The 110,765-nt window shown below is 66.1% G+C and carries 111 protein-coding genes and 1 other RNA gene (2 of these 112 only partly in view); 58 read left to right on the top strand and 54 right to left on the bottom strand.

The window, feature by feature from the left end:
* The 4 genes in view from ACFPU0_RS01960 to ACFPU0_RS01975 are tightly spaced (at most 51 nt apart) and all read right to left on the bottom strand, a layout consistent with a single transcriptional unit that may run on beyond the window.
* Positions 1-802, bottom strand: partial view of a 2-octaprenyl-3-methyl-6-methoxy-1,4-benzoquinol hydroxylase gene (locus tag ACFPU0_RS01960; RefSeq protein ID WP_377691339.1) — the 5' portion only. Its footprint begins 413 nt before the window's first position; only the first 802 of its 1,215 coding nucleotides appear in the window; its start codon is at positions 800-802; its stop codon lies beyond the left edge, outside the window.
* Positions 803-853: 51 nt separating this feature from the next.
* Entirely contained in the window at positions 854-2,038 is a 1,185-nt protein-coding gene (ubiH, locus tag ACFPU0_RS01965) for a 2-octaprenyl-6-methoxyphenyl hydroxylase (RefSeq protein ID WP_377691109.1), read from the bottom strand.
* A 1-nt stretch (position 2,039) separates the two neighbouring features.
* Positions 2,040-3,374 (bottom strand): Xaa-Pro aminopeptidase, encoded by a 1,335-nt coding sequence (gene pepP, locus ACFPU0_RS01970; protein WP_377691110.1) that lies wholly within the window; start codon positions 3,372-3,374, stop codon positions 2,040-2,042.
* Between the two features lie 41 nt (positions 3,375-3,415).
* A complete protein-coding gene (locus ACFPU0_RS01975) occupies positions 3,416-3,970 on the bottom strand; it encodes a YecA family protein (RefSeq protein WP_377691111.1) in 555 nt (184 codons plus the stop codon).
* Positions 3,971-4,175: 205 nt separating this feature from the next.
* On the opposite strand from ACFPU0_RS01975, the gene ACFPU0_RS01980 reads away from it, so the two are divergent.
* From ACFPU0_RS01980 to ACFPU0_RS01995, 4 genes are all read left to right on the top strand, one after another.
* The gene (locus ACFPU0_RS01980) at positions 4,176-4,385 is read left to right on the top strand and encodes a TIGR02449 family protein (RefSeq protein ID WP_028626819.1); all 210 of its coding nucleotides are present in this window, start codon (positions 4,176-4,178) and stop codon (positions 4,383-4,385) included.
* Positions 4,382-4,696, top strand: coding sequence for a cell division protein ZapA (locus ACFPU0_RS01985; protein WP_377691112.1), 315 nt, complete (start codon positions 4,382-4,384; stop codon positions 4,694-4,696). The genes ACFPU0_RS01980 and ACFPU0_RS01985 overlap by 4 nt, the downstream gene beginning before the upstream one ends.
* A 97-nt stretch (positions 4,697-4,793) precedes the next feature.
* Positions 4,794-4,973, top strand: a non-coding RNA gene (gene ssrS, locus ACFPU0_RS01990) — 6S RNA.
* Between the two features lie 9 nt (positions 4,974-4,982).
* Complete coding sequence (locus ACFPU0_RS01995) at positions 4,983-5,588, top strand: 5-formyltetrahydrofolate cyclo-ligase (protein ID WP_377691113.1); 606 nt, start codon at positions 4,983-4,985, stop codon at positions 5,586-5,588.
* Between the two features lie 39 nt (positions 5,589-5,627).
* On the opposite strand, the gene ACFPU0_RS02000 is transcribed toward ACFPU0_RS01995, so the two are convergent.
* Positions 5,628-5,759 carry a hypothetical protein gene (locus ACFPU0_RS02000; RefSeq protein WP_377691114.1) on the bottom strand — a complete coding sequence of 44 codons (132 nt, stop codon included), beginning with the start codon at positions 5,757-5,759 and terminating at the stop codon, positions 5,628-5,630.
* 203 nt (positions 5,760-5,962) lie between these two features.
* Here ACFPU0_RS02000 and ACFPU0_RS02005 point away from each other — a divergent pair, with 203 nt between their 5' ends.
* On the top strand, positions 5,963-6,412 hold the full coding sequence (locus tag ACFPU0_RS02005) for an EVE domain-containing protein (protein ID WP_377691115.1): 450 nt from the start codon (positions 5,963-5,965) through the stop codon (positions 6,410-6,412).
* Between the two features lie 51 nt (positions 6,413-6,463).
* Positions 6,464-8,308 (top strand): diguanylate cyclase, encoded by a 1,845-nt coding sequence (locus ACFPU0_RS02010; RefSeq protein WP_377691116.1) that lies wholly within the window; start codon positions 6,464-6,466, stop codon positions 8,306-8,308.
* Here ACFPU0_RS02010 and ACFPU0_RS02015 read toward each other — a convergent pair.
* Positions 8,299-8,712, bottom strand: a complete 414-nt coding sequence (locus tag ACFPU0_RS02015) for a flagellar basal body-associated protein FliL (protein WP_377691117.1) — start codon at positions 8,710-8,712, stop codon at positions 8,299-8,301. The genes ACFPU0_RS02010 and ACFPU0_RS02015 overlap by 10 nt on opposite strands.
* 174 nt (positions 8,713-8,886) lie before the next feature.
* Between ACFPU0_RS02015 and ACFPU0_RS02020 the strand changes: the two genes are divergently transcribed.
* Entirely contained in the window at positions 8,887-9,864 is a 978-nt protein-coding gene (locus ACFPU0_RS02020; RefSeq protein WP_377691118.1) for an NADPH:quinone oxidoreductase family protein, read from the top strand.
* A 108-nt stretch (positions 9,865-9,972) separates the two neighbouring features.
* Here the strand turns inward: ACFPU0_RS02020 and ACFPU0_RS02025 are convergent, their stop codons facing one another.
* The 4 genes from ACFPU0_RS02025 to trxA form a co-directional block, all read right to left on the bottom strand.
* Positions 9,973-10,938, bottom strand: coding sequence for a CDP-6-deoxy-delta-3,4-glucoseen reductase (locus ACFPU0_RS02025; protein ID WP_377691119.1), 966 nt, complete (start codon positions 10,936-10,938; stop codon positions 9,973-9,975).
* Positions 10,938-12,404 carry a 4-hydroxy-3-polyprenylbenzoate decarboxylase gene (gene ubiD / locus ACFPU0_RS02030; RefSeq protein WP_377691120.1) on the bottom strand — a complete coding sequence of 489 codons (1,467 nt, stop codon included), beginning with the start codon at positions 12,402-12,404 and terminating at the stop codon, positions 10,938-10,940. Before ubiD ends, ACFPU0_RS02025 begins: the two co-directional genes overlap by 1 nt.
* A 130-nt stretch (positions 12,405-12,534) precedes the next feature.
* Positions 12,535-13,794 (bottom strand): transcription termination factor Rho, encoded by a 1,260-nt coding sequence (gene rho / locus ACFPU0_RS02035; RefSeq protein WP_120654003.1) that lies wholly within the window; start codon positions 13,792-13,794, stop codon positions 12,535-12,537.
* A 264-nt stretch (positions 13,795-14,058) separates the two neighbouring features.
* Complete coding sequence (trxA, locus tag ACFPU0_RS02040; RefSeq protein WP_003457525.1) at positions 14,059-14,385, bottom strand: thioredoxin TrxA; 327 nt, start codon at positions 14,383-14,385, stop codon at positions 14,059-14,061.
* Positions 14,386-14,742: 357 nt separating this feature from the next.
* Between trxA and ppx the strand changes: the two genes are divergently transcribed.
* Positions 14,743-16,245: an exopolyphosphatase gene (gene ppx, locus ACFPU0_RS02045; protein ID WP_377691121.1), complete on the top strand. Its 1,503-nt coding sequence runs from the start codon at positions 14,743-14,745 to the stop codon at positions 16,243-16,245.
* 136 nt (positions 16,246-16,381) lie between these two features.
* On the opposite strand, the gene ppk1 is transcribed toward ppx, so the two are convergent.
* On the bottom strand, positions 16,382-18,619 hold the full coding sequence (gene ppk1 / locus ACFPU0_RS02050; protein WP_377691122.1) for a polyphosphate kinase 1: 2,238 nt from the start codon (positions 18,617-18,619) through the stop codon (positions 16,382-16,384).
* Between the two features lie 20 nt (positions 18,620-18,639).
* Complete coding sequence (gene hemB, locus ACFPU0_RS02055) at positions 18,640-19,653, bottom strand: porphobilinogen synthase (protein WP_377691123.1); 1,014 nt, start codon at positions 19,651-19,653, stop codon at positions 18,640-18,642.
* A 234-nt stretch (positions 19,654-19,887) separates the two neighbouring features.
* On the opposite strand from hemB, the gene ACFPU0_RS02060 reads away from it, so the two are divergent.
* From ACFPU0_RS02060 to ACFPU0_RS02075, 4 genes are all read left to right on the top strand, one after another.
* Positions 19,888-20,445 (top strand): DedA family protein, encoded by a 558-nt coding sequence (locus ACFPU0_RS02060; protein ID WP_377691124.1) that lies wholly within the window; start codon positions 19,888-19,890, stop codon positions 20,443-20,445.
* A 139-nt stretch (positions 20,446-20,584) separates the two neighbouring features.
* Positions 20,585-21,415 carry a dienelactone hydrolase family protein gene (locus tag ACFPU0_RS02065; RefSeq protein WP_377691125.1) on the top strand — a complete coding sequence of 277 codons (831 nt, stop codon included), beginning with the start codon at positions 20,585-20,587 and terminating at the stop codon, positions 21,413-21,415.
* 13 nt (positions 21,416-21,428) lie between these two features.
* Positions 21,429-22,085, top strand: a complete 657-nt coding sequence (gene elbB, locus ACFPU0_RS02070; RefSeq protein ID WP_377691126.1) for an isoprenoid biosynthesis glyoxalase ElbB — start codon at positions 21,429-21,431, stop codon at positions 22,083-22,085.
* 133 nt (positions 22,086-22,218) lie between these two features.
* The gene (locus tag ACFPU0_RS02075; protein ID WP_377691127.1) at positions 22,219-22,689 is read left to right on the top strand and encodes a thioesterase family protein; all 471 of its coding nucleotides are present in this window, start codon (positions 22,219-22,221) and stop codon (positions 22,687-22,689) included.
* A 266-nt stretch (positions 22,690-22,955) separates the two neighbouring features.
* Here ACFPU0_RS02075 and ACFPU0_RS02080 read toward each other — a convergent pair whose 3' ends face one another.
* The 5 genes from ACFPU0_RS02080 to ACFPU0_RS02100 all read right to left on the bottom strand — a co-directional run bounded on the left by ACFPU0_RS02080 (position 22,956) and on the right by ACFPU0_RS02100 (position 28,727).
* On the bottom strand, positions 22,956-23,408 hold the full coding sequence (locus ACFPU0_RS02080; RefSeq protein WP_377691128.1) for a YaiI/YqxD family protein: 453 nt from the start codon (positions 23,406-23,408) through the stop codon (positions 22,956-22,958).
* Positions 23,409-23,465: 57 nt separating this feature from the next.
* The gene (locus ACFPU0_RS02085) at positions 23,466-25,355 is read right to left on the bottom strand and encodes an FTR1 family protein (RefSeq protein WP_377691129.1); all 1,890 of its coding nucleotides are present in this window, start codon (positions 25,353-25,355) and stop codon (positions 23,466-23,468) included.
* Between the two features lie 216 nt (positions 25,356-25,571).
* Complete coding sequence (rhtB, locus tag ACFPU0_RS02090) at positions 25,572-26,204, bottom strand: homoserine/homoserine lactone efflux protein (RefSeq protein ID WP_377691130.1); 633 nt, start codon at positions 26,202-26,204, stop codon at positions 25,572-25,574.
* A gap of 73 nt (positions 26,205-26,277) precedes the next feature.
* Positions 26,278-26,817 carry a mechanosensitive ion channel domain-containing protein gene (locus ACFPU0_RS02095; RefSeq protein WP_377691131.1) on the bottom strand — a complete coding sequence of 180 codons (540 nt, stop codon included), beginning with the start codon at positions 26,815-26,817 and terminating at the stop codon, positions 26,278-26,280.
* Entirely contained in the window at positions 26,817-28,727 is a 1,911-nt protein-coding gene (locus ACFPU0_RS02100; protein ID WP_377691132.1) for an ATP-binding cassette domain-containing protein, read from the bottom strand. Before ACFPU0_RS02100 ends, ACFPU0_RS02095 begins: the two co-directional genes overlap by 1 nt.
* Before the next feature lie 50 nt (positions 28,728-28,777).
* On the opposite strand from ACFPU0_RS02100, the gene ACFPU0_RS02105 reads away from it, so the two are divergent.
* The gene (locus tag ACFPU0_RS02105) at positions 28,778-29,242 is read left to right on the top strand and encodes a TIGR02444 family protein (RefSeq protein ID WP_377691133.1); all 465 of its coding nucleotides are present in this window, start codon (positions 28,778-28,780) and stop codon (positions 29,240-29,242) included.
* Here the strand turns inward: ACFPU0_RS02105 and ACFPU0_RS02110 are convergent.
* From ACFPU0_RS02110 to ACFPU0_RS02120, 3 genes are all read right to left on the bottom strand, one after another.
* Complete coding sequence (locus ACFPU0_RS02110; protein ID WP_377691134.1) at positions 29,239-30,387, bottom strand: AlgP family protein; 1,149 nt, start codon at positions 30,385-30,387, stop codon at positions 29,239-29,241. The two genes, ACFPU0_RS02105 and ACFPU0_RS02110, sit on opposite strands and share 4 nt — an antisense overlap.
* A 255-nt stretch (positions 30,388-30,642) precedes the next feature.
* Positions 30,643-31,113 carry a sigma D regulator gene (rsd, locus tag ACFPU0_RS02115; RefSeq protein ID WP_377691135.1) on the bottom strand — a complete coding sequence of 157 codons (471 nt, stop codon included), beginning with the start codon at positions 31,111-31,113 and terminating at the stop codon, positions 30,643-30,645.
* 326 nt (positions 31,114-31,439) lie between these two features.
* Entirely contained in the window at positions 31,440-31,931 is a 492-nt protein-coding gene (locus ACFPU0_RS02120) for a disulfide bond formation protein B (protein WP_377691136.1), read from the bottom strand.
* Between the two features lie 109 nt (positions 31,932-32,040).
* Here ACFPU0_RS02120 and ACFPU0_RS02125 point away from each other — a divergent pair, with 109 nt between their 5' ends.
* Positions 32,041-33,129 (top strand): PQQ-dependent sugar dehydrogenase, encoded by a 1,089-nt coding sequence (locus tag ACFPU0_RS02125; protein ID WP_377691137.1) that lies wholly within the window; start codon positions 32,041-32,043, stop codon positions 33,127-33,129.
* Positions 33,130-33,296: 167 nt separating this feature from the next.
* Here the strand turns inward: ACFPU0_RS02125 and ACFPU0_RS02130 are convergent, their stop codons facing one another.
* The 6 genes from ACFPU0_RS02130 to ACFPU0_RS02155 all read right to left on the bottom strand — a co-directional run bounded on the left by ACFPU0_RS02130 (position 33,297) and on the right by ACFPU0_RS02155 (position 39,363).
* Positions 33,297-34,547, bottom strand: coding sequence for a heme biosynthesis HemY N-terminal domain-containing protein (locus ACFPU0_RS02130; protein ID WP_377691138.1), 1,251 nt, complete (start codon positions 34,545-34,547; stop codon positions 33,297-33,299).
* Complete coding sequence (locus ACFPU0_RS02135) at positions 34,544-35,677, bottom strand: uroporphyrinogen-III C-methyltransferase (RefSeq protein ID WP_377691139.1); 1,134 nt, start codon at positions 35,675-35,677, stop codon at positions 34,544-34,546. Before ACFPU0_RS02135 ends, ACFPU0_RS02130 begins: the two co-directional genes overlap by 4 nt.
* A gap of 18 nt (positions 35,678-35,695) precedes the next feature.
* Complete coding sequence (locus ACFPU0_RS02140; RefSeq protein ID WP_377691140.1) at positions 35,696-36,466, bottom strand: uroporphyrinogen-III synthase; 771 nt, start codon at positions 36,464-36,466, stop codon at positions 35,696-35,698.
* Positions 36,463-37,404, bottom strand: a complete 942-nt coding sequence (gene hemC, locus ACFPU0_RS02145) for a hydroxymethylbilane synthase (protein WP_377691340.1) — start codon at positions 37,402-37,404, stop codon at positions 36,463-36,465. The genes ACFPU0_RS02140 and hemC overlap by 4 nt, the downstream gene beginning before the upstream one ends.
* A gap of 133 nt (positions 37,405-37,537) precedes the next feature.
* Positions 37,538-38,284 (bottom strand): LytR/AlgR family response regulator transcription factor, encoded by a 747-nt coding sequence (locus tag ACFPU0_RS02150; protein ID WP_377691141.1) that lies wholly within the window; start codon positions 38,282-38,284, stop codon positions 37,538-37,540.
* Positions 38,281-39,363 carry a sensor histidine kinase gene (locus tag ACFPU0_RS02155; protein ID WP_377691142.1) on the bottom strand — a complete coding sequence of 361 codons (1,083 nt, stop codon included), beginning with the start codon at positions 39,361-39,363 and terminating at the stop codon, positions 38,281-38,283. The genes ACFPU0_RS02150 and ACFPU0_RS02155 overlap by 4 nt, the downstream gene beginning before the upstream one ends.
* Positions 39,364-39,581: 218 nt before the next feature.
* Here ACFPU0_RS02155 and argH point away from each other — a divergent pair, with 218 nt between their 5' ends.
* The 4 genes from argH to ACFPU0_RS02175 all read left to right on the top strand — a co-directional run bounded on the left by argH (position 39,582) and on the right by ACFPU0_RS02175 (position 44,573).
* A complete protein-coding gene (argH, locus tag ACFPU0_RS02160) occupies positions 39,582-40,976 on the top strand; it encodes an argininosuccinate lyase (protein WP_377691143.1) in 1,395 nt (464 codons plus the stop codon).
* A gap of 60 nt (positions 40,977-41,036) precedes the next feature.
* Positions 41,037-41,315 (top strand): hypothetical protein, encoded by a 279-nt coding sequence (locus ACFPU0_RS02165; RefSeq protein WP_377691144.1) that lies wholly within the window; start codon positions 41,037-41,039, stop codon positions 41,313-41,315.
* Positions 41,316-41,387: 72 nt separating this feature from the next.
* On the top strand, positions 41,388-41,630 hold the full coding sequence (locus ACFPU0_RS02170; protein WP_280286804.1) for a TIGR02647 family protein: 243 nt from the start codon (positions 41,388-41,390) through the stop codon (positions 41,628-41,630).
* Positions 41,631-41,735: 105 nt separating this feature from the next.
* A complete protein-coding gene (locus ACFPU0_RS02175; RefSeq protein ID WP_377691145.1) occupies positions 41,736-44,573 on the top strand; it encodes a class I adenylate cyclase in 2,838 nt (945 codons plus the stop codon).
* A 281-nt stretch (positions 44,574-44,854) separates the two neighbouring features.
* Here ACFPU0_RS02175 and rnk read toward each other — a convergent pair whose 3' ends face one another.
* The 3 genes from rnk to cyaY form a co-directional block, all read right to left on the bottom strand.
* Positions 44,855-45,262 (bottom strand): nucleoside diphosphate kinase regulator, encoded by a 408-nt coding sequence (gene rnk, locus ACFPU0_RS02180; RefSeq protein WP_377691146.1) that lies wholly within the window; start codon positions 45,260-45,262, stop codon positions 44,855-44,857.
* A 142-nt stretch (positions 45,263-45,404) separates the two neighbouring features.
* Positions 45,405-45,608, bottom strand: a complete 204-nt coding sequence (locus ACFPU0_RS02185; RefSeq protein WP_377691147.1) for a DUF1289 domain-containing protein — start codon at positions 45,606-45,608, stop codon at positions 45,405-45,407.
* Positions 45,589-45,921, bottom strand: coding sequence for an iron donor protein CyaY (cyaY, locus tag ACFPU0_RS02190; protein WP_377691148.1), 333 nt, complete (start codon positions 45,919-45,921; stop codon positions 45,589-45,591). The genes ACFPU0_RS02185 and cyaY overlap by 20 nt, the downstream gene beginning before the upstream one ends.
* A gap of 274 nt (positions 45,922-46,195) precedes the next feature.
* Between cyaY and lptM the strand changes: the two genes are divergently transcribed.
* From lptM to ACFPU0_RS02220, 6 genes are read left to right on the top strand one after another with little or no spacing between them, the layout of a single operon-like run.
* Complete coding sequence (gene lptM / locus ACFPU0_RS02195) at positions 46,196-46,336, top strand: LPS translocon maturation chaperone LptM (protein WP_028626859.1); 141 nt, start codon at positions 46,196-46,198, stop codon at positions 46,334-46,336.
* Between the two features lie 14 nt (positions 46,337-46,350).
* On the top strand, positions 46,351-47,598 hold the full coding sequence (gene lysA / locus ACFPU0_RS02200) for a diaminopimelate decarboxylase (RefSeq protein WP_377691149.1): 1,248 nt from the start codon (positions 46,351-46,353) through the stop codon (positions 47,596-47,598).
* Positions 47,599-47,608: 10 nt separating this feature from the next.
* Positions 47,609-48,439, top strand: a complete 831-nt coding sequence (gene dapF, locus ACFPU0_RS02205; RefSeq protein WP_377691150.1) for a diaminopimelate epimerase — start codon at positions 47,609-47,611, stop codon at positions 48,437-48,439.
* Positions 48,436-49,137, top strand: a complete 702-nt coding sequence (locus tag ACFPU0_RS02210) for a DUF484 family protein (protein ID WP_377691151.1) — start codon at positions 48,436-48,438, stop codon at positions 49,135-49,137. Before dapF ends, ACFPU0_RS02210 begins: the two co-directional genes overlap by 4 nt.
* Before the next feature lie 26 nt (positions 49,138-49,163).
* Positions 49,164-50,060, top strand: coding sequence for a tyrosine recombinase XerC (xerC, locus tag ACFPU0_RS02215; RefSeq protein ID WP_377691152.1), 897 nt, complete (start codon positions 49,164-49,166; stop codon positions 50,058-50,060).
* A complete protein-coding gene (locus ACFPU0_RS02220; RefSeq protein ID WP_377691153.1) occupies positions 50,057-50,761 on the top strand; it encodes an HAD family hydrolase in 705 nt (234 codons plus the stop codon). Before xerC ends, ACFPU0_RS02220 begins: the two co-directional genes overlap by 4 nt.
* A 223-nt stretch (positions 50,762-50,984) precedes the next feature.
* On the opposite strand, the gene sutA is transcribed toward ACFPU0_RS02220, so the two are convergent.
* The 4 genes from sutA to glnK form a co-directional block, all read right to left on the bottom strand.
* Complete coding sequence (gene sutA / locus ACFPU0_RS02225) at positions 50,985-51,302, bottom strand: transcriptional regulator SutA (protein WP_377691154.1); 318 nt, start codon at positions 51,300-51,302, stop codon at positions 50,985-50,987.
* Positions 51,303-51,378: 76 nt separating this feature from the next.
* Positions 51,379-51,804 (bottom strand): secondary thiamine-phosphate synthase enzyme YjbQ, encoded by a 426-nt coding sequence (locus ACFPU0_RS02230; protein ID WP_377691155.1) that lies wholly within the window; start codon positions 51,802-51,804, stop codon positions 51,379-51,381.
* 137 nt (positions 51,805-51,941) lie between these two features.
* Complete coding sequence (locus tag ACFPU0_RS02235; protein ID WP_377691156.1) at positions 51,942-53,261, bottom strand: ammonium transporter; 1,320 nt, start codon at positions 53,259-53,261, stop codon at positions 51,942-51,944.
* 34 nt (positions 53,262-53,295) lie between these two features.
* On the bottom strand, positions 53,296-53,634 hold the full coding sequence (gene glnK / locus ACFPU0_RS02240; RefSeq protein WP_003457590.1) for a P-II family nitrogen regulator: 339 nt from the start codon (positions 53,632-53,634) through the stop codon (positions 53,296-53,298).
* Between the two features lie 410 nt (positions 53,635-54,044).
* Here glnK and ACFPU0_RS02245 point away from each other — a divergent pair, with 410 nt between their 5' ends.
* The 10 genes from ACFPU0_RS02245 to ACFPU0_RS02290 all read left to right on the top strand — a co-directional run bounded on the left by ACFPU0_RS02245 (position 54,045) and on the right by ACFPU0_RS02290 (position 67,114).
* Positions 54,045-54,308 (top strand): accessory factor UbiK family protein, encoded by a 264-nt coding sequence (locus ACFPU0_RS02245; protein ID WP_377691157.1) that lies wholly within the window; start codon positions 54,045-54,047, stop codon positions 54,306-54,308.
* Between the two features lie 36 nt (positions 54,309-54,344).
* Positions 54,345-55,841, top strand: a complete 1,497-nt coding sequence (locus ACFPU0_RS02250; protein WP_377691158.1) for a YifB family Mg chelatase-like AAA ATPase — start codon at positions 54,345-54,347, stop codon at positions 55,839-55,841.
* Positions 55,842-56,338: 497 nt separating this feature from the next.
* Positions 56,339-58,315: a choline BCCT transporter BetT gene (betT, locus tag ACFPU0_RS02255; protein ID WP_377691159.1), complete on the top strand. Its 1,977-nt coding sequence runs from the start codon at positions 56,339-56,341 to the stop codon at positions 58,313-58,315.
* A 206-nt stretch (positions 58,316-58,521) separates the two neighbouring features.
* On the top strand, positions 58,522-59,322 hold the full coding sequence (locus ACFPU0_RS02260; protein WP_377691160.1) for a prolipoprotein diacylglyceryl transferase family protein: 801 nt from the start codon (positions 58,522-58,524) through the stop codon (positions 59,320-59,322).
* Between the two features lie 449 nt (positions 59,323-59,771).
* Positions 59,772-60,371, top strand: coding sequence for a fimbrial protein (locus ACFPU0_RS02265; RefSeq protein WP_377691161.1), 600 nt, complete (start codon positions 59,772-59,774; stop codon positions 60,369-60,371).
* A gap of 51 nt (positions 60,372-60,422) precedes the next feature.
* A complete protein-coding gene (locus ACFPU0_RS02270) occupies positions 60,423-61,130 on the top strand; it encodes a molecular chaperone (protein ID WP_377691162.1) in 708 nt (235 codons plus the stop codon).
* Positions 61,131-61,234: 104 nt separating this feature from the next.
* Positions 61,235-63,748, top strand: a complete 2,514-nt coding sequence (locus tag ACFPU0_RS02275; RefSeq protein WP_377691163.1) for a fimbria/pilus outer membrane usher protein — start codon at positions 61,235-61,237, stop codon at positions 63,746-63,748.
* Positions 63,749-63,767: 19 nt separating this feature from the next.
* On the top strand, positions 63,768-64,748 hold the full coding sequence (locus tag ACFPU0_RS02280) for a fimbrial protein (RefSeq protein ID WP_377691164.1): 981 nt from the start codon (positions 63,768-63,770) through the stop codon (positions 64,746-64,748).
* A gap of 621 nt (positions 64,749-65,369) precedes the next feature.
* Positions 65,370-66,038 (top strand): molecular chaperone, encoded by a 669-nt coding sequence (locus ACFPU0_RS02285; RefSeq protein WP_377691165.1) that lies wholly within the window; start codon positions 65,370-65,372, stop codon positions 66,036-66,038.
* 17 nt (positions 66,039-66,055) lie between these two features.
* Positions 66,056-67,114, top strand: a complete 1,059-nt coding sequence (locus ACFPU0_RS02290; RefSeq protein ID WP_377691166.1) for a fimbrial protein — start codon at positions 66,056-66,058, stop codon at positions 67,112-67,114.
* A 204-nt stretch (positions 67,115-67,318) separates the two neighbouring features.
* Here ACFPU0_RS02290 and ACFPU0_RS02295 read toward each other — a convergent pair whose 3' ends face one another.
* Entirely contained in the window at positions 67,319-68,236 is a 918-nt protein-coding gene (locus ACFPU0_RS02295) for a LysR substrate-binding domain-containing protein (RefSeq protein ID WP_377691167.1), read from the bottom strand.
* Between the two features lie 138 nt (positions 68,237-68,374).
* On the opposite strand from ACFPU0_RS02295, the gene ACFPU0_RS02300 reads away from it, so the two are divergent.
* Entirely contained in the window at positions 68,375-69,772 is a 1,398-nt protein-coding gene (locus tag ACFPU0_RS02300) for a NorM family multidrug efflux MATE transporter (RefSeq protein WP_377691168.1), read from the top strand.
* Positions 69,773-70,078: 306 nt separating this feature from the next.
* On the opposite strand, the gene ACFPU0_RS02305 is transcribed toward ACFPU0_RS02300, so the two are convergent.
* From ACFPU0_RS02305 to ACFPU0_RS02315, 3 genes are all read right to left on the bottom strand, one after another.
* Entirely contained in the window at positions 70,079-70,366 is a 288-nt protein-coding gene (locus ACFPU0_RS02305; protein WP_377691169.1) for a helix-turn-helix domain-containing protein, read from the bottom strand.
* A complete protein-coding gene (locus tag ACFPU0_RS02310) occupies positions 70,363-70,689 on the bottom strand; it encodes a type II toxin-antitoxin system RelE/ParE family toxin (RefSeq protein WP_377691170.1) in 327 nt (108 codons plus the stop codon). Before ACFPU0_RS02310 ends, ACFPU0_RS02305 begins: the two co-directional genes overlap by 4 nt.
* A 113-nt stretch (positions 70,690-70,802) precedes the next feature.
* A complete protein-coding gene (locus ACFPU0_RS02315) occupies positions 70,803-72,476 on the bottom strand; it encodes a putative bifunctional diguanylate cyclase/phosphodiesterase (RefSeq protein ID WP_377691171.1) in 1,674 nt (557 codons plus the stop codon).
* A gap of 256 nt (positions 72,477-72,732) precedes the next feature.
* Between ACFPU0_RS02315 and rep the strand changes: the two genes are divergently transcribed.
* Together rep and ACFPU0_RS02325 are read left to right on the top strand one after the other, a co-directional pair.
* Positions 72,733-74,745: a DNA helicase Rep gene (rep, locus tag ACFPU0_RS02320; protein ID WP_377691172.1), complete on the top strand. Its 2,013-nt coding sequence runs from the start codon at positions 72,733-72,735 to the stop codon at positions 74,743-74,745.
* Between the two features lie 45 nt (positions 74,746-74,790).
* On the top strand, positions 74,791-75,363 hold the full coding sequence (locus ACFPU0_RS02325) for a xanthine phosphoribosyltransferase (protein ID WP_377691173.1): 573 nt from the start codon (positions 74,791-74,793) through the stop codon (positions 75,361-75,363).
* Between the two features lie 220 nt (positions 75,364-75,583).
* On the opposite strand, the gene ACFPU0_RS02330 is transcribed toward ACFPU0_RS02325, so the two are convergent.
* The 5 genes from ACFPU0_RS02330 to dadA all read right to left on the bottom strand — a co-directional run bounded on the left by ACFPU0_RS02330 (position 75,584) and on the right by dadA (position 79,646).
* Positions 75,584-76,006 (bottom strand): c-type cytochrome, encoded by a 423-nt coding sequence (locus ACFPU0_RS02330; protein WP_377691174.1) that lies wholly within the window; start codon positions 76,004-76,006, stop codon positions 75,584-75,586.
* 132 nt (positions 76,007-76,138) lie between these two features.
* On the bottom strand, positions 76,139-76,687 hold the full coding sequence (locus ACFPU0_RS02335; protein ID WP_377691175.1) for a cupin domain-containing protein: 549 nt from the start codon (positions 76,685-76,687) through the stop codon (positions 76,139-76,141).
* A gap of 198 nt (positions 76,688-76,885) precedes the next feature.
* Complete coding sequence (gene alr / locus ACFPU0_RS02340) at positions 76,886-77,953, bottom strand: alanine racemase (protein WP_377691176.1); 1,068 nt, start codon at positions 77,951-77,953, stop codon at positions 76,886-76,888.
* 66 nt (positions 77,954-78,019) lie between these two features.
* Positions 78,020-78,373, bottom strand: a complete 354-nt coding sequence (locus ACFPU0_RS02345) for a RidA family protein (protein ID WP_377691177.1) — start codon at positions 78,371-78,373, stop codon at positions 78,020-78,022.
* The gene (gene dadA, locus ACFPU0_RS02350) at positions 78,348-79,646 is read right to left on the bottom strand and encodes a D-amino acid dehydrogenase (protein WP_377691178.1); all 1,299 of its coding nucleotides are present in this window, start codon (positions 79,644-79,646) and stop codon (positions 78,348-78,350) included. The genes ACFPU0_RS02345 and dadA overlap by 26 nt, the downstream gene beginning before the upstream one ends.
* A gap of 158 nt (positions 79,647-79,804) precedes the next feature.
* Between dadA and ACFPU0_RS02355 the strand changes: the two genes are divergently transcribed.
* Positions 79,805-80,293, top strand: coding sequence for an Lrp/AsnC ligand binding domain-containing protein (locus ACFPU0_RS02355; RefSeq protein WP_016495366.1), 489 nt, complete (start codon positions 79,805-79,807; stop codon positions 80,291-80,293).
* 99 nt (positions 80,294-80,392) lie between these two features.
* On the top strand, positions 80,393-81,715 hold the full coding sequence (locus ACFPU0_RS02360; RefSeq protein WP_377691179.1) for an NAD(P)/FAD-dependent oxidoreductase: 1,323 nt from the start codon (positions 80,393-80,395) through the stop codon (positions 81,713-81,715).
* A 289-nt stretch (positions 81,716-82,004) separates the two neighbouring features.
* Here ACFPU0_RS02360 and ACFPU0_RS02365 read toward each other — a convergent pair whose 3' ends face one another.
* Positions 82,005-83,156: an MFS transporter gene (locus ACFPU0_RS02365; protein ID WP_377691180.1), complete on the bottom strand. Its 1,152-nt coding sequence runs from the start codon at positions 83,154-83,156 to the stop codon at positions 82,005-82,007.
* 130 nt (positions 83,157-83,286) lie between these two features.
* Entirely contained in the window at positions 83,287-84,780 is a 1,494-nt protein-coding gene (locus ACFPU0_RS02370; RefSeq protein ID WP_377691181.1) for an aldehyde dehydrogenase, read from the bottom strand.
* Positions 84,781-85,010: 230 nt separating this feature from the next.
* On the opposite strand from ACFPU0_RS02370, the gene ACFPU0_RS02375 reads away from it, so the two are divergent.
* Positions 85,011-86,351, top strand: coding sequence for an aspartate aminotransferase family protein (locus tag ACFPU0_RS02375; protein WP_377691182.1), 1,341 nt, complete (start codon positions 85,011-85,013; stop codon positions 86,349-86,351).
* Positions 86,352-86,365: 14 nt separating this feature from the next.
* Entirely contained in the window at positions 86,366-86,731 is a 366-nt protein-coding gene (locus ACFPU0_RS02380) for a cupin domain-containing protein (RefSeq protein WP_280285262.1), read from the top strand.
* Between the two features lie 238 nt (positions 86,732-86,969).
* Here ACFPU0_RS02380 and rpmG read toward each other — a convergent pair whose 3' ends face one another.
* Both rpmG and rpmB read right to left on the bottom strand, forming a co-directional pair.
* Complete coding sequence (gene rpmG / locus ACFPU0_RS02385) at positions 86,970-87,125, bottom strand: 50S ribosomal protein L33 (protein WP_012703270.1); 156 nt, start codon at positions 87,123-87,125, stop codon at positions 86,970-86,972.
* Between the two features lie 10 nt (positions 87,126-87,135).
* Positions 87,136-87,372: a 50S ribosomal protein L28 gene (rpmB, locus tag ACFPU0_RS02390; protein ID WP_044400708.1), complete on the bottom strand. Its 237-nt coding sequence runs from the start codon at positions 87,370-87,372 to the stop codon at positions 87,136-87,138.
* Between the two features lie 358 nt (positions 87,373-87,730).
* On the opposite strand from rpmB, the gene ACFPU0_RS02395 reads away from it, so the two are divergent.
* Complete coding sequence (locus ACFPU0_RS02395; RefSeq protein WP_377691183.1) at positions 87,731-89,305, top strand: ABC transporter substrate-binding protein; 1,575 nt, start codon at positions 87,731-87,733, stop codon at positions 89,303-89,305.
* Here ACFPU0_RS02395 and radC read toward each other — a convergent pair.
* Positions 89,302-89,976: a RadC family protein gene (gene radC, locus ACFPU0_RS02400; protein WP_377691184.1), complete on the bottom strand. Its 675-nt coding sequence runs from the start codon at positions 89,974-89,976 to the stop codon at positions 89,302-89,304. The two genes, ACFPU0_RS02395 and radC, sit on opposite strands and share 4 nt — an antisense overlap.
* 137 nt (positions 89,977-90,113) lie before the next feature.
* Between radC and coaBC the strand changes: the two genes are divergently transcribed.
* The 4 genes from coaBC to argB all read left to right on the top strand — a co-directional run bounded on the left by coaBC (position 90,114) and on the right by argB (position 95,338).
* Positions 90,114-91,322, top strand: a complete 1,209-nt coding sequence (coaBC, locus tag ACFPU0_RS02405; protein WP_377691185.1) for a bifunctional phosphopantothenoylcysteine decarboxylase/phosphopantothenate--cysteine ligase CoaBC — start codon at positions 90,114-90,116, stop codon at positions 91,320-91,322.
* 6 nt (positions 91,323-91,328) lie between these two features.
* Positions 91,329-91,784: a dUTP diphosphatase gene (gene dut / locus ACFPU0_RS02410; protein ID WP_377691186.1), complete on the top strand. Its 456-nt coding sequence runs from the start codon at positions 91,329-91,331 to the stop codon at positions 91,782-91,784.
* A 1,229-nt stretch (positions 91,785-93,013) separates the two neighbouring features.
* Positions 93,014-94,411 (top strand): phosphomannomutase/phosphoglucomutase, encoded by a 1,398-nt coding sequence (gene algC / locus ACFPU0_RS02415; RefSeq protein ID WP_377691341.1) that lies wholly within the window; start codon positions 93,014-93,016, stop codon positions 94,409-94,411.
* A 21-nt stretch (positions 94,412-94,432) separates the two neighbouring features.
* A complete protein-coding gene (argB, locus tag ACFPU0_RS02420) occupies positions 94,433-95,338 on the top strand; it encodes an acetylglutamate kinase (protein WP_377691187.1) in 906 nt (301 codons plus the stop codon).
* A gap of 143 nt (positions 95,339-95,481) precedes the next feature.
* Here the strand turns inward: argB and ACFPU0_RS02425 are convergent, their stop codons facing one another.
* Both ACFPU0_RS02425 and pyrE read right to left on the bottom strand, forming a co-directional pair.
* Positions 95,482-96,075 carry a DUF4124 domain-containing protein gene (locus ACFPU0_RS02425; RefSeq protein ID WP_377691188.1) on the bottom strand — a complete coding sequence of 198 codons (594 nt, stop codon included), beginning with the start codon at positions 96,073-96,075 and terminating at the stop codon, positions 95,482-95,484.
* A gap of 21 nt (positions 96,076-96,096) precedes the next feature.
* A complete protein-coding gene (gene pyrE / locus ACFPU0_RS02430; RefSeq protein ID WP_377691189.1) occupies positions 96,097-96,738 on the bottom strand; it encodes an orotate phosphoribosyltransferase in 642 nt (213 codons plus the stop codon).
* A gap of 80 nt (positions 96,739-96,818) precedes the next feature.
* Between pyrE and ACFPU0_RS02435 the strand changes: the two genes are divergently transcribed.
* Positions 96,819-97,598 (top strand): exodeoxyribonuclease III, encoded by a 780-nt coding sequence (locus ACFPU0_RS02435; RefSeq protein WP_377691190.1) that lies wholly within the window; start codon positions 96,819-96,821, stop codon positions 97,596-97,598.
* A gap of 154 nt (positions 97,599-97,752) precedes the next feature.
* Here the strand turns inward: ACFPU0_RS02435 and ACFPU0_RS02440 are convergent, their stop codons facing one another.
* Together ACFPU0_RS02440 and rph are read right to left on the bottom strand one after the other, a co-directional pair.
* A complete protein-coding gene (locus ACFPU0_RS02440) occupies positions 97,753-98,118 on the bottom strand; it encodes a DUF4870 domain-containing protein (RefSeq protein WP_377691191.1) in 366 nt (121 codons plus the stop codon).
* A gap of 27 nt (positions 98,119-98,145) precedes the next feature.
* Positions 98,146-98,865, bottom strand: a complete 720-nt coding sequence (gene rph, locus ACFPU0_RS02445) for a ribonuclease PH (RefSeq protein WP_377691192.1) — start codon at positions 98,863-98,865, stop codon at positions 98,146-98,148.
* Positions 98,866-99,002: 137 nt separating this feature from the next.
* Here rph and ACFPU0_RS02450 point away from each other — a divergent pair, with 137 nt between their 5' ends.
* From ACFPU0_RS02450 to ACFPU0_RS02475, 6 genes are all read left to right on the top strand, one after another.
* The gene (locus ACFPU0_RS02450; protein WP_377691193.1) at positions 99,003-99,866 is read left to right on the top strand and encodes a YicC/YloC family endoribonuclease; all 864 of its coding nucleotides are present in this window, start codon (positions 99,003-99,005) and stop codon (positions 99,864-99,866) included.
* Between the two features lie 11 nt (positions 99,867-99,877).
* Positions 99,878-100,498 (top strand): guanylate kinase, encoded by a 621-nt coding sequence (gmk, locus tag ACFPU0_RS02455; RefSeq protein WP_377691194.1) that lies wholly within the window; start codon positions 99,878-99,880, stop codon positions 100,496-100,498.
* A 177-nt stretch (positions 100,499-100,675) separates the two neighbouring features.
* Positions 100,676-100,939 (top strand): DNA-directed RNA polymerase subunit omega, encoded by a 264-nt coding sequence (gene rpoZ, locus ACFPU0_RS02460; RefSeq protein WP_151138412.1) that lies wholly within the window; start codon positions 100,676-100,678, stop codon positions 100,937-100,939.
* A gap of 60 nt (positions 100,940-100,999) precedes the next feature.
* The gene (gene spoT, locus ACFPU0_RS02465; RefSeq protein WP_377691195.1) at positions 101,000-103,108 is read left to right on the top strand and encodes a bifunctional GTP diphosphokinase/guanosine-3',5'-bis pyrophosphate 3'-pyrophosphohydrolase; all 2,109 of its coding nucleotides are present in this window, start codon (positions 101,000-101,002) and stop codon (positions 103,106-103,108) included.
* A 197-nt stretch (positions 103,109-103,305) separates the two neighbouring features.
* On the top strand, positions 103,306-103,686 hold the full coding sequence (locus tag ACFPU0_RS02470; RefSeq protein ID WP_377691196.1) for a RidA family protein: 381 nt from the start codon (positions 103,306-103,308) through the stop codon (positions 103,684-103,686).
* Between the two features lie 56 nt (positions 103,687-103,742).
* Positions 103,743-104,477: a hypothetical protein gene (locus ACFPU0_RS02475; RefSeq protein ID WP_377691197.1), complete on the top strand. Its 735-nt coding sequence runs from the start codon at positions 103,743-103,745 to the stop codon at positions 104,475-104,477.
* Positions 104,478-104,554: 77 nt separating this feature from the next.
* Here ACFPU0_RS02475 and ACFPU0_RS02480 read toward each other — a convergent pair whose 3' ends face one another.
* The 3 genes from ACFPU0_RS02480 to ACFPU0_RS02490 form a co-directional block, all read right to left on the bottom strand.
* Positions 104,555-105,181, bottom strand: a complete 627-nt coding sequence (locus ACFPU0_RS02480; RefSeq protein ID WP_377691198.1) for a LysE family translocator — start codon at positions 105,179-105,181, stop codon at positions 104,555-104,557.
* Between the two features lie 69 nt (positions 105,182-105,250).
* Positions 105,251-106,051, bottom strand: a complete 801-nt coding sequence (locus ACFPU0_RS02485; protein ID WP_377691199.1) for a helix-turn-helix transcriptional regulator — start codon at positions 106,049-106,051, stop codon at positions 105,251-105,253.
* Positions 106,052-106,053: 2 nt separating this feature from the next.
* The gene (locus ACFPU0_RS02490; RefSeq protein ID WP_377691200.1) at positions 106,054-106,911 is read right to left on the bottom strand and encodes an NAD-dependent epimerase/dehydratase family protein; all 858 of its coding nucleotides are present in this window, start codon (positions 106,909-106,911) and stop codon (positions 106,054-106,056) included.
* Positions 106,912-107,118: 207 nt separating this feature from the next.
* On the opposite strand from ACFPU0_RS02490, the gene exbB reads away from it, so the two are divergent.
* The 5 genes from exbB to recG all read left to right on the top strand — a co-directional run.
* Positions 107,119-108,102, top strand: a complete 984-nt coding sequence (exbB, locus tag ACFPU0_RS02495) for a tonB-system energizer ExbB (protein ID WP_377691201.1) — start codon at positions 107,119-107,121, stop codon at positions 108,100-108,102.
* 3 nt (positions 108,103-108,105) lie between these two features.
* Positions 108,106-108,531, top strand: a complete 426-nt coding sequence (exbD, locus tag ACFPU0_RS02500) for a TonB system transport protein ExbD (RefSeq protein WP_377691202.1) — start codon at positions 108,106-108,108, stop codon at positions 108,529-108,531.
* Complete coding sequence (locus ACFPU0_RS02505; protein ID WP_377691203.1) at positions 108,528-109,262, top strand: energy transducer TonB; 735 nt, start codon at positions 108,528-108,530, stop codon at positions 109,260-109,262. The genes exbD and ACFPU0_RS02505 overlap by 4 nt, the downstream gene beginning before the upstream one ends.
* 88 nt (positions 109,263-109,350) lie before the next feature.
* Positions 109,351-110,289, top strand: coding sequence for a hydrogen peroxide-inducible genes activator (locus tag ACFPU0_RS02510; RefSeq protein ID WP_377691204.1), 939 nt, complete (start codon positions 109,351-109,353; stop codon positions 110,287-110,289).
* Positions 110,286-110,765 carry the start of an ATP-dependent DNA helicase RecG gene (gene recG / locus ACFPU0_RS02515; protein WP_377691205.1) on the top strand. 1,596 nt of this gene lie beyond the right edge of the window, so 480 of the gene's 2,076 nt are visible here — the first part of the coding sequence; it begins with the start codon at positions 110,286-110,288; the stop codon falls past the right edge of the window. The genes ACFPU0_RS02510 and recG overlap by 4 nt, the downstream gene beginning before the upstream one ends.

Consider the following 110,765-nt stretch of genomic DNA (forward strand, 5'->3'; position numbering starts at 1 on the left):
GCGGGTCGGCGCCGAGCACCTCGCCCAGGCGCCACTCGAAGGCGCGCCCGAGCTCGCTGCAGAAGACGGTGTCGTCCAGGGCCATCAGGCGCCCGGCCTCGGCCGGGGTCACCGACCAGACGATGGAGCACCAGTGCTCGCCGTCCCGCGAAAGCGGCAGGAAGGCCAGCGGGCCGTCATCGGTGAAGCGCTGCCAGGCGGTGCGCTGGTGCGGCTCGGCGCAACGCACGCTGGTGACGATGGCGTGGTGCAGGTAATCCCATTCGCGGGTGGCGCAGCCGGCCAGGCGACGCACCGCGGAGTTGGCGCCGTCGGCGGCCACCACCAGGGGGGTGCGCAGCTCGCGGCCGTCCACCAGGGTCAGCAGCCAGTCGTCGCCGGAACGGCGCAGGCGCTCCAGGCGCGCTCCCGGCAGCAGGCCGATATCGCTGTCGTGCAGGGGTTCCAGCAGGGCGTCCTGGACCACGCGATTCTCGACGATATGGCCGAGCGCCTCGGCGTGCACGCTGGCCGCGGAGAAGTGGATCTGCCCGGTGCCGGAACCGTCCCAGACATGCATGTCGCCATAGGGGCTGCTGCGCCGCGCGGCGATGCCGGGCCAGGCGCCGAGGCGTTCGAGGATGCGTTGGCTGGCAACGGACAGGGCACTGACCCGCGGCTCGAAGGCCGATGCCGGGTCGAAGGGTTTGACGCTGAGCGGGCTGCCGTCGATCAGCAGGATATCCAGACCGCTATCCTTGAGCGCCAGGGCCAGGGCACTGCCGACCATGCCGGCGCCCACGATGATCAGATCCGCGCGCAGTTCCATATCAGGCCTTGAGGCTCCCTGTGTGTCCGCGTTGGGCACGTCCGCTCAGTCCGGACGGGTGCCCAGGCCCATGGCCTGGCGGGCGAACCAGCGCTTGGCCGGCGGCAGCAGGTCGAGGCCGAGCAGGCCCAGGTTGCGTCCGGCGGCCAGCAGCGGCTCGGCGTTGGAGAAAAGGCGGGTCACCTGGTCGGAGAATCCCACCGTGAGGTTCTGGTCCTGGCGCTGGCGCTGCAGGTAGCCCTGCAGGGTAGCGAAGTCGCCCGGGGTCTTGTCGCTGGCCAGCAGCGCCTCCGCCAGGGCCTGGGCATCGCGCAGGGACAGGTTGTAGCCCTGGCCGGCGATGGGGTGCAGGCTGTGGGCGGCGTTGCCCAGCACCACCAGGTTGGAACGCACCTGTTCCTCGGCCTCCACCAGTTCCAGCGGGTAGAGGTGCCGTGCGCCCACCTGCTGGAAGGCGCCAAGGCGATAACCGAAGGCGGTCTGCAACTCGTCGAGGAAGCTGCGCTCGTCGAGCCGGGCGAGGCGCTCGGCATCGTTGCCGGGGCGGCTCCAGACCAGCGCGCAGCGGTTTTCCGGCAGCGGCAGCAGGGCCATGGGGCCATCATCGGTGAAGCGTTCGAAGGCCTGGCCGCGATGGGCTTCCAGCGGGCTGACGTTGGCGATCAGCGCGGTCTGCCGGTAGGCGGTGCGGTGCACGCCGATACCCAGCTGTTCGCGCAGGCCGGAGCGGCCGCCGTCGGCCAGCACCGCGAGGTCGCAGTCGAGCTGGGTCTCGTCATTGAGCGTCAGGCGATAGCCGCCTTCCAGCGCCTGCATGCCGACCACTTCGGCCGGGCAGTGCCAGGTCACCACCTCTTCGTCCAGGGCCTGCCAGAGGCACTGGCCGAGCCAGGCGTTCTCCACCACGTAGCCCAGCGCCGGAACACCCTCTTCCAGGGCGGCGAGGCGGGTGGCGCCGAAGCGCCCGCGGTCGGAGACGTGGATCTGCAGGATGGGCTCGGCGCGCTGGGCGATGGCCTGCCAGAGGCCGAGGCGTTCGTAGATCCTCCGGCTGCCGAAGGACAGCGCGGAAGAGCGGGCATCGTAGCTTGGCTGGAAGCTGTCGCCGGGGGCGAAGGGTTCGATCAGGACGATCTTCCAGCCCCGCGCCCGGGCACCCTCCTGCAGCGCCAGGGCGAGGCTGGCGCCCACCAGGCCCCCGCCGATGATCGCGACTTGGCTGTGGTGCATGTCAGGCGGCCCGGGTACGCGCGGCGGCCATCAGCGCCTCGATCTCGTCCACCGACTTGGGCACGCCGCCGGTGAGGATTTCGCAGCCGGCCTTTGTCACTACCACGTCGTCCTCGATGCGCACGCCGATGCCGCGCCACTTCTTCGGCACGTCCTGGTTGTCGGCGCCGATGTAGATACCCGGCTCGACGGTCATGGCCATCCCCGGCTCCAGCACGCGCCACTCGCCGCCGACCTTGTATTCGCCGACGTCGTGCACGTCCATGCCCAGCCAGTGGCCGGCACGGTGCATGTAGAATGCCTTGTAGGCCTCGGAGGCGATCAGCTCGTCGACCTCGCCCTTGAGCAGGCCGAGGTCCACCAGACCGGCGGTGATGACCTGCACGGTGGCTTCGTGGGCTTCGTTCCAGTGCTTGCCGGGGGCGATCTGCAGGAAGGCGGCTTCCTGGGATTTCAGCACCAGTTCGTAGATGGCCTTCTGCTCGGGGCTGAAGCGGCCGCTGACCGGGAAGGTGCGGGTGATGTCGCTGGCGTAGCAGTCCAGCTCGCAGGCGGCGTCGATCAGCACCAGGTCGCCGTCCTTCAGCAGGGCGTCGTTCTCCCGGTAGTGCAGGATGCAGGCGTTCTTGCCGGCGGCGACGATGGAGCCGTAGGCCGGCATCTTCGCCCCGCCCTTGCGGAATTCGTATTCCAGCTCGGCTTCCAGGTGGTACTCGTACAGACCGGCGCGTGAGGCCTGCATGGCGCGCACGTGGGCGCGAGCGGAGACCTCGGCGGCCTCGCGCATGACCTTCACTTCCGCCGCCGACTTGTACAGGCGCATGTCGTGCAGCAGGTGGTCGAGGGCGACGAACTCCTTGGGCGGCTGGGCGCCCTGGCGCGCCTTGGAACGGATCACGTTGATCCATTCCATCAGGTGCTGGTCGAACTCGGTGTTGGTGCCGATGGAGTAATAGACGCGGCTGCGCCCTTCGATCAGGCCGGGCAGGATGTCGTCGATATCGCCGATGGGGAAGGCGTCGTCGGCGCCGTATTCGCTGATGGCGCCGTCCTGGCCGGCGCGCAGGCCGTCCCAGAGTTCACGCTCCGGATCGCGCTCGCGGCAGAACAGCACGTACTCGCCGTGCTCGCGGCCGGGGATCAGCACCAGCACCGCTTCCGGCTCGGGGAAGCCGCTGAGGTACTGGAAATCGCTGTCCTGGCGGTAGACGTGCTCGACGTCGCGATTGCGGATATGCACCGGCGCGGCGGGCAGGATGGCGATGCTGTTGGCTTCCATCTGCGCCATCAGCGCCTTGCGCCGGCGGGCGTACTCGGCCTTGGGGATACGGGTCATGCGCGCTCCTTCAGGGCGGGTACGGGGCCCGCCACTCGGGTTCAATGCAACGAGGGTTTGGCGGCCGGCGCGGCGGGCTTGGCGCACTCGGCGAACAGCAACAGGGGGGCGACGCGCAGGTACTCCATGACTTCCATGTAGTCGCTCTCGCCGTCGTCGGAATCCTCCAGGGCGCTCTGCACCTGGGCGATGGAGGCGAGGTCCTGCAGCACCTCAACCGCTTCGCCGGACAGCGCGCCCTCGCGGGCGGTCAGGCCGAAGCCGCCGAGGAAGCCCTGGCACCACTGGCCGAGGGCAGCGGCGCGTTCGGCCAGCGGAGCCTCGTCACCGGGCAGCAGCAGGACCACGGCCATGTCGCTGCCGGTCAGCTCGCCCTTGACCATTTCCTGCAGGCCGACCAGGGCCTGGCGCAGGCTGTCCTGCGGGGCGGCGCCGAGCAGTTCGGCGGCATCCTCCAGCCAGGGTTCGGGCTCGAAGCCGGCACCGGCGCAGCTGCGGCCGAGAAGCATGCCGTGCAATTCGGCAGGGGATACCGGCTGGCCGGTGGAGGCGAGGAGTGCGGCGAAGGCGTTATAGGGAGAATTCGAACTGGACATAAGGGTGGCTAGGCGCCAGAGGGCGCAATCACTAGAATGACGGCCTCGTATCCTAGCAGTCTGGCGCGTTGAAGGCAGCATCCGCAGCCCGGCCGCCAGCCCCCACCCACGGGCGCGCAGAGAATCGCGCCGACGCCTGCGGGTTTGACCCTTTCCCGCGTCGGTCCTATATAGTCCCGGTCACTCCCCATCAAGTAGATAGCCCATGGAAGATGCCGAACTGCATGCACTGACAGCCAAGCTGGAGCTTCTGATCCAGCGTGTCGAGCAGCTCAAGGCCCAGAACCGGCTCCTGCTTGCCAGCGAGAAGGCCTGGCGCGAAGAACGCGCTCATCTGATCGAAAAGAACGAAATGGCCCGGCTCAAGGTCGAAGCGATGATTTCGCGCCTGAAAGCCCTGGAGCAGGATTCATGACCCAGTCCAACACCGTTACCGTCCAAATCCTCGATAAGGAATACTGCATCGCCTGCCCTGCCGACGAACGCGCCAACCTGGAAAGCGCCGCCCGCTACCTGGACGGCAAGATGCGGGAGATCCGTTCCAGCGGGAAAGTCATAGGCGCCGACCGCATCGCCGTGATGGCCGCCTTGAACATCACCCACGATCTGCTGCACAAGCAGCAGCGCCTGGATCAGGAAGCCACGTCCACCCGCGAGCGGGTGCGTGACCTGCTGGAGCGCGTCGACCACGCCCTGGCCACCGACCCGGATAGCCAACGGGCCTGACACGCGCAGCGACAAAATGATGCACAACGGCCGACTCGATTCATCCGGACCGACGCGCAGCAGTTTCCAAAGCGGTTCTTGGGGTATACTCGCGACCAGCTCCCTGGTGTGTTGGCCAGTCGGTGACGTCCCTGAGCCGATAAATGCAACCACGGGGGTTGCAAGTTGGGGCCGGTGTGCATGTCCGCCTGACGGAAAGCCTTAACGCCTCCTGCAACCTCCACCTTGAACTTTAGGGTTCAAGGGCTTACCCGACAGCGGCACAACCGGGGAGTCTACTTTCTTCATGATCTGCGCCGGATCCCACTCCCGCCAGAGTCTGCGCCGCCTGCTCCGCCAGGCCCGCCGCGCACTCACCCCTCTCCAGCAGAAGCACGCCGCCAAGGCCCTCTACCGCCAGCTGGCGCAGGACCCCATGTTCCGCCGCGCCAGGCACGTCGCGCTCTACCTGCCCACCAATGGCGAGATCGACCCGCGCCCGCTGCTGCGCGAAGCGCAACGCCGGGGCAAGCAGGCCTACCTGCCGGTGCTCAATGCCTGGCCGCGGGAAAAGATGGTGTTCCAGCGCCTGCTCCCGGGGGAAAGGCTCAGGAAGAATCGTTTCCGTATCCTCGAGCCACGCGCCAATCCTGCGCAGCAGCGCAAGGTCTGGGCACTGGACCTGGTCATGCTGCCGCTGGTGGGCTTCGATGAATACGGTGGACGCCTGGGAATGGGCGCGGGCTTCTACGACCGGAGCCTGGCCTATCTGTCTCGCCGCCGGCAATGGCGCAAGCCGACCCTGCTGGGCCTGGCGCACGAATGCCAGAAAGTGGACAGGCTGGAACTGGCGAGCTGGGATGTGTCCCTGCAGGCGACAGTGACGGACAGGGGCTGGTACGAAGGACAGTGACAGCGGCACCGCGATCCTTGCGGTGCCAGCCGGATGGGGTCAGGGCTGTTGGGTCAGGTTGATGGGCGCGCCGCCCTGGCGCTCCCACAGGCTCTGCGTGTAACCGGTAGTAACCACACCCAGGCCGAAGATAATGACCAATACCCAGAGAATGTCTGGCTTGCGTTTCATCGATTGCCTCCCCCTTGCAGGCAAACTTCGCGCGATGACCGAATGGTGGATTGTTGTTCTGGTTGGACCGTACGGCGGCATGCAGCTTAAAGCGCGGCATTCTCCGGCAACGTGAGCGAACACGCAATTTGTGACGCCAACCGGCCGTCGGCCAGCCCCAGCTTCGATGCCCCATCGAGGACGAACGTAGAGGAGCAAAGTTCATGCCTTTCTGGCTGATGAAATCCGAACCCGACGAGCTTTCCATCCACGACCTGCAGCGCCTGGGCACGGCGCGCTGGGATGGCGTGCGCAACTACCAGGCACGCAACTTCATGCGGGCCATGCGCCCCGGCGAGCTGTTCTTCTTCTACCACTCCAGCTGCCCCGAGCCCGGCATCGCCGGGATCGCGCGGATCGCCGGGGAGCCCTACCCGGATCCCACGGCGCTGGACCCGCAGAGCCATTACCACGACCCCAAGGCGAGTCCCGAGAAGAATCCCTGGAGCGCCCTGGACGTGGAGTTCGTCGAGGCCTTTGCTGGTGTTATCTCCCTCGCCCGGCTGCGTGAACAGGCGGTGCTGGCCGGCATGCCCCTGGTGCAGAAGGGCAGCCGCCTGTCGGTGATGCCGGTAACCGAAGAGGAATGGGCCGGGGTGCTCGCCCTGCGTTGAGCCGGGCATGGCCCTGTGCTATGACGGAGGAGAATCTCCCGGGGCACTTCCATGCCGCACTCTCATCCCGCCTGGCTGGTCCGAACGACACTCGCCGTGCTCTTCCTGGCGCTGTGCGGTACCAGCCTGCTGCTCTGGAAGCAGATGGACAACGCCCAGCAGGAACGCATCCGCGAACGGGTCGCCTATCAGGCGCGGGCCCTGGCCAGCGAGCTGGAAAACACGCTGTTCGATGAGGTCGAGGCCCTGCGCCGCATGGCCCTGCTGTGGAACCATCGCGGCCGGATTCCCCAGGACGAGTGGGCCCTGGAAGCCAAGCTCGCCCTGGAACACTTTCCCGGCTACCAGTCCATCCAGTGGATGGGCGCCGACCTGCGCATGCGCTGGGTCCAGCCCGAGAAAGGCAACGAGGCCGCCCTGGGCTTCCGCCTGACCCGCAACCACCCCAACTTCAACCTCGCCATGCAGGCCAAGGCCAGCGGCCAGGTACAGCTGTCCAACAGCTTCGCCCTGGTGCAGGGCGGCCGCGGCCTCATCCTCTACACACCGCTCTACATCGGCGGCGAACGGAGCGAGCAGACCTTCGATGGCTTCCTCCAGGGCGTTTTCCGCGTCGAGCCGCTGATGGACGAACTCCTCGCGGACATCGAAAACCGCGACTTCAGCGTCCGGCTGCTGGAGGCCGGACGCACCATCTACCACCAGAAGCAGCCGAGCAGCATCGAGCCCCTGAGCCAGCGCGTACCCCTGCAGCTGCTCAACAACGGCAACTTCGCCCTGCAGCTGAGCCCGACCCGCAAGCTGGTGGAACAGCTCAGCTCGCCATTGCCGCAGGTGGTCCTCGGTGCGAGCCTGGTCACCAGCCTGCTGCTGGTGGCTGCCCTGGCCCTGGCCCTGGAAAACGCCCGCCGCGCCAATGCCCTGCAGACCGGCTACCGGCGGTTGAACGAGGAGGTCAGCCAGCGCGAGCATGTCGAACAGGACCTGCGCGAAAGCCGCGAGCGCCTGCAACTGGCGCTCGACCTGACCGACTCCAGCCAGGACGGCCTGTTCATCTTCGAACTCGCCAGCCGCGAGATCCTGCACATGAACCGGGCCACCCATGCCAGCCTGGGCTACAGCGCCGAAGCCTTTCGCCAATTGCTGAAGGAAGATCCGGAGCAGCTGCTGCCCGGCTACCACGGCTGGCTGGAGCTGGTGCGCCAAGCCCGTCGCGACGGCGACTCGGGCATCTTCCAGCGCGAGATGCGCCGTGCCGATGGCAGCCTGCAGGCGGCGGAAATCAGCGCCCAGCTGGTGAAGCTGAACGACCGCGAATACCTGATCGGAGTCTCCCGCGACAATAGCGAGCGGTTGGAGCTGGAGGCGCGACTGCAGCGCCTGTCGCAGCAGGACGGCCTGACCGGCCTCTACAACCGCCGCTATTTCGACCGCCAGCTCAGTGGTGAATGGCGCCGCCTGCGCCGCCTCGGTGCGCCCCTGTCCCTGCTGATGCTGGATGTGGACTACTTCAAGGCCTTCAATGACAGCCTCGGCCACCAGGCCGGCGACGAGGTCCTGCGCCGAGCGGCCCAGGCGCTGCAGCAGAGCCTGCGGCGCGAAGGCGACGTGGCCTGCCGCTACGGTGGCGAGGAGTTCGCCATCATCCTCGCCAATACCGGCGAACCGGGTGCGCTGCACGTCGCCGAGCGGGTCATGGCACGGATCGCCGACCTGGCCATCGAACACCCGGCCAGTCCGGACGGGCGGCTGACCGTCAGCATCGGCATCGCCATCTCCGACCCCGCCCGCGAGGACCAGCCCGACAGCCTGGTGTCACGCAGCGACGCCGCGCTCTACCGGGCCAAGCACGAAGGGCGCAATCGCATCTGCCTGTGGGAGAAGGGTCAGGGCTGAACGATCAGGTTGTTGAACAGCAGATCGTCCACCAGGGGCTGGCCCTCCTCGCTGTTCAGCACCTGCTGCACCTGCTTGAGGGCTTCCTGGCGCAGCTTTTCCTTGGCCTCGGAAGAGCCCAGGGTTTCGTCGGTCTGCTGGGAAAAGAGCATCACCAGCTGGTTGCGGATCAGCGGTTCGTGGCGGGTGACCTTCACCTCGGCGTCGGTGCTGGAGACCCGCAGGGAGATATCGGCCTTGTAGTACTTCAACCGCGGACCGGGACCATAGTTGCCGACCAGTGCCGGTACCAGGTCGATATAGGCGACCTTGGACGCCTCGCCTTCCTTGGGCTCCGCCTCCTCCTTGGCCATCGCCAGCAGGGGAAGGGTCAGGGCCAGCAGCAATGCAGTGAGTCTTTTCACCTGGGTCTCCTCGACACGAATGGCGCCTAGCATAGCCAGTGCCGCCACCGGCCCCAAGACCTGCGCTTATGCATGCCCATCAGGCCGGGCCATGCTGATTGACCCCTTCACCCCCCCGCCTACACTGCAAGGCCACATGCCCGGGGCCAGCGCCCCACGCCAAGGAGCCCCGCGATGAAAGCCGTCCTGTGCAAAGCCTTCGGTCCCGCCGACACCCTGGTGCTGGAGGAAGTCGCCAGCCCCGAACCCAAGAAGAACGAAATCCTGATCGACGTGCATGCCGCGGCGGTGAATTTCCCCGACACCCTGATCATCGAAGGCAAGTACCAGTTCAAGCCGCCCTTCCCCTTCTCTCCGGGCGGCGAGGCGGCCGGCGTGGTCGCCGCCGTGGGCGAGAAGGTCAGCCACCTCAAGCCCGGCGATAGGGTGATGGCGCTGACCGGCTGGGGCAGCTTCGCCGAGCAGGTGGCGGTGCCGGCCTACAACGTGATGCCGATTCCCAAGGGCGTCGACTTCAACTCCGCCGCCGCCTTCGGCATGACCTACGGCACCTCGATGCATGCCCTGAAGCAGCGCGCCAACCTGCGCCCAGGCGAAACCCTGCTGGTGCTCGGCGCCTCGGGCGGCGTCGGCCTGGCGGCGGTGGAAATCGGCAAGGCCATGGGCGCGCGGGTGATCGCCGCCGCCAGCAGCGCACAGAAGCTGGAAGTGGCCAAGGCCGCCGGTGCCGATGCGCTGATCAATTACAGCGAGGAAGACCTGAAGGAGCGCGTCAAGGAACTCACCAATGGCCAGGGCGCCGACGTGATCTACGACCCGGTGGGCGGCGACCTGTTCGACGCTGCCATTCGCGCGATCAACTGGAACGGCCGCCTGCTGGTGGTGGGCTTCGCCAGCGGCCGCATCCCCGAGCTGCCGGTGAACCTAGCCCTGCTCAAGGGCGCCTCGGTGATCGGCGTGTTCTGGGGCTCCTTCGCCCAGCGCCAGCCCCAGGACAACCTGGCCAACTTCCAGCAGCTGTTCGCCTGGTACGCCGAAGGCAAGCTCAAGCCGCTGGTGTCCCGGACCTTCCCGCTGGAGCGCGCCGCCGAGGCCATCAAGACCCTGGCCAGCCGCCAGGCCGTGGGCAAGGTGGTGGTGGAGGTGCGCTGAAGGCTGAAGGACGTCGGGCCTCGCTTCGCGAGGCGCCAACCTACGGCCACGCGACATTCCTTCGTCCAGCCTCCAGCCTTCAGCGCTTTTTATCGGCCCTTGGCTTTTCTAACGCGGCGCGTAGGCGAACACGTCCGCGCGCATCTGGTGGGCATCCATCCCCGCTGCCACCAGGGCGTCCAGGGTGGCGTAGACCATGGCCGGCGAACCGCTGGCGTAGACGCGCAGCGACTTGAGGTCGGGGAAGTCCTCGCACACCGCCTCGTGCAGCAGGCCGCAACGGCCCTGCCAGCCACACTGGTCGCTGACCACCTGGTGCAGGAAGAGGTTGTCCAGACGCCGCCACTGGTCCCAGTGGGCCAGCTGGTAGAAGTCGCCGGGCTGGCGTACCCCCCAGTACAGGTGCACCGGGTGTTTGAAACCGCTGGCGCGGCAATGCTCGATCAGGCTGTGCATCTGGCCCATGCCGGTACCGGCGGCGATCAGCACCAGCGGGCCATCGGGCAGCTCCGCCAGGTGGGTGTCGCCGAAGGGCATCTTCACCCTGGCCAGGCGGGTGCGCTGCAACTGTTCGAGCAGGGCGATGGCGCTGTTCTCGCGTGCCAGGATGTGCAGCTCGATGTCCCGCCCGGAACTGGGCGCCGAGGCCATGGAGAAGGCCGAGGATTCGCCGTCGTCGCGCTCGATCAGCAGGTACTGTCCGGCGTGGTAGCGCGGCGGCTTGCCCGCCGGGGCGCGCAGGCGCACGCGCCAGACATCGCCGCCCACCGGCGTGCACTCGCTGACCTGGCAGCTCAGGCTGCGCACCGGCAGCTCGCCCGGCGCCAGCACCCCGTCCCAGTGCAGCACGCAGTCTTCCAGGGGCTCGGCGAGGCAGGTGAACAGCTCGCCCTGGCTCAGGTCCGCGCCGTTCTGGCGAACCCGGCCCTCCACCAGCAGCGCCGCGCAGACGTGACAATTGCCGTTGCGGCAGCTTTGCGGGCACTCGTAGCCGAGGCGGCGCGCCGCATCCAGGATGCGCTCGTTGGGAGCCGTCTGGAGGACCGCGCCGGAGGGTTGCAGGGTGACACGCATCAATCGATTCCCAGAGAAGACCAGAGCTCATCGACGCGGCGCTTGACCGCTTCGTCCTGGACGATCACCCGGCCCCATTCGCGACTGGTCTCGCCGGGCCACTTGTGGGTGGCGTCCAGGCCCATCTTGGAACCGAGACCGGACACCGGGGAGGCGAAGTCCAGGTAGTCGATCGGCGTGTTGTCGATCATCACGGTGTCGCGCTTGGGGTCCATGCGCGTGGTGATGGCCCAGATCACGTCGTTCCAGTCCCGCGCATTGACGTCGTCGTCGGTGACTATGACGAACTTGGTGTACATGAACTGTCGCAGGAACGACCAGACGCCCAGCATTACGCGCTTGGCATGGCCCGGGTACTGCTTCTTCATGGTCACCACCGCCATGCGGTAGGAGCAGCCTTCCGGCGGCAGGTAGAAGTCGACGATCTCGGGGAACTGCTTCTGCAGTATGGGCACGAAGACTTCGTTCAGCGCCACGCCGAGGATAGCCGGCTCATCCGGCGGCCGGCCGGTATAGGTACTGTGGTAGATGGGCTTTTGCCGGCGGGTGATGCGCTCGACGGTGAACACCGGGAAACGATCAACTTCGTTGTAGTAGCCGGTGTGGTCGCCGTAGGGACCTTCGTCGGCCATCTCGCCCGGATGGATCACCCCTTCGAGGACGATCTCGGCGCTGGCCGGCACCTGCAGGTCCGAGCCGATGGCCTTGACCAGTTCGGTGCGGTTGCCACGCAAAAGGCCGGCGAAGGCGTACTCGGAGAGGGTATCCGGCACCGGGGTGACGGCGCCGAGGATGGTCGCCGGATCGGCGCCCAGGGCCACGCACACCGGGTAGGGCTTGTCCGGATGCTTCTGGCACCACTCGCGGTAGTCCAGCGCACCGCCACGATGGCTGAGCCAGCGCATGATGACCTTGTTGCGGCCGATCACCTGCTGGCGGTAGATGCCGAGGTTCTGCCGCTCCTTGTTCGGGCCACGGGTGATGGTCAGGCCCCAGGTGATCAGCGGCGCCACGTCGCCCGGCCAGCAGTGCTGGATCGGCAGCTTGCCGAGGTCGACGTCGTCGCCCTCCTCCACCACTTCGTGGCAGGGCGCGTCCTTCAGCACCTTGGGCGCCATGGCGATGACCTTCTTGTAGATCGGCAGCTTGGACCAGGCATCCTTCAGCCCCTTGGGCGGCTCGGGCTCCTTGAGGAAGGCCAGCAGCTTGCCGATCTCGCGCAGCTCGCCGACGTCCTCGGCGCCCATCCCGAGGGCTACGCGCCCCGGGGTGCCGAAGAGATTGCCGAGCACCGGGATGTCGAAACCCGCGGGTTTTTCGAAGAGCAGCGCCGGGCCCTGCTTGCGCAGGGTGCGGTCGCAGATTTCGGTCATTTCCAGCACCGGGGACACCGGGGTGGCGATGCGCTTGAGCTCGCCACGCCGTTCCAGGCCACTGATGAATTCGCGCAGATCGCGATACTGCATGCTTGAGCCTCTCGAGGCGTGCAGGTCGGGGCGCAAAGTTTAGCGCCGAACTGGGTTATTCAGAAGGACGAATGGCCACTACAGAAACGCAAAGGCCGGGTTTCCCCGGCCCTTGTGGCACATCCAAGACTTACTTGCGCTTCATCGACAGGAAGAATTCGTCGTTGGTCTTGGTGTCTTTCAGCTTGTCGAGCAGGAACTCGATGGCGGCGATCTCATCCATCGGGTGCAGCAGCTTGCGCAGGATCCACATGCGCTGCAGCTCGTCCTCGGCGGTCAGCAACTCTTCGCGGCGGGTACCGGACTTGTTGATGTTGATGGCCGGGAACACGCGCTTCTCGGCGATGCGGCGGTCCAGCGGCAGCTCCATGTTGCCGGTGCCCTTGAACTCTTCGTAGATGACTTCATCCATCTTCGAGCCGGTCTCGACCAGCGCGGTGGCGAGGATGGTCAGCGAGCCGCCTTCCTCGATGTTGCGCGCGGCGCCGAAGAAACGCTTGGGCTTCTCCAGGGCATGGGCGTCGACACCACCGGTGAGCACCTTGCCGGAGCTGGGGATCACGGTGTTGTAGGCACGGGCCAGACGGGTGATGGAGTCCAGCAGGATGACCACGTCCTTCTTGTGCTCGACCAGGCGCTTGGCCTTCTCGATCACCATCTCGGCGACCTGCACGTGGCGGGTCGGCGGTTCGTCGAAGGTGGAGGCGACCACTTCGCCGCGCACGGTGCGCTGCATCTCGGTCACTTCTTCCGGGCGCTCGTCGATCAAGAGGACGATCAGGTGGCACTCGGGATTGTTGCGGGTGATGTTGGCCGCAATGTTCTGCAGCATGATGGTCTTGCCCGCTTTCGGCGGGGCGACGATCAGGCCGCGCTGGCCCTTGCCGATCGGTGCGCAGAGGTCGATCACGCGGCCGGTGAGGTCCTCGGTGGAGCCGTTGCCGGCTTCCATCTTCAGGCGCTCATTGGGGAACAGGGGCGTGAGGTTCTCGAACAGGATCTTGTTCTTGGCGTTCTCGGGGCGGTCGTAGTTGATGGAGTCGACCTTGAGCAACGCGAAGTAACGCTCGCCTTCCTTCGGCGGCCGAATCTTGCCGACTATGGTGTCGCCGGTACGCAGGTTGAAGCGGCGGATCTGGCTGGGCGAGACGTAGATGTCGTCCGGGCCGGCCAGGTAGGAAGAGTCGGCGGAGCGCAGGAAACCGAAACCGTCCTGGAGAATCTCCAGCACGCCGTCACCGGAGATCTCCTCGCCGCTCTTCGCGTGCTTCTTCAGCAGGGCGAAGATGATGTCCTGCTTGCGCGAACGGGCCATGTTCTCCAGGCCCATGGCATCGGACATTTCCAGAAGTTCGCCAATCGGCTTTTGCTTGAGTTCGGTCAGATTCATAGGAATGACGTAGATAGAAATGGAGAAGGGAAAGCGTTGAGCTTTTTAGGCCGCGCCGCAGAGAAGGCGACAGGATCGCTGTGCTTATTCGAATAGGAGTGCGTCGGCGACGGCGTGGAGGGCTGCGTGAAAAAAAGCAGCGGTCCGAATGTAACACCGGCGCAACGGGGAGTCTAGTGCAGTTCCATGAAAAAACCCCGCACATGCGGGGCTTCTCGGGGACACTGCTGTCGTCTGCCGGGCGGCGCCGAAGGCCGCGCGGAATCAGATGTTGGCGTCGAGGAAGGCGGCCAGCTGGGACTTGGACAGGGCGCCGACCTTGGTGGCTTCGACGTTGCCGTTCTTGAACAGCATCAGGGTCGGGATGCCACGCACGCCGTACTTCGGCGGGGTGTCCTGGTTCTCGTCGATGTTCAGCTTGCAGACCTTCAGCTTGCCCTGGTAGTCCTTGGCGATTTCGTCGAGGACCGGGGCAATCATCTTGCACGGACCGCACCACTCGGCCCAGTAGTCGACCAGCACCGCGCCGTCGGCCTTGAGCACGTCCTGCTCGAAGCTGGCATCGGTGACGTTGGTGATGAATTCGCTCATGGAAGGATCTCCGTGGTTCGGAAGCAAAAAAGTGGAGCCATCATAGCCCGGCTTTTCCGGGACCGAAAGCAGGGGGCGATTGAGCTTCGCTATCGCACTACGGGGCAAAACTGATGGATGGCCGCGACTACGTCAATCCGCCAACCGATGCACGTGCCGCCGGAGCGGACCGACGCCCCCGTGACGCGCGACTGTCATATCCCGCCTATAGTGTGCACAGCCAGCTATTCGCCAGCAAAACCGCTCCTGCACCAGCACTCCGGCCGCACCAGGTTGGTACTCCCGTACCGCTATTCGCATTGGCTCGACCGGGCAACCGTGGCAGGATTGCGCGGTTCAGCCTCGAGACCCGAAACCATGCCGCAAAAGCCTGCCGAAATCCCGTCCCTGATCGCCGCCATCGACCTCGGTTCGAACAGTTTCCACATGGTGGTGGCCAAGGCCGACCACGGAGAGATCCGCATACTGGAGCGGCTCGGCGACAAGGTGCAGCTGGCGGCGGGCCTGGATGAAGAGCGCAACCTGAGCGAGGAAGCCATGCAGCGCGGGCTGGAATGCCTGCGCCGCTTCGCGCAGATGATCGCCGGCCTGCCGGAGGGTGCGGTACGTATCGTCGGCACCAACGCCCTGCGCGAAGCCCACAACCGCGCCGAATTCATCCGCCGCGCCGAGGATGTCCTCGGGCATCCGGTGGAGGTCATCTCCGGCCGCGAGGAAGCGCGCCTGATCTACCTCGGCGTCTCCCACACCCTGCCGGACACCCCCGGCCGCCGCCTGGTGGCGGATATCGGTGGCGGCAGCACCGAATTCATCATCGGCCAGCGCTTCGAGTCGCAGCTGCGGGAAAGCCTGCAGATGGGCTGCGTGAGCTACACCCAGCGTTACTTCCGCGACGGCAAGATCACCCCGGCCCGCTATGCCCAGGCCTACACCGCCGCGCGCCTGGAGCTGATGGGGATCGAATACAGCCTGCGCCGCCTCGGCTGGCAGGAGGCGGTGGGTGCCTCCGGGACCATCCGCGCGGTGGGCCTGGCGATCCAGGCCGCGGGCCTCGGCAGTGGCGAAATCAATCCGGAAGGCCTGGCCTGGCTCAAGCGCAAGCTGTTCAAGCTGGGCGATGTGGAGAAGCTCGACCTCGACGGCATCAAGCCCGACCGCCGCCCCATCTTCCCGGCCGGCCTGGCGATTACCGAGGCCATCTTCGAGGCCCTCGAACTCAAGCGCATGACCCACTCCGAAGGCGCCCTGCGCGAAGGCGTGCTCTATGACCTGCTGGGCCGCCACCACCACGAGGACGTACGCGAACGCACCCTGAGCGCACTGATGGAGCGCTGCCACGTGGACCTCGAACAGTCCGCGCGGGTCGAGGCCAAGGCGCTGTCGGCCCTGGAGCAGGTCGCCGACAGCTGGGGCCTGGACGATGACTGGCACCGCGACCTGCTGCTCTGGGGCGCGCGGATCCACGAGATCGGCATGGACATCGCCCACTACCACTACCACAAGCACGGCGCCTACCTGATCGAGCACTCGGACCTCGCCGGCTTTTCCCGCCAGGACCAGCTGATGCTGGCGCTGCTGGTGCGCGGCCATCGCCGCAACATCCCCAAGGACAGGTTCGCCGAGTTCGGCGAGGAAGGCGTGAAGCTGCTGCGCCTGTGCGTGCTGCTGCGCTTCGCCATCCTCTTCCATCACATCCGCGGCACCTCGGCCATGCCCAAGGTGAAGCTGAACGCCTCGAACAACACCTTCGAGGTGCGCTTCCCGGAGGGCTGGCTGGAGGCCAACCCGCTGACCCAGGCGGACTTCGAACAGGAAGCCCAGTGGCTGAAGCGCATCGACTTCGAGCTGAAGGTGAGCTGATCACGGACCTGGCGGTGGAAAGAAAAGCGTTTTCCACCCTACTTGCGTGATCCGTAGGGTGGAAATCCACGAAGCTGGATTTCCACCAATGCAGAATAGAAACGGGGCCTGCAGGCCCCGTTTTTCATGCTCCTGATCAGCGCACGCTGGTCGGCGGGTTGGTGAGCTTTTCCAGCAGCGTCGCCTGGGCGTTGCGCGAGTTCTGGTTGCCGCTCGGACTGTTGCGCAGGTAGCGGCCGTCAGGCTGCAGCACCCAGCTCTGGGTGTTGTCGCTGATGTAGGCTTCCAGTTCCTTCTTCACCCGTGTCAGCAGCTTCTTGCCCTCCACCGGGAAGCAGGTCTCGACACGCATGTCCAGGTTGCGCTCCATCCAGTCGGCGCTGGAGAGGTACATTTTCTCGTCACCGCCGTTGAGGAAGTAGTAGATGCGGCTGTGTTCGAGGAAGCGGCCGATGATCGAGCGCACCTGGATGTTGTGCGACACCCCGGGGATGCCCGGGCGCAGGCAGCACATGCCACGCACCACCAGGTCGATACGCACGCCGTTCTGGCTGGCCTTGTACAGCGCGCGGATGACCTTGGGATCGGTCAGGGCGTTGACCTTGACCATGATGTGCGCAGGCTTGCCTTCGCTGGCGTGCTGGGTCTCGCGGGCGATCATGTCGAGCAGCGTCTTCTTCAGGGTGAAGGGCGCGTGCAGGAGCTTCTTCATGCGCAGGGTCTTGCCCATGCCGATCAACTGGTTGAACAGCTTGTGCAGGTCCTCGCAGAGCGCGTCGTCGGCGGTCAGCATGCTGTAGTCGGTGTACAGGCGCGCGTTGCCGGCGTGGTAGTTGCCGGTGCCGAGGTGGGCATAGCGGCGCAGCTCGCCGTTCTCGCGACGCAGGATCAGCATCATCTTGGCGTGGGTCTTGAAGCCCACCACACCGTAGATCACCACGGCACCGGCCTGCTGCAGGCGGCTCGCCAGCTGCAGGTTGGATTCCTCGTCGAAGCGCGCCCGCAGCTCGATGACCGCGGTGACCTCCTTGCCGTTGCGCGCCGCCTCCACCAGGGAGTCGACGATCTCGGAGTTGGCGCCTGCGCGGTAGAGGGTCTGCTTGATGGCCAGGACGTTGGGGTCCTTGGCCGCCTGGCGCAGGAAGTCCACCACCGGGGTGAAGGATTCGAAGGGGTGCAGCATCAGGATGTCCTGCTTGCCGACCACGTTGAAGAGGTTCTCGGCCTTCTGCAGGATCTTGGGGATCAGCGGGGTGAAGGACGGGTGCTGCAGCTCCGGGTGGCTTTCCAGGCCGGTGATGCTGAACAGGCGGGTCAGGTTCACCGGACCATTGACCTGGTAGAGCTCGCTCTCGGCCAGGCCGAACTGCTTGAGCAGGTAGTCCGAGAGGTGCTTCGGACAGGTGTCGGCCACTTCCAGGCGCACGGCATCGCCGTAGCGGCGCGAGAACAGCTCGCCACGCAGGGCGCGGGCCAGGTCGTCGACATCCTCGGTGTCCACCGAGAGGTCGGCGTTGCGGGTCAGGCGGAACTGGTAGCAGCCCTTGACCTTCATGCCGGGGAAGAGGTCGTCGGCATGGGCGTGGATCATCGAGGAGAGGAAGACGAAGTTGTCCCCCGGCCCGCCTATGTCCTCGGGTACGCGGATCACCCGCGGCAGCAGGCGCGGCGCCGGGATGATCGCCAGACCGGAATCGCGGCCGAAGGCGTCCACGCCTTCCAGCTCGACGATGAAGTTCAGGCTCTTGTTCACCAGCAGCGGGAAGGGGTGTGTCGGGTCCAGGCCGATGGGGGTGATGATCGGCGCGATCTCGTCGCGGAAGTAGCGGCGCACCCAGCTCTTGAGCTTGGTGGTCCAGTAACGGCGACGGATGAAGTTGACCTGGTGCTTGGCCAGTTCCGGCAACAGGATGTCGTTGAGGATGTTGTACTGGCGGCTGACCTGCTCGTGCACCAGCTCGCTGATGCGCGCCATGGCCTGGTGCGGCAGCAGGCCGTCGGCGCCGGCCTGTTCGCGGGCGAAAGTGATCTGCTTCTTCAGGCCGGCGACGCGGATCTCGAAGAACTCGTCCAGGTTGCTGGAGAAGATCAGCAGGAACTTCAGACGTTCGAGCAAGGGATAGGACTCATCCAGCGCCTGTTCCAGCACGCGGATGTTGAACTGCAGCTGGGACAGCTCACGGTGGATGTACAGGCTGCTGTCATCCAGGCTCGGCACCACCAGCGGTGCCGGGGCGGGCACTGGGGGCGGGACGGGCGCCACGCTGGCGGCAGGCGCCTCGGGCGCCTCGAGGGCCGGCGGGACCACCGGGATCTCGGTGGCCTCCTTCAGGGGTTCGAGCAATGCGCTGGGGTTGAGTCCTTCGGTGTTCATCTGCAGTTCCTGGGGGGAGATCAGACTCCCGTCTTGAGCATTTCTGCGGCGCGTACGGCGAAATAGGTGAGGATGCCATCGGCGCCGGCGCGTTTGAAGGCCACCAGGGATTCGAGGATGACCGCCTCGCTGAGCCAGCCGTTCTGGATCGCCGCCATGTGCATGGCGTACTCGCCACTGACCTGATAGACAAAGGTCGGCACGCGGAATTCATCTTTCACCCGATAAAGGATGTCGAGGTAGGGCATGCCCGGCTTGACCATCACCATGTCGGCGCCTTCGGCGAGGTCCGCCGCCACTTCGTGCAGGGCTTCGTCGGTGTTGGCCGGGTCCATCTGGTAGCTGGCCTTGTTGCCCTTGCCGAGGTTGGCGGCGGAACCGACGGCGTCACGGAAGGGGCCGTAGTAGGCGCTGGCGTACTTGGCCGAGTAGGCCATGATGCGCACGTTGGGGAAGTCGGCCAGTTCCAGGGCTTCACGGATGGCCTGGATGCGGCCGTCCATCATGTCCGAGGGGGCCACCACCTGGGCGCCGGCTTGCGCGTGGGACAGGGCCTGCTTGACCAGCGCATCGACGGTCACGTCGTTCTGCACGTAGCCGTTCTCGTCGAGGATGCCGTCCTGGCCGTGGGTGGTGAAGGGGTCCAGGGCCACGTCGCTGATCACGCCGAGTTCCGGGAAGCGGTCGCGCAGGGCGCGGATGGCGCGCTGGGCGATGCCGTCCGGGTTCCACGCCTCGGAGCCATCGAGGGACTTCTTCTCCAGCGGCGTCACCGGGAACAGCGCCAGCGCCGGAATGCCCAGCTCGACCCAGGCTTCGGCTTCCTCGAGCAGCAGGTCGATGGACAGGCGCTCGACGCCGGGCATCGACGGCACCGCTTCGCGGCGGTTCTCGCCGTCCAGGACGAATACCGGGAGGATCAGGTCGTCGACGGTCAGGACGTTCTCGCGCACCAGGCGGCGGGAGAAGTCGTCACGACGGTTGCGGCGCAGGCGAGTGGCGGGGAACAGGCGATTGGCGGGGGTAAAGCTCACAGCAGACTCCAGGGCCCGGAATGGACGCAGTGTGACAAATATAAGGGTCGATTATGACCGAATGGTAACAATGGGCGACAGCGACCCGTGGTCGCGTCGACCGGCGCACCGCTCTTCCTTCGGCGCCCCGGACGTTGTCCGAGATCAATCTGATGGCCATCGGCGCGGGCCGGTGCTTTCCCCGGGGCGTCATCCCGGTTAGGCTTCGCGTTCATTTCGCTGCGCAAGCCAACCATGCTGCAACAATTTCTCCAGGATTTCGGCTACTTCGCCCTCTTCCTCGGCACCTTCTTCGAGGGCGAGACGATCCTGGTCCTGGCCGGTTTTCTCGCCTTCCGGGGCTACATGGACATCAACGCCGTGGTGGCCACCGCCTTCTTCGGCAGCTACGCCGGCGATCAGCTCTGGTACTACCTGGGCCGCCACAAGGGTCGCCAGATCCTCTCCCGCAAACCCCGCTGGCAGGCCATGGGCGACCGCGCCCTGGCGCACATCCGCCGCCATCCGGATATCTGGGTACTGACCTTCCGCTTCGTCTACGGCCTGCGCACCGTGATGCCGGTGGCCATCGGGCTTTCCGGCTACCCGCCGCTGCGCTATCTCATCCTCAACGGCATCGGCGCCATCATCTGGGCGCTGGCCCTGGGGTTCGCCGCCTACCATTTCGGCGCCGTGCTCGAAGGCATGCTGGGCAACCTCAAACGCTACGAGTTGATGGTCCTCGGCGGCCTGCTGGTCATCGGTGGCATCCTCTGGCTGCGCCGTCGCCTGCGCAGCAACGGCAAGCGCTGATCAGGACGAAGGCGCCTCGAGTCGGGCCATGCTCGCGGCGCTGATCCGCGGCCTGCTAGGATTGCTCGAGAAGATGCTACCCGCAGCCGGCCCGGTCCCGCGGCATGGCGCGCCAACCCAAGCGGCCTATGACGACAGCATGCGCAGATTCCTCAAACCCGCCCTGATCGCCCTGCTCCTCCTGGCCTGCGCCGCCCTGCTCGGCCTGTTTCCCTATCGCGCCGCCCTCCTGCCGCAGACAGTCGACCTGGCCGCGGCGGAGCAGCGCCTGGCGCCTCACCTCAGCCTCTTCACCCCGGAAGGCACCGGGCTTTTCCCCACCGTGCTGGTGTTCCACGGCTGCAATGGCCAGAACCCCGGCTTCGTGCGCAACGTCAAGGCCTGGCTGCTGCCCGCCGGCTATGCGGCACTCTTCGTCGACAGCAACAAGGCCCGCGGCATCGAGGACTGGCACCCGGTGTGCGACGGCAAGCAGCTGTGGGGCAACGAGCGCGCCATCGACGTCTACGCGGCCCTGGCGCTGGCCCGCAGGAATCCCGCCATCGACAGTGGCAGGCTGGCCCTGCTGGGCTACTCCCATGGTGGCTGGACCATACTCGACGCACTCTCCTACGACGGCAGCGCCGGCCACGGCTTCCCCGCCACCGGCAAGGGGGCGCTGGCCGGCGTGCGCGGCGTGATCACCTACTACCCCTACTGCGGTTTCCCCGCCCACCTGCGCGCAGGTCTGGAGCACCCCACACCGGTGCTGATGTTCCTCGGCGGCAAGGACCATATCACCGACCACCAGCAATGCCTCTCGGCCCTCGACAGCCTGGACGGCCAGCGCCTTGAGCTGGTGCAGTACGGCGAGGCCGACCACGTCTTCGACCAGCGCAGCGATCTGAATACCTACCAACCCGGCCTGGCCGAGGATGCCCAGCGACGCGCCCTGGCGTTCCTGCGCGAGAACCTCGGAGCGGCCCAATGACCTGGAGATGTCCATGACCAAGAAAGTTGCCGTGATCCTGTCCGGCTGTGGCGTATACGACGGCGCGGAGATTCACGAGAGCGTGATCGCCCTGCTGCGCCTGGATCAGCGCGGCGCCAAGGTCCAGTGCTTCGCGCCGAACATCGCGCAGCACCACGTGATCAACCACACCACCGGCGAAGAGATGCCGGAAAGCCGCAATGTGCTGGTGGAGTCGGCGCGCATCGCCCGCGGCGAGATCAAGGATGTGCGTGAGCTGGACGCCGCCGATTTCGACGCGCTGATCGTGCCCGGCGGCTTCGGCGCGGCGAAGAACCTCTCAGACTTCGCCATCAGCGGCGCCAACTGCACCGTGCAGCCCGAGGTGCTGGCCGCCGCCCGCGGCTTCGCCGAGGCCGGCAAACCGGTGGGCCTGATCTGCATCGCTCCCGCGCTGGCCGCGAAGATCTATGGCGAGGGCGTGAGCTGCACCATCGGCAACGACGCCGGCACCGCCGCCGCCCTTGCGGAAATGGGTGCCCAGCACGTGGAATGCGTGGTCAGCGAAATCGTCGAAGACGAGAAGCGCAAGCTGGTGACCACCCCGGCCTACATGCTGGCGCAATCCATCAGCGAAGCCGCCGCCGGCATCTACAAGCTGGTGGACCGGGTGCTGGAACTGGCCCACTGAGGTCTTCGAGCGGGCGGTGCAGTCCGCCCGCTCCGTGCCGATCCGGCCAATCCACCCGACACTCCCGCCGTGCCCCTTGGCAGCATGCCGCCCGTACGGCAGCGTCGGCTCATCGACGCTCGCAGGAGGCAGCATGAGCCAGACCGATTTCATCCTTACACCTGAACTCGAAGACGCCGTGCGCGCCTTCTTCGAACGTATCCCCTTCAACCAGGTGCTCGGCATCCGGCTCGGCGAGATGAGCACCGAAAAGGTGCTGATGCACCTGCCGATGAAGGACGAACTGATCGGCAACTTCGTCCACGGCATCCTCCATGGCGGGGTGATTTCCAGCCTGCTGGACGTGGTGGGCGGCGCCATGGCGCTGATCGGCGCCTTCGAGCGGCACCGGCACCTGTCCACGGCGGAACGCATGTCGCGGCTGTCCAAGCTCGGCACCATCGACCTGCGCATCGACTACCTGCGCCCGGGCCGTGGCCGGCATTTCACCGCCACCGCCGTGCTGCTGCGCTCGGGCAACAAGGTGGCCGTAGTGCGCTCGGAACTGCACGCCGACGACGGCACCCTGGTGGCAGTGGGCACCGGCACCTATCTCTGCGGTTGATCCCGTAGGGGAATAGCGCTCTTCTATCCACCCTGTCGGTGGAAATCCGCCACGCGGATTTTCACCCTACGCGATGCGTCTTGATCAGTTTGTAGGATGGGTAGAGCGGAGCGAAACCCATGCTGCCGGATCGATGGGTTTCGCAAGCTCGCGGCGCCGCCCGACCCATCCTACAGCGCTGACTCCGTAGGGGAATAGCGCTCTTCTATCCACCCTGTCGGTGGAAATCCACCACGCGGATTTTCACCCTACGCGATGCGTCTTGATCAGGCTCGGCTCAGCTTCGTCAGCAGCCGATCCAGGGCATTGGCGAAGGCCTGCCGGTCCTTTTCGCCGTAGGCGGCTTGGCCGCCACCCATCTGGCCCTGGTCACGCAGGTCGGTGAGCAGGTTGCGCACCGCCAGGCGCTCGCCCATGTTGCGCTCGTCGAATTCGCGGCCACGCGGGTCGAGGGCCACCACCCCCTTCTTCACCAACCGGTCGGCGAGCGGCACGTCGCTGCAGATCACCAGTTCTCCCGGCACCGCGTTGTCCACCAGGTAATCGTCGGCGGCATCGGGACCGCTGGGCACCACCACCAGGCGCACGCAGGCGAAGGTCGGCTTGACCTGGCTCTGCCCGGCCACCAGCACGACTTCGAACTTGCGCTTCAGGGCGAACTTGATCACCTGGTCCTTGGCCGCCCGGGGGCAGGCGTCGGCATCGATCCAGACGCGCATCGCATTTCCATCCAGATAAGAAGAAAGGGCGAGGAGTTTACACCCCTCGCCCGCCATTCAGGCCTGCGCCGTGCTGCGCTCGCGCAGCCAGCTGCGGCCGTAGAGCGCCGCAATGGCCAGCAGCGCCAGTCCCTGGGCCGACAGGGTATAGGCGTCCGGGTGGATGCCCAGCCAGTCGAACTCGAAGAAGGCCACCGGCCGGGTGCCCAGCACGCCGGCTTCCTGCAGCGCCGCCACACCGTGGCCGGCGAACACCACCGAAAGGGCGCAGAGCAGGATGGCGTTGGCAGTGAAGAAGGTGCCCAGGGGCAGCTTCGCCGAGCCGCGCAGGATGACCCAGGCCAGGCCCACCAGCAGCACCAGGGCGGTCGCCGCGCCGGCGATGACCATGCCGTGGCCGGCCGGGCCGGCCTGCAGCCAGAGGGTCTCGTAGAACAGGATCACTTCGAACAGCTCGCGGTACACCGAGAAGAACGCCAGGGTGGCGAAGCCGAAACGGCCGCTGCTGCCGAGCAGGTGCGCCTTGATGTAGTCCTGCCAGGCGGCGGCATGGCGGCGGTCGTGCATCCACACGCCGAGCCAGAGCACCATGACGCAGGCGAACAGCGCGGTGAAGCCCTCCATCAGCTCACGCTGGGCGCCGCCGACGTCGATCAGGAAGGCCGCCACCGCCCAGGTGGCGAAGCCGGCCACTACGGCCAGGCCCCAGCCGACGTGCACGCTGCGCACCGAGTGCTCCTGGCCGGTCTTGCGCAGGAAGGCGAGGATCGCCGCCAGCACCAGGATGGCTTCCAGCCCCTCGCGCAGGAGGATCAGCAGGCTGGAGACGAAGCTCAGGGAACCGCTCAGGCCGTCGCCGCCCAGCAACTCGGCGGCCTTGTCCAGCTCGGCCTTGGCCTGCTCCAGCAGTTGCGCCGCCTGGCCCACCGACTGGCGGTCCTGCAGGGCCTGCCGATAGGCCATCAGCGCGCGCTCGGTGGTCTTGCGCTGCACGGCGTCGAGGTTGTCGAGGGAGCTTTCCACCAGCTCGAAACCTTCCAGGTAAGCCGCCACCGACAGGTCGTAGGCCTGTTCCGCGTCGCCCTCGCGGTAGGCCTTGAGGCTCTGTTCCAGGGTGGCGCGGGTATGCCCGATCAGCTCCCCGGGCCCGCGCTGCTGCATCGGCGGCCGGGCACGTTGGGCGCGGAACAGCGCCTGGGCGGCGGCACCCTGGCTGGCGCCCACCTCCTCCGGCGTGCGCCCGGCCAGTTCACCCAGGGGGATGGCCTCGCCCTTCGCCGCCGGGTCGGCACTGAAACCGGCGACGTAGCTGGCCAGGTCCCAGCGCTGGCGGTCGTCCAGCTGGTCGGCGAAGGCCGGCATATCGGTGCCTTCGACACCCAGGCCAAGGGTGTTGTAGAGATCGTAGAGGCTCATCCGGTCGATCCGCGCCTGGTCGCGCAGATTGGCCGGCGGCGGCTCAAGCCCCATGCCCGCCGGCCCGTCCCCGGCGCCGCTGTCGCCGTGGCAGACACTGCAGTGCTGGGCGTACAGCGGCGCGCCGCGAGCCGGGTCGGGAGTGATCAGCGGCGCCTGGCTGACCTCGTAGGCCGCCGCCAGCCGGGTGGCCAGCTGGCGCGCCTGGCGGGCCACGGCGGCACCGTCCTGCTTGCTTTCGATGGCCTGGTGCAGGTCGGCGACGCCCCGCTCCAGCTCCTTCTGGCCGTCACGGGCCGGCAGAGCGACGATCAATCCCTGCAGCACGCCGAGGAATTCGATCTGTTCGCGGTATTCGCTGCTGTCGATGACCTTGCCATCGACCACGGTGGCCGGGTAATCGGCACCAATGTAGCTGAGCAGGTGCAGTGCCTGGGCGGCACCGTCGGCCTGGTCGGCCATCAGGCTGAAGCTGCAGACGGCCAGCAGGGGCATCAGCAGCCAGCCGAGGAATCTCGGAATGGTGAACATGATTCAATCTCAAATGAGAATGGGGAGTGGAATTGTTACCCTCCTAACGATCGAGCTCAACCCCCGAACGCGATTCCGCATCGCGCCACTTTGCCGAGAGAGGCTGCGGAAGGGTCCGACGGACCTCTGGCATCGGGCAGGTTCGGCGGGCGCAGGAAAGCGTCCGGCGGGCGGGAAGGACGTCGGCGGGCGGGCGCCCGCCGACAGGCACGGGTCTCAGACCGGCGCGCGGCGAACCGTGGCCAGCAGCGCCGCGGCGCCGACGAACAGGGCGGCGAAACCGCGGTTCATCACCCGCTGCTGGCGCGGGGTGCGCAGCAGGCGCAGGACGCGGGCGGCCAGCCCGGTGTAGCCGGCCATGACGATGAGATCGACGGTGATCATGGTGGCGCCCATCACCAGGTACTGCTCCACCAGCGGTGCGTGGGGGTCGATGAACTGGGGCAGCACGGCGAGCATGAAGACGATCGCCTTGGGGTTGCTGAAGTTCACCAGGAAGCCGCGCAGCACCAGGGTGAGCGGGCGACCTATGGGGCGTTCGGCGGAATCGTCGGCCATGTCGCTGGGCAGCGCCTTCCATTGCCTGACCGCCAGATAGACGAGGTAAACCACGCCGAACCACTTGATCAGGCTGAAGGCCAGGGCCGAGGTAGCGAGGATGGCGCCGACGCCGGCGGCGACGATGGCGATCTGCAGGGCCAGGCCGAGCTGCAGGCCGAGGGCGTTCCAGTAGCCGCGCCAGAAGCCGTATTGCAGGCCGGAGGACATGGAAGCGATGGCACCGGCACCCGGTGACAGGCTGATCACCCAGCAGGCGATCAGGAAAGCGAGCCAGGTCTCGAGCGCCATGGCGGATACCTCGGAAAGGAAAAAGGGGCAGGCCGCAGAGCCTACCCCTTCGCACCGGCGCTGCACAGTACCATCAGCGCCAGCGGCGTACCGCCTTCTGGAAGAACAGGCTGTTGGGCACCTGCACCAGGGCGCCGTGATTCTCTTCGCTGAGGTCTTCGAGGGTGGTGTAGAACAGGTTGATGGCGATCACCCTGCCCTTCACGCCTTGCTTGTCGGCGCTTTCCACCACCTCCACGCGGTCGCCCATGCGGAAGGGGCCGAGGGAGAAGATCAGCACCGCGCAGAACATGTTGGAGAGCACGCTCCAGATGGCGAAGAAGGCCACCGCCGCGACGGCGGCAAAGCCGGTCAGGGCGGTCCAGAGGACCTCCGCCGACACGCCGAAGCGCTCCAGCACCAGCATGAAGGCGCTGCCGAGGATCATCCAGCGCAACAGGCCGCGCAGGGGCATCATCAGTTCCGGCGGCAGCTGTGGATAACGCTGGCCGAGGCGGGTGATGCCGCGGGTGACGATGCGTTGCACCAGCCACGCCAGCAGGATGATCAGCAGCACCTGGGCGGCGCGGATCAGCGGCTCGCTCCAGGCGGTCAGGAGTTGCAGGTCATCCATCAGTCCGCGGCCTCCAGTTGCCGCTGCAGTTCCTCCAGGGTTTCCAGGGCCAGGAGCCAGGCTTCTTCCAGTTCGGCCTCGCGGCCCTTCAGGCGTGCCTGCTCGGCCAGCAGGTCACGCAGTTCATCCTTGCGCGCCGCCTCGTAGAGGGCGGAATCGCCCAGGCGTTCCTCGATGACGGCCAACTGCTCATGCACCTTGCCCAGGTCCTTCTCCAGCTTGTCGGCTTCCTTCTTGTGCGGGGCCAGCTGCTGGCGCAGGGCGGCGGCGGCCTGGCGCTGGGCGCGCTTGTCGGTCTTGTCCGGGTTCACCGGCGCACTGGCCACGGGCGCCTGGCGCGCGCGGTAGTCCACCAGCCAGCGCGCATAGTCGTCGAGGTCGCCGTCGAAGCCCTGCACGCGGCCGTCGGCCACCAGGAGGAATTCGTCGGTGGTGCTCTTGAGCAGGTGGCGGTCGTGGGACACCACCAGCACGGCGCCGGCGAAATCCTGCAGGGCCATGGTCAGGGCCAGGCGCATTTCCAGGTCGAGGTGGTTGGTGGGCTCGTCCAGCAGCAGCAGGTTGGGCTTCTGCCAGGCGATCAACGCCAGGGCCAGGCGCGCCTTCTCGCCACCGGAGAAGTTGGCCACCGCCTCATCGCAGCGGTCGCCACGGAAGTCGAATCCACCGAGGAAGTCGCGCAGGGTCTGCTCGCGCTCGGCGGGAGCGAGGCGCTGCAGGTGCAGCAGCGGGCTGGCCTTGGCGTCGAGGGCGTCCAGCTGGTGCTGGGCGAAATAGCCGATGGCCAGGTTCTCGCCGCGGGCGAGGCGTCCGCCGAGGGGTTCGAGATCGCCGGAGAGGGTCTTGATCAGGGTCGACTTGCCCGCGCCATTGGGGCCGAGCAGGCCGATGCGCGCCCCCGGCGCCAGCTGCAACTTGACCTGCTGCAGCACGGTCTTGTCGCCATAGCCGAGTCGGCCTTCGGACAGGTCCAGCAGCGGGCTGGAAATCTTGTCGGCCTCGCGGAAGCTGAAGTCGAAGGGCGAATCCACATGGGCCGGCGCCAGTTCTTCCAGGCGCTCGAGGGCCTTGATCCGGCTCTGCGCCTGACGGGCCTTGGTCGCCTGCGCCTTGAAGCGGGCGATGTACTTTTCCATGTGCGCACGCTGCGCCTGCTGCTTCTCGTAGGCCTGCTGCTGCTGCGCCAGACGTTCGGCACGGGTGCGCTCGAAGGCCGAGTAGCCACCGCGGTAGAGGGTCAGTTTCTGCTGTTCGAGATGCGCGACGTTGTCCACCACCGAATCGAGGAAATCGCGGTCGTGGGAGATCAGCAGCAGCGTTCCGGGATAACCCTTGAGCCACTCTTCGAGCCAGAGGATGGCGTCGAGGTCGAGGTGGTTGGTGGGTTCGTCGAGCAGCAACAGCTCGGACGGGCACATCAGTGCCTGGGCGAGGTTCAGGCGCATCCGCCAGCCACCGGAGAAGTCGCCGACGCGGCGGTCCATCTGCTCGGCGGTGAAGCCGAGGCCGGCCAGCAACTTGCGCGCGCGGGCATCGGCGGTGTAGCCGTCGGCGCTGTCCAGTTCGATGTGCAGGCGAGCGATGGCGGTGCCGTCGTGCCCAGCCTCGGCAGCCGCCAGTTCACGCTGCACACGGCGCAGGTGCTGGTCGCCATCGAGCACATAGTCCACGGCCAGGCACTCGAGGTTGTCCACTTCCTGGCGCATATGGGCGATGCGCCAGTCGGCGGGCAGCAGGCAGTCGCCGGCATCCGGCCCCAACTCGCCGCGCAGCAGGGCGAACAGGCTGGATTTGCCGGCACCGTTGGCGCCGATGAGGCCGACCTTCTGGCCGGCGTGCAGGGTCAGCTCGGCGCCTTCTAGCAGGCGTTGAGGACCACGCTGTAGAGTGAGATTTTGCAGTCGGATCATGATGGCGGCGGAGTTTATCAGCTTCGCCGCCCCGCCGCCCGAGGAGTGCCATGCCTTCAGACCTGTGGACTTTTGCCCTGCGCCTCTATGGGGAACCCGGTGTCGAGCAGGCCTGCCTGCGCCTGCAGGATGGGGGCGCCGACGTCTGCCTGCTGCTCACCGCCTGCTGGCTGGGACGGCGCGGCGCGACGTTCGATGCGTCCCGCCTGGACAGCTTGAAGGAGGTTTGCGAGCCCTGGCAGGAACAGGTGGTGGAGCCCCTGCGCTCGTTGCGCCAGAACTGGCGGGCACAGGCGCAGGACGATCAGGCGCTGGCGGGGCTGCGAGAGCAGATCAAGGCACTGGAACTGGAAGCCGAACGCAAGTTGCTGGCAAAGCTGGAAGGTGCCACCGATGGCTGGACGGGGGCCGGCGTGGAGCAGGTCGAAGCCTGGTTGCTGGGCAGCTGTCCAGGGCTGGAAGGAGCTGACCGCGACGCGCTCGATCTCTTGCGCGTCGCGGCCCTGGCGCTTTAGTTCGACGGCGAGGTCGGGGCAGCACTGTTGCTGCCGGTCGGTGCCACGCTGGTGACCGGTGCGGCGGCCGGAACGGGGGTCGGAGCAGTCGGCGCGACCGGAGCAGCGACGGCCGGTTTGGCGGCCGCTGCCGGAGCGGCGGGCTGGGCGGCAGCCGGCGTGGCCGGAGCGGTTTTCTTCGCGGCGGGCCTGGTAGCCGGTTTCTTTGCCGCAGCAGGCTTCGCAGCGGTGTCCGGCTTCGCGGCGGGCTTGGCCGCAGCTTTGGCAGCCGGCTTGGCAGCGGGCTTGGCGGCTGCAGGTTTGGCAGCGGCTTTAGCAGCAGGCTTCGCGGCAGCTTTGGCAGCTGGCTTGGCAGCTGCGGCTTTCGCGGCGGGCTTCGCAGCAGGCTTGGCGGCTGCGGCTTTCGCGGCAGGCTTCGCAACAGGCTTGGCGGCTGCAGCCTTCGCGGCCGGCTTCGCAGCGGGCTTGGCAGCTGCGGCTCTCGCGGCGGGCTTCGCAGCAGGCTTGGCGGCTGCGGCTTTCGCGGCAGGCTTCACAACAGGCTTGGCGGCTGCGGCCTTCGCGGCCGGCTTCGCAGCGGGCTTGGCGGCTGCGGCTCTCGCGGCAGGCTTCGCAGCAGGCTTGGCGGCTGCAGCTTTCGCGGCGGGCTTCGCAGCAGGCTTGGCGGCTGCAGCTTTCGCGGCCGGCTTCGCAGCAGGCTTGGCGGCTACGGCTTTCGCGGCCGGCTTCGCAGCAGGCTTGGCCTCGCGGCTGCCCAGGGCCTTGCTCGCGGCTTCACGTACCTTGCCGACGCCCTGGGCGAGCTTCAGGCTCTCCTGGGAGTCACGCTTGAGCTGGGCGATATAGGTGCGGGTTTCGGCCTGGCGATTTCTCAGGGTGTCCAGCATGGCCTCGAGTTCGCCGATGCTGTCCTTGGCCTTGGCTTGCGCCTTGGCTTTGCCGGCCTTGGCGGCGTCCTGCAGCTTGGTGCGCGCGGCGTGGAGTTTCTCCTGGGTCTTGCCGCGTTGCTTCTCCAACTTGGTCAGCAGCTTTTCGGCGTCGACCGAAGCTTGGGCGCAGGCTTTTTCGAGGTGTTCGAGCAGGCTGTGGGAAAGCTGTTGCAACAGGTGCAGCGGGGTGCTTACGGGCTTCTTCTTGGCCGACATGATATGCCTCCTGGCGGGCGTTATTTGGCCCATACTAGTCGCCTGTTTCGCGAGTCGCCAGAGGCCGCGCCATTCCGCCCGCCCAGGCTCTGCGACTGATTGCCGGTGCAGGGTTCCGCGTTGCGATCCGGACCCGGAACTGCGAGGCCGGGGAACCCTGTCAGCGCCGACCGCTTGGCAACGCCAGGAAGGCTCTGGAATCGGGGATTCAGCGGGACGAGACTCCCCCGATTCCAGTGCCGGCAGGACAGGGAATCAGGCCGGTAGAGGCGCCTGACCCTGGTGGGCGTTGTGCAGCACTTCGATCAGGCAGTCTTCCAGCTCGAAGCGTTCGTGGAGCAACTGCCCGAGTTGATTGAGCTCGCTGCTCAGGCTGAGGTCACGGCAATCGCCGTTGTCGCAGCGGTCGTTGAAGGCCAGTGCGACTTCGGTGATGGCTTCGATGCGCGGATAGATTTGCTTGGCGAGGTCGAGGCCGCGTTGGTCGCCAAACGCTTTCGCCTCGTTGAGCAGTTGCTCGTAGACCTCGAAATGTCCCGCGGAAACGTAGTCCAGCAGGACCTCACAAAACCTTTGCAGCCCTTCTGCGTTGGCGCTGGGGGCCTGGGGCTTTTCGCTCAGCGAGCTGTAGACGCGGACCAGCTCATGGCGTTCCTGCAACCAGCGGTCGATCAGCTGGTGCACGCCACCCCAACGTTCCTGAGCGTTCTGGCAACTTTCGAGCATGGTGACGACCTCACTTCCCTAATTCGGTAATGCCGTTATACGTCTGCTCCGAGACGGTTTTTTGTCGACCGGTGCAAGATCTTGGGAAGGCGCCGCTAAAACGGCAATATTCCGGCGGCGCGTGCGGGCCAGATTATGCCCGCCGCGCAGTGCCATCAAGGCACTGGCGGGAAAAAATTCATACAGGCGTTTGAACGATAGACCACGGCCCGTCTGGCCTGAGGCCTGGCGGGGGCGCGACCTGTTGGCGCAGTAGGACGCGGTGCGGAAACCGGCGGTGGCGCATTGTGCCAGAGGCGCGTGGGCACGCCATGCGCCCCGCTCGCTCAGGCGCGGCGCAGCAACTGGTAGAGCGAGAAGAGGATGCAACCGGCGAAGGCCAGCAGGCTCCACTCGGGGATGCTCATGCCGAAGAGGGTCCAGGTCACTTCCGCACAATCGGCGGTGCCGTGCAGCATCAGCTTGACGATGTCCTGGAACGGCAAGGCTTCCATCATGTAATCCAGGCTCGGCAGGCAGGCCGGAAGCTGGTCGGCCGGCACGCTCTGCAACCAGACCTGGCGTCCGGCGGTGGCGGCGCCGCCGGCAGCGAACAGCAGGGCCAGCACCGCGTAGACGCGCTGCCCGGTGCGCTCCGGGCCATGCAGTGCGGCGATCAGGCAGACGATGCCGAAGGCGATGATGAAAATGCGCTGGACGATGCACAGCGGGCAAGGCTCGAGACCGAGGGCGTGCTCGAGATACAGCGCACCGCCCATGACGGCGACGCAAGCGAGGAAGGCGAGCAGGAACAGTGAACGCGGGCTGGCCAGAGACATGGCGGCTCCGTTGGATTGTCGAGAAGGGCGTTACGGTAGTGGAAAGGACAGGGGCCTTTCAAGGCGACCGTCTAGGCTGGAGGAGATTGCCTGTCCGGAGGGGAATCCCATGCACCGTCTGCTCCTGTTGTTCCTGCTCATGCTGCCCTGGCTGGCCGATGCGGCCCTGCCGCTGGAGCGCATCAAACTTCCCGAGGGCTTTCGCATCACGCTTCTGAGCGACCAGTTGCCCAATGCCCGGGAAATGGCCTGGGGCAAGCGCGGCACGCTTTTCGTGGGCAGCAACGCCGCGGGCAAGGTCTATGCGCTGGACCCGGCGAGGGGGACAGTCCGCACCATTGCCAGCGGATTACAGCTGCCTGTTGGTGTGGCCTACAAGGATGGTGATCTTTACGTCTCCGAAGTCAGCCGGATCCTGCGTCTGCGCGACATAGAGTCGCGGCTCGACTCGCCTCCCGAGCCCGAGGTGGTGTTCGCCGGCTTTCCCCGCAAGACGCACCACGGCTGGAAGTTCATCGCCTTCGGCCCCGACGGCAAGCTCTACGTGCCCGTGGGCGCGCCATGCAACATCTGCGACGAGGACCCCGAAGTCTACGCCGCCATCCACCGCATGAACGCCGACGGCAGCGGCCTGGAGCTGGTGGCGCGGGGCGTACGCAATACCGTGGGTTTCGACTGGCACCCGCAAACCGGCGAACTCTGGTTCAGCGACAACGGCCGCGACCTGATGGGCGATGACGTACCCGACTGCGAGCTGAACCGCCTGGAGAAACCCGGCCAGCATTTCGGCTTCCCCTACTGCCACGCCGGCGACGTGGCGGACCCGAAATTCTCCGGACGCCCCTGCAGCGAATTCGTCGCCCCGGTGGCCAAGCTGGGGCCCCATGTGGCGCCGCTGGGCCTGCGTTTCTACACCGGCAGCCAGTTTCCTGCCGACTACCGCAACAACCTGTTCATCGCCGAGCACGGGTCCTGGGACCGCAGCGAGAAGATCGGCTACCGCATCAAACGGGTCGAACTGAATGAGGACGGCAGCCTGAAGCGCCAGAGCGTATTCGCCGAAGGCTGGCTCGAGGACGGCGATGTCTGGGGACGGCCCGCGGACGTGCTGGTGACGCCGGACGGCGCACTGCTGGTGAGCGATGACTACGCCGGCGCCATTTACCGCATCGACTACGTGGGACCGCAGGCGAACTGAGTCGCAGGCTGCGATGCCCGGCCGACTGGCCGGGGGACAGCTGCGCTGTCCTTGGCGAATGAATTCGCCCCTGCAAGGTCCCTCTGCAGCTCGACCCATCTACGAACTGTAGCCACCGTGCAGGAGGGCAACGAAAAAGGCCCGGGGATTTCCCGGGCCTTCTTCCGTCAGGCGATCTTCTCGGCCGGCAAGGGCAAGGTCGGCAGGCGCTGGTCGAGCAGGCCCAGGCCCTCCTGGAACAGCTGGTTGCTGCGTTCCACCTCGCCCATCTGCGCCAGCAGGCGGGCCAGCTCGGCGCAGGTTTCGGGGTCGCGGCGCAAGCCCAGGCTGTGCTCGAAATACTCCCGCGCCTTGCCCCAGAGGCGATTGCGCAGGCACAGGCGGCCCAGGGTGAGGAGCAGCGTGGCGTCGCCGGCATGCTCCTTGAGCCAGCCCTCGGCGGTCTGCAGCTGACGAGCCGGATCGCGACCGCGCAGCAGGCCATAGAGCCGCACCAGGGCGTCGTCGTGACCTCGCTTGATGGCACTGCGTACGGCTTCCTCGGCCTCTTCCTCGGCGCCCAGGCGGCGCAGCTGTTCGGCGAAAGCCAGCACCAGGCGCGGCTCGTTGCGCTGCGCAGCGGATAGCTGCTGCCAGGCACGCGTCAAGGGTTGCAGGGCGGTTTCGCCCTCGTTCAGGCCCTCCTCGCCAGCCTGGTGCAAGCGCGCACTCCAGGCGCGCAACTCCAGTTCGGCAAGCTGGCTTTCCGGCAGTGCCTTTTCCTTGCGCAAGGTCGGCAGCAGACCGACCAGGGACGCCCAGTCGTCGCGCACCTCGTGCAGGTGCAACAGCTGGCGCAGCACCTGGTGGTGACGCGGGTGACGTTCCTGCACGGCCTTGAGGGTTTCCAGGGCCTGGTCCGATTCACCCCGGTCCAGCTGCAGTTCGGCATGGGCCAGGGCGATGGCCAGTTCGGCCTGGGGCTGGCGCTCCAGGGCGCGCTCCAGCAGCCGTTCGGCTTCTTCGGTCTGGCCGATCTTCTGTGCGGCGCGGGCGGCGCCCAGGTAGTAGATCAGCGGCTGCGGATCGCCTTCGGCGGCGCGCTTTAGATGGCGCAGGGCCCGCGCCCAGCGACCCTCGGCCAGGTCCAGCAGGCCCTGCTCGGACGCCAGCCGGGCCCGGCGGCGGGCATTGCGCCGCGACCAGGGATTGACCACCCCACCAGACATCACCACCAATCGCAGCAGATAGCGCAGGCCGGCGAACAGGAGCCAGAGTACCGCCAGCAACGCCAGGGTCGCCCAGAGCGTGGATTCGTAGCGGAAGCCCTTGTAGGCCACCAGCACATAGCCCTTGTGCTGGGCCACGGCCATGCCGATGAGGGTCGCGGCGGCACCTATCACCAGGAGGATCAGCAGGACCTTGAACAGGCGCTTCATTGGCCGGCCTCCTTGGCCGGCTCGGCGGCATCCGGCTCCCCGGCTTCAGCGGCGGCCGCGCCCGGGGTGCGCTGCAGGTAGGCCTGCAGTGCGCTCAGCGCGGGGGCGAGGTCGGGCGCCTGGACTTCCACCGGCTGGCCGGCGAGTTCGTCGAGTCGCATCAGCAGGGCGCGGCTGTCGGGGTTCTCTTCGTTGAAGTGGCCATTGAGCACGTCACGAGCCTGGCGCAAGGACTGCTGGTAGACCTGGGTCTGGCCATGCAGGGCACCCCATTGGGCCTGCTCCAGGGCCAGCGACAGGGCGAGGCGGACCTGGGACAGGCTCTGTCCGGCCAGCAGCGGCTTGATGTCCTGGTCGGCATCGAGCTGGATGCGGAAGTAATGGGAGAGCTTCTCCAGCCACTCGGACCAGCTGCTGCGACCATCGCCTTCGGCGGCCATGTCCATCAGCACCCCGCCCTTGTCTTCGAAGGCCGGCACCAGGGGATTGAGTTGCGCGGCCTGGTCGCGCAGGGCGCCCAACTGCAGGAACAGGCCGGTGCGATCCGGCTGTTGGGTGCTGCGCAGGGCCACCAGGCTCTTGGCCAGCTGTTCGCGGGCCGCGTAGGCAGCGGGGTCGTCCTGTTCGCGAAGGATATCGTCGGCGGCCTGCACCAGCGCGGTCGCGCTGTAGATGTCCTGCAACGCCGAGAGACGCAGGCTGGCCAGACGCAACAGATGCTCCGCCTCGGCCAGGCGCCAGTCCTTGCGACTGGCGCCCAGGATGGTTTCCAGGCGCTGGCGCAGTTGCTGCTGGTCGCCCTGGAGATCGGTCAGCAAACGGCGACGCTCGTCCAGCTCGGCGGCACTGGGCAGTTCCTCGAGACGCTGGGTGAGCTGCTGTTCGCGCTGGGCCAGGGCACGGGTCTGGCCACGAGCGTCCTCGACCATGCTGAGCTGCTGCTGATCACGGGTCTCAAGGCTGCGCACCTGCCACAGGCCCCAGCCGCCGACGGCGATGCCGGCAGCGCCCAGCAGCAGGGCGAACAGGGCCAGGCCGTTACCACGGGGGGCAGGCGCGGCAGTGGCGGGGGTGACGGGTTCGGCGGCTAGGGTGTGTTGCTCTTGTTTCGGGGCTTCTGCTTCGCTCACGTATCCACATCCTTCGCATCAGAGGGCCGGCGCCGGATACTGCCTGAGCGCCGCCAGCAAGGCCGCGGCGCTGGCACCACGGCAATCCACAACATTCTTCGCGCCCGCGTCGATGGCTTGCTCGGCCACGCGCGGACTGGGTACGAACAGGGTCAGGCGCGCCAGATCGGCCCAGGCGTCGCCGGCCAGGCGCTGGAGGTTTTCCAGGCCCTGGCCACTGCTGACCACCAGGCCATTCAGGCGCTCCGCCTCGACCCGGCGAGCCAGGGTGCCCGCCGGGTAGTCCGGCAGGCAGCGCCGGTAGAGTTCCAGATAGTCGACCGCTACGCCTTGGCCGCGCAAGCGCTCGGCGAGGAATTCTCGGCCACCCTCGCCGCGCATGATGAGCACCCTGGGATCGTGCACAGAGAGGGCTTCGGCCAATTGCGGCAGCGCCAGCAGCGCTTCGCTGTCGTCACCGGCGGCTGGCCAGGATGTGGGCAGGCCGTAGTCTTCCAGCAGGGTGCCGGTGGCGGCGCCGACGCTGAACCAGTGCTGCCCGGCCGGTGGCTGCGGCCAGTAGCGGTCGAGCAGGTCGACGCCGAGACGCGCCGCCGGCTTGCTGACCACCACCACCGCACAATAACGGTCGAGCTCGAGGATGATGCCGCGCTGCTCGGGCGATTCCACGAGGGGCTCGATGGTCAGCAGCGGCAGGCTGCTGCTGAAGACCTGCTGTTCGGCCAGGGCAGCGGCCAGGGCTTCGCACTCCTCGACGGGGCGCGTCAGCAGCAACCGCCAGCCCGTCACGGGTGACCGGCCTCGCCATAGACGGCCTTGAGGATTTCCTCGGCGCCTTGCTCCAGCAAATCGTCGGCGACCTTGACGCCGAGAGTCTCGGCGTCAACAGCCGCGGCACGGGCTTCGGCGCGCAGCAGATGACCGCCATCGGGCTGGCCCACCAGGCCGCGCAGCCAGAGCTGGTCGCCTTCGAGCACGGCGTAGCAGGCAATGGGCACCTGGCAGCCGCCGTTGAGGCGCTTGTTCATCGCGCGCTCGGCGGTGACACGCAGGGCGGTTGCCTGGTGGTGCAGCGGCGCCAGCAGGGCGTGGATCTCGCTGTCGGCGGTACGGCACTCGATGCCCACGGCCCCCTGGCCGCCGGCGGGCAGGCTGTCTTCGACGCTGATGGAGGAGCGGATGCGATCCTCGAAGCCGAGGCGGATCAGGCCGGCGGCGGCGAGGATGATGGCGTCGTACTCGCCGGCATCCAGCTTGGCCAGGCGGGTGTTCACGTTGCCGCGCAGGAACTGGATCTTCAGGTCCGGCCGGCGGGCCAGCAACTGGGCCTGGCGGCGCAGGCTGGAGGTGCCGACCACGCTGCCGGCGGGCAGCGCATCGAGGCTGTCGAAACGGTTGGAGACGAAGGCGTCACGCGGGTCCTCGCGCTCGCAGATGCAATAGAGACCGAGGCCTTCGGGAAAGTCCATGGGCACGTCCTTCATGGAGTGCACGGCGATATCGGCTTCGTTCTCCAGCAGGGCGGTTTCCAGTTCCTTCACGAACAGGCCCTTGCCGCCGATCTTCGCCAGGGGCGCATCGAGCAGCTTGTCGCCCTTGCTGACCATGGGCACCAGGCTGACCTTGATGCCGGCGTGGGCTTCTTCCAGGCGGGCTTTGACATATTCGGCCTGCCACAGGGCCAGGGCACTCTTGCGGGTGGCGATGCGGATCTCGCGGGACATGATCACTTCCGGAAACGGTGATGTCCGGAATCATAACAGGCCCGCGCTTTGCGGGGGCGCGGGCGGTTGTCGCGGAACGACACCGGCTTGCGAATAAACGCAATGGACGGAAAGCGGGCCGACTGGCGGCAGCCCGCTACAGGTTGTTCATCAGTTTGCGTACGCCGGCGACATGGCGGCGACTGACCGTCAGGGCTTCCCCGTTCATGCCCTTGAGGTAGAGCTGGAAATGCCCCAGAGGGGTGCGCTGCAGGCGTTCGATGCGCTCGCGCGCCACCAGGGCGTTGCGGTGGATGCGCACGAATCGCTCGCCGAACTCGTCTTCCAGCGCCTTGAGCGGCTCGTCCAGCAGCACTTCGCCGTGTTCGTGGCGCAGGGTCACGTACTTGTGGTCGGCGATGAAGAAGATCACCTGGTCCAGGGGAATCAGTTCGATCCCTTTCCGGGTGCGGGCACTGATGTGGCTTCGGGGACCGCTCCCGCTGACCGCAGCGGGGCGGGTCAGCGCAGCGAGTTGCACACGGTTGGGACGCTCCGCCTTCTTCAGCGCCTCGGCCAGGGATTCGGAGCGCACTGGCTTGACCAGGTAGCCGACGGCGCTGACCTGGAAGGCCTCCACGGCGAACTCGTCATGGGCCGTGCAGAAGATCACCGCCGGCGGCGCCTCGCGTTCGCATAGCCTGGCCGCCACTTGCAGCCCGTCCAGGCCGGGCATGCGGATGTCCAGCAAGACCACATCCGGCTTGAGGCTGTCGATCAGGGTGAGTGCCTCCTCGCCATTGCTGGCGGCAGGCTCCAGGACACGGTACCCCTCGAGGTCGCCAACCAGGCGGCTGAGGCGCTCGCGGGCTAGGGGTTCATCGTCGACGATCAGGACATTCATATCGCACGGGCTTCCTGCGTGAGTCTCGCACAAGGATAGCGTAGACAGGTGAAGTGGCGGCCGTCACGGCGCTCCACGCTGAGACTTGCCCGCGGCCCGAAAAGTGCCGTCAGGCGCGCGTCGATATTGCGCAGAGCCTGCTGGGTACCACGCGAGGGCGACTGCCCCTGGACCTCCTCGTAAGGGTTGCTCACGCAGAGGCGGAACATGCCTTCGCGATAATCCGCTTCGATTCGTACCAGCCCCCCTTCGATGCGCGGCTGGATGCCATGGATCAGGGCGTTCTCCAGCAAGGGCTGCAGCGTCAACTGGGGGATGGGCAGATCTTCCGGTACTTCTTCCACCTGCCACTCCAACTGTAGCCGTTCTCCGAGACGATATTGCTCGATCGAGAGATATCGTTTCGCCAGCTCCAGTTCCTCGCCCCAATCGATCAGGGTGCCGGGCTTGGCCAGGCTGGCACGGAAAATGTCGGACAGGTCGAGCACCGCCTGCTCCGCCTTGTCCGGATCGATCACCACCAGGCTGGCGATGCTGTTCAGGCTATTGAAGAGAAAATGCGGACGGATGCGCGCCTGCAGGGACTCGATGCGCGCCTTGAGTTCGGCCTGCTGCTGCTTGCGCCACTGGCTCTGCAGGTAGAAATAGCGCAGCAGCAGCGTCGACATGATCAGGCTGATCAGGCCATGGCGCAGGTAGAGATTGACCTCGCCGTCGCGCGGCAGCGGCCCGCCCAGGTCGAAGTAGTCCGCCACCGCGGTGCCGGCCAGGGTCAGCCCAACCACCAGGGCGCAGCAGAGGCCGCCGGCCAGGGAGGCGCGCAGGCGCGCCAGCAAGGGCCGCAGCTGGCACAGCAGCGCGGCGGAGAGCAGCACTATCCATTGCACGAAGAGCGAGGTCAGCGCCAGGCGCACCCAGTTGAAGCTGGGCAGCATGGGCTCGGCCAGCACCAGTACCAGCACCAGGAGTTCCGCCAGCAGCACCAGCCCGAGCAGGGCCTCGGGCAGGCAGAGCTCGGGCAGGAAGAAGTCGTCGTTGGCGCTTTTCGAACGCGCTTTCTTGGTCAGGCTCTGCTGCATCCCGGACACATCCCCAAAGGCCCGGCAGGCGACAAGCCGGGGCCGCCGGGCAAAAGCCTGTACTGAACCATCAATCCCGCGGCACTTCCGTGAAGACCCCGGCAAACTGCCTCGCCCCCGACCGGACAGGCCGCGCCGGTTTTTCCGGCAACACTGTTATTATCGACGGTATTTTCCGGCCCATCGGCTTTCTTTCACCTTCCGCATCGAGTGAACCCATGAGCACCGACAAGACCAACCAGTCCTGGGGTGGCCGCTTCAGCGAGCCCGTCGACGCCTTCGTCGCCCGTTTCACCGCGTCCGTTGACTTCGACAAGCGCCTGTACCGCCACGACATCATGGGTTCCATCGCCCACGCCACCATGCTGGCACAGGTCGGTGTGCTCAGCGAGGCGGAACGCGATGCCATCATCGACGGCCTGAAACAGATCCAGGGCGAGATCGAGGCCGGCAGCTTCGACTGGCGCGTGGACCTGGAAGACGTGCACATGAACATCGAGGCGCGCCTGACCGACCGCATCGGTGTCACCGGCAAGAAGCTGCACACCGGGCGTAGCCGCAACGACCAGGTGGCCACCGACATCCGCCTCTGGCTGCGCGACGAAATCGACACCATCCTCGGTGAAATAACCCGCCTGCAGCAGGGCCTGCTGGGTCTGGCCGAGGCGGAAGCCGATACCATCATGCCCGGCTTCACCCACCTGCAGACCGCCCAGCCGGTGACCTTCGGCCACCATCTGCTGGCCTGGTTCGAAATGCTCAGCCGCGACCACGAGCGCCTGGTGGACTGCCGCAAGCGGGTCAACCGCATGCCGCTGGGCTCGGCCGCCCTGGCCGGCACCACCTACCCGATCCAGCGCGAGATCACCTGCCAGCTGCTGGGCTTCGACGCCGTCGGCGGCAACTCCCTGGATGGCGTGTCCGACCGTGACTTCGCCATCGAATTCTGCGCCGCCGCCTCCCTGGCGATGATGCACCTGTCGCGCTTCTCCGAAGAGCTGGTGCTCTGGACCAGCGCCCAGTTCCAGTTCATCGACCTGCCCGACCGCTTCTGCACCGGCTCCTCGATCATGCCGCAGAAGAAGAACCCCGACGTGCCCGAACTGGTGCGCGGCAAGTCCGGCCGGGTGTTCGGCGCCCTGACCGGCCTGCTGACCCTGATGAAGGGCCAGCCACTGGCCTACAACAAGGACAACCAGGAAGACAAGGAACCGCTGTTCGACGCCGCCGACACCCTGCGCGACAGCCTGCGCGCCTTCGCCGACATGGTCCCGGCCATCAAGCCCAGGCGCGAGATCATGCGCGAGGCGGCCCGCCGCGGCTTCTCCACCGCCACAGACCTCGCCGACTACCTGGTGCGCAAGGGCCTGCCCTTCCGCGACTGCCACGAAATCGTCGGCCATGCAGTGAAGTACGGCGTGGACACCGGCAAGGACCTGGCCGAGATGAGCCTGGACGAGCTGCGCAAGTTCAGCGACCAGATCGGCGACGACGTCTTCGCCGTGCTGACCCTGGAAGGCTCGGTCAACGCCCGCGACCACATCGGCGGCACTGCGCCGAACCAGGTGCGTGCCGCCGTCCAGCGCGGCAAGGACCTGCTCGCCGCGCGCTGACCGCCCACCGGGCGGCGCCTGCATGCGCCGCCCGGCTTCGCCGATGACAGGAACCCCGCCATGACCGACGACATTGATGACGGCGAAGAAGCCTTCGCCGAAGCCACCCTGATCCAGGCCATCGAGAACCAGATCGAGGCCGGCGAGCCGCCTGCCGCCCGCGCCACCTTCAACAAGCTGACCCTGGTGGGTTACGAGCGCGAGGAAATCCTCCAGCTGATGGCGCTGGTGCTGGCCCACGAGATAGACGCCATGCTCGCGGCCGACCGGCCCTTCGACAACGAATGGTACGAAAAGGCCTTGCGGGCGCTGCCGGACCTGCCGGAAGATCAGGCCTGACCTCGCCTACATCCCCATGACTCCGGCCGGCATCCGCCGACCTCCGCAGTACGACAAGAACAAGGAGCGACCATGGTCTTCACCCCCGAACTCATCGCCGAATTCGAACTGCTGGCCCTGTTCAACCTGGACAACACCCAGGAGGGCATCAAGGTCCACAACAGCGCCAATCCCAAGGCCCAGGCCGCGGTGATGCGACTGCACCAGAAAGGCCTTATCACCCAGGCCGACGGCGGCTACCTGACCAGCCTTGGTCTCGACGCCGCCGAACACGTCCAGGCCCTGCGCACCATCCTCCAACCCGAACCCGCCTGATTCCGTTGCCGCTCAAGTCGGCGACATCGCGGGCGATACAATGCGGAGGCCTGCCGGCAGCCAAGGCTACCGGGCAGGCCGCCTGCATCGGGACCAGTACAGAGCATGACGCGCACCCAGGAAATCCGCCCGGATATCGACGACGGCATCGACCGCAAGGTCCTCGCGCAGCTGCGCGCCCGCTTCCTCAAGGTCAATGACGGCCGCCTGGACCGCGCCATGCAGGCATTGTCCACGCGCCAGCAGCTGGTCCTGAAGCTGCTGCCGCTACTGTTCCACGTCAATCATCCGCTGCTGCCCGGCTACATTTCCGCTACCGCGCCGGCCGGGGTCGCCAGCTATGAACCCGATGGCGAGCTGCTCGCCGAAGTCCAGCGCCTGACCCGCTCCTTCGCCTACAAACCCCGTCGCGGCCCGCAACCCTCGCCGATCCACGGCCTGTTCCTGATGGGCAGCCTGGGTACCATCGCCCAGGCCGAGCAGAGCGACATGGACATCTGGGTTTGCCACGCGTCGGACCTGGGTCCCGGCGCAATCACCGAACTGCAGCGCAAGTGCAGCGCACTCGAAGAATGGGCCGCCAGCCAGGGCGCCGAGGCGCACTTCTTCCTGATCGAGCCGACCCGCTTCACCCAGGGGGACCGCGAGGCGCGGCTGACCTCGGACGATTGCGGCACGACCCAGCACTACCTGCTGCTGGACGAGTTCTACCGCACCGCGATCTGGCTCGCCGGGCGTACGCCGCTCTGGTGGCTGGTGCCGGTGTACGAGGAAGCGCGCTACGCCGAGTACAGCCGCACCCTGCTGGACAAGCGCTTCATCCGCGCCGAGGAAGTGCTCGACCTCGGTCACCTGGCGCACATTCCGCCCGGAGAATTCATCGGCGCCAGCATGTGGCAGCTGTACAAGGGCATCGAGTCGCCCTACAAATCGGTGCTCAAGCTGCTGCTCACCGAGGTCTACGCCAGCGAGCATCCGCAAGTGGCCTGCCTGTCCCTGCGCTTCAAGGAAGCTGTCTACGCCAATCGCCTCGACCTCGACGAGCTGGACCCCTACATGGTGGTCTACCGCCGCCTGGAGGAGTACCTGCGCGGGCGCGGCGAAACCGAGCGCCTCGAGCTGATCCGCCGCTGTCTCTACCTGAAGGTGAACAAGAAGCTCAGCCGGCCGCCGCGCAAGCGCAGCAAGAGCTGGCAGCGTCTCCTGCTGGAGCGCCTGACCGCCGAATGGCGCTGGCCGCACCGCCAGTTGGCGATGCTCGACAGCCGCAGCCAGTGGAAAGTACGCCAGGTGCTCGCCGAGCGCCGCGCGCTGGTCAATGAGCTGACCTACAGTTACCGCTTCCTGTCCCAGTTCGCCCGCAGCGAACAGGCCAGAGGAACTCTCAGCAGCCGCGACCTGGGCGTGCTCGGGCGGCGCCTCTATGCCGCCTTCGAGCGCAAGGCGGGCAAGGTGGAGTTCATCAACCCCGGCATTGCCCCGGACATCGCCGAAGACACCCTGACCCTGGTGCAGTACCCCAGCCCGGAAGCCGATGGCGAGACCCAGTGGGGGCTCTTCTCCGGCAGCCTGAACGTCCAGGAATGGCAGGACTTCGCCCCGCTCAAGCGCAGCCGCGAACTGATCGCCCTGCTCGCCTGGTGCCACCGCAACGGCGTGATCGACGCCGGCACCCGCATTTCCCTGCACCCCGGCACCAGCGACCTCACCGAGCCCGAACTCTCCAACCTGCTGGCGAGCCTGCAGCAAGCCTTTCCCCAGCCCCTCGGCCAGGTGGACGAGAACGCCCTGCTGCGGACCGGCGCACCGGCCGAAGTGCTGCTGCTGGTGAACGTCGGCATCGACCCGCTGAAGCAGCACAGCCAGAAGAACCTGCACCTGATCAGCGAACGTACGGATGCACTGGGCTATTCCGGCGTGCGCGAGAACCTGGTGCAGACCATCGACCAGGTGACCCTGAACAGCTGGAACGAAATGCTGGTGCGACGCTACGCAGGCCCCGACGCCCTGCTCTCCTGCCTGCGCGACTACCTCAACGGCCTGCCCGCCGACGGCGCCCAACCGGGGCTGCGGGTGCGCTGCTTCTGCCGCAATCGCGCCCAGGCCATCGGCCAACGGGTGGAGGAGCTGTTCGGCGATGCCGGGAAGATGCTCGGCGCCGCGGGCGTACCGCGCTTCCTGCTGCAGGTCCGCCAGCGCTTCCACGTGTTGCAGCTGGAACCGGGCCAGGTCAGCCACGCCAGCCTGGCGGACCTGCCGGCGCTGGTGGAACACCTGGGCCGTGACCTGCCGGGCTACAGCCCGCTGCAACTGGACCGCCACGCCCTGCAGGACCAGGACCTGGCGCTGATCCTGCCGCTGGGCCGGCCCGATTGCATTCAGGTGTTCTATCGGCAGGATGGCGACAGCGCCGAGATCAGCCTGCTGGATGAACACAACGCGCTGTGGCGCCAGCGCCTGCCCTTTCATGACGAGCAGAGCCTGCTGACGCCCTTGCACCGTTTTCTGCAGTCACTGCTCTACCGGCGCAACGCCCTGCTCCCCCTGGACAGCCCCCAGGCTCCCCTGGCAGCGGAAATCCTCTACTACGAGGTGGTGCGCCAGGGCCGCCAGCTGGAGCGCCGCGCAGCACCCTCGGCGGCGGTGAGCCATCCCTTCTATGACGTGCAGGCGATAGTCGAGCCGGCCGACCAGGGCCTGGTCCGCGTGACTCTCTACTGCAACCACCGGGAATTCTCCGAACTGGAATACGGTGCCGGCCTGTTCGCCGCCGTGGCCCGGCACATCCTCGCGCAGCGCCGCGTGCCGGAGCGCTATCCCTGCTACATCACCGACCTCGACCTGTCGCGGGTGCCAGGCAAGGGCCGGGCGCAGACAGTCCACTACCTGCGCTACAAGGTCGAACTGGAAGAACGGCTGAACCGGGCGTTGCGCGACGGCTGAGTCCTGTGGGAACGAATTCATTCGCGATTGAAATCGCTCCCACAGTCCACTGATTCGGACAGCCCGTAGGACCCGTAGGATGGGTAGAGCTTGCGAAACCCATCGATCCGACAGCATGGGTTTCGCTCCGCTCTACCCATCCTGCAGAGCTAAACCGCCGGCCTCTGTCCTGTAGGGGCGAATTCATTCGCCAAGGGTGGCGTAGCCGCCCCATGCAAATTTCGAAGGGCGAACCTGCGGTCCGCTTGGCGATTGAAATCGCCCCTACAAGGTCGTGCGGTTCAGCGAGCGTACTCGCCGGCCGCTTCGGGCTGGTACTCGACATCCAGCAGGGTGAGCTTGAGGGTCTTGCCGCCCGGCACCGGCCAGTCGATATGCTGGCCGACGGACAGGCCGAGCAACGCGCTACCCACCGGAGCGAGGATGGACACCTTGCCCTCGCCACCTGCGTCCTCCGGGTAAACCAGGGTCAGGTGGTAGTCCTTGCCACTGCCTTCCTCCCGGCAATGCACGCGGGAATTCATGGTGACCACGCCCGGCGGAACTTCCTCATGGCCTACCACCTGGGCGCGCGCCAGCTCGCGCTCCAGCGCCTCGGCGGCGGGGCCGAACTCCTCCAGGCTGTCGAGCAGGCGCTCCAGACGTTGCAGGTCGAGACGGGTGATGGTGATGGGCGGATGAGTGTTCATGGCGAAGGCGCGACTCCTTGTGCAAGTTGCGAAAAAAGCGAAACCCCGCCCGAAGGCGGGGTTTCTGAATCTGTCCATCCGGACAACACGCCCGGAAGCCCGACAGTACGTCAGCCCGGCGACCATTGGCAAGACCGCCCGGTCAGCCGGGCGTCAGACGCCGCCGCTGCAGGGCGGCAGCACATATCTCGCGGCGGCGCGGGTCGCTGGCCTGGTTCCACTCGCAGATTTCCGCCAGGGTCCGGCCACAGCCGACGCAGACATCGGCATCATCCAGGCAGCAGCGGCGCACGCAGGGCGACGGATGGCGGGCGGCAGGCGCGCTGTCAGAGCTCGTCGAACTCAAGGTCTTCGCCCGCCTGTTCGCGGGTCACACGACTGAGCAGCTCGCCCAGGGGCTCGTCGCTGCTGTCACAGATCCAGCGGCCGCTGGTTTCGTCATAGTCGAAGTGGAAGCCCCCCGAGCGCGCCGCCACCCAGAGCTGGCGCAGCGGCTCCTGGCGGCTGAGGATCACCTGGCTGCCGTTCTCGAAGCGCACGGTGAGCACGCCGCTGCTGTTTTCCAGGTCCAGGTCCAGGTCGCTGTCGTCGAATGCGTCCTCCACCAGTGCCTGGGCGGCATCGACCAGGTCGTGGAATTGGGCTTCGCTCAAAGTCATCGGGTTCTACCTCAGGGCATGGAATGTGGGGTGCGACGGTACTCGCCGAGGCGCTGTCCGGTCCAGTTGGCTGAAGGATAGCGCGGGCAGACGGGCGACCGAGACCGAGCCGACAAGGGATGCGGCGTGGTCCATGGAAGCTCCTTTTCCAGCCGTCAATGCCAGCCCCGCAGAGGCCCGCAGGCCACGCCGGACGGGAACTCCGGCGAATAGGCAAGGCGTCGGGGGGTCGGTATACTCCGGAACAATTCACGTTTTCTGCAAGGACTCCGTCATGAAGCGACTTCACGCCCCCTTCGTCGCCCTGCTCGCCGCCGCCTGTCTGCTGGCCGGCTGTGGCCAGAAAGGCCCGCTCTACATGCCCGACGACGAGAAAGCGGCGAAAGAACACCAGAAAGACGTGTACATCCGCTGATCGGGGGAACAGCCATGGACGCTTTCACTTACCGCGACGGGGAGCTGTTCGCGGAAGGCGTAGCGCTGTCCGATATCGCCGCCCGTTTCGGCACGCCCACCTACGTCTATTCCCGCGCGGCCATCGAGGCCGGTTACCAGGCCTACGCCAATGCCCTGGCCGGCACCTCGGGCATGGTCTGCTACGCGGTCAAGGCCAACTCCAACCTCGGTGTGCTGAACCTGCTGGCGCGCCTCGGCGCGGGCTTCGACATCGTCTCCAGCGGTGAGCTGGAAAGGGTCCTGGCCGCCGGTGGCGCGCCCGAGCGCATCGTTTTCTCCGGCGTCGGCAAGACCCGTGACGACATGCGCCGCGCCCTGGAAGCCGGCGTGCACTGCTTCAACGTCGAGTCGCGCAACGAGCTGGAACGCCTGCAGAACGTGGCCGCAGCCATGGAAGTGAAGGCCCCGGTTTCCCTGCGGGTGAACCCGGACGTGGATGCCGGTACCCACCCCTACATCGCCACGGGCCTGAAGGAAAACAAGTTCGGTATCGCCATCGACGAAGCGGAAGCCGTCTATGCCCAGGCCGCCAGCCTGCCGAACCTCGAGGTGATCGGCGTCGATTGTCATATCGGCTCGCAGCTCACCAGCCTGGAGCCCTTCCTCGATGCCCTCGACCGCCTGCTGGCGCTGATCGACCGCCTGAGCGCGCGCGGCATCGCCATCCGCCACCTGGATCTGGGCGGCGGCCTCGGCGTGCGCTACCGCGACGAACAGCCACCGCTGCCCGGCGACTACATCCAGGCCGTGCGCCAGCGCCTGCAGGGCCGCAAGCTGGAACTGCTGTTCGAGCCGGGCCGCTCCATAGTCGCCAACGCCGGGGTGCTGCTGACCCAGGTGGAATACCTCAAGCACACTGAACACAAGGATTTCGCCGTGATCGATGCGGCCATGAACGACCTGATCCGTCCGGCGCTCTACGACGCCTGGATGGATGTGGTGCCGGTGCAGCCCCATGCCGGCGACGAGCGCACCTACGACCTGGTCGGCCCGATCTGCGAAACCGGCGATTTCCTCGCCCGCGAGCGTGACCTGGTGCTGGCCGAGGGCGATCTGCTGGCGGTCCGTTCCGCCGGCGCCTACGGTTTCGTGATGAGCTCCAACTACAACACCCGCGGCCGCGCCGCCGAGGTACTGGTGGATGGCGAGCAGGCCTTCGAGGTGCGCCGCCGCGAAACGATCGAAGACCTTTACGCCGGCGAAAGCCTGCTGCCGCAGTGAGGGCGCAGCCATGCTATTGCGCTTCACCAAGATGCACGGCCTCGGTAACGACTTCATGGTCCTCGACCTGGTCAGCCAGCACGCCCATATCCAGCCCAAGCACGCCAAGCAATGGGGCGATCGCCATACGGGGATCGGCTTCGACCAGTTGCTGATAGTCGAGGCGCCGACCAATCCGGACGTCGACTTCCGTTACCGCATCTTCAATTCCGACGGTTCGGAAGTGGAACAGTGCGGCAATGGCGCCCGCTGCTTCGCCCGCTTCGTCCTCGACAAACGCCTGACGGTGAAGAAGCGCATCCGCGTCGAAACCAAGGGCGGCATCATCGAACTGGATGTCCGGCCGGACGGCCAGGTCACCGTGGACATGGGCCCGCCGCGCCTGGTCCCGCAGCAGATTCCCTTCGTCGCCGACGCCGAGGCCCTCAGCTACCCGGTCGAGGTGGACGGCCAGACCGTCGAGCTCGCGGCCATCTCCATGGGCAACCCCCATGCCGTGCTGCGGGTGGACGACGTCGCCACGGCGCCGGTGCACAGCCTGGGCCCGCAGCTGGAACACCATCCGCGCTTCCCGCAGCGGGTCAACGTCGGCTTCCTGCAGATCATCGACCGCCAGCAGGCGAAACTGCGCGTCTGGGAACGTGGCGCCGGGGAAACCCAGGCCTGCGGCACCGGCGCCTGCGCCGCCGCGGTGGCAGCTATCCGCCAGGGCTGGATGGACTCCCCGGTGCAGCTCGAGCTGCCGGGCGGTCGGCTCTCCATCGAGTGGGCCGGCCCCGGGCACCCCGTAATGATGACCGGACCCGCCGTCCGCGTATTCGAAGGACAGGTTCGCCTATGACCGACCAGCACCAGGACCAGCCGCAACACCTCGATGCCGAAACGGTGGCCGCCTACCTGCGCCACCATCCGGAGTTCTTCGTCCATCACGATGAGCTGATTCCGGAAATGCGCATCCCCCACCAACCGGGTGATGCCGTGTCCCTGGTGGAACGCCAGATCAAGCTGCTGCGCGAACGCAATATCGAGATGCGCCATCGCCTGTCGCAGCTGATGGATGTCGCGCGGGAGAACGACCGGCTGTTCGACAAGACCCGTCGCCTGGTGCTCGACCTGCTCGACGCCTCCAGCCTGGAGGAAGTGGTGGGCGCGGTGGAAGACAGCCTGCGCCATGAATTCCAGGTGCCCTTCGTCAGCCTCATCCTGTTCAGCGAGAACGCCCTGCCGGTGGGCCGCAGCGTCACCGCCGCCGAGGCGCACCAGAGCATCGGCGGCCTGCTGACGGGCGGCAAGACCATCTGCGGCGTGCTGCGCGGCCATGAGCTGGAATTCCTCTTCGGCAGTGATGAGCGCGACCAGGTCGGCTCGGCCGCCGTGGTCAGCCTGACCCACCAGGGGCTGCACGGCGTACTGGCCATCGGCAGTCCGGACCCGCAGCACTACAAGAGCTCCCTGGGCACGTTGTTCCTCGGCTACATCGCCGAAGTCCTGTCCCGCGTGTTGCCGCGCTTCGCCACTCCCCTGCGTTCGGTGAGATAACCCGCCGCGCATCCCAAGGAAGTCCCATGCAAGCCGACCTGGATGCCTACCTGAACCACCTGCGCAGCGAGCGCCAGGTCTCGGCGCATACCCTGGACGGCTACCATCGGGACCTGCTCAAGGTACGCGCCCTCTGCGAGAAGTACGCCATCGCCGACTGGCAGGACCTGGACGTGCGCACGCTGCGTAGCTTCGTCGCGCGGCTGCACCAGGACGGCCTGTCCAGCCGCAGCCTGGCCCGCCTGCTCTCGGCGGTGCGCGGCCTCTACCAGTACCTGGTCCGCGAGGGCCGCTGCCGCCACGACCCGGCCAACGGCCTCGCCGCGCCCAAGGGCGCCCGCCGCCTGCCCCGCGCGCTGGACGCCGATCGCGCCCAGCAACTGCTGGATGGCGCCGTGGAAGACGACTTCATCGCCCGCCGCGATCAGGCCATGCTGGAGCTTTTCTACTCATCCGGCCTGCGCCTGTCCGAGCTGGTCGGCCTCGATCTCGACGGCCTCGACCTCGCCGCCGGCCTGGTGCGGGTGCGCGGCAAGGGCAACAAGACCCGTGAGCTGCCGGTGGGAAGCAAGGCGCGCGAGGCGCTGGAAGAATGGCTGCCGCTGCGCGCCGCGGCCCGGCCGGGCGAACCGGCGGTGTTCGTCAGCCAGCAGGGCCGCCGCCTGACGCCACGTGCCATCCAGCTGCGTGTGCGCCAGGCCGGGGTTCGTGAACTGGGCCAGCATTTGCATCCGCACATGCTGCGGCATTCCTTCGCCAGCCATATGCTGGAATCATCCCAGGACCTGCGGGCGGTGCAGGAGTTGCTCGGCCACGCCGACATCTCCACTACCCAGATCTACACCCATCTGGATTTCCAGCACCTGGCCTCGGTCTATGACAAGGCCCACCCAAGAGCCAAGCGACGCGGAGCGGACGAATGAGCATCCAGCTGATCACCTTCGACCTGGACGACACCCTCTGGGACAACCGCCCGGTGATCGAAGGCGCCGAAACGGCCATGCGCGACTGGCTGATGGAACACACCCCGGCCCTAGGCGCCCTGCCGGTGGAACACCTCTGGGCGATTCGCGCCGACGTCCTGGCCGCCGAGCCCAGCCTCAAGCACCGCCTCAGCGAATTGCGCCGGCGCACCCTGCGCCGGGCACTGGAAGGCGTCGGCTACAGCAGCGAAGACGCCATCGACCTGGCCGAAGGCGCCTTCCAGGCCATGCTCCAGGCGCGTCACCGCATCACCTTCTACCCCGACACCGTGCCCACCCTGGAGCGCCTGGCCAACCGCTACAGCCTGGGCGTGATCACCAACGGCAACGCCGACGTGCGCCGCCTGGGCCTGGCCGACTACTTCAAGTTCGCCCTCTGCGCCGAGGAACTGGGCATCGGCAAGCCGGACCCCATGCCCTTCCTCGAGGCCGTGAAGCGCGGGGGAGTCGCCCCCGGGGAAGCCGTGCACATCGGCGACCACCCGGCCGACGACATCGAGGGCGCCCGCCGCGCCGGCCTGCGCGCCATCTGGTTCAATCCGCTGGGCAAGGAATGGAGCGGCGACCAGTTGCCGGACGCCGAGATCACCAGCCTGCGGGAACTGCCCGAGATGCTGGCGCGCTGGGCCAGGTGGCATTGAGCGTCGGCCATCACACGTCCAGGCCCACCGGAATCCTGTAGGGGCGAATTCATTCGCCAAGCAGGCCGCAGGCCTGCCAGCGGGGCGTCATGGGGCTGCTTCGCCGCCCTTGGCGATTGAAATCGCCCCTTCACCAGAAAGAGCCCGCCCCAACCTCTCCCTCACATTCCATCGCCCATGAAAAAGCCCGCCAGTCAGCGGGCTCTCTAGACGGATGCCGACCTCAGATGGGGCGGCTGCCGTACTTGCTGTCCGGCTTCTTCGGCGGGTCGGCTACCACGTTCGGTTCGACCTCCTGCACCTTGCCGCCACGGGCCAGGAACTCTTCCATCGCCTTGGCCAGGGCGTCACGCTCTTTCTGCTTGGCTTCGATGCTGGGCATCTCTTCGACTTCGACCGCGGCCTTGGCCTTGCCCTTCCCGGAGGGGGCAGCTACCTCGCCTTCGTCGTCGCTGTCGCCATCATCGGCTGCAGCCAGCTCTTCGCCGTCATCCTCGTCGGCCGCTTCCAGCTCGTCTTGTTCCAGTTCTTCGTCGCTCATGTTCTACCTCATGCCTTGCCAAAGCAGGTTAGTTATAGCCCAGCTGCGCCAGCTTTCTAACGCTGCCGGAAAATTTTCAGGGCGCCTCGCCGTGCAAGGTCGCCAGAATCCTGCGCGCACCGCCCTGGTCGCGGTGCTCGCCCAGGTAGACACCCTGCCAGGTGCCCATTGCCAGTCGCCCGTCTCGGACCGGCAGACTCAGCTGGCAGCCGAGAAGGCTGCCCTTGAAGTGCGCGGGCAGATCGTCCGGCCCTTCATAATCATGTTCATAGCCGCTTTCACCCTGGGGCACCAGCCGATTGAAGAACCGCTCGAAATCCCGCCGTACCGCGGGATCGGCATTCTCATTGACCGTCAGGGAAGCCGAGGTGTGCTGCAGCCAGAGGTGCAACAGACCGACGCGACAGCGCCGCAGTTCCGGCAATGCCGCCAGTATTTCCTCGGTGACCAGGTGGAAGCCACGCGGCCTCGGGCGCAAGGTGATCAGGGTCTGCCACCACATCCGCAAATACCTGTCTCGGCTCTTACGGGCGGCATTCTAGCGCGGCCGCTGAAAAAGCAAAGGGCGCCTTGCGGCGCCCTTTCGGCTTTCTTCCCGACTGCCTCGCCGGCTTCCGCCGGACGGGGAAATCATCGGGATCAGAGGTTGTAGCCACGCTCGTTGTGCTGGGCCAGATCGAGGCCGACGGTCTCTTCCTCGTCGTTGACCCGCAGGCCCATGACCACGTCCAGAACCTTGAGGATCACGAAGGTGATGATGCCGGTGTAGACCACGGTGAAGGCCACGCCTTCGAACTGGGTCAGCAGCTGGGCGCCGATGTCTTCGACGGTGCCGAAGCCACCCAGGGCCGGAGCCGCGAATACGCCGGTCAGCAGGGCGCCGACGATACCGCCGACGCCATGCACGCCGAAGGCATCCAGGGAGTCGTCGTAGCCCACCTTGCGCTTCAGGCTGGTGGCGCAGAAGTAGCAGACCACGCCGGCCACCAGGCCGATGACCAGGGCACCCATCGGGCCGACGGTGCCGGCGGCCGGGGTGATGGCGACCAGGCCGGCGACCACGCCGGAGGCGATGCCCAGGGCGCTCGGCTTACCGTGGGTCAGCCACTCGGCGAACATCCAGCCCAGGGCCGCGGCGGCAGTGGCAATCTGGGTGACCAGCATGGCCATGCCGGCGGTACCGTTGGCGGCTACCGCGGAGCCGGCGTTGAAGCCGAACCAGCCGATCCACAGCATGGCGGCGCCGAGCAGGGTGTAGCCCAGGTTGTGCGGGGCCATCGGGGTGTGCGGGTAGCCCTTGCGCTTGCCCAGCACCAGGCAGGCCACCAGGCCCGCCACACCGGCGTTGATGTGCACCACGGTGCCACCGGCGAAGTCCAGCACGCCCCAGTCCCACATCAGGCCACCGTTGCCGCTCCACACCATGTGGGCGATCGGGGCATAGACCAGGGTGAACCAGACGGCCATGAAGATCAGCATGGCGGAGAATTTCATGCGCTCGGCGAAGGCGCCGACGATCAGGGCCGGGGTGATGATGGCGAAGGTCATCTGGAAGGTGATGAACACGCTCTCAGGCACCGCATACACCAGGCTGCTGGTGTTCAGGCCGCTGAGGAAGGCCTTGGACAGGCCGCCGACGAAGGAATTGAAGTTGATCACGCCCTGTTCCATGCCGGTGGTGTCGAAGGCCAGGCTGTAGCCGTAGACCACCCACAGGATACTGATCAGGCCGGTGATGGCGAAGCACTGCATCATCACCGAGAGAACGTTCTTGGACCGCACCATGCCGCCGTAGAACAGCGCAAGGCCAGGGATTGTCATGAACAGCACCAGCGCAGTGGCGACGATCATCCATGCCGTGTCGCCGCTGTTCAGCACAACCTCGTCGGCAGCCATGGCCAGGCCGGGGGTGACGAGGGACAAAAGGGCTCCTAGCCCTGCGATCTTACGCAGAGTCATGTTGTTTTCTCCTGGGGCGTTGGGGTTCGGAGGCTTAGATCGCGTCTGTGCCGGTTTCGCCGGTACGGATACGGATGGCCTGTTCCAGATTGACGACGAAGATCTTGCCGTCACCGATCTTGCCGGTATTGGCAGCCTTGGTGATGGCCTCGATGACGCGATCCAGCTGGTCGTCGGCGATGGCCACGTCGATCTTCACCTTCGGCAGGAAATCGACGACATACTCGGCGCCACGGTACAGCTCGGTGTGGCCCTTCTGCCGCCCGAAGCCCTTGACCTCGGTGACAGTGATGCCCTGCACGCCGATCTCCGACAACGACTCGCGCACGTCGTCGAGCTTGAAAGGCTTGATGATGGCGGTGACTAGCTTCATGAAACTTCTCCCGTGTTTGGTTGACTTGCCCCAGGAAAAACGAACCCGGCTCAAGTCTAAGCGCAGTGTCTGGCTTTGTAACGCGTCGGACCGCCCTGGCTCGGCACTCCGACAAAAAAACCAACCGCTTCTGGCGAAACACTCCCCCGCCTCGCCCGGTGCACCGGAACTGCATCGGTGCATGCGTCGCCCTGCATCAAGCAGAATTCTTGCCAGCTCTGCGGAAAGTGCCTTTTTTCAAGCAGATACTGGCCGAATGCCGGCCCAACGCCGCTGGATCGCAGCGCATATCGCACCAAAGGGGTGCGCAACGCCCCATGCCGCTGCTCAAAAAGTGTGCACCGCCCCTCGCCGGTCCGGGTGCGGCGCCCCGTGGTAGACTCCCGCCCATTCACCTACGGAAACCCACCATGCTGCCGCCCAAAGCCCTGCTCGACACCCTCGCTTCCCACGCCTCGCGCCTGTTCAGTGGCGACAGCCCGCTGCCGCGCGCCGAGGTCGAGGCCCAGTTCAAGGTCCTGCTGCAGAGCGCCTTCGGCAAACTCGACCTGGTCAGCCGTGACGAGTTCGACAGCCAGATGGTGGTACTCGCCCGCACCCGCTCCCGCCTGGAGGCCCTGGAGGCCAAGGTGGCCGAGCTGGAAGCCAAGCTGAATCCGCCGCCGGCCGAGTGATCCCGGTCCGGCCGGCGGACCGATCAAGGAGTGATCATGTCCCTGGCCATCGTCCACAGTCGCGCGCAGGTCGGCGTCGAAGCCCCCGCCGTGACCGTCGAAGCGCACCTCGCCAACGGCCTGCCGTCCCTGACCCTGGTGGGCCTGCCGGAAACCGCGGTGAAGGAGAGCAAGGACCGCGTCCGTAGCGCCATCCTCAATAGCGGCTTCGATTTCCCGCCGCGCCGTATCACCCTCAACCTGGCCCCGGCCGATCTGCCCAAGGACGGCGGCCGCTTCGACCTGGCCATCGCCCTCGGCGTGCTCGGCGCCAGCGGCCAGTTGCCGGCTGGGGCCCTGGAACAGGTGGAATGCCTGGGCGAACTGGCCCTTTCCGGCGCCCTGCGTCCGGTGCAGGGCGTACTGCCCGCCGCCCTGGCCGCCCGCGCCGCCGGGCGCACCCTGGTGGTGCCGAAGGAGAACGCCGAGGAAGCCAGCCTGGCCAGCGGCCTGGTAGTGCTGGCCGCCGGGCACCTGCTGGAGCTCACTGCGCACTTCGCCGGCCATACGCCCCTTGCGCCCTTTGAGCCGAAGGGCCTGCTACAGGAGCGCCCACCCTACCCCGACCTCGCGGAAGTGCAGGGCCAGGCCGCCGCCAAGCGCGCACTGCTGGTGGCCGCGGCCGGTTCGCACAATCTGCTTTTTTGTGGCCCACCCGGCACCGGCAAGACCCTGCTGGCCAGCCGCCTGCCCGGCCTGCTGCCGCCCCTGGAAGAAGACGAGGCGCTGGAAGTGGCGGCCATCCACTCGGTGGCCAGCCATGCTCCGCTGCAAACCTGGCCGCAGCGCCCTTTCCGCCACCCGCACCACAGTGCCTCGGGTGCGGCGCTGGTGGGCGGAGGCGGCCGGCCGAAACCCGGCGAGATCACCCTGGCCCACCAGGGCGTGTTGTTCCTCGACGAGTTGCCGGAGTTCGACCGCAAGGTCCTGGAAGTGCTGCGCGAGCCACTGGAGAGCGGCGAAATCGTCATCGCCCGCGCCAACGACAAGGTACGCTTCCCAGCCCGCTTCCAACTGGTGGCGGCGATGAATCCCTGTCCCTGTGGATATCTCGGCGACCCCGGTGGACGCTGCCGCTGCTCCCCGGAGCAGGTCCAGCGCTACCGCGCCAAGCTGTCCGGCCCGTTGCTCGACCGCATCGACCTGCACGTGACGGTAGCCCGCGAAGCCACCGCCCTGGAGCCGCCCACCAGCGGCGGCCCGGGAAGCGAGGAAGCCGCGGCCGAAGTGGCGCGGGCGCGACGCTTGCAGCTCCAGCGCCAGGGCTGCGCCAACGCCTTTCTCGACCTCAAGGGCCTGCGCCAGCACTGCGCCCTGGACAGCGCCGACCGCAACTGGCTGGAAGAGGCCTGCGAACGCCTCAACCTGTCCTTGCGCGCGGCCCACCGCATCCTCAAGGTGGCCCGTACCCTGGCCGACCTGGAACGGGCCGAATGGATCGCCCGCCATCACCTGGGCGAAGCCCTGCAGTACCGGCCGGAGCCCATGGCCTGAAGCCGAGGCGTATTGGCTGTTCGCTGTGGGAGATGCCATGTCGACGCAGTAGCCACAAGGGTGGATGTCGCTTTTTACATCCACCAGCGATGTTATGCCGGGCCTCGAATGGTGGACCGGTGAAGCGTGGTCCACCCTACCCAGCCCTGGATCAGTGCCTAGGGTCTGTACGAAAAGTCGTCGAGCGAAGGTCAGGCGAGGCAAAAATCGGTGAGGAAGCGGAGTTAACGAGCTGTTAATGAGCATTCCGAACCGATTTTTAACGAAGCATCACCGAGCGCAGGCACTTTTCGTACAGAGCCTAGGAAAGCCTCGCTCGTTGGGCTTGGTACCTCAGCCCAACCTACGGTCCTGCGAACCCACGCCGCCAGACCAGAGGGAGATTCACAACAAAAACTATCAGAAAATTCCTACCAAAATATTTGCGCTATCGATTGTGCTAGGATTGCGCGCCTTCCGCCCATGGCGGCCATCCGATAACAAGGAGAGCTAGCTCAATGGAGGCAAATAAGTCTTCGCAATCCACCCTCAACCCACCGGTCTTTTTCGGCTCCGCAATACTCATCATCGCCCTGGTGCTCTACAGCACCCTTGCCCGCGACCAGGCCCAGGCCCTGTTCGGCCAGATCCAGGCCTGGATCCTGCTCAATGCCAGCTGGTTCTACGTCCTCAGCGTGGCGCTGATCCTCATCACCGTGGTCTTCCTGGCGGTCAGCCGTTTCGGCGATATCAAGCTCGGCCCCGACCATAGCCAGCCCGACTACACCCACGGCACCTGGTTCGCCATGCTGTTCGCCGCCGGCATGGGCATCGGCCTGATGTTCTTCGGCGTCGCCGAACCCCTGATGCACTACGCCAACCCACCCGTGGGCGACCCCAATACAGTGGCCGCGGCCAAGGAGGCGATGAAACTCACCTTCTTCCACTGGGGCCTGCACGCCTGGTCGATCTACGCCATAGTCGCGCTGATCCTGGCCTACTTCTGCTTCCGCCACGACCTGCCGCTGACCCTGCGCTCGGCGCTCTACCCGCTGATCGGCGAACGCATCTACGGCCCCATCGGCCATGCCGTGGATATCTTCGCGATCCTCGGAACCGTATTCGGCATCGCCACGTCCCTGGGCTACGGCGTGCTGCAGATCAACGGCGGCCTCAACCACCTGTTCGGCCTGCCGATCAGCACCCCGGTGCAGCTTGGGTTGATCGCCCTTACCTGCGGCCTGGCCACGCTGTCGGCGGCCAGCGGGCTGAACAAGGGCATCAAGGTCCTGTCCGAACTCAACCTCGCCCTGGCGGTGATCCTGATGCTGGTGGTGCTGGTCCTGGGGCCCACCGTGTTCCTGCTGCAGACCTTCGTGCAGAACACCGGCGGCTACCTCTCGGACATCGTCAGCAAGACCTTCAACCTCTATGCCTACGAACCCACCGACTGGATCGGCGGCTGGACCATTCTCTATTGGGGCTGGTGGCTGTCCTGGTCGCCCTTCGTCGGCCTGTTCTTCGCCCGCATCTCCCGTGGCCGCACCATCCGCGAATTCGTCTGCGGTGTGCTCTTCGTCCCCGCCGGCTTCACCCTGCTGTGGATGACGGTGTTCGGCGACACGGCCATCCACATGGTGCTGCACCAGGGCCTCACCGACCTGGTGGACACGGTCCGGCAGGACAGTTCGATGGCACTGTTCGCCTTCTTCGAGCACTTCCCCTTCGCCTACTTCCTGTCCCTGGTGGCGGTGGCCATGGTCGTGGTGTTCTTCGTCACCTCGGCCGACTCCGGCGCCCTGGTGCTGGACATGCTGGCCTCCGGAGGACGCGACGAGACGCCCCTTTGGCAGCGCCTGTTCTGGTCGATCCTGGTCGGCGTCGTGGCCATGGCCCTGCTGCTGGCCGACGGCCTCAAGGCCCTGCAGGCCGCTACCATCGCCAGCGCCCTGCCCTTCGCCGCAGTACTGCTGGCCGCCACCTGGGGGCTGCTCAAGGCGCTGCGCCTGGATGCCACCAAGCGCGGCATCCGCTACCAGTCGCTCAACCTCTCACGCCCGGCCCAGCGCCAGCACGGCGGCTGGCAGCGCCGCCTGCGCGGCATCCTCATGTTCCCCCGGCGCACCCACGTCACCCGCTTCATCGGCGAAGTGGTGCAGCCCGCCTGCGAGGAAGTGGCCGATGAACTGCGCAAGCAGGGCTACGAAGTGCAGGTGCTGAACGGTGAGGAAGGCCGCTGCAAGCTCAACGTCGGCCACGGCGCGGACGTCGACTTCAGCTACGAAGTGCGCCCGCGCGCCTTCCTCCTGCCGCGCTACGCCAGCCGTGACAATGGCGAGGAGAACGGCGATGCGCGCAAATACTTCCGCGCCGAGGTCTACCTGCGCGAAGGCGGCCAGGACTACGACGTGATGGGCTGGAGCCGCGAGGAAGTGATAGGCGACCTGCTCGACCAGTACGAGAAGCACCTGCACTTCCTGCATGTGGTGCGCTGAGTCCTTACCCGGTAACCACAGCCCGGCTTTTTGTGGGGGCGAATTCATTCGCCAAGGGCAGCGCAGCTGACCCCTGGAATTTCCAGGGGCAGACCTTCGGTCTGCATAGCGAATGAATTCGCCCCCACAGGAAAGGCGCCCGAAACATTTATCCACAGCCCGGCGCCGGGCTGCGATACTCGCCGCCTCGTTTCCCGGAGTCCGGCATGACCAGCCTCAACCTCGGCCCCTTCGCCATCCCCATGCAGCACGCGCTGCTCTACCTCGGTTTCTTCGCCGCGCTATTCGCCGGCTGGCTGGCCGGCCGCAAACGCAAGACCAATCCCGAGGGCACGCTGTTCGTCATGCTGGTCGGCGGCCTGCTGGCGGCGCGGGTGGCCTTCGCCGCCCGCTACTTCGAGCAGTATTCGCAAGAGCCGCTGAGCCTTGTGGATATCCGCGATGGCGGCTTCCTGCTCTGGCCCGGCCTGATCGCCGCCGCCCTGCTGGGGGCCCTGCTCGCCTGGCGCCAGCCGGCCCTGCGGCAACCCCTGGCGATCGCCCTGCTGGTGGGCGGCTGTGTCTGGGGTGGCGGCCAGGCCGTGGTCTCGGCCCTGGAACGCAGCCGGCAGCTGCCAGCGCTGAGCCTGATGGACCTGCAAGGTCGCCCGGTGGACTTGCGCAAACTGGATGGCCGCCCGCTGGTGATCAACCTCTGGGCGACCTGGTGCCCCCCATGCCGCCGCGAAATGCCCGTACTGGTGGCTGCGCAGAAGGCCCGCCCGCAGGTGCGCTTCCTGCTGGTCAACCAGGGCGAACACGCCGAGGCGGTGAGCCGCTATCTGGCCGAGCAGGGCCTGGCGCCCCGGGAAGTCCTGCTGGACAGCGGCAATCGCCTGGGCCAGGCCACCGGTTCCTTCGGCCTGCCCACCACACTCTTCTACGACCCCCAGGGCCGGCTGCGGCACAGCCATATGGGCGAACTGTCGGCGGCAAGCCTGGAGTACGGCCTGCGCCAGTTGCCTTAGCCCAACGGTTCCCGCCTCCACCTGCCGCACCGCAGGGCCGTCCAATGTCGCCTGGACGGCCCGGCCCACTGGCCCCGCACAACCAATGGGTTGAGTTTTCCCACTGCGAACTTCCGCTCCATCAATCCGCCCAGACTCCGCCATTACTTTCGACCGCATTGAATGGCGCGAAACTTCCGTCAGAAAAATACAAAGCCATATTCAGAACTTACGCATCAACTTCAATCCAGCACTTGATTGCCATCTATCCCTCCATCTGTTGATACAGATCAAATAAAAGCATGAGTCCCCCACTCTGTAGGAAAAACCCTACAAGTTCATGAGAGAAAACCAGCAGTCCCGTGGGAATGGCTTTATAGATGCGCCCCGAAGTTTCCTTGAAAATTTAACTCGACTCCCAAGGAGTTCAACCGCGCAACTACCTCAATCTGTCAAAAGGAAGTTCTATCGTGACTATCTCCATGAAAAGCCTGCTGGCCGCCGCTGTCGCCAGCCTCCTGGCCACCGGCGCAATGGCCGCTGACGGCACCATCAACTTCAAGGGCGAAATCGTCGCCGCTTCCTGCGGCATATCCGGCGGCGCCGGTACCGGTGTCACCGGTGAAAAAGGCAAGCAGGTCATCGACGTCGAACTCGGCAAGGTCTCCATCGACGCCCTGAACAATGCCGCCGCCGGCGGCATCGCGGGCGGCACCAACATCAACCTGAACCTGGACTGCGGCGGCACCGGCACCGGCCTGACCCACGTCCAGCTGAAGTTCGACCCGGCGTCCGGCTCCGGTTTCGACAACAACACCGGCCTGCTGAAGACCACCGGCACCGCCAAAGGCGTTGGCATCGGCCTCTACAAGACCGACGGCACCCGCATCAACCTGGCCAACTCGGGCGACGTCTTCGAGACCGAACTGGTCAAGACCGGCACCGATCCGGACTTCAAGTACAACGCCAACATGAACCTGCGCGCCGGCTTCGTGATGAGCGGCAAGCTGGCGGACGTCGAGGCCGGTACCGCCGAAGGCACCCTGCCCTTCACCCTGACCTACCGCTAATCCGCTAACGCCGGAGGGGGGGGCGCCCCCTCCGCATCAGAGGTGAGTCCCATGAGCTATCGACTGTCTTCCAAGATCCTGCTGGGTTGTTGCCTGCTGCTCGCTTCCAGCCTGGCGGCCGCCGGCATCACCCTGGGCAGCACCCGCGTCGTACTCAGCGCCCCCGCCAAGGAGGCCTCGGTGCTGGTCAAGAACCAGGCGAACCAGGACATCATGATCCAGTCCTGGATCGAGGACGAAAGCGCCACGGGAAAACAGGACGTCCCGTTCGCCATCACGCCCGCCCTGAGCCGGCTGGGCGGCGGCAAGCAGCAGAACCTGCGCATCCTCTACTACGGGCAAGGCCTGCCGACCGACCAGGAATCGATGTTCCGCCTGAACGTCCAGGAAATCCCGCAAAAGGCGAAGTCCGAGAACACCCTGCAGATCGCCCTGCGCCAGCGGATCAAGCTCTTCTATCGCCCTGCCGGCTTGCCGGGAAAAGTCGAGGACGCACCCGCCGCCCTGGAATGGCGCGTGACCGGCCGGGGCCTGGAAGTGAGCAATGCCTCGCCCTTCCATGTTTCCTTCGGCCAGGTGAAGTTCATCAGCGCCGGCAAATCCTATGACGTGAATGCCGACATGGCCGCGCCGAAGTCGACGCTCCAACTGAGTATCAAGAATTTTCCCGGCAACACTTCCGGCCCACGGAAAGTCGAGTTCGAAACCATCAACGACTATGGCGGCATCGATAGGCACACGAGTGAAGTCGCCAACTAAGTAACGCTCTCCAGCGCACCCACATCAACGCCTGAATTCAAACAGCGCATATCAACGGAGTTATTTCCGCCGGCACGGGGAAGTTCGACTCAAGGGATAGTTACATGGCCAATTTCATGAAAAAGTTCAATTTCAAGATTGCCGCCTATTCCGGGTCGTCCTGTTTCCTGGCCCTTGGCCTGACCATGCCGGGCGACATCCTGGCCGCGGAGTTCAACGAGCTGTTCCTGAACCAGGGCGGTGGAGCGGTCGAACTCGAGTATTTCGAAAAGGGCAGCAGCGTGCTGCCGGGCTCCTACAGCGTCGATATCTACCTGAACCATGAACTGGCCACCCGCCAGGACATCAACTTCGCCGCCGACGCCACGACCGGCATCGTGCGGCCACTGATCCAGCTGGGGCTGCTGAAGTCCCTGGGCGTGGATGTCGCCCGGCTGATGCGGGAAAACATCCTCCCGGCGAACCTGGAAGACGCCGCGCCGCTGGATGTCGCCGCCACCATCCAGGGCGCCTCGGTGGAATTCGAGGTCACGGAGCTGGCCCTGATGATCAGCATTCCCCAGGCCTACGTCCGGCGGAACGCCCGCGGCTATGTCGACCCCTCCCTGTGGGACGACGGCATCACCGCGCTGTTCAGCAACTACCAGACCAACTTCAGCCGCAACATCCAGGACGGCCAGACCAGCGACTACCGCTACATCGGCCTGCGCAACGGCTTCAACCTGCTGGGCTGGCGGCTGCGCAACGACTCCTCCCTGATTGGCGGGACGGGCATGCGCAACACCTTCCGCAGCAACCGTACCTACGCCGAGCGGGACATCCGCCGCCTCAAGGGCACCCTGGCCGTGGGCGAGCTCTACAGCCCGGGCGAGATCTTCGACAGCGTGCGCATGCGCGGCGTGCAGCTCAATTCCGACGTCGGCATGCTGCCCGACCACGAGGCCGGGTACGCCCCGGTGGTGCGCGGCATCGCCGAAACCAACGCCACGGTGGAAGTGCGCCAGAACGGCTACGTGATCTACTCCACCAGCGTGACGCCGGGGGCCTTCGAGATCACCGACATCTACCCCAGCGGCTCCAACGGCGACCTGGAAGTCAGGATCATCGAGGCCGACGGGCGCGAGCGCAGCTTCCAGCAGTCCTTCTCCTACCTGCCGGTGATGACCCGCCGCGGCAACCTGCGCTACAGCTTCGCCGCCGGCCAGTACCAGACCGACGGCCACGCCTCGCCCAACTTCACCCAGGGCACGGCGGTCTACGGCATGACCGACAACCTCACCGGCTACGGCGGCGCGGTGGTGGCGGACAAGTACACCGCAGCCAACCTCGGCGTGGGCGTCAACACGTCCCTCGGCGGCCTCTCCCTGGACGTCACCAACAGCCAGTCGAAGACCCGCAGCGGCGGCAGGAACCAGGGCCAGAGCGCGCGCTTCCTCTACTCCAAGACCCTGGCCGCCACCGACACCACCTTCACCATGGTCGGCTACCGCTACTCCACCGAGGGTTACCGCACCCTGAACCAGCATGTGGAGGACATGGACTACGTCACCGGCACGAGCGTGGGCCGGCAGAAAAGCCGCTTCGACATGAACATCAACCAGACGCTCTTCGGGCGCGGCTCGCTGTTCCTCGGCGTGGGCGAAACCAACTACTGGAACCGCCAGGGCAGCACCCGCCGCTGGCAGTTCGGCTACAGCAGCAGCGTGCGCTCCGCCAGCTACAGCCTCTCCGTATCCCGTACCCAGGACTCCGGCCCGGCGGCGCAGTCGGATACCCAGTTCACCGCCTCCATCAGCATTCCCCTCGGCAGCAACGCCCGCTCGCACCGGATCAATGCCAGCGCCATTTCCTCGAACAATGGCGACTCCAGCCTGCAGACCAGCGTTACCGGCTACCTGGACGAGGCGAACACCGTCAACTACGCCGCCCAGGCCAGCCACAGCGATCGCGGCGGCAGTTCAGGCAGCCTCGGCATCGGCTGGGATACCGCGAAATCCAAGCTGAGCGCCAACTACAGCCAGGGCCGCGACAACAAGCACATGGACCTGAACGCCTCGGGTTCCGTGGTGCTGCACAGCGGCGGGGTGACCTTCGGCGCACCGGTGGGGGAAACCTTCGCCCTCGTCGAAGTACCGGAAATCCGCGGGGTCGGCATCGACGGCTACCAGGCCATCCGCACCGACCGCAAGGGTTACGCCGTGGTGCCCTATGCCCAGCCCTACCGCTACAACTGGCTGACCCTGGACACCAATACCCTGGGCAGCGACACCGAGATCGCCGACAACGCGCAGATGGTCGTGCCCACCCGTGGCGCCATCGTCAAGGGCCGCTTCGCCGCCGAGTCCGGCCGCCGCGTGCAGTTCGACCTGAGCCAGGCCGACGGCCAGAAGATTCCCTTCGGCGCCCAGGCCCATGACGCGAAGGACAAGGTACTGGGCATGGTGGACAACCTGTCCCGCCTGCTGGTGTTCGGCATCGAGGACCAGGGCCGCCTGGCCATCCGCTGGAGCGAGGGCGCCTGCACCATCGACTACCGCCTGCCGCCGGTGAACAAGGAGCTGGCCTACGAGCGGGTCGCCGCATCCTGTCGCCCTTCTTCCAGCCAGCAGCAACTCTAACGGCCATGGAGCTTATGCCATGATTCCCAAGACTCTGCACAAACTGATTCTGACTAGCCTGACCCTCACCGCAAGCCTGGCGTGGACGAACGCCTTCGCCGTCTGCAAACCCGACCCCGGACACTCGACGGAGAAAACCATAACGCTGCCCGCCAGCATCTCCATCAAGTCCGCCAAGGTGGGTGAGGTGATGGCCTCGAATACGTACGAACTCTGGAGAGTGCAGGACGTATATACCTGCAGAGACAACGACACGGTATCAATCGCCGTCAATGGCGGGCTCGAGCTCTCCGAATACTCGAAGGTCTACAAGACCGGCATCGAGGGGGTAGGAATCAAGGTCGGCCTGAATCTTGGGTACGGCGTCAAGTACACGCCCTACAGTTTTGCCACGACCCCACCTCCCGGCGGGTACTATGCTCCGCAGAGCATAGTCGTCGATATCGTCCGCATTGATACCGGCGTAGCCTCGGGAAGATTGCCCACCTTCAACGCAACGCTCTCCGGCGGTGGTATGACCTACACCATCAAGACTTCGGGCAGCACCGAAGTGAAAAACGAAGTGTTGTTCAGCAGCTGCACGGCGGTCGATACCCTGGTCGACGTGCAGATGGGCCAGGAGAACATCGAACGCATCAGGTCAGGCCGGAGCGCGGTGCACCCGTTCAACTTCGACGTGCGCTGCACCGGCCTGAAACCCAACGCCACCGTGCCGGTGAAGGTCTATTTCGAAGGTAACTCCAGCAGCGACGGGATACTCGCGCTCTCCGGCGCCGGCACGGCGGGCGTGGCCAGCGGCTTCGGTATTGCCCTGGTCAACGACAAGGGCGTCAAGCTGCCCTTTGCCAAGGCGCGTTCGGTCCAGATCCAGCACCACCGATCGGACGAGGAAGGCGAGATCTACCGCTTCTCCGGCACCGCCAAGTACGTCTTGACCAGTGGCGAAGTCAAACCGGGCAAGGCCGATGCCACCATGACCTATGTGATCGACTACAACTAGGCCGCCGTGCAGGAGAGCGGGGACGCCGAGTTCTCGCTCGCGAAGTTCTCAGGATGGACCGGGCGGCGTTCCACGAGTGTGCGATACCCCTTCTCCCTTCCCGCGCAGGTATCGCTCGTCTCCGCCACGAGCGATTCAAACGTCAATCGACTGTAGGAATCGGGACTGCTTCTTGATGTCCAGGGAGCAAGTGTACGAGTTTGGTGTATTCATCGCGATTCCAGCGAAACCAACGCCAGATATCAAAACGACACGCCGATTAGACGGTGGAATTTTAGTTGTTGGGTTCGAGTCCTCTCATAACTTCCAATATTTCATGATACGAGAGAAGAAATTCCCCACAAAACAATAGCCATAAGCCGATAGAATTTAGTGCGGAAAACTGCATAGTCTTAGTAATTCAGACCCGAAGACCCAAGACAAGCAGAGTTCACATTTATGATAAAGCGTGAATCCACAGGAATAGCAATACCCGGCGCAAGGACGCTATTCCGTTATTCAGCCCCACACACTCAAATAGAAAAACAAAAATCAGCGCTGAACTTCTTTATATCCAAAAAGTTTCGTTTTCCATTCATATCATCGTCATTTCTATTCTTGGCAGGGGCATTCACAAATGCCGTGGCGGAACTCTCCTTCAATGGGGAAAACCGCTTCATCATGGCGGACGCTCGAACGACCATAACCCTGGCCAACGAAGACAAGGAAAGCGCCCTCGCGCAAGTCACCCTCGACTGGGGAGACGGGGATGAGGAGCGGGACCTGCCCATGGCGCTCTCCACGCCGCTGGTGCGGATTCCGGCGCGGCAGAAAGCTACAGTGGATGTCCTCTATGAGGGGCACGGGCTGCCCGAGGATCGCGAATCCTACTTCCTGCTCAGCGTGCTGGATGTCCCGAAGACGCCCAAGGACCCGAACGTGCTGCAGATCGCCCTGCGGCATCGCTTCAAGTTGTTCTATCGCCCGGCCTTGCAGATGACGCCGGACGCAGCCAGGGCCGCAATGACCTGGGAACGACTGGAAGGAAGCGAAGGCCAGGTCAGGATCGGCAATCCTTCCCCCTACTACCTGACCCTCAGCGATATCGACGCCCGGGGGCCTGATGGGCACAGCTGCGGCAACCCGATCGAGCACCTGATGCTTTCGCCCTTCTCCTCGCACGCCCTGGACACGCCCACCTGCCGGCCCGGCGGTTTCCACTACCAGGTCATCAGCGACGCCGGCAACCCGCGCCCCTACCACGTAACCCTCGTACCTGGCCGAAAAAGCCAGGGCGTCCCCCGCTCCTGACCCCAAGGAAAACGAACATGAAGAACGTGATCCGATTGATATTCCTCGGCCTGATGCTTGCGCTGGCGCAGAAGAGCTTCGCCCTGGCCTGCCTGAAAGACACCACCAAAAGTGGTTGGCAGATCACTGGAGAAGTCTCCGATACGGCTTATATAGACACCACCATTGCGGTATCGAATACCTTGCCGAAGAACACCGTGTTATGGCGTTCGCCGGAATACAGCATAAGCATTACCTGTTGGCAGGACCGGGCTGCGGGGAGTGAATACGTTTACATCTATTTGAGTCCGGACGATCCGGGTTACACCAAATTGGGCCCGGACCTGGAGCTGGGCATTCGATTGGATGGCCAGGATTATTACTGCGACAGCGGAATGGAGCGGTTCCAGGGCCGTTGCCGGAAGAAGCTCGAGTATTTCCACTTCAGTTGCTACTCGAACACCGCGCCAGGTGGCAACGGGTGCCCGGACAAGGCCATTACGAAACAGTTGAGCTACAGCTTCTTCGTTTCCAAACGCAGCGCACCGAGTGCGGGCAAGGAAGGCAAGCTGACAGGGGTCGTCGGTGCTTACGGTGCTTTCCAACTGGACGGCGTCGGCGGTATGAACGACCACCTCGACAAGAACTTCCGCATGTATGTGAGCGGCCTGAACAATATGCGCTACATCGCCTGCGGCGCGGCCCTGAGCATTTCCCCCGAAACGGTCTACTTCGGCAACATCCGCCCGAGCGAGGTCGAGGCAGGCAAGGAGATAAAGGAACTGCCCCTGACCATCACCGTCAACAAACCCTGCTCCAGTGTCTATGGCCTTGGTGCCCAGCTCACGCCAATCAATGCCACGGCAAAGGACGGCTACACCCTGATACCGAACGACAACTCATCCGTCGGCATCGCGTTGTTCAGGAAGGAGACGCTCGCTCGCATTCCGTTCAACAAGGAATTTCTCCTGATGCCCAATACCGCCAGTAACGGCTTCATACCGCAGAACTTCCTGGCGCGGCTGAAATGGACCAGCAATGAGGCGATCGTCGGTCCGTTCAATGCCTCAGCGTCAGTGGATATCTATTACAAGTGATGGGTGGGTCTGGCGTAAGCGGCACGATTCCAGCACTTGCTCCACGACCTACCGAGGTGTCGATTACGGGGCTACGGTTTGCTCATTTTGTAGGGGCGATTTCAATCGCCAAGCGGACCGCAGGTTCGCCTTTGAAGATCGCCTGGGGGGCAGCTTCGCCGCCCTTGGCGAATGAATTCGCCCCTACAGTGGGTAGCCCTGTTCCTATCCCAGCAGCTCCACCTTCGGCAACCGCATGGCCGCCACTTCGGCCTGGAGGAAGTCGCGCAGCCGGCGCAGGCGTTCCTGGCCGCTGCGGGCACGGGGCCAGACCAGGTAGTAGCTATCGCCGCTGGCCACTGCCGTGGGCCAGGGCAGGCCGATGCGGCCCTGGGTCACATCCTCGGCCACCATCACCAGGTCGCCGATGGACACGCCGTAGCCCCGGGCGGCAGCGACTATGCCCAGCTCCAGGGTGTCGAATACCTGGCCGCCCTTGAGGGACACCTCGTCCGCCATTTCCATACGCTGCAGCCAGCGCCGCCAGTCCCGGCGGTCCGGCGTGGGGTGCAGCAGCTCGGTGGCCTGCAGGCGTTCCAGGGTCCAGGGCCCGGCGGCGGCCGAGGGCTCGCAGACCGGGATCAGCCATTCGCTGAACAGCAGGGTCACTTCCCAGTCCTGGCTGAAATGGCCGTCGCTGAGCAGCACGGCGCAATCGAAGGGCTCGTGCTGGAAGTCGACTTTATCCACATCCATCCAGGCACTGGTGAGCTGCACCTCGATGTCGTCGTTGAGGTGGCGGAAGCGCGACAGGCGCGACAGCAGCCAGCGCATGGTCAGGGTGGACGGCGCCTTCAGGCGCAGGGTGGCGTCGTCGATCCGCAGGGTGATGCAGGCCCGCTCCAGGGCATCGAAGCCCTCGCGCAGGCCGGGCAGCAGCATGCGCGCCGGCTCGGTGAGCTGCAGGTTGCGCCCCCGGCGCTCGAACAGGCGGCAGGAAAAATGCTCCTCCAGGGTGCGGATATGCCGGCTCACCGCGCTCTGGGTGATGGCCAGCTCCTCGGCGGCACGGGTGAATGAAGCATGCCGGGCGGCTGCTTCGAAGGCACGCAGGGCGTAGAGCGGGGGCAGGCGGCGCGACATGTGCCTTCACCTATGAGTCAAAGTCATGGATTGCATCATTTTTTTCCTTTTGTGCCGCCGGTTCAAGGCTCGGAAAATTGCCGAATCCTCAGCCGACCAAAGGAATTGGCCGGCACGCCGAAACAGTGAGCCTTACTCATGCCGCAAAGCATACGCAACGAACTGATGGCCATCCTGCGCCTGGCCGGCCCGCTGATCGCGGCCCAGCTGGCGCACGTGCTGATGGTCTTCACCGATACCGTGATGATGGGCCTGCTCGGCCCGGCGGAACTCGCCGCCGGCGGCCTGGGGGCGGCCAGCTATTCCTTCGTGTCGATCTTCTGCGTCGGGGTGATCGCCGCCGTGGGCAACCTGGTCGCGATCCGCCATGGCGCCAACGATGCCGCGGGCGCCACCCGCCTGACCCAGAGCGGGCTCTGGCTGGCCCTGGGCATGGCACTGGTAGCGGGCCTCCTGCTGTGGAACCTGAAACCCGTGCTGCTCGCCTTCGGCCAGGCACCGGAAAGCGTGGACGGCGCCATGCAGTTCCTTGCCACGCTGGTCTTCGCCCTGCCCGGCTACCTGGGTTTCATGGCCCTGCGCGGCTTCACCAGCGCCATCGGCCGGCCCGGCCCGGTAATGGCCATCAGCATCGGCGGCGCCCTGGCCAACTTCCTCCTCAACTACGCGCTGATCCACGGCCTCTTCGGCCTGCCGCGCCTGGGCCTGGCCGGCATCGGTCTGGTCACCGCGCTGGTGATGAACGCCATGGCCCTGCTGCTCACCTGGCATATCGTGCACAACCCGGCCTATGCCGCCTACCCGCTGCTCAAGGGTCTGTTGCGTCCCTCCCGCGAGGCGCTGGCGGAACTGGTGCGCCTGGGCCTGCCCATCGGCGGCACCTATGCGGTGGAATCCGGTCTATTCGCTTTCGCCGCCCTGTGCATGGGTGCCCTGGGCAACACCCAGCTGGCGGCGCACCAGATCGCCATCCAGTCGGTGTACGTGGCCTTCATGGTGCCGGTGGGGATTTCCTACGCCGTGACCTTCCGCATCGGCCAGCACTATGGCGCCGGCCGCCTGGAGGACGCGCGCCGCGCCGGCCGCCTGGGCATCGGCTTCGGCGCGGCCTGCATGCTGGCCTTCGCGGTGCTGTTCTGGGTGGCTCCGGAGCTGGTGGTGGGTCTCTTCCTGGATCACCGGGCAGAGGAATTCCGGGACATCGTGCAGTTGGCCGTGAGCCTGCTGGCGGTGGCCGCCTTGTTCGAGCTGTTCGACGGCACCCAGACCATCGCCATGGGCGCCATCCGCGGCCTCAAGGATGCCAAGACAACCTTCCTGGTGGGCCTGGGCTGCTACTGGCTGGTGGGCGCACCGGCGGCCTGGCTGCTGGCCTTCCCCCTGGGCTGGGGCGCTGAGGGCGTCTGGTGGGGCCTGGCCCTGGGCCTGGCCTGCGCGGCCCTGGGGCTGACCCTGGGCTTCGAGTGGAAGACGGCGCGGTTGCTGCGGCCGCAAGCGGAGTCGGCATCCGGCCGGACGATCGGGCTTCATCTGTAGGGGCGAATTCATTCGCCAAGGGCGGCGCAGCTGCCCCCAGGCGATCCCCAAGGGCGAACCTGCGGTCCGCTTGGCGATTGAAATCGCCCCTACAAGAGCCCGCAGCCTGAGCACGGCCGATACCCCCGCGCGAATGTCATCGGTGCGCACAGCGCACCCGGGCTGGGTTTCGAGTGGAAGGCCGCGCGCGGCTGCTGACGGCCCAATGTTCACCGGCACCGTGTTACAGGGACCTTGTTGGGCTTCGCTGCGCTCAGCGCCAAGCTACGGTTGTGGATAACGTCCCTTGAGCGACGTGGCGTGGGGTCAAGCGGCCTGGTTGCTAATGGCCAGGGTCACATGGAGCCCGGCTGCGACTGCCAAGCCAACCAGGGCATCAAGGCTGAACGCATTGATCCTCCCACCTTTCAGGTTGGAGAAACGCGGCGCAGTAATACCAAGGCGTCGAGCTTTCTCAGCATCGCTGCCACTCCAACCTTCGGTATGGGCAAGGATGGCGCGCATCAGTTCGGCCCGCAGCTTCATATTTTCCGCCTCCGCCGGGGTATCCTCGATGGCATCCCAGACACTGGCGAAAGATTGGCGTTCGATCATTTTCGGCCCCTCAGTAGGTCACGGAGTCGGGCGCGCGCCAAGTCGAGGTCGGCTTTGGCGGTCGCCTGGGTCTTCTTCTGGAAGCAGTGCAGCACATAGATTGCTTCGGGCAGGGTGGCCAAGTAGATCACCCGAAACGCACCGCTTGCGTCACGCACGCGGATTTCCTGCACGCCGGCCCCCACAGTACTCATGGGCTTCCAGTCCGCCGGTCCGATGCCGTGCTGCACGTTGTCTAACTGGAAACCGGCTTCGCGACGTGCATCCAGAGGAAACTCGCGGAGGCGGTCGAGGGAGTCGGCAAGAAATTCCAACGGTTTCATGGCAAAACGTCCTTGTACCGATGGCGATATCTTATCGAAACCGATAAGAGGCACAAGCATTACCGGCAGTTGCTGCACGGGTTTCGCAAACGAGAAGTCCGCGTGGCGGGGTTTCAGGATTCCTGGCTGGCAAACAGCGCCTGGCGTGAGCTGAATACCAGGAAGCGTGCCAGCTCGGCCAGGGGCAGCGGCCGGCTGATCCAGTAGCCCTGGGCCTGGTCGCAGCCGAACTGGCGCAGCAGCGACAGCTGCTCGGCGCTTTCTACGCCCTCGGCCACCACTTCCAGCTTGAGGTTCTGCGCCAGGTTGATCATGGCCTTCACCAACTGGCGGTTCTCCGGCCGGTCGTGCATGCCGCCGACGAAGCTCTTGTCGATCTTCAGCAGGGCGATCGGCAGGCTGTTGAGGTGGACGAAGGAGGAGAAGCCGGTGCCGAAGTCGTCCAGGGAGAAACGCACGCCGAGCCGGCGCAGGGCATCCATGGTCTGGCGCACCTGTTCGCTGCGGCGCATCACGGCGGTCTCGGTGAGTTCGAACTCCAGCCATTGGGCATCCACGCCGCGCTCGTGGATCAGCCGGCTCAGGGTGCTCAGCAACTGGCTGTCCTGGAACTGGCGGAAGGACAGGTTCACCGCCATGTGCAGCGGCGCCACGCCGCGCCCGCGCAGCCATTGCATGTCGCGCAGGGCGCGGGAGATCACCCAGTAGCCGAGCGGCACGATCAGGCCGCTTTCCTCGGCGAGCGGTACGAATTCGTTGGGGGTGAGCAGGCCGCGCTCGGCATGGCGCCAGCGCACCAGGGCCTCCAGCCCGAGGATGCTGCCGGTCTTCAGGCACAGGCGCGGCTGGTAGTGCAGCTCCAGTTCGTCGCGGCGCAGGGCGCGGCGCAGCTCGCTTTCCAGGTCGGCGCGGCTGCGTGCGCTGCGGTTGATGCGCTCATCGAAGACATGGAAGGTGCAGCCCTGGCTGGCCTTGGCCTGCTGCATGGCGATATGGGCGTGCCACATCAGCGGATCGGCGCCTTGGCTGGCGCGGGAGTGGGCGATGCCGAGGCTGCAGCCCAGCAGCAGGCTTTCGCCGTCCACCTGGTAGGGCTCGGCCAGGGCTTCGGCGATGCGCTCGGCGACCTGTTCGGCGCGGGCCGGGTCACGACGGACGTCCAGCAGCAGGGCGAACTCGTCGCCCCCCAGGCGCGCCACTTGGTCGCCGGCGCGCAGTTGCCCTTTGAGCCGCGCCACCACCTGCAGGATCAGGCGGTCGCCGGCCTGATAGCCGAGGGCGTCGTTGGCGTGGCGGAAGTTGTCCAGGTCCAGGTGGCCGAGGGCCAGGCCGCACCCTTCGTACTCCACCAGGCGCGCCGCCAGCAGGGTCTGGAAGCCCTGGCGGTTGGCGATGCCGGTGAGCGGGTCCTGTTCGGCCAGGCGTTCCAGGGCGTGCTGCAGGTTGCGCCGCTCGCGGACATGACGGAGGGTGCGGCGCAGGGTGTCGGCGTTGAGGTGCTCGCGCACCAGCCAGTCGCTTACGCCCTGGGGCGCATCGAGGGGCTCCTCCTCCAGCAGCAGGATGATCGGCAGCGGACAGCGTCCGGCCGCCGGCAGCAGCTGTGGGGTGCAGAACACCAGGGCACAGCCCATATCGTCCACCAGGCTGCTGACGGCGTTCCAGGAGGCGGCGGTAATCAGGGGGGATGCGCTGCCCATCGCGGCCAGGCGTCCACGAAGGAGTTCCGCCCAGGCCGGCGATTCGGCCAGCAGGAGCATGGGCATGGGCTCGACGAGCGCGGACAAATGACCTCCCCGGGTCACAGAGACTACGGCACTTTAGTGCCGGGCTGCGCCATTTCTGGCGTCATTCTTTCCACGCGTCCCTGCGCTCCCTGCCCGGATCGCCGGAGCAGGCGGAACAATCGTACTGCTTGCTGAGAAATTTCCAAGCACCACCGGCCTGCAAGGGGCGATCCGTCACAGTTGCCCAGAGGTACTTCGGCACAGCCCCACCGGCCTGCTAGAATGCGCGGCCATTCGCCTCGATCCAGCCCCCAGCATGTCCCGACTCAACCCCCGGCAGCAGGAAGCCGTGAACTACGTCGGTGGTCCGCTCCTGGTGCTCGCCGGCGCCGGCTCCGGCAAGACCAGCGTGATCACCCGGAAGATCGCCTACCTGGTGCAGCAGTGCGGGATCCGCGCGCAGCACATAGTCGCGGTGACCTTCACCAACAAGGCGGCGCGCGAGATGAAGGAGCGCGTCGGCACCCTCCTGCGCGGCGGCGAGGGCAAGGGCCTGACGGTGTCCACCTTCCACAACCTCGGACTGAACATCATCCGCAAGGAGCATTCGCGCCTGGGCTACAAGCCGGGGTTCTCGATCTTCGACGAGTCGGACATCAAGGCTCTTCTGACCGACATCATGCAGAAGGAATATGCCGGGGATGATGGCGTCGACGAGATCAAGGGCTATATCGGCAACTGGAAGAACGACCTGATCCTGCCGGAGGAAGCGCTGGCCAAGGCGCGCAACCCCAAGGAGCAGACCGCCGCCGTCGTCTACCTGCACTACCAGCGCACGCTCAAGGCGTACAACGCGGTGGACTTCGACGACCTGATCCTGCTACCGGTGAAGCTGTTCCAGGACAATCCGGACATCCTGGAGAAGTGGCAGCACCGCGTGCGCTACATGCTGGTGGACGAATACCAGGACACCAACGCCAGCCAGTACCTGCTGGTGAAGCTGCTGGTGCAGCACCGCGCGCAGTTCACCGTGGTCGGCGACGACGACCAGTCGATCTACGCCTGGCGCGGCGCGCGCCCGGAAAACCTGATGCAGCTGAAGGAAGACTTCCCCTCGCTGAAGGTGGTGATGCTGGAGCAGAACTACCGCTCCACCAGCCGCATCCTGAAATGCGCCAACATCCTCATCGCCAACAACCCCCACGTGTTCGAGAAGCAGTTGTGGAGCGAGATGGGCGTGGGCGACCCGATCCGGGTGATCCGCTGCCGCAACGAGGACGCCGAGGCCGAGCGCATCGCCATGGAAATCCTCACCCTGCACCTGCGCACCCAGCGGCCCTACAGCGAGTTCGCCATCCTCTACCGGGGCAACCACCAGGCCAAGCTGATGGAGCTCAAGCTGCAGCACCACCAGATCCCCTACCGGCTGTCCGGCGGCACCAGCTTCTTCGGCCGCCAGGAAGTGAAGGACCTGATGTCCTACTTCCGCCTGCTGGTGAACCCGGACGACGACAACGCCTTTCTCCGGGTGATCAACGTGCCGCGCCGGGAGATCGGCTCCACCACCCTGGAGAAGCTCGGCAACTACGCCACCGAGCGCGGCATTTCGATGTACGCCGCCTGCGACGAGATGGGCCTGGCCGAGCACCTGGACAGCCGCTTCACCGAGCGCCTGCAGCGGTTCAAGCGCTTCATGGACGGCGTGCGCCAGCAGTGCGCGCAGAACGACCCCATCGCCGCGCTGCGCAGCATGGTGATGGACATCGACTACGAGAACTGGATCCGCCAGAACGCCTCCAGCGACAAGGTCGCGGACTTTCGCATGGGCAACGTCTGGTTCCTCGTCGACGCCCTGAAGAACACCCTGGAGCGCGACGAAGATGGCGGCATGACCATCGAGGAAGCCATCGCCAAGCTGGTGCTGCGCGACATGCTCGAGCGCCAGCAGGAAGAAGAGGAAGGCGCCGAGGGCGTGCAGATGATGACCCTGCATGCCTCCAAGGGCCTGGAGTTCCCCTATGTCTTCATCATGGGCGTGGAGGAGGAGATCCTCCCCCACCGCTCCAGCATCGAAGCCGACACCATCGAAGAAGAACGCCGCCTGGCCTACGTGGGCATCACCCGCGCGCGGCAGAACCTGGCCATGACCTTCGCCGCCAAGCGCAAGCAGTACGGCGAGATCATCGAATGCTCCCCCAGCCGCTTCCTCGAGGAGCTGCCCCAGGAAGACCTGGAATGGGAAGGCATGGAAGACGCACCGGTGGAGGTGAAGGCCGCGCGCGGCAACACCGCCCTGGCCGATATCCGGGCCATGCTGAAGAAGTCGTAACCAAAGAACCCCGGCACAGACCGGGCTATCAACGAGGGTAAGGGCGTGGAAGCGCTGAAACAGAAGATTCGTGACGAGGGCATCGTACTGTCCGACCAGGTGCTGAAGGTCGACGCCTTCCTCAACCACCAGATCGATCCGCGCCTGATGCAGCAGGTGGGCCATGAGTTCGCCGAACGTTTCCGCGGCCAGGGCATCACCAAGATCGTCACCATCGAAGCCTCGGGCATAGCCCCCGCGGTGATGGCCGGCCTGGAACTGGGCATACCAGTGATCTTCGCCCGCAAGTTCCAGTCGCTGACCCTCAAGAGCGACCTGCTGATCTCCAAGGTGTTCTCCTTCACCAAGCAGACCGAAAGCACCATCGCCATCTCGGCCAAGCACCTGACCGCCGCCGACCATGTGCTGGTGATCGACGACTTCCTCGCCAACGGCCATGCCGCCAAGGCGCTGATCGACCTGATCCAGCAGGCCGGCGCCAGCGTCGCTGGCCTCGGCATCGTGATCGAGAAATCCTTCCAGGAAGGCCGCGCCCTGCTGGAAAGCGAGGGCTACCGGATCGAATCCCTGGCGCGCGTGGCCTCCCTGGCCGACGGCAAGGTGACCTTCCTCGACTGAGTTCGGAGCAGTCGCTTCATCGACTGCGGACGGGCCGAACGATGGGTATCGCTCCGCTCCACCCATCCTACGATTCGAGCTCCGACCGTTTTCGTAGGATGGGTGGAGCTTGCGATACCCATCATTGGCAAGCGAACCGGACGATGGCTGCGACAACGGGTCGCAGCGAGCAGGCATGAAAAAGCCGCCCTCGGGCGGCTTTTTCGTCGATGCGGCGCTATTACAGGCCGGACATCTTCTTGATGGCGCCTTTCAGCTCATCATCGGTGCAGTCGGCGCAGGTGCCCTTCGGCGGCATGCTGTTGATGCCGGAGATGGCCTTGGCCAGCAGACCATCGACACCACCTTCTTTAGTGGCGCGCTCTTTCCACGCTGCGCCGTCGCCGATCTTCGGCGCGCCCAGCACGCCAGCGGTGTGGCAGGCGCCACAGTGCTTGGCGATGATGTCGTCCGGCGTGCGGGCACCGCCGCCAGCGGCTGCGGCTACGGCGCCAACGCCCTTGCATTCCTGACCCTGTACGCAGACCTCGCCCACCGGCTTGATGCGCTCGGCAATGGCGTCGTCGGTCGCGGCCTGGGCGCTAACAGCCCACAGGGCCAATACGGCAGCATGGGCCGCCAGCATCTTCTTGATTAGGTTCACCCTTACACCCTCATCGTGGCTAGTATCGCCCGCGGCCACGGTTTCGCGGGCGGGCGCAAGTATATACGGTTAGTCCGTCACGCTGAAACAACCCAACTTGTCGCAGGGAAATGGGCGTAGCGGCTGTGGAATTCAGAAGTTCGCCGGCGTGGTGGCGCTGATCAGGCGTGCCGGGGCATCGAAGGGATTGCGGAAGCGGTGCGGTTTGCTGCTTTCGAAGTAGTAGCTGTCGCCAGGCTCGAGGATGTACACCTCACTGCCGATGGTCAGCTCCAGGCGACCTTCCACCAGCATGCCGGCCTCTTCGCCTTCATGGGCGTACATCTCGTCGCCGGTGTCGGAACCTGGCGGGTAGGTTTCGTCGAGGAAGGCCAGGGCGCGGCTGGGATGGGCCTTGCCCACCAGCTTCATGGTGATGGCGCCACTGCAGATATCGGTGAGTTCGGAAGCCCGATAGACCACCTGGACCTGGTTTTCGTGCTCCAGATCGAGGGAGAAGAATTCCACCAGCGACATGGGAATCCCCCCCAGCACCTTCTTCAGCGAGCTGATGGAAGGGCTGACGCTGTTCTTCTCGATCATGGAAATCGTGCTGTTGGTGACACCCGCGCGCTTGGCGAGCTCACGCTGGGACAGGCCTTTCAGCTTACGGATGGCTTGCAGTCGAACGCCGACGTCCAATGGCGGGATCCTCCTTGGGGATCAGGGGTAGTCACGGTCGCCGTATCATGGCAACAGCGTTCAGTATTTACAACACTTCGGCCGTCAATACTGCGCGAACTTTCCCTATCCCGAGGTAGACCTTGGCAAAGCGTTTATCTGGGGGGCAACGTCGGTGAAATGATCGATTTCCTGATCACTTCACCGCAGTTTCAGGCATCAGACGTAGACGAGCGGCACCCGGCGCAGGTTACAGAAGATCTGATAGGGAATGGTGCCGGCCCGGGCCGCTACTTCACTGGCCAGGACCTCCTTCCCCCACAGCTCGACGCGGCTGCCCAGGCCCGCCTGGGGCAGGTCGGTGAGGTCGACGGTGAGCATGTCCATGGACACCCGGCCGACCAGCCGGCTCGGCTGGCCGTCGATGCTCACCGGGGTGCCGGTGGGCGCGTGGCGGGGGTAGCCGTCGGCATAGCCCATGGCGACCACGCCGACGCGGGTCGGGCGCTCGGTGACGAACCTGGCGCCGTAACCCACCGGCTGGCCGGCGGGCAGTTCGCGCACGCTGATGACCTTCGATTCCAGGGTCATCACCGGCTGCAGGCGCTCCGCCAGGGGATGGGCCTGTTCGAAGGGGGTGGCACCGTAGAGCATGATGCCGGGGCGTACCCAGTCGCTCGGCACCTGCGGCCAGCCGAGCACCGCCGGCGAATTGCGCAGGCTGACTTCCGCCTCGAGACCTGCGCGGGCCTGCTCGAAGACGGCGACCTGCTCGGTGCTGCTGGCGCAATCCAGCTCATCGGCACGGGCGAAGTGGCTCATCAGCACGATCTTCCCCACCTTGCCGCTGGCCGACAGGCGCTGCCAGGCGTCGCGGTACTCGGCCGGGTGCAGGCCGACGCGGTGCATGCCCGAATCCAGCTTGAGCCAGACGGTCAGCGGCTTGCGCAGGCTGGCGCGTTCGATGGCCTCCAGTTGCCAGTTGGCGTGCACCACGGTCCAGAAGTCGTGCTCCTGGATCAGCTCCAGTTCATCGGCCTCGAAGAAGCCTTCCAGCAGCAGGATCGGCTTGCGGATGCCCCCCGCGCGCAATTGCAGGGCTTCCTCGATGCAGGCCACGGCGAAACCGTTGGCCTCGGATTCCAGTGCCTGGGCACAGCGCACCGCACCGTGGCCGTAAGCGTCGGCCTTGACCACGGCCAGGGCCTTGGCGCCGCTGACTTCGCGGGCGAGGCGGTAGTTGTGGCGCAGGGCTTCGAGATCGATCAGGGCACGGGCGGGACGCATGGCGAGGGCTTCTTCTGATTATCGGGTGGAAAAAACCCGGTGCAAGCACCGGGCTGAGCAAAAAACTCAGGGAAGCGCGGCGATGACCGTCATCTCCACCAGCACGTCGGGCGAGTACAGCTTCGCCTCGACGCAGGCACGGGCCGGGGCGGCGCCCTGCGGCACCCAGGCGTCCCACACCGCGTTCATCGCGGCGTAGTCGGCGTCCATGTCCTTCAGGTAGATGGTCACCGACAGGATGCGGCTCTTGTCGGTACCGGCCTCGGCCAGCATCGCGTCGATGGCGGCCAGGGTTTCACGAGTCTGCTGGCCGACACCCGCGCTGTGCTTCTCATCCAGCTGGCCGGCCAGGTAGACCGTGCCGTTGTGGATGACGATTTCGCTGTAGCGGGTTTCAGTGCGCAGGCGCTGGATTTGCATTGTTCGGGGTCTCCTTGGAATTGCCATAACGGAAGATGTCCAGGCCTTCGGCACTGATCTGCGGACGCTTGCGCGCCATCAGGTCGGCGAGCAGGCGGCCGGAGCCGCAGGCCATGGTCCAGCCAAGGGTACCGTGTCCGGTGTTGAGGAACAGGTTGCGGAACGGGGTGGCGCCCACGATCGGGGTGCCATCCGGGGTCGCCGGGCGCAGGCCGGTCCAGAAGCTGGCCTGGGACAGGTCGCCACCTTCCGGGTAGAGGTCGGCGGTGATCATTTCCAGGGTGTCGCGGCGCGCCGGATTCAGATCCAGATTGAAGCCGGTGATCTCGGCCATGCCGCCCACGCGGATGCGGTTATCGAAACGGGTGATGGCGACCTTGTAGGTCTCGTCCAGGATGGTCGAGGTCGGAGCCATGGCCGGATTGGTGATCGGCACGGTCAGCGAATAGCCCTTGAGCGGATAGACCGGCGCCTTGATGCCCAGCGGCTTGATCATTTGCGGGGTGTAGCTGCCGAGGGCCAGCACGTAGTGGTCCGCGGTTTCCAGCTTGCCGTCGATCCACACGCCGTTGATGCGGTCGCCGGCGAAATCCAGGCGCTCGATGTTCTGGCCAAAACGGAATTCCACGCCCAGCTTCTCCGCCATCTCGGCGAGGCGGGTGGTGAACAGCTGGCAGTCGCCGGTCTGGTCGTTGGGCAGGCGCAGGGCGCCGGCCAGCTTGTGCTTGACGCTGGCCAGGGCCGGTTCGACGCGGGCGATGCCGTCGCGGTCGAGCAGTTCGTACGGCACGCCGGAACGCTCGAGCACGGCGATGTCCTTGGCCGCGGCGTCCACCTGGGCCTGGGTGCGGAACAACTGGGTGGTACCGAGCGCGCGGCCTTCATAGCTGATGCCGGTTTCAGCGCGGAGCTCGTCGAGGCAGTCGCGGCTGTACTCGGACAGACGCACCATGCGCTCCTTGTTCACCGCATAGCGGGCGGCGGTGCAGTTGCGCAGCATCTGCGTCATCCACAGGTACTGGTCGATGTCGCTGGTGGTGCGGATGGCCAGCGGCGCGTGCTGCTGCAGCATCCATTTGACGGCCTTCAGCGGCACGCCGGGTGCTGCCCAGGGCGATGCATAACCGGGGGAAACCTGGCCAGCGTTGGCAAAGCTGGTTTCCATGGCCACGGCATTCTGGCGGTCGACCACGACCACCTCGAACCCTGCCTGGGCCAGGTAATAGGCGCTTGTCGTACCGATCACACCACTGCCAAGGACCATCACTCGCATGTCTGTCTCCAGTCGCGGCGGGGAATCCGCTGCGTTTGTTATCTTGAGCGTCGATGGCGCGAAGTATAGGAAGACGACACCAGTGATATTCACTATATAACTAGCTATATTTGGCGATAATTCTCGGCAGAATACGCTTCAGCGGAGGGGCATCCACCATGCGCACCCAGCATCAATCCCGTCGTGAACTGGACAAGATAGACCGGAATATTTTACGAATCCTGCAGGAAGACGGCCGCATCTCCTTCACTGAGCTGGGCGAGCGCGTAGGGCTTTCCACCACGCCCTGCACCGAGCGGGTCCGCCGCCTGGAGCGCGAGGGCATCATCCTCGGCTACAACGCCCGGCTGAATCCCCAGCACCTGAAAGCCAGCCTGCTGGTGTTCGTCGAGATCAGCCTGGACTACAAGTCCGGCGATACCTTCGAGGACTTCCGCCGTGCCGTGCTCAAGCTGCCCCACGTGCTGGAGTGCCACCTGGTGTCGGGCGACTTCGACTACCTGGTGAAGGCACGGATCAACGAGATGGCCTCCTACCGCAAGCTGCTCGGCGACATCCTGCTGAAGCTGCCCCACGTGCGCGAATCCAAGTCCTATATCGTCATGGAAGAGGTGAAGGAATCGCTGAACCTGCCGATTCCGGACTGATTCGTTACAAGCTTTCCGAACCCCTTGGCATGGTCGAGGGGTTCGCCTTATCCTGCCCGGGCGTTTAATTTTCCAAACAATAAAATCAGGATTTCGCACATGAACGCCCGCGTTCGCATCCCGGTGCACACCGAACACCACGCCCCCTCCTACTACGCCGCGACCGCCAATCGTCGCATCGACTACCCGCCCCTGGCGGGAGAGGAGCTGGCCGACGTGTGCATTGTCGGTGGCGGTTTTTCCGGGCTGAACACGGCGATCGAACTGGCCCGGCGTGGACGCAAGGTGGTGCTGCTGGAAGCCCGGCAGATCGGCTGGGGCGCCAGCGGACGCAACGGCGGGCAGCTGATCCGCGGGGTCGGCCACGGCGTCGAGCAGTTCGAGCCGGTGATCGGCGCCGAGGGCGTACGCGCCCTCAAGCTGATGGGCCTGGAGGCGGTGGAGATCGTCCGCCGCCGGGTCGAGGAATTTTCCATCGACTGCGACCTGACCTGGGGTTATTGCGACCTGGCCAACAAGCCGAGCCACCTCGCCGGCTTCGCCGAGGAGATGGAAGAGCTGAAGGGCCTCGGCTACCGCCACGAACTGCGCCTGGTGCAACCTCACGAGATACGCAGCGTGGTCGGCTCGGACCAGTACGTGGGCGGTCTGATCGACATGGGTTCGGGCCACCTGCATCCGCTCAACCTGGCCCTGGGCGAGGCCGCCGCCGCGCAATCCCTGGGCGTGCGCCTGTTCGAGCATTCGGCGGTCACTCGCATCGACTACGGTCCCGAGGTGAAGGTGCATACCGCTGGCGGCCATGTGCGGGCAAAGACCCTGGTGCTGGGCTGCAACGCCTATATGAACGACCTCAATTCCACCCTCGGCGGCAAGGTGCTGCCCGCCGGCAGCTATGTGATCGCCACCGAACCGCTGCCCGCCGACCTCGCCCATGAGCTGCTGCCGCAGAACATGGCGGTCTGCGACCAGCGCGTGGCCCTGGACTATTACCGCCTTTCCGCCGACAACCGCCTGCTGTTCGGCGGCGCCTGCCATTACTCCGGGCGCGATCCGGCGGATATCGGCGCCTACATGCAGCCGAAGATGCTCAAGGTATTCCCGCAGCTGGAAGGCGTGCGCATCGACTACCAGTGGGGCGGCATGATCGGCATCGGCGCCAACCGCCTGCCGCAGATCGGCCGGCTGCCGGACCAGCCCAACGTCTATTTCGCCCAGGCCTATTCCGGCCACGGGGTGAACGCCACGCACCTGGCGGGCCAGTTGCTGGCCAAGGCGATCTGCGGCGAGCAGAGCAGCGGCTTCGACATCTTCGCCAGGGTGCCGCACATCACCTTCCCCGGCGGCCGCCACCTGCGCTCGCCGCTACTGGCCCTGGGCATGCTCTGGTACCGGATGAAGGAAGCGGTGGGGATCGCCTGATACCCCCTCGGTGGAAATCCGCCACGCGGATTTCCACCCTACACAAAGCCTCTGCGGGTGGCGCCGTAGGATGGGTAGAGCCTGCGAAACCCATCACCGATGGGCAGGCCTGCGGCCTGCATAGCGAATGAATTCGCCCCCACATTGAGGGGCTTGGGTTTCGCCATATCCGTAGGAGCCAGCTTGCTGGCGAACGGCGTGGGCAAGGTTCGCGAGCAAGCTCGCTTCTACAGGTGCCGCGTACGCACTCGGGCACCTTACGCGAATGCCGTCCTACGTGGACGCGATTTCAGTCGGGGACGGTCTCGGCGCTGTCCTCGAACAGCTCGCGAGTCCAGGCCAGCCAGACGAAGCCGGCGGCGCCCAAGGCCATGATCAGCGGCAGGGCGTGGCCGCTGATCCACTGGCTGGCGGCACCGGTCAGCAGCGGCCCGACCAGGCAGCCGATGCCCCAGAGCTGGGCTATGTGGGCGTTGGCACGCACCAGCTCATCATCCCGATAACGCTCGCCGATCAGGATCAGGGCCAGGGTGAAGAGCCCGCCGGCACTGGCGCCGAACAGCACCCAGAGCGGCCAGATCAGCGGTGTGTGCAGCAGCAGCGGCACACCCAGGCTGCTCAGCAGCAGGGCCAGGCCGCAGCCGCGGAACAGGTTGCGCCGTGACATGCGGTCGGCCAGCCAGCCGATGGGAAGTTGCAGGGCGGCGTCGCCCACCACCACCACACTGGCCATCAGCAGGGCAACTTCCTGGCTGAAGCCCTGGCGCAGGCCATAGATCGGCAGCAGGGTCAGCATCATGGCCTCGAAGGCGGCGAACAGCATCACCGCCCAGGCGATGGTCGGCAGCCGCGCACAGAAGGACCAGAGCCCTCGCCCCGAGGCGCTGTGGGCATCGACGCTGGGTGCTCCGCTGCGGCCGAGCAGCAGCAGGGAACCGCCCACCAGCAGGCCGGTGCCGGTCCAGAAACCGAGGTCGTTGGAGGTACCCAGGGCGCTCAGCAGCAGCGGTCCGGACAACTGGCTCAGGGCATAGCCGGTGCCGTAGAGGGCCACCAGGCGGCCGCGCCACTCTTCCACCGCCAGTTGGTTGATCCAGCTTTCGCCGAGGATGAATACCACCGTCAGGGCGATACCGATCAACAGGCGCAGCAGCAGCCACACCGGGTAGACCTGCACCAGCGCCAGCAAGGCCACCGACACTGCGCCCACCAGCAGGCACAGCTGCATCAGGGTGGTGGTGCCCAGGCGCGCCGCCAGCCGCCCGGCGATCACCGCGCCGAGCAGCACGCCCACCGCCGGGGTGGCGGCCATAACGCCGATGGCGAAACTGTCGTAGCCCCAGCTTTCCAGCCGCAGCGACACCAGCGGCATGGTCACGCCCAGGGCGAGGCCGATGCTGATGACCGCGCCGCAGACCGCGAAGTAGGTTCCCCAACGCATTGCCGATGTCCTCCCTTTCCGTGTGGGGCAAAAAGCAAAAAAGGCCGGGCTCCAAGAATGGAAACCCGGCCGCAGGCGTGGCTCGCAGAGCCGGCCCCTCGAACCACGAGGGGCGGACCTCAATGGGGTATCAGAGCTTGATCCAGGTGGATTTCAGCTCGGTGTACTTGTCGAACGCGTGCAGCGACTTGTCGCGGCCGTTGCCGGACTGCTTGAAGCCGCCGAAGGGCGCGGTCATGTCGCCGCCGTCGTACTGGTTGATCCAGACGCTGCCGGCGCGCAGGGCCTTGCCGACCAGGTGGGCGCGGGACAGGTTGCTGGTCCACACCGCCGCAGCCAGGCCGTAGATGGTGTCGTTGGCGATGGCGACGGCCTCTTCCTCGTTGTCGAAGGCGATCACCGAGAGCACCGGGCCGAAGATTTCTTCCTTGGCGATGCGCATGGCGTTGCTCACGCCGTCGAAGATGGTCGGCTCGACATAGGTGCCGCCGGTTTCTTCCATCACGCGCTTGCCGCCGGCCACCAGCTTGGCGCCGTCGTCATGGCCGGCCTGGATGTAGGACAGCACGTTGTTCATCTGGGTGGTGTCCACCAGGGCGCCGACGTTGGTCGCCGGGTCCAGCGGGTTGCCCGGTTTCCAGGCCTTGATCGCCTCGACCACCATGGGCACGAACTTGTCCTTGATCGAGCGTTCCACCAGGAGGCGCGAGCCGGCGGTGCAGACCTCGCCCTGGTTGAAGGCGATGGCGCCGGCGGCGGCCTCGGCGGCGGCCTGCAGGTCAGGGGCGTCGGCGAAGACGATGTTCGGGCTCTTGCCGCCGGCCTCCAGCCAGACGCGCTTCATGTTGGATTCGCCGGCGTAGATCATCAGTTGCTTGGCGATCTTGGTGGAGCCGGTGAACACCAGGGTGTCGACGTCCATGTGCAGGGCCAGGGCCTTGCCCACGGTGTGGCCGAAGCCCGGCAGCACGTTGAACACACCAGCCGGAATGCCGGCCTCGATGGCCAGCTGGGCAATGCGGATACCGGTCAGCGGCGACTTCTCGGACGGCTTGAGGACGACGGAGTTGCCGGTGGCCAGGGCCGGGCCGAGCTTCCAGCAGCTCATCAGCAGGGGGAAGTTCCACGGCACGATGGCGGCGACCACGCCCACCGGCTCGCGGGTCACCAGGCCCAGCTCGTTGTGCGGGGTGGCGGCGACTTCGTCGTAGATCTTGTCGATGGCCTCGCCGCACCAGCGCAGCGCACGGGAGGCGGCCGGCACGTCGACGCTCAGGGAGTCGCCGATCGGCTTGCCCATGTCCAGGGTTTCCAGCAGGGCCAGCTCTTCGGCGTGGGCGTCGATCAGCTCGGCGAAGCGGATCATCACTTCCTTGCGCTTGACCGGCGCCAGGCGCGACCACACACCGGATTCGAACACGGCGCGGGCATCCTTCACCGCCAGTTCGGCGTCGGCCAGGTCACAGCTGGCGACCTTGCCCAGCAGACGGCCGTCGACCGGGCTGACGCAGTCGAAGGTCTCGCCGGAAACGGCGTGGGTGTACTCGCCATGGATGAAGGCGCGGGTCTCGATCTGCACGGACTTGGCGCGTTGTTCCCAGTCAGCACGGGTCAGGGTGGTCATTGGAGCTTTCCTCTTATTAGAAGAGTGCCGCCAGCTCAGGGCATGCACTGTCAAAAATTCTGCAAGGCCGACCTACGAATGGCCATCCTCGCAACCCTAAACCAGACCAACCAGCCTTTTCAATATATTTTACAGAATTCCATCAAACACCCTTGCCTTGTTCAATTTATCAAACATAGACTGCCATCAGATCATTACAACAGCTCACCTCGCCTTTTCCGGTGCCTACGATGACAAACGCCTCCGTGCCGCAACCGAGCAGAATATCCAACAGCCTCGACGACTTCTGGATGCCCTTCACCGCCAATCGCCAGTTCAAGGCGAACCCGCGCCTGCTGGAAAGCGCCGAAGGGATGTACTTCACCAGCAGTGATGGACGCCAGGTTCTGGACGGCACCGCCGGCCTCTGGTGTTGCAATGCCGGCCACGGCCGCCGCGAGATCACCGAGGCGGTGAGCCGGCAGATCGCCAGGCTGGACTTCGCCCCCACCTTCCAGATGGGCCACCCGCTGCCCTTCGAGCTGGCCGAGCGCCTGGCCGATATCGCGCCCAAGGGCCTGAACAAGGTGTTCTTCACCAACTCCGGCTCGGAATCGGCGGACACCGCCCTGAAGATCGCCCTCGCCTACCAGCGGGCCATCGGCCAGGGTACCCGCACCCGCCTGATCGGCCGCGAGCTGGGCTATCACGGCGTCGGCTTCGGCGGCATCTCGGTGGGCGGCATGGTCAACAACCGCAAGGCCTTCCCCGCCCTGCTGCCGAACGTAGACCACCTGCCGCATACCCTGGATATCCGGCGCAATGCCTTCAGCCGCGGCCTGCCGGAGTTCGGCATCGAGAAGGCCGACGAACTGGAGCGCCTGGTCACCCTGCACGGCGCGGAAAACATCGCCGCCGTGATAGTCGAGCCCATGTCCGGCTCGGCCGGCGTGATCCTGCCGCCGGTGGGCTACCTGCAGCGCCTGCGCGAGATCACCCGCAAGCACGGCATCCTGTTGATCTTCGACGAGGTCATCACCGGCTTCGGCCGCGTCGGCCAGGCCTTCGCCGCGCAGCGCTGGGGCGTCACCCCGGACATCATCACCTGCGCCAAGGGCCTGACCAACGGCGCGATCCCCATGGGCGCGGTATTCGTCGCCGAGGAGATCTACCAGGCCTTCATGCAGGGCCCGGAAAGCGCCATCGAGTTCTTCCACGGCTATACCTATTCCGGCCACCCGGTGGCCTGCGCCGCCGCGCTGGCGACCCTGGACATCTATCTGGACGAGCGCCTGTTCGAGCGCGCCATCGAGCTGGAAGGCTACTGGCAGGATGCCCTGCTCGGCCTCAGGGACCTGCCCAACGTGATCGACATCCGTGCCGTGGGCCTGGTCGGCGGCGTGCAACTGGCGCCCAGCGCCGATGGCGTCGGCAAGCGCGGCTTCCAGGTCTTCGAACAATGCTTCCACGATGGTGTGATGGTTCGCGTCACCGGCGACACCATCGCCATGTCGCCGCCGCTGATCGTGGAGAAGGAACAGATCGACATTCTCGTCGGCAAGCTCGCCGACTCCATCCGCAAGGCCGCCTGAACAGGGACCGCACCATGAACATCCAGCAGATCGTCGACTTCGCCCAGGCCACCACCGCCCCGGAACACTACCGCCCGGCGCCCGAGAAGATTCTCAAGGGCGACCCCGAGCAGAGTGTGCGCAACCACTACGGCAGCCCCTGCGGGCAGTTCAACGTGGGCATCTGGGAGGGCGCCGTGGGCCACTGGACGGTGAGCTACACCGAGCACGAGTACTGCGAGATTCTCCAGGGCGTGTCGGTGATCCGCGATGCGGACGGCAACGCCAAGACCGTGCGCGCCGGCGACCGCTTCGTCATCCCGGCCGGCTTCTCCGGCACCTGGGAAGTGCTGGAGCCCTGCCGCAAGGTCTACGTGATCTTCGAACAGGCCACCCGCTGAGCCTGCTCGTCTCCCATGCTTGTCACCCTTCGGCCCGCCTCTGGCGGGCTTTTTTATGGACGCTGCAAAGGCCTTTGTAGGGTGGGTCGGGCGGCGTTCCGCGAGCTTGCGATACCCATCGATCTTCACACGGCAGCATGGGTATCGCTCCGCTCCACCCATCCTACGACTCCGCGGCACGAATCGCGGGCATGAAAAAGCCCGCACTGGGCGGGCTTCTTCGCAAGGGCCGGATCAATTACTTGATCTTGGCTTCCTTGTAGATCACGTGCTTGCGCACGACAGGATCGTACTTCTTGATCTCGATCTTGTCGGGAGTGGTGCGCTTGTTCTTGTCGGTGGTGTAGAAGTGGCCGGTACCGGCGCTGGACACCAGACGGATCAGTTCACGCATGATTAGCTCCTTAAACCTTTTCGCCGCGAGCACGCAGCTCGCTCAGCACGACGTCGATACCGCGCTTGTCGATGATACGCATGCCCTTGGCGGAAACGCGCAGACGCACGAAGCGCTTCTCGGACTCGACCCAGAAGCGATGGTGCTGCAGGTTCGGCAGGAAACGACGACGGGTTTTGTTGTTTGCGTGGGAAATGTTGTTCCCAGTAGCCGGACCCTTACCGGTTACTTGACAGACTCTCGACATGCCTCAGCCCTCTAAACCACATGCCCAACCCGGCATGGGTTGGCCGCTTGAACTCTCACATTTTGGGCGCTGAAGCGCCCGTCTCGTCAGGGTCTTACCGGCCGCAAATTGACTGCGAAAGACCGGGCCCCCAGAAAAGAGCGCTGCTTTATATCAGAAAGACCCTAGTGCAGCAAGGGCCGTAGCGTTTTACCCACAGGCCCGGCCGGCCCGCAATTGTGCCCGCGCCACTGCCGCAAGGCCACCACGCCTGCGTGACCGCTCGTCGCCCCCGGCGCATTGTTCGCCGACCGGCCATGGTCTAGGGTAGAGCCTTTGGCCCGAAGAGGGCCCACCAGCTATCGCAAAGGAGCCTGCCATGCGTTTTGCCGCCCTGCCGCTGCTGTTCGCCCCGCTGCTCGCCCAGGCCGCGACCCTAAGCGTCTGCACCGAGGCCAGTCCCGAGGGCTTCGACGTGGTGCAGTACAACTCCCTGACCACCACCAACGCCTCGGCCGACGTGCTGATGAACCGCCTGGTGGAATTCGACCCGCAGCGCGGCGAGCTGGTACCCGGCCTGGCCGAGCGCTGGGAGGTCTCCGCCGACGGCCTCACCTATACCTTCCACCTGCGCGGGAATGTGGCCTTCCACGGCACGGACTACTTCAAGCCGGGCCGCCCGCTGAACGCCGACGACGTGGTCTTCAGCTTCCAGCGCATGCTGGATCCCGACAATCCATGGCACAAGGTGGCCCAGAGCGGGTTCCCCCACGCCCAGTCGATGCAGCTGCCGAGCCTGATCAAGAGCATCGACAAGCTGGACGACCAGCAGGTGCGCTTCAGCCTGAACAAGCCGGACGCCACCTTCCTCGCGACCCTGAGCATGGGCTTCGCCTCTATCTATTCCGCCGAGTACGCCGACCAGCTGATGAAGGCCGGCACTCCGGAAAAGCTCAATGCCCAGCCCATCGGTACCGGCCCCTTCGTCTTCCGCCGCTTCCAGAAGGACGCCACGGTGCGTTATGCGGCCAACCCGGACTACTTCGGCGGCAAGCCCGGCGTCGACGGCCTGGTGTTCGCCATCACGCCGGACGCCAATGTGCGCCTGCAGAAGCTGCGCCGCGGCGAATGCCAGATCGCCCTGTCGCCCAAGCCGCTGGATGTGCAGGCCGCCGCCGGGGACAAGAACGTCCGGGTGATCAAGACCCCGGCCTTCATGACCGCCTTCGTCGGCATCAACAGCCAGCATCCGCCCCTGGACAAGCCCCAGGTGCGCCAGGCGATCAACCTCGCCTTCGACAAGCAGAGCTACCTCAAGGCGGTATTCGAAGGCAGCGCCACTGCCGCCGATAGCCCCTACCCGCCGAACACCTGGAGCTACGCCGCGAACCTGCCCACCTATGCCCACGACCCGCAGAAGGCCAAGACGCTGCTGGCCGAGGCGGGTCTGGCCGATGGCTTCAAGACCACCATCTGGACCCGACCCTCCGGCAGCCTGCTCAACCCCAACCCCAGCCTCGGCGCCCAGTTGCTGCAGGCGGACCTGGCCAAGGTGGGCATCCAGGCCGAGATCCGCGTGATCGAATGGGGCGAGCTGATCCGCCGCGCCAAGGCCGGCGAACACGATCTGCTGTTCATGGGCTGGGCCGGCGACAATGGCGACCCGGACAACTTCCTCACGCCGCAGTTCTCCTGCGCCTCGGTGCAGTCCGGCCTCAACTTCGCACGCTACTGCAACGCCGATCTCGACAAGCTGATCGCCGATGGCAAGAGCCACACCGCCCAGGGCGAGCGCACCGCGCTCTATGAGAAGGCCCAGCGGATCATTCGCGAACAGGCCCTCTGGCTGCCACTGGCCCACCCCACCGCCTTCGCCCTGACCCGCGCCAATGTCGAGGGCTATCAGGTCAGCCCCTTCGGCCGCCAGGACTTTTCCAGGGTGCGCCTGGACTAGATCAGCCCACGCTCCGCCATGGACAGCGGCTCGCCGTCCCCCACGATGAAGTGGTCCAGCACCCGCACATCGATCAGCGCCAGCGCCTCCTTGAGGCGCTGGGTCAGCTGCTGGTCGGCCTGGCTCGGCTCGGCGACGCCCGAGGGGTGGTTGTGGCTGAGGATGAGGGCCGCGGCATTGTGCGCCAGGGCGCGCTTGACCACCTGGCGCGGGTAAACGCTGGCGCCGTCGATGGTGCCGTGGAACAGCACCTCGAAGGCCAGCACCCGGTGCTTGGCATCGAGGAACAGGCAGGCGAACTGCTCGTGCTGGGAATGGCGCAGCTGCGCCTTGAGGAAGTCGCGAACCGCCTGCGGGCTTTCCAGCGCGGAATTGCGGCGCAAGCCTTCGGCGAGATGACGGCGGCCCATTTCCAGCACCGCCTGCAGCTGGGCGAATTTGGCCGGCCCCAGGCCGAGATGCTGGCTGAAGTCATGCAGTTCGGCGTCCAGCAATGCGCGCAGGCTGCCGAACTCGTTGAGCAGGTGGCGTGCCAGGTCGACGGCACTGCGCCCGGCAACCCCGGTGCGCAGAAAGATGGCGAGGAGTTCGGCGTCGCTCAGGGCCGCCGCCCCCAGTTCAAGAAGTTTTTCCCGCGGGCGCTCCGCCGCGGGCCAGTCGCGAATGCTCATGACACCTCCATGATTGAGCCGCGCCGCTGTTCCAGTGCGGGCGCTGTGCTATCTTAACCCACCCTTTTCGCGCGGCGATCGGCCTGGGGAGGCGCCTTCGCCGCAGCGCATCGTCAACCTCCATGAAAGGCAGGCCTATGCAGCGGCTCTATCGGAAACGCATCCTCTTGGGCGTGGGCGGCGGCATTGCCGCCTACAAGAGCGCTGAGCTGGTCCGCCGGCTCCGCGACCAGGGCGCAGAGGTGCGCGTGGTCATGACCCAGGGCGGCCGCGAGTTCATTACCCCGCTGACCCTCCAGGCGCTTTCCGGGCACCCCGTCCATCTCGACCTGCTCGACCCCGCCGCCGAAGCGGCCATGGGCCATATCGAACTGGCCCGCTGGGCCGACCTGGTGCTGATCGCGCCGGCCACCGCCGACCTCATGGCGCGCCTGGCCCAGGGCGTGGCGGACGACCTGCTGACCACCCTGGTGCTGGCCACCGACGCCCCCGTGGCCCTGGCCCCGGCGATGAACCAGGCCATGTGGCGCGACCCGGCCACCCAGGCCAACCTGGAAATCCTCACCCGCCGCGGACTGCGCCTGTTCGGCCCGGCCGCCGGCAGCCAGGCCTGCGGCGACGTCGGCCTGGGCCGCATGCTGGAAGCCGAGGAACTGGCCCAGCGCGCCGCCGACTGCTTCGAGCACCGCGCCCTTTCCGGCCGCCATGTGCTGATCACCGCGGGCCCGACCCAGGAAAACATCGACCCGGTGCGCTACATCACCAACCACAGCTCCGGGAAGATGGGCTTCGCCCTGGCCGAGGCCGCGGTGGAAGCCGGCGCCAAGGTGACCCTGATCACCGGCCCGGTTCACCTGCCCACCCCCGACCGGGTCAACCGCATCGATGTGGTCAGCGCCCGCGACATGCTGGCCGCCTGCGAAGCGGCCATGCCCTGCGACCTGCTGATCGCCGCCGCCGCCGTGGCCGACTACCGCCCGGAAGTGGTGGCGCAGCACAAGATGAAGAAGGACCCGACCAGCGGCGAAGGCCTGCTGCTGCAGCTGGTGCGCAACCCCGATATCCTCGCCACCCTCGCGAGCCGGCCCGACCGCCCCTTCAGCGTGGGCTTCGCCGCCGAGACCGAGAACCTGCTCGAGTACGCCTCGCGCAAGCTAAAGGACAAGAACCTCGACCTGATAGTCGCCAATGACGTGGCCAACCCGAGCATCGGCTTCAACAGCGAGGAAAACGCCATCACCGTCATCGACCGCGACCTGGCCCAGAGCAGCTTCGCCCAGACCAGCAAGGGCAAGATCGCCCGCCAGCTGATCACCTTCATCGCCGACCGCCTCGACCAGGCCTGAGACTCCATGCACTCACTGCAAGCCAAGATCCTCGATTCCCGCATCGGCAGCGAATTCCCGCTGCCGCAATACGCTACCCCGGGCTCCGCCGGCCTCGACCTGCGCGCCATGCTCAAGGAAGAAGTCGTCCTCGAGCCGGGGCAGACCGTGCTCATTCCCACCGGCCTGTCGATCCACATCGCCGACCCGGGCCTGGCGGCGCTGGTCCTGCCGCGCTCGGGCCTCGGCCATAAACATGGCGTGGTGCTGGGGAACCTGGTGGGCCTGATCGACTCCGACTACCAGGGCGAGTTGATGGTGTCCTGCTGGAACCGTGGCCAGACCGCCTTCCGCATCGCCGTCGGCGAACGCATCGCCCAGCTGGTGCTGGTGCCCGTGGTCCAGGCGCACTTCGAGCTGGTCGACGAGTTCCACGAAAGCCAGCGCGGCGCCGGCGGCTTCGGTCACACCGGCAGCCACTGACCGTTTGCCATCAGGATGAACCGCCGAGGAGACTTTCAGTGAAACTCTTCAAGCGCAGCAGCAAGGATGCCGCCCCCAATGGATCGACCAGCCTGCCGGCCGGCGCGAAGCGCGCGGGCACGGACGAGCTGCTCCCCGGCACCCTTGCGGCCCTGACCGGAGTGGCCGCCGCCGGCGCCCTGCTCTGGTTCGGTCTGATCCATCCCGCCGAGCAGAGCCGGGTGGACCAGCTCGGCCAGGCCTGGGGCGTCAGCCAGGCCGCCACCCTGCGCCAGGCCATCGCCCAGCTGCATGCCGAAACCGCCGCGGCCGCCCGCGACCCCAGCCTGATCGACGCCCTCGACAGCGGCGACGCCGGCCGCCTGATGGCCGCCGAACGCGGCCTGGGCTATCGCGACGGCGTGGTCGACGCCCATCTCAACCTGCCGGGCCAGGCCCAGCAGAACAGCCAGCGCGCCGCACCGATGAACTTCGCCGCCCTGGACATGCTGCGTCGCCTGGAAGCAGGCCAGCAGCCCAGCCCCGAAGCGTACAAGGTAGGCTCGCACTGGCTGGTATACAGCACCGCGCCACTGCGCCTGGACGCGCAGAGCGCGCCCCGGGGCACCCTGCTGCTGGTGTACGACCTCGAGCGCCTGCTGGGCAGCCTGCCATCGCTGCCGGCGGACATCGGCCTGCTGCAGCTGACCCAGCAGTTCAGCAATGCCCCGGCGCAGATCCTGGCCCAGCGCGGCCAGGCCGCCGATGCCGCCCCCATCGCCCTGGACAGCGGCAACCCGAACTGGAAGCTCGCCTTCACGCCGGGACCGGCCCTCACCGAAGCGCCCTTCTCGCCCCTGCTGCTGGCCCTGGCCGCCCTGCTCGCCCTGGGCGGCGCCATGGTCGGCCTGAAGCTCGGCCAGGGCGCCCTGCAGCGCAAGCTGCGCGATGACGCTCGGCAGCTCAATCAAATGTTGCAAGAACTCTCGAACGGCGGGAGCGTCAAAGCCTTCAGTCTGCGCCTGCCGGCGCTGGACAGTCTGGCCCAGGCACTTGCCCGCCAGCCCAGGCGCAAACCGGAACCGGCGCCGGACAAGGGACCGGCCTTGGCGGCCGCCAGCAGCCCCGCTGCACCGGCGCCCGCCAAGCCGGCCGAACCGGCCAACCCACTTTTCCAAGATACCGACATTCTCGATATCGACATCCTCGACGAAGACCAGGACCTCCTGGGATTGGAGCAAGCCCCCGCCATGACCAGCATCGAAAAGATCGCCCCCACCCTGCCCGCCAGCATCTTCCGCGCCTATGACATCCGCGGCGTGGTCGGCGATACCCTCACCACCGAGACCGCCTACTGGGTCGGCCGCGCCATCGGCTCGGAGAGCCTGGCCCGCGGCGAAGCCTGCGTCTCCGTAGGCCGTGACGGCCGCCTGTCCGGCCCCGAACTGGTCCAGGCGCTGATCCAGGGCCTGCTGGACTGCGGCTGCCAGGTCAGCGACGTCGGCATGGTGCCGACCCCGGCGCTCTACTACGCCGCCAACGTGCTGGCCGGCAAATCCGGCGTGATGCTCACCGGCAGCCACAACCCGCCGGACTACAACGGCTTCAAGATCATGGTCGCCGGCGAAACCCTGGCCAACGAACAGATCACCGCCCTGCACACCCGCATCCAGAACAACGACCTGGCCAGCGGCGTCGGCAGCGTCGAAGTGGTCGACGTGCTGGACCGCTACTTCCAGGAAATCCGCGACGACATCGCCATGGCCCGCTCGCTGAAGGTGGTGGTGGACTGCGGCAACGGCGTGGCCGGCGTGATCGCCCCGCAGCTGATCGAAGCCCTGGGTTGCACCGTGATCCCGCTCTACTGCGACGTCGACGGCACCTTCCCCAACCACCACCCGGACCCGGGCAAGCCGGAGAACCTGGAAGACCTGATCGCCAAGGTCAAGGAAGAAGGCGCCGACCTGGGCCTGGCCTTCGACGGCGACGGCGACCGTGTCGGCGTGGTGACCAACGAAGGCACCATCATCTACCCCGACCGCCTGCTGATGCTCTTCGCCAAGGACGTGGTATCGCGCAATCCGGGCGCCGACATCATCTTCGACGTGAAATGCACCCGCCGCCTGACCTCCCTCATCAGCGGCTACGGCGGCCGCCCGGTGATGTGGAAGACCGGCCACTCGCTGATCAAGAAGAAGATGAAGGAAACCGGCGCGCTGCTGGCCGGCGAAATGAGCGGCCACATCTTCTTCAAGGAGCGCTGGTATGGCTTCGACGACGGCATCTACAGCGCCGCCCGCCTGCTGGAAATCCTCAGCCAGGACAAGCGTGACGCCGAAACTGTGTTCTCGGCCTTCCCGAAAGACGTCTCCACTCCGGAAATCAACATCACCGTCACCGACGAGAGCAAGTTCCGCCTGATCGAACGCCTGCAGCGCGAGGCCAGCTGGGGCGAAGCCAACCTCACCACCCTCGATGGCGTGCGTGTCGATTATCCGAAGGGCTGGGGCCTGGTCCGCGCCTCCAACACGACTCCCGTGCTGGTGCTGCGCTTCGAGGCCGATACCGAGGAAGAACTGGAGCGCATCAAGCAGGTGTTCCGCAGCCAGCTCAACCTCATCGCCCCTGAACTCAACCTGCCGTTCTGATCCGTTGCACTGGAGCCCAGCATGACCCTCAGCCTCGACGCTGCTTCCCAAGTCGCCCAGGTCCTGTCCGAAGCGCTGCCCTATATCCGCCGCTTCGTCGGCAAGACCCTGGTGGTCAAGTACGGCGGCAACGCCATGGAAAGCGACGAGCTGAAGGCCAGCTTCGCCCGCGATGTGGTGCTGATGAAGGCAGTCGGCATCAATCCGGTGGTGGTGCACGGCGGCGGCCCGCAGATCGGTGACCTGCTCAAGCGCCTGTCCATCGAGAGCCACTTCGTCGACGGCATGCGCGTCACCGACGCGCAGACCATGGACGTGGTGGAGATGGTCCTGGGCGGCCAGGTGAACAAGGACATCGTCAACCTGATCAACCGCCACGGCGGCAGCGCCATCGGCCTGACCGGCAAGGACGCCGAGCTGATCCGCGCGAAGAAGCTCACCGTCACCCGCCAGACTCCGGAGATGACCCAGCCGGAGATCATCGACATCGGCCACGTGGGCGAGGTCGCCAGCGTCAACACCGACCTGCTCAACATGCTGGTCAACGGCGACTTCATCCCGGTGATCGCGCCGATCGGCGTCGGTTCCAACGGCGAGTCCTACAACATCAACGCCGACCTGGTGGCCGGCAAGGTGGCCGAGGCGCTGAAGGCCGAGAAGCTGATGCTGCTCACCAACATCGCCGGCCTGATGGACAAGCAGGGCAATGTGCTCACCGGCCTGTCCACCGAGCAGGTCAACGACCTGATCGCCGACGGCACCATCTACGGCGGCATGCTGCCGAAGATCCGCTGCGCCCTGGACGCGGTGCAGGGCGGCGTCAACGCCGCGCACATCATCGACGGCCGCGTGCCCCACGCGGTGCTGCTGGAGATCTTCACCGACAGCGGCGTCGGCACCCTGATCACCAACCGCAAGCGTCACTGATCAGAGCGACACCCAGGCAGGCCGGAGCGATCCGGCCTGTTTCTTTTCAAGGAAGCGGAAATGGCCAGGCTGTTCCGAGAGAACTTCAGATTCTTCCATCCCCCGCACGTGCGCCGGGCCGAGGTCGCCCCGGCGGACTGAAGCTAGCGGGCGCCACCCAGGAGTTTGGCGAGGCGCGCGCGATCCGCAGCGTAACTGGCCTTGGCGGCCTCGCGGTCCTTCTCGTAGCGGGCGATATCCTGGTCCAGGCGCTTCTGCTGGTCGCGCAGGTTGTCGATCTGCGCCACCAGGTGGGCCGGGACTTCACGCCCGGCCCGCTCGCTTTCCGCCGCCTGGCTCTGCAGGTTGGTCTGCTGGGTGCGCAGCGACTGCTGGTTGCCGCGGGCGACGCCGATCAGGCCGTCGAGCTCAGTCAGCTTGCGCTCCAGGGCACGGTCGACGTCCTCGACACTGGTGTAGAGCCGGAGCAACTGGGCATCGGAGCTGGCACGGGCCTTCTCATCCAGCTGGCGCTGCATCTCCTCGCGGCTGGGCGCCGGCGGGATCACGCGGATGACCCTGCCCTGCTCGTTGAGCACCTCGTAGCCCTTGCCGATGTACTCCGGCGGCACGCCCTGGCGATCCAGCACGGTCACGCCCTTGTCGTCGACATAGCGATACAGCTCCGCCGCACCGGCCAGAGCCGGCAGCAGCAGAAACAGCGACAGGCTGTAGCGCAGTGCGGGCGACTTCAGCATGAGGACTCCCGACCCCGTAGATCAGATACCGAAATTGGCGCGATAGGCTTCCACCGCCGGCAGGTGCTTCTTCAGCTCGGCATCACCGGCCAGGTACTCAAGCACCTGTTCCAGGGACACGATGCTGACCACCGGCAAGCCGAAGTCGCGCTCCACTTCCTGTATAGCCGAAAACTCGCCCTGGCCACGCTCCTGACGGTTCAGGGCGATCAGCACGCCCGCCGCCCGGGCGTCCTGCGCCTGGATGATCTGCATCACTTCGCGGATCGCGGTGCCCGCGGTGATCACGTCATCGATGATCAGCACGCGGCCGGCCAGCGGTGCCCCCACCAGGGTGCCGCCTTCGCCATGGTCCTTGGCTTCCTTGCGGTTGAAGCACCAGGGAATGTCGATCCCATGGTGCTCGGCCAGCGCCACGGCGGTGGCGGCGGCCAGCGGGATGCCCTTGTAGGCCGGGCCGAACAGCACATCGAAAGGAATGCCGCTATCGACCACGGCAGCCGCATAGAATCGGCCGAGCTGGGCAAGGGCCAGGCCGCTGTTGAACAGGCCGGCATTGAAGAAATAGGGGCTGGTACGCCCGGACTTGAGAGTGAACTCACCGAAACGCAGTACTCCGCGCTCGATGGCAAAGCGAATGAAATCGCGCTGGTACGCCTGCATGAAAAGCCTCGGACGGCACGGATTTAGCTAAAAGGAAAGAGCTCGGGTATCATACACGCACGTGTTTTTGGGGGCCATTTATGCGGATCATCAGCGTGAACGTGAATGGTATTCAAGCGGCAGCCGAGCGAGGTCTCCTCAGCTGGCTGCAGGCTCAGAATGCCGACGTGATCTGCCTGCAAGACACACGTGCCTCCGCCTTCGACCTGGACGACCCTGCCTTCCAACTGGATGGTTATTTCCTCTACGCCGGCGATGCCGAAGTGCCCACCCAGGGTGGTGTGGCGCTCTATTCGCGGTTGCAACCCAAGGCGGTGATCTGGGGACTCGGCTTCGAGTCCTGCGATCGGTACGGACGTTACCTGCAGGCAGATTTCGACAAAGTGAGCATCGCCACCCTGCTGCTGCCTTCCGGGCAGGGCGGGGACGAGAACCTGAACCACAAGTTCAAGTTCATGGACGACCTCACCCATTATCTGAACAAGCAACGCCGCAAACGCCGCGAGTACATCTACTGCGGCTCGCTCTATGTCGCCCACCAGAAGCTGGACGTGAAGAACTGGCGCGACTGCCAGCAGATCCCCGGCTTCCTGGCGCCCGAGCGTGCCTGGATGGACGAGGTGTTCGGCAACATGGGCTATGTGGATGCCCTGCGCGAAGTCAGCCGCGAGGGCGACCAGTACAGCTGGTGGCCGGACAGCGAGCAGGCCGAGATGCTCAACCTGGGTTGGCGCTTCGACTATCAGGTGCTCACGCCCGGCCTGCGCCGCTTCGTGCGCAGCGCCAAGCTGCCGCGCCAGCCGCGCTTCTCCCAGCATGCGCCGCTGATCGTCGACTACGACTGGCTGCTGAGCGTGTGACCTGCGCAGAAAAAAGCCGGCTTTCGAGCCGGCTTTTTCTTTGCACTCTCGCCGACGCCCCTGCGGGGCGTTTGGCGAATGAATTCGCCCCTGCAACCATCGCACTCTGTAGGGGCGAATTCATTCGCCAAGCAGGCCGAAGGTCTGCCACGGACTATTTGACCAGGCGCCAGCAGAACGGATAGCGATAGGCCTGGCCTTCGTTGGCCTTGATCCCGGCGATGATGGTCAGCACCAGCGCGCCGATGCTCACCAGGCCGAGCAACGGGAAGCCGATCACCACCAGCATCAGCAGGAAGCACAGCACCACGGCCAGGGCCACGGTGATCTGGAAGTTCAGCGCTTCCTTGCCCTGGGAGTCGACGAAGGGGTCCATGTCCTTCTTGATCTGCCAGACGATCAGCGGCCCCAGCAGGTTGCCGAAGGGGAACACCAGGCCGAGGAAGGCGGAGAAATGGCAGAACATCGCCCACTGCCGCACTTCCCGGTTCGGCTCCTGGTAATGAGTGGGTTCGTCCATTGCCACCTCCTCGCCCGGATGGTCGTGTCAGTCGGCCAGGGCGGCGCGCTGCAGTTCGAACAGCTCGTTCAGGCCCTTGCGTGCCAGGTCGAGCATGGCGGTCAGCTCTTCCGGCTGGAAGGGCGCACCTTCGGCGGTGCCCTGGACCTCGATGAAGCCGCCGGCATTGGTCATGACCACGTTCAGGTCGGTTTCGGCGGCGGCGTCTTCCAGGTAGTCCAGGTCCAGCACCGGCTCGCCCTGGTAGATACCCACGGACACCGCGGCCACCATCTGCTTCAGCGGCTCGCCCTTCAGCGCGCCACGCTTCTTCAGCACCTTCAGCGCGTCCATCAGGGCCACCATGGCGCCGGTGATGGAGGCGGTGCGGGTGCCGCCGTCGGCCTGGATCACATCGCAATCCAGGTAGATGGTGTTCTCGCCCAGCTTGGTCATGTCCAGCGCGGCGCGCAGGGAGCGGCCGATCAGGCGCTGGATCTCCAGGGTGCGGCCGCCCTGCTTGCCACGGCTGGCCTCGCGCTGGTTACGCTCGCCGGTGGCGCGCGGCAGCATGCCGTACTCGGCGGTCAGCCAGCCCTGGCCCTGGCCCTTGAGAAAGCGCGGCACGCCGGATTCGACGCTGGCCGTGCAGATCACTTTGGTATCCCCGAACTCCACCAGCACCGAACCTTCGGCGTGCTTGGTGTAGTTGCGGGTGATGCGGATCGGGCGCAGCTGATCGGCCGCGCGGCCACTGGGACGTTTCATCGGGGCTTACCTGTTCGGGAGAAATCTGCCCGCCATTATAGAGGCCCTGCGGCGAGGGGGACATCGCCGCGTTGGGAGGCGCAGCCCGCCTGGGCTACAATCCCCTCCTTTGATCGCCGAATCCGAGAGGAAACCCCATGGTGCACAGCATGACCGCCTTCGCCCGCGTCGAACGGGCCGGCCCCCACGGCACCCTGAGCTGGGAACTGCGCTCGGTCAACCACCGCTATCTCGAACCCCACCTGCGCCTGCCGGAAGCCTTCCGCGACCTGGAGGGCCCGGTACGCGACGCCCTGCGCCAGGGCCTGTCGCGCGGCAAGGTGGAATGCACCCTGCGTCTGGCCGAGGAGACTGCCGGCAAGCCGCTGCAGGTGGACCGCGAACGCGCCAGCCAGCTGATCCAGGCCGCCGAGAGCGTCGCCGCGCTGATTCAGCAGCCGGCCCCGCTCAATCCCCTGGAAGTCCTCGCCTGGCCGGGCGTGCTGGTGGCCGATGCCGCCGATCCGCAAGCACTGAACGCCGCCGCCATGGAAGCCTTCGCCCAGGCCCTCGCCGAGCTGAAGAACGGCCGCGCCCGCGAAGGCGCCGAGCTGGCCCGCCTGCTCAACGACCGCCTGGACGCCATGCAGGAAGAAGTCGCCGCCCTGCGCGCCCTGGTGCCGCAGATGCTGGCCGCCCAGCGGCAGAAGATCCTCGACCGCTTCAATGAGATGAAGGCCGAGCTGGACCCCCAGCGACTCGAGCAGGAGCTGGTGCTGCTGGCGCAGAAGAGCGACGTCGCCGAGGAACTGGACCGCCTCGGCACCCACATCGGCGAAGTCCGCCGCGTGCTCAAGGCCGGAGGTGCCGCCGGTCGCCGCCTGGACTTCCTGATGCAGGAACTCAACCGCGAAGCCAACACTCTAGGCTCCAAGGCCTTCGACCCGCGCAGCACCCAGGCCGCGGTCAACCTCAAGGTGTTGATCGAACAGATGCGCGAACAAGTCCAGAACATCGAGTAAGAGACTGCCCCATGACCGCCACCCCCGGCACCCTGTACATCGTTTCCGCACCCTCCGGCGCCGGCAAGACCAGCCTGGTCAAGGCGCTGATCGACGCCGAGCCGAACATCCGCGTTTCCGTTTCCCACACCACCCGTGGCATGCGCCCGGGCGAGGTGGACAGCGTCAACTACAACTTCGTGACGCGCGAGCAGTTCGTGCATATGCTCGAGCACGGCGACTTCCTCGAGCACGCCGAAGTCTTCGGCAATCTCTACGGCACGTCCCAGCGCTGGGTGCAGCAGACCCTGGCCGAGGGCCACGACCTGATCCTCGAGATCGACTGGCAGGGTGCCCAGCAGGTCCGCCACCTGATGCCCCAGGCCAGGTCCATCTTCATCCTGCCGCCGAGCCAGGAAGCCCTGCGCCAGCGCCTGGACAACCGTGGCCAGGACAGCGAAGAGATCATCGAGCGGCGCATGCGCGAAGCGGTCAGCGAGATGAGCCACTATGTCGAGTACGACTACCTGGTGATCAACGACGACTTCGCCACCGCCCTGGACGACCTCAAGGCGATCTTCCGCGCCAACCAGCTGCGCCACGGCCCGCAACAGGTCCGCCACGGGGCCCTGCTGGCCCGCCTGCTGGACTGACCGGCATCGACTCTATCGCCACGATAGCTGGCTTCCCGGCCGCTCATGGACCAGACTCCGGCACAGAAGCGCCGAAAATCGGCGCTTCCCTAATCGGTGGCGATTTTTTAGACTATTCAGTCCGCTCGCCCATCCGGGCTCAGCATCAGCCATTCATTTCGTGCTACGAGGAACACCATGGCCCGCGTTACCGTTGAAGATTGCCTGGAGAACGTCGATAACCGCTTCGAGTTGGTCATGCTCGCCACCAAGCGTTCCCGTCAGCTGGCCACCGGCGGCAAAGAGCCGAAGGTAGCCTGGGAAAATGACAAGCCGACCGTAGTCGCCCTGCGCGAAATCGCTGCCGGCCTGGTCGACTATGAAGTCGTCGCCCAGGAAGACATCGTTGAAGAAGAGCCGCTGTTCGCCGCATTCGAGGACGAGGCCAACGAGGCCCTCTGAATCCATGCCTGGTCGACGTCGCACGGCGCAGGGTCATGAAGGTCGGCAAGGAGTGAAACCTTGCCGAGCATAGACGTCCTTGCCGAACGACTTTCGACCTACCTCGGCGCCGACCAGGTCAACCTGGTGCGCCGAGCCTACTTCTATGCCGAACAGGCCCACGACGGCCAGCGCCGCCGCAGCGGCGAAGCCTACGTCACCCATCCGCTCGCAGTAGCCAGCATCCTCGCCGACATGCACATGGACCATCAGAGCCTGATGGCCGCGATGCTGCATGACGTGATCGAGGACACCGGCATCGCCAAGGAAGCCCTCAGCGGGCAGTTCGGCGAAACCGTCGCGGAACTGGTGGACGGGGTCAGCAAGCTGACCCAGATGAACTTCGAGTCCAAGGCCGAAGCCCAGGCCGAGAACTTCCAGAAGATGGCCATGGCCATGGCCCGCGACATCCGCGTGATCCTGGTCAAGCTGGCCGACCGCCTGCACAACATGCGCACCCTGGAAGTGCTGTCCGGCGAGAAGCGCCGACGCATCGCCAAGGAAACCCTGGAAATCTACGCCCCCATCGCCAACCGGCTGGGCATGCACAGCATGCGCGTGGAGTTCGAGGACCTCGGCTTCAAGGCCATGCACCCGATGCGCTCCGAGCGCATCCGCGCCGCCGTCAGGCGCGCCCGCGGCAACCGCAAGGAAATCGTCAACAAGATCGAGGAGTCGCTGACCAACTGCCTGCGCCGCGAAGGCATGGAAGGCGAGGTCATCGGCCGCGAGAAGCACCTCTACAGCATCTACAAGAAGATGCGCGGCAAGCGCCGGGCGTTCAACGAGATCATGGACGTCTACGCCTTCCGCATCATCGTCGACAAGGTCGACACCTGCTACCGCGTGCTCGGCGCCGTGCACAACCTGTACAAGCCGCTGCCCGGCCGTTTCAAGGACTACATCGCGATTCCCAAGGCCAACGGCTACCAGTCGCTGCACACCACCCTGTTCGGCATGCACGGCGTGCCCATCGAGATCCAGATCCGCACCCGCGAGATGGAAGAGATGGCCAACAACGGCATCGCCGCCCACTGGCTGTACAAGTCCGCCGAGGACGACCAGCCCAAGGGCACCCACGCCCGCGCCCGCCAGTGGGTCAAGGGTGTGCTGGAACTGCAGCAGCGGGCCGGCAACTCCCTGGAATTCATCGAGAGCGTGAAGATCGACCTCTTCCCCGACGAGGTCTACGTGTTCACGCCCAAGGGCCGCATCATGGAGCTGCCGAAGGGCTCCACGGCCGTCGACTTCGCCTACGCGGTGCACACCGACGTCGGCAACAGCTGCATCGCCTGCCGCATCAACCGCCGCCTGGCACCCTTGTCCGAACCGCTGCAGAGCGGCGAGACGGTCGAGATCGTCACCGCACCGGGCGCCCGGCCGAACCCCGCCTGGCTCAACTTCGTGGTCACCGGCAAGGCCCGCACCCATATCCGCCACGCCCTCAAGCAGCAGCGCCGCTCCGAGTCCATCAGCCTCGGCGAACGCCTGCTGAACAAGGCCCTGGCCGGCTTCGAGAGCCACCTGGAAAAAATCAGTCCCGAGCGCATCCAGGCCGTCCTCGGCGAATACCGCCTGGACGTGATCGAAGACCTGCTGGAAGACATCGGCCTGGGCAACCGCATGGCCTACGTGGTCGCCCGCCGGCTGCTGGCCAGCGATGGCGAACAGCTGCCGAACCCCGAGGGCCCACTGGCGATCCGCGGCACCGAGGGCCTGGTGCTGAGCTACGCCAAGTGCTGCACGCCGATCCCGGGCGACCCCATCGTCGGCCACCTCTCCGCCGGCAAGGGCATGGTGGTGCACCTGGAAAGCTGCAAGAACATCGGCGAAATCCGGCACAACCCGGAGAAGTGCATCCAGCTGTCCTGGGCCAAGGACGTCGCCGGCGAATTCAATGTCGAACTGCGCGTCGAACTGGAACACCAGCGCGGCCTGATCGCCCTGCTGGCCAGCAGCGTTAACGCCGCCGACGGCAATATCGAGAAGATCAGCATGGACGAGCGCGACGGCCGCATCAGCGTGGTCCAGCTGGTGGTCAGCGTGCACGACCGCGTGCACCTGGCCCGCGTGATCAAGAAGCTGCGCGCGCTCAAGGGGGTGATCCGCATCACCCGCGTCAGAGCGTAGCTGCAAGCTGCAAGCTGCAAGCTGCAAGCTGCAAGCTGCAAGCTGCAAGCTGCAAGCTGCAAGCTGCAAGCTGCAAGCTGCAAGCTGCAAGCTGCAAGCTGCAAGCGTAATCAGGATGGGGGCCTGGCACGGGCCTGGCTTTTACTTTCGGCTTGAGGCTTGTAGCTTGAAGCTGTTTTTTCCACAAGGAGTTTCCCATGAGCAAGACCGTCATCAGCAGCGACAAGGCCCCCGCCGCCATCGGCACCTACTCCCAGGCCATCAAGGCCGGCAACACCGTCTACCTGTCCGGCCAGATCCCGCTGGACCCCAAGACCATGGAACTGGTGGAAGGCTTCGAAGCCCAGACCGTCCAGGTGTTCGAGAACCTGAAGGCCGTGGCCGAAGCCGCTGGCGGTTCCTTCAAGGACATCGTCAAGCTGAACATCTTCCTCACCGACCTGTCCCACTTCGCCAAGGTCAACGAGGTCATGGGCCGTTACTTCGAGCAGCCCTACCCGGCTCGTGCCGCCATTGGCGTCGCCGCCCTGCCGCGCGGCTCCCAGGTGGAAATGGACGCCATCCTGGTCCTCGAATAAGAGTCTGTCCCGCCACGGGCCTCCGGCCCGTGGCTTCGTTCCGGAAGGAATCCGTCATGCGTCACACCCTCCCCCTGCTGCTCTGCGCGGCCATACTCGGCGGCTGTTCCAGCACGCCCTCCGATCCCAGCGGCGTCTGGATCAACCAGGCGGCCATCAACGCCGCGGCCCAGGAAGGCAAGCTGCGCGAAGCCCTGCTGGCCTACGGCCCGAACCTGGAATGGCAGATCGACCAGAACACCGGCGAGGCCCACTACAGCAACGGCTTCGAGCTGGGCGAAGGACGCCTGGCGGCCCAGGAAGATGGCAACTGGCGGGTGGATTTCTACGGGGACTACCACGAAGTGCTGGAGGTGGATGGCGACGAGCTGGTGCAGCGGGCCAGCGAAAACCTCCCCGAGCAGCGTTTCGTCCATCCGGAGGAGGCTCCGGCCGAGGGCGCCCCGCCGGGCAGCGCCTTCGAGCATGCGCTCTATTCCGCCTACCTCGGCGGCACCTGGAAGATAGTCGAGGGTCGCGGCGAAGGCGGCGAGGTCAGGTTCCGCCCCGACGGCAGCCTGGAAGGCCTGCCGGGCGCCGACCGCTTTGCGCTGTGCCTGGCCGGTGACTGCGCGGCCATGAGCGGCGAGAACGACAGCATCTGGCTGCAACAGGGCAACCAGGGCGCCCCCTGGATCTTCGTCCACGACGGCGACGAGCTGGAAATCCTCGAAGCCCGCAACCGTGCGCAGAGCGACGAGATGCCTGAATACGCACCCGGCAAGCGCGCCTGGCTGCTGGAACGCGACTGACCAACACCCGGTAGGGTGGGCTTCAGCCCACGCGGGGCTCCTGTGGCGGACTGAAACGGAACACTGCCCGGCCCACCTCACGAGCCGACCAACACCCCCGTTGCCAGCCAGGCGCCTAGCGCCAGCAGCAGCCCACCGCACACCCGGTCCAGCACCCTGACCCGCAACTGCAGCCAGCCGCGCCAGCGCGGATGGCCCAGCAGGCGTATCAGGGCCATGTCCCAGAACAGTACCAGCAGCGTCATCCAAGCCATGCTCAGGCCCAGCGCCCAACCGGGCATGGCCGCATTGCGCAGCACGCCGAACAGGCCGGCATAGAAGATCGGCAGCTTGGGGTTAAGGCTGCTGGCCAGCAGCCCCTCGGCAAAGCCCCGTCGCCAGGAACCACGCCCCACCGCCTCGGCCTCGGGCAGCGCCAGCTCGCGCCGAGCCGGCAAGGCACGGGCGCCGATCCAGACGAAGTAAGCGCCACCCGCCAGTTGCAGCAGGTGCCAGCCCAGACCGCCCGAAGCCGGCAACAGGCTCAGCGCCAGCAACACCAGCAGCATGCTCAGCAGATTGGCCAGGGCGATACCGGCGGCGCAGCCATCGGCATGGCGCAGGCCCTTCACCAACCCGGCACGCAACAGCAGGAAGAAATCCGGCCCCGGCGACAACAGGGCGGCGAAATGGGTGCTGGCGACCAGCAGGAACAACGCGAGCATGGCTTCGAACCTCCGTGAAACACGGCGGCCAGTGTCGAAGCCCGGGACGCTGGTGGTCTTGGAGAAAACTCAGGTGCGCGCGGCGCGGCGGAATTGCCCGGGCGTCACGCCGGTGAAGCGCTTGAAGGTGCCGGAGAAATGCGCCTGGTCGTAGAAACCGAGGGACAGCGCCACCTCCAGCGGCGGCTGGTCGCCCAGCAGCAGGCGCTTGGCCTCCCGCACCCGACGCTGCAGCAGGTAGGTGTGTGGCGGCACGCCGTAGGCGCGGCGGAAAGCCTCGACCAGGTGGCGCGGGTGGCGCTGCACCAGGGCAGCCAGGTGCTCCAGGCTGACCGCCTCGGCATGGTGGGCCTCCAGATAGTCGCGCAGGAAGGCCGTCACCCCGCCGTCCCGCGTGGCAGGCGCCGCTGCCCGCAGGCCGCCGTGGCGGACGAACACCAGTTCCAGCACGTCCAGCAACTCGCTCTCCAGCGCCAGCGCATCGCCCCGCTCGAACTCGGCAGCCAGCCGCGCCAGGCCGGCCGCCACCTGGCCGTCGTCGGCCGGGTTCAGTTCACGGAAGCCGCTGGGCAGGCGCTTGCGTCCGAGCAGCGCCGGCAGGCGCGACTCCTCGACATAGAGCATGCGATAGACCAGCCGCGCGGACTCCGCATGGCCGGTATGCGGTTCTTCCGGGTTCATCAGCGACAGGGTACCGGCCGGCAGGGCATGGCGCGCGCCCCGGCACTGGTAGCCGCCCACGCCCTGAAGGATGGCGCCGACGGCGAAGGCATCGTGGCTGTGACGACCGAAAGGCTGCCCGGAGAAATCCGCATGAAACAGCTCCACCCCCGGCAACCAGGAGCGTGCCAGCATGCGGTTGGCATCCATTCTCAGCGCTCGTCCAGAAGCGCCGCGTAACCTTCGCGGTAACTCGGGTAGCGCGGAACCCAGCCCAGGGCACGGGCGCGGGCGTTGCTGCAACGCTTGCTGCCGGAGCGGCGCACGGTGGACTCCTCCGCCCAGCCGGTCACCTCCAGCCGCTCGCGCAGCCAGCCCACCACCTCGTGCAGCGGCGCCGGTGCATCGTCGACGCCGATATAGCAGTCCTCCAGCGCCACGCCCCGCGCATCGGCCGCGAGCAGGTGGGCCAGCAGCCCGGCGCAGTCATCCACATGGATGCGGTTGGCGTAGAGCGGCGGTTCGCTGACCACCCGGTAGCCCATGCGCACCTGTTTCAGCAGCCATTCGCGGCCCGGACCATAGATGCCGGTCAGGCGCACCCGGGTGGCGGGAATCCCGCTGCCCAGGGCCAGGCGCTCAGCCTCCAGCATCACCCGGCCGGAAAAGCCCTCGGCCTCGGCGGGGGAGTTCTCGTCGATCCACTCGCCATCGCGCTGGCCATAGACGCCGCTGCTGGAGACGAAAATCAACCGCCGCGGCTTCTGCCCATGCTGCGCCAGCCAGTCGAGTACATGCCGCAAGCCGTCGACGTACGCAGCGCGGTAGCCGGCCTCGTCATGCTGGCCAGCCGCCGCGGAATAGACCAGGTAGTCCAGCGGGCCCGCGGGCCAGGCCGCCGGGACGCTGTCCTGCGACAGGTCAGCGGCCACCGGCAGGACGCCGGCGGGCAAGGCCGCGACATGGCGCCGCAGGCCATGCACGGACCAACCGGCCTGCAGCATCAGGCTGGCCAGGCGGCCGCCGACATCGCCACAACCGGCGATCAGGAGGGAAGCAGAAGCGGACATCGCGGGGGCTCCAGCGGAAAACGACAGGATAGGGCAAGGGGCAAAAGGGACCAAATCGCGAGTGGCCTGTCATCGGATAGCAATGCACGAGCAACAGTGTCACTTTTACAAACAAGAATTACTTGCAATAATGCTAACCCTTCGGTCCAGACCGACGCTCCGGCGCCGATGGACGAAACCGCTTCCCTACCTTCAGGTCCGGCCAGCATGAATCCTAACGCCCGCAACGCCCAGCCCAACATCGCATCCCGCCCGCCACGCCTGCTGGCAGCCCTGCTGATCAGCCTGATGCTGGCGCCCAACGCGTCCTTTGCCGACGAGCCGACCGCCCAGGCTACTCCGGCCGCCACCCAGGCCGCCGCTCCGGCCGCAGCAGCCGGCACTGCCGTAGCGCCCACTGCCGACGGTACTGCCGCACCTGCCGCCCAGGCCCCGAATGCCCTGCCCGCCGACCCGCTGGCCGCCGAGCAGGAAGGCGAGCAGATTCTGGCCCACGACCTGTCGCCCTGGGGCATGTACCAGAACGCCGACATCGTGGTGAAGGCCGTGATGATCGGCCTGGCCCTGGCCTCGGTGCTGACCTGGACCGTGTGGATCGCCAAGGGCTTCGAGCTGCTGGGCGCCAAGCGCCGCCTGCGCCGCGAGCTGCTTGTCCTGAAGGGCTCCCGCAGCCTGAACGAGGCCGGTGACAAGGTAAACAACGAGGCCTGCGTCTCCCGCCTGCTGGTGCAGGATGCCCAGGAGGAACTGAAGCTCTCGGCCAATCTGCGCGAGAAGGAAGGCATCAAGGAGCGCGTCAGCTTCCGCCTGGAGCGCCTGGTGGCCGCCAGCGGCCGGCAGATGAGCCAGGGCACCGGCGTACTCGCCACCATCGGTTCCACCGCGCCCTTCGTCGGCCTGTTCGGCACCGTCTGGGGCATCATGAACAGCTTCATCGGCATCGCCAAATCCCAGACCACCAACCTTGCGGTGGTCGCCCCCGGGATCGCCGAAGCCCTGCTGGCAACCGCCCTGGGCCTGGTCGCGGCGATCCCGGCTGTGGTCATCTACAACGTCTTCGCCCGCTCCATCGCCGGCTACAAGGCCCAGGTGGCCGACGCTTCGGCCCAGGTCCTGCTGCTGGTCAGCCGCGACCTCGACCATCACACGGCCGACCGTGGCCAGTCTCCGCAAATGGCGAAAGTGGGCTGACCCATGGGAATCCATCTGAACGAAGGTGGCGATGATCTCCAGGAAACCCACGAGATCAACGTCACCCCCTTCATCGACGTGATGCTGGTGCTGCTGATCATCTTCATGGTCGCGGCGCCCCTGGCCACGGTCGACATCAAGGTCGACCTGCCCGCTTCCACCGCCAAGCCCGCGCCCAGGCCGGACAAGCCGATCTACCTGAGCATCAAGGAAGACAAGAGCCTGTACCTGGACAACGAACAGGTCACCGAGGAGCAGCTGGGCGGCGTGCTGGACAAGCTGACCAACGCCGACAAGGAAAAGACCATCTTCGTCCGTGGCGACAAGGTGGTGGAATACGGCCGCCTGATGGAAGTCATGGACGCCCTGCGCGGTGCCGGCTACCTGAAGATCGGCCTGGTCGGACTCGAGACGGTCGGCACTAAATGAGCCAAGGCAAACGCAAGCTGTCGCAATGGGGCGTCAGCCTGGTCGTGGTGCTCGGCCTGCACGTCGGCCTCGGCCTCTGGGCGCTCTACTGGCGCCCCCAGGCCGCGCTGATCGAGCTGCCGCCCGCGGCGATGGTGGTGGAGCTGGAGCCGCTGCCAGCCCCGGCGCCCAAGCCGGCCCCGCCGCCACCGCCGCAGGTCGAGCCCGAACCCGAGCCACTGCCCAAGCTGGTGGAAGCGCCCAAGCCGAAGATCGCCATCGCGCCCAAGCCGAAGCCCAAGCCCAGGCCGCCGAAGCCCAAGCCGCCCGAGCCGAAGCCCGAAAAGCCGCGGGAAACCGAAAGCGTGAAGGAAAGCGTCGCCGCGCCGACCGCCGCACCGAGCGATGCCAAGCCCGCCGCCCAGCAGCAGGCCACCTCCAGTGCGCCGTCGGACGCCAAGCCGACCTGGCAGAGCAAACTGCTCGCCCACCTGGCGCGCTACAAGCGCTACCCGGAAGATGCCCGCCGCCGTGGCTTCGAAGGGATCAACCGCTTGCGCTTCGTGGTCGACGGCGAAGGCAAGGTGATCTCCTATTCCCTGGTGGGCAAATCCGGCAGCGCCTCGCTGGACCGCGCCACCCTGGAGATGATCCGCCGCGCCCAGCCGCTGCCGCCACCGCCGCCGGAGCTGCTGAACAACGGTTCCTTGGAAGTGGTCGCGCCCTTCGTCTACTCCCTCGACCGCCGCTGATCCCCAAGCGCCTGCGCCGCCCCGGCGCAGGCGCTTGGTTCCATTGACTCCAGCCGCTATGCTTGCCGGACCTCAATGGAAAAATGCTATGACCCTCACCGAACTGCGCTACATCGTCACCCTCGCCCAGGAACAGCATTTCGGCCGTGCCGCCGAACGTTGCCACGTGAGCCAGCCGACCCTGTCGGTCGGGGTGAAGAAACTGGAGGACGAGCTCGGCGTGCTCATCTTCGAGCGCAGCAAGAGCGCGGTGCGCCTAACCCCGGTCGGCGAAGGCATAGTCACCCAGGCACAGAAGGTGCTGGAGCAGGCCCAGGGCATCCGCGAGATGGCCCAGGCCGGCAAGAACCAGCTGGCCGCGCCGCTCAAGGTGGGCGCCATCTACACCGTCGGGCCCTACCTCTTCCCGCACCTGATCCCGCAGCTGCACCGGGTCGCCCCGCAGATGCCGCTGTACATCGAAGAGAACTTCACCCACGTCCTGCGCGACAAGCTGCGCACCGGCGAGCTGGACGCCATCATCATCGCCCTGCCCTTCGCCGAAGCCGACGTGCTGACCAAGCCGCTCTATGACGAGCCCTTCTACGTGCTGTTGCCCACCGGCCACCCCTGGACCGAGCGCGAGAGCATCGACAACGAGATGCTCAACGACAAGAGCCTGCTGCTGCTCGGCGAAGGCCACTGCTTCCGCGACCAGGTGCTGGAAGCCTGCCCCAGCCTGCGCAAGGGCGGCGAAGACAGCGCCAAGCACACCACGGTGGAGTCCAGCTCCCTGGAAACCATCCGCCACATGGTCGCTTCCGGCCTCGGCGTGTCGATCCTGCCGTTCTCTGCAGTCGACAGCCACCACTACGCCCCCGGGGTGATCGAGATCCGCCCGCTGACGCCGCCCGTGCCCTTCCGCACCGTGGCGATCGCCTGGCGCGCCAGCTTCCCGCGGCCGCGCGCCATTGAAGTGCTGGCGGACTCCATCCGCCTCTGCTCGGTAGCCCATCCGCAGCCCCAGGGCGAACCGCAGCCGGCATGACCGAACTGGCGCAAGTCCCGGTCACCGTGCTCAAGGGCGTGGGCGCCGCCCTGGCCGAGAAGCTCGCCAAGGTCGGCCTGGAGAACCTCCAGGACATCCTCTTCCACCTGCCCACCCGCTACCAGGACCGCACCCGCATCACCCCGATCGGCGAACTGCGCCCCGGTGGCGACGCGGTGGTGGAAGGCATGGTCGCCGGCGCCGATGTGGTCATGGGCCGCCGACGCAGCCTGCTGGTGCGCCTGCAGGACGGCACCGGCACCCTCAGCCTGCGCTTCTTCCACTTCAGCCAGGCGCAGAAGGACGGCCTCAAGCGCGGCACCCAGTTGCGCTGCTATGGCGAAGTCCGCCCCGGCGCCACGGGGCTCGAGATCTACCACCCGGAATACCGCTCCCTCAGTGGCGACGAGCCGCCACCCGTGGAGCAGACCCTGACGCCCATCTACCCGACCACCGAAGGCCTCACCCAGCAGCGC

This window comes from Pseudomonas sp. GCM10022186, assembly GCF_042656385.1.
Lineage (GTDB): Bacteria > Pseudomonadota > Gammaproteobacteria > Pseudomonadales > Pseudomonadaceae > Metapseudomonas.

Bases quoted from the DNA above. Each gene is read 5' to 3' on its own strand.
- ubiH (WP_377691109.1), bottom strand. From the start codon at position 2,038: ATGCACCACAGCCAAGTCGCGATCATCGGCGGGGGCCTGGTGGGCGCC.
- pepP (WP_377691110.1), bottom strand. From the start codon at position 3,374: ATGACCCGTATCCCCAAGGCCGAGTACGCCCGCCGGCGCAAGGCGCTG.
- ACFPU0_RS01975 (WP_377691111.1), bottom strand. From the start codon at position 3,970: ATGTCCAGTTCGAATTCTCCCTATAACGCCTTCGCCGCACTCCTCGCC.
- ACFPU0_RS01980 (WP_028626819.1), top strand. From the start codon at position 4,176: ATGGAAGATGCCGAACTGCATGCACTGACAGCCAAGCTGGAGCTTCTG.
- ACFPU0_RS01985 (WP_377691112.1), top strand. From the start codon at position 4,382: ATGACCCAGTCCAACACCGTTACCGTCCAAATCCTCGATAAGGAATAC.
- ACFPU0_RS01995 (WP_377691113.1), top strand. From the start codon at position 4,983: ATGATCTGCGCCGGATCCCACTCCCGCCAGAGTCTGCGCCGCCTGCTC.
- ACFPU0_RS02000 (WP_377691114.1), bottom strand. From the start codon at position 5,759: ATGAAACGCAAGCCAGACATTCTCTGGGTATTGGTCATTATCTTCGGC.
- ACFPU0_RS02005 (WP_377691115.1), top strand. From the start codon at position 5,963: ATGCCTTTCTGGCTGATGAAATCCGAACCCGACGAGCTTTCCATCCAC.
- ACFPU0_RS02010 (WP_377691116.1), top strand. From the start codon at position 6,464: ATGCCGCACTCTCATCCCGCCTGGCTGGTCCGAACGACACTCGCCGTG.
- ACFPU0_RS02020 (WP_377691118.1), top strand. From the start codon at position 8,887: ATGAAAGCCGTCCTGTGCAAAGCCTTCGGTCCCGCCGACACCCTGGTG.
- ACFPU0_RS02025 (WP_377691119.1), bottom strand. From the start codon at position 10,938: ATGCGTGTCACCCTGCAACCCTCCGGCGCGGTCCTCCAGACGGCTCCC.
- ubiD (WP_377691120.1), bottom strand. From the start codon at position 12,404: ATGCAGTATCGCGATCTGCGCGAATTCATCAGTGGCCTGGAACGGCGT.
- rho (WP_120654003.1), bottom strand. From the start codon at position 13,794: ATGAATCTGACCGAACTCAAGCAAAAGCCGATTGGCGAACTTCTGGAA.
- trxA (WP_003457525.1), bottom strand. From the start codon at position 14,385: ATGAGCGAATTCATCACCAACGTCACCGATGCCAGCTTCGAGCAGGAC.
- ppx (WP_377691121.1), top strand. From the start codon at position 14,743: ATGCCGCAAAAGCCTGCCGAAATCCCGTCCCTGATCGCCGCCATCGAC.
- ppk1 (WP_377691122.1), bottom strand. From the start codon at position 18,619: ATGAACACCGAAGGACTCAACCCCAGCGCATTGCTCGAACCCCTGAAG.
- ACFPU0_RS02060 (WP_377691124.1), top strand. From the start codon at position 19,888: ATGCTGCAACAATTTCTCCAGGATTTCGGCTACTTCGCCCTCTTCCTC.
- ACFPU0_RS02065 (WP_377691125.1), top strand. From the start codon at position 20,585: ATGCGCAGATTCCTCAAACCCGCCCTGATCGCCCTGCTCCTCCTGGCC.
- elbB (WP_377691126.1), top strand. From the start codon at position 21,429: ATGACCAAGAAAGTTGCCGTGATCCTGTCCGGCTGTGGCGTATACGAC.
- ACFPU0_RS02075 (WP_377691127.1), top strand. From the start codon at position 22,219: ATGAGCCAGACCGATTTCATCCTTACACCTGAACTCGAAGACGCCGTG.
- ACFPU0_RS02080 (WP_377691128.1), bottom strand. From the start codon at position 23,408: ATGCGCGTCTGGATCGATGCCGACGCCTGCCCCCGGGCGGCCAAGGAC.
- ACFPU0_RS02085 (WP_377691129.1), bottom strand. From the start codon at position 25,355: ATGTTCACCATTCCGAGATTCCTCGGCTGGCTGCTGATGCCCCTGCTG.
- rhtB (WP_377691130.1), bottom strand. From the start codon at position 26,204: ATGGCGCTCGAGACCTGGCTCGCTTTCCTGATCGCCTGCTGGGTGATC.
- ACFPU0_RS02095 (WP_377691131.1), bottom strand. From the start codon at position 26,817: ATGGATGACCTGCAACTCCTGACCGCCTGGAGCGAGCCGCTGATCCGC.
- ACFPU0_RS02100 (WP_377691132.1), bottom strand. From the start codon at position 28,727: ATGATCCGACTGCAAAATCTCACTCTACAGCGTGGTCCTCAACGCCTG.
- ACFPU0_RS02105 (WP_377691133.1), top strand. From the start codon at position 28,778: ATGCCTTCAGACCTGTGGACTTTTGCCCTGCGCCTCTATGGGGAACCC.
- ACFPU0_RS02110 (WP_377691134.1), bottom strand. From the start codon at position 30,387: ATGTCGGCCAAGAAGAAGCCCGTAAGCACCCCGCTGCACCTGTTGCAA.
- rsd (WP_377691135.1), bottom strand. From the start codon at position 31,113: ATGCTCGAAAGTTGCCAGAACGCTCAGGAACGTTGGGGTGGCGTGCAC.
- ACFPU0_RS02120 (WP_377691136.1), bottom strand. From the start codon at position 31,931: ATGTCTCTGGCCAGCCCGCGTTCACTGTTCCTGCTCGCCTTCCTCGCT.
- ACFPU0_RS02125 (WP_377691137.1), top strand. From the start codon at position 32,041: ATGCACCGTCTGCTCCTGTTGTTCCTGCTCATGCTGCCCTGGCTGGCC.
- ACFPU0_RS02130 (WP_377691138.1), bottom strand. From the start codon at position 34,547: ATGAAGCGCCTGTTCAAGGTCCTGCTGATCCTCCTGGTGATAGGTGCC.
- ACFPU0_RS02150 (WP_377691141.1), bottom strand. From the start codon at position 38,284: ATGAATGTCCTGATCGTCGACGATGAACCCCTAGCCCGCGAGCGCCTC.
- ACFPU0_RS02155 (WP_377691142.1), bottom strand. From the start codon at position 39,363: ATGCAGCAGAGCCTGACCAAGAAAGCGCGTTCGAAAAGCGCCAACGAC.
- argH (WP_377691143.1), top strand. From the start codon at position 39,582: ATGAGCACCGACAAGACCAACCAGTCCTGGGGTGGCCGCTTCAGCGAG.
- ACFPU0_RS02165 (WP_377691144.1), top strand. From the start codon at position 41,037: ATGACCGACGACATTGATGACGGCGAAGAAGCCTTCGCCGAAGCCACC.
- ACFPU0_RS02170 (WP_280286804.1), top strand. From the start codon at position 41,388: ATGGTCTTCACCCCCGAACTCATCGCCGAATTCGAACTGCTGGCCCTG.
- ACFPU0_RS02175 (WP_377691145.1), top strand. From the start codon at position 41,736: ATGACGCGCACCCAGGAAATCCGCCCGGATATCGACGACGGCATCGAC.
- rnk (WP_377691146.1), bottom strand. From the start codon at position 45,262: ATGAACACTCATCCGCCCATCACCATCACCCGTCTCGACCTGCAACGT.
- cyaY (WP_377691148.1), bottom strand. From the start codon at position 45,921: ATGACTTTGAGCGAAGCCCAATTCCACGACCTGGTCGATGCCGCCCAG.
- lptM (WP_028626859.1), top strand. From the start codon at position 46,196: ATGAAGCGACTTCACGCCCCCTTCGTCGCCCTGCTCGCCGCCGCCTGT.
- lysA (WP_377691149.1), top strand. From the start codon at position 46,351: ATGGACGCTTTCACTTACCGCGACGGGGAGCTGTTCGCGGAAGGCGTA.
- dapF (WP_377691150.1), top strand. From the start codon at position 47,609: ATGCTATTGCGCTTCACCAAGATGCACGGCCTCGGTAACGACTTCATG.
- ACFPU0_RS02210 (WP_377691151.1), top strand. From the start codon at position 48,436: ATGACCGACCAGCACCAGGACCAGCCGCAACACCTCGATGCCGAAACG.
- xerC (WP_377691152.1), top strand. From the start codon at position 49,164: ATGCAAGCCGACCTGGATGCCTACCTGAACCACCTGCGCAGCGAGCGC.
- ACFPU0_RS02220 (WP_377691153.1), top strand. From the start codon at position 50,057: ATGAGCATCCAGCTGATCACCTTCGACCTGGACGACACCCTCTGGGAC.
- sutA (WP_377691154.1), bottom strand. From the start codon at position 51,302: ATGAGCGACGAAGAACTGGAACAAGACGAGCTGGAAGCGGCCGACGAG.
- ACFPU0_RS02230 (WP_377691155.1), bottom strand. From the start codon at position 51,804: ATGTGGTGGCAGACCCTGATCACCTTGCGCCCGAGGCCGCGTGGCTTC.
- ACFPU0_RS02235 (WP_377691156.1), bottom strand. From the start codon at position 53,261: ATGACTCTGCGTAAGATCGCAGGGCTAGGAGCCCTTTTGTCCCTCGTC.
- glnK (WP_003457590.1), bottom strand. From the start codon at position 53,634: ATGAAGCTAGTCACCGCCATCATCAAGCCTTTCAAGCTCGACGACGTG.
- ACFPU0_RS02245 (WP_377691157.1), top strand. From the start codon at position 54,045: ATGCTGCCGCCCAAAGCCCTGCTCGACACCCTCGCTTCCCACGCCTCG.
- ACFPU0_RS02250 (WP_377691158.1), top strand. From the start codon at position 54,345: ATGTCCCTGGCCATCGTCCACAGTCGCGCGCAGGTCGGCGTCGAAGCC.
- betT (WP_377691159.1), top strand. From the start codon at position 56,339: ATGGAGGCAAATAAGTCTTCGCAATCCACCCTCAACCCACCGGTCTTT.
- ACFPU0_RS02260 (WP_377691160.1), top strand. From the start codon at position 58,522: ATGACCAGCCTCAACCTCGGCCCCTTCGCCATCCCCATGCAGCACGCG.
- ACFPU0_RS02270 (WP_377691162.1), top strand. From the start codon at position 60,423: ATGAGCTATCGACTGTCTTCCAAGATCCTGCTGGGTTGTTGCCTGCTG.
- ACFPU0_RS02275 (WP_377691163.1), top strand. From the start codon at position 61,235: ATGGCCAATTTCATGAAAAAGTTCAATTTCAAGATTGCCGCCTATTCC.
- ACFPU0_RS02280 (WP_377691164.1), top strand. From the start codon at position 63,768: ATGATTCCCAAGACTCTGCACAAACTGATTCTGACTAGCCTGACCCTC.
- ACFPU0_RS02290 (WP_377691166.1), top strand. From the start codon at position 66,056: ATGAAGAACGTGATCCGATTGATATTCCTCGGCCTGATGCTTGCGCTG.
- ACFPU0_RS02295 (WP_377691167.1), bottom strand. From the start codon at position 68,236: ATGTCGCGCCGCCTGCCCCCGCTCTACGCCCTGCGTGCCTTCGAAGCA.
- ACFPU0_RS02300 (WP_377691168.1), top strand. From the start codon at position 68,375: ATGCCGCAAAGCATACGCAACGAACTGATGGCCATCCTGCGCCTGGCC.
- ACFPU0_RS02305 (WP_377691169.1), bottom strand. From the start codon at position 70,366: ATGATCGAACGCCAATCTTTCGCCAGTGTCTGGGATGCCATCGAGGAT.
- ACFPU0_RS02310 (WP_377691170.1), bottom strand. From the start codon at position 70,689: ATGAAACCGTTGGAATTTCTTGCCGACTCCCTCGACCGCCTCCGCGAG.
- rep (WP_377691172.1), top strand. From the start codon at position 72,733: ATGTCCCGACTCAACCCCCGGCAGCAGGAAGCCGTGAACTACGTCGGT.
- alr (WP_377691176.1), bottom strand. From the start codon at position 77,953: ATGCGTCCCGCCCGTGCCCTGATCGATCTCGAAGCCCTGCGCCACAAC.
- ACFPU0_RS02345 (WP_377691177.1), bottom strand. From the start codon at position 78,373: ATGCAAATCCAGCGCCTGCGCACTGAAACCCGCTACAGCGAAATCGTC.
- dadA (WP_377691178.1), bottom strand. From the start codon at position 79,646: ATGCGAGTGATGGTCCTTGGCAGTGGTGTGATCGGTACGACAAGCGCC.
- ACFPU0_RS02355 (WP_016495366.1), top strand. From the start codon at position 79,805: ATGCGCACCCAGCATCAATCCCGTCGTGAACTGGACAAGATAGACCGG.
- ACFPU0_RS02360 (WP_377691179.1), top strand. From the start codon at position 80,393: ATGAACGCCCGCGTTCGCATCCCGGTGCACACCGAACACCACGCCCCC.
- ACFPU0_RS02365 (WP_377691180.1), bottom strand. From the start codon at position 83,156: ATGCGTTGGGGAACCTACTTCGCGGTCTGCGGCGCGGTCATCAGCATC.
- ACFPU0_RS02370 (WP_377691181.1), bottom strand. From the start codon at position 84,780: ATGACCACCCTGACCCGTGCTGACTGGGAACAACGCGCCAAGTCCGTG.
- ACFPU0_RS02375 (WP_377691182.1), top strand. From the start codon at position 85,011: ATGACAAACGCCTCCGTGCCGCAACCGAGCAGAATATCCAACAGCCTC.
- ACFPU0_RS02380 (WP_280285262.1), top strand. From the start codon at position 86,366: ATGAACATCCAGCAGATCGTCGACTTCGCCCAGGCCACCACCGCCCCG.
- rpmG (WP_012703270.1), bottom strand. From the start codon at position 87,125: ATGCGTGAACTGATCCGTCTGGTGTCCAGCGCCGGTACCGGCCACTTC.
- rpmB (WP_044400708.1), bottom strand. From the start codon at position 87,372: ATGTCGAGAGTCTGTCAAGTAACCGGTAAGGGTCCGGCTACTGGGAAC.
- ACFPU0_RS02395 (WP_377691183.1), top strand. From the start codon at position 87,731: ATGCGTTTTGCCGCCCTGCCGCTGCTGTTCGCCCCGCTGCTCGCCCAG.
- radC (WP_377691184.1), bottom strand. From the start codon at position 89,976: ATGAGCATTCGCGACTGGCCCGCGGCGGAGCGCCCGCGGGAAAAACTT.
- coaBC (WP_377691185.1), top strand. From the start codon at position 90,114: ATGCAGCGGCTCTATCGGAAACGCATCCTCTTGGGCGTGGGCGGCGGC.
- dut (WP_377691186.1), top strand. From the start codon at position 91,329: ATGCACTCACTGCAAGCCAAGATCCTCGATTCCCGCATCGGCAGCGAA.
- algC (WP_377691341.1), top strand. From the start codon at position 93,014: ATGACCAGCATCGAAAAGATCGCCCCCACCCTGCCCGCCAGCATCTTC.
- argB (WP_377691187.1), top strand. From the start codon at position 94,433: ATGACCCTCAGCCTCGACGCTGCTTCCCAAGTCGCCCAGGTCCTGTCC.
- ACFPU0_RS02425 (WP_377691188.1), bottom strand. From the start codon at position 96,075: ATGCTGAAGTCGCCCGCACTGCGCTACAGCCTGTCGCTGTTTCTGCTG.
- pyrE (WP_377691189.1), bottom strand. From the start codon at position 96,738: ATGCAGGCGTACCAGCGCGATTTCATTCGCTTTGCCATCGAGCGCGGA.
- ACFPU0_RS02435 (WP_377691190.1), top strand. From the start codon at position 96,819: ATGCGGATCATCAGCGTGAACGTGAATGGTATTCAAGCGGCAGCCGAG.
- ACFPU0_RS02440 (WP_377691191.1), bottom strand. From the start codon at position 98,118: ATGGACGAACCCACTCATTACCAGGAGCCGAACCGGGAAGTGCGGCAG.
- rph (WP_377691192.1), bottom strand. From the start codon at position 98,865: ATGAAACGTCCCAGTGGCCGCGCGGCCGATCAGCTGCGCCCGATCCGC.
- ACFPU0_RS02450 (WP_377691193.1), top strand. From the start codon at position 99,003: ATGGTGCACAGCATGACCGCCTTCGCCCGCGTCGAACGGGCCGGCCCC.
- gmk (WP_377691194.1), top strand. From the start codon at position 99,878: ATGACCGCCACCCCCGGCACCCTGTACATCGTTTCCGCACCCTCCGGC.
- rpoZ (WP_151138412.1), top strand. From the start codon at position 100,676: ATGGCCCGCGTTACCGTTGAAGATTGCCTGGAGAACGTCGATAACCGC.
- ACFPU0_RS02470 (WP_377691196.1), top strand. From the start codon at position 103,306: ATGAGCAAGACCGTCATCAGCAGCGACAAGGCCCCCGCCGCCATCGGC.
- ACFPU0_RS02475 (WP_377691197.1), top strand. From the start codon at position 103,743: ATGCGTCACACCCTCCCCCTGCTGCTCTGCGCGGCCATACTCGGCGGC.
- ACFPU0_RS02480 (WP_377691198.1), bottom strand. From the start codon at position 105,181: ATGCTCGCGTTGTTCCTGCTGGTCGCCAGCACCCATTTCGCCGCCCTG.
- ACFPU0_RS02485 (WP_377691199.1), bottom strand. From the start codon at position 106,051: ATGGATGCCAACCGCATGCTGGCACGCTCCTGGTTGCCGGGGGTGGAG.
- ACFPU0_RS02490 (WP_377691200.1), bottom strand. From the start codon at position 106,911: ATGTCCGCTTCTGCTTCCCTCCTGATCGCCGGTTGTGGCGATGTCGGC.
- exbB (WP_377691201.1), top strand. From the start codon at position 107,119: ATGAATCCTAACGCCCGCAACGCCCAGCCCAACATCGCATCCCGCCCG.
- exbD (WP_377691202.1), top strand. From the start codon at position 108,106: ATGGGAATCCATCTGAACGAAGGTGGCGATGATCTCCAGGAAACCCAC.
- ACFPU0_RS02505 (WP_377691203.1), top strand. From the start codon at position 108,528: ATGAGCCAAGGCAAACGCAAGCTGTCGCAATGGGGCGTCAGCCTGGTC.
- ACFPU0_RS02510 (WP_377691204.1), top strand. From the start codon at position 109,351: ATGACCCTCACCGAACTGCGCTACATCGTCACCCTCGCCCAGGAACAG.